Origin of the sequence: Streptomyces sp. CB02009 (assembly GCF_001905825.1) — a bacterium.
In the GTDB taxonomy this organism is placed as follows: domain Bacteria; phylum Actinomycetota; class Actinomycetes; order Streptomycetales; family Streptomycetaceae; genus Streptomyces.
On record NZ_LIVV01000003.1, the window covers coordinates 403,969 to 517,354 of the forward strand.

104 protein-coding genes (2 of these 104 running past the window's edge) are annotated in these 113,386 nt (G+C 72.7%); 51 read left to right on the forward strand and 53 right to left on the reverse strand.

Translation table 11 applies throughout. The features are described from left to right. Nucleotides 1–2,714 carry the 3' portion of an aconitate hydratase AcnA gene (gene acnA / locus AMK27_RS14540; protein WP_073906595.1) on the forward strand. It extends 1 nt beyond the left edge of the window, so 2,714 of the gene's 2,715 nt are visible here — the last part of the coding sequence; the start codon is cut by the window's left edge — 2 of its three bases fall inside, at nt 1–2; its stop codon occupies nt 2,712–2,714. A gap of 82 nt (nt 2,715–2,796) precedes the next feature. Here acnA and AMK27_RS14545 read toward each other — a convergent pair whose 3' ends face one another. Further along, nucleotides 2,797–3,765: an FG-GAP repeat domain-containing protein gene (locus AMK27_RS14545; protein WP_073906597.1), complete on the reverse strand. Its 969-nt coding sequence runs from the start codon at nt 3,763–3,765 to the stop codon at nt 2,797–2,799. 527 nt (nt 3,766–4,292) lie between these two features. On the opposite strand from AMK27_RS14545, the gene ngcE reads away from it, so the two are divergent. The 10 genes from ngcE (at nt 4,293) to AMK27_RS14595 (ending at nt 17,693) form a co-directional block, all read left to right on the forward strand. Beyond that, the gene (gene ngcE / locus AMK27_RS14550) at nt 4,293–5,738 is read left to right on the forward strand and encodes an N-acetylglucosamine/diacetylchitobiose ABC transporter substrate-binding protein (protein ID WP_073906599.1); all 1,446 of its coding nucleotides are present in this window, start codon (nt 4,293–4,295) and stop codon (nt 5,736–5,738) included. Between the two features lie 100 nt (nt 5,739–5,838). Beyond that, nucleotides 5,839–6,768: a carbohydrate ABC transporter permease gene (locus tag AMK27_RS14555; RefSeq protein WP_073906601.1), complete on the forward strand. Its 930-nt coding sequence runs from the start codon at nt 5,839–5,841 to the stop codon at nt 6,766–6,768. Then, nucleotides 6,768–7,706, forward strand: coding sequence for a carbohydrate ABC transporter permease (locus AMK27_RS14560; RefSeq protein ID WP_073906603.1), 939 nt, complete (start codon nt 6,768–6,770; stop codon nt 7,704–7,706). Before AMK27_RS14555 ends, AMK27_RS14560 begins: the two co-directional genes overlap by 1 nt. A gap of 162 nt (nt 7,707–7,868) precedes the next feature. Continuing rightward, nucleotides 7,869–9,080 (forward strand): ROK family transcriptional regulator, encoded by a 1,212-nt coding sequence (locus tag AMK27_RS14565; RefSeq protein ID WP_073906605.1) that lies wholly within the window; start codon nt 7,869–7,871, stop codon nt 9,078–9,080. Nucleotides 9,081–9,202: 122 nt separating this feature from the next. Then, on the forward strand, nt 9,203–10,267 hold the full coding sequence (locus AMK27_RS14570; protein WP_073906607.1) for a sugar ABC transporter substrate-binding protein: 1,065 nt from the start codon (nt 9,203–9,205) through the stop codon (nt 10,265–10,267). 307 nt (nt 10,268–10,574) lie between these two features. Beyond that, nucleotides 10,575–11,369 carry an ATP-binding cassette domain-containing protein gene (locus tag AMK27_RS14575; RefSeq protein WP_073906609.1) on the forward strand — a complete coding sequence of 265 codons (795 nt, stop codon included), beginning with the start codon at nt 10,575–10,577 and terminating at the stop codon, nt 11,367–11,369. Beyond that, nucleotides 11,366–12,685, forward strand: a complete 1,320-nt coding sequence (locus AMK27_RS14580; RefSeq protein ID WP_073906611.1) for a sugar ABC transporter permease — start codon at nt 11,366–11,368, stop codon at nt 12,683–12,685. Before AMK27_RS14575 ends, AMK27_RS14580 begins: the two co-directional genes overlap by 4 nt. Before the next feature lie 254 nt (nt 12,686–12,939). After that, nucleotides 12,940–14,859 carry a 1-deoxy-D-xylulose-5-phosphate synthase gene (gene dxs / locus AMK27_RS14585; RefSeq protein WP_073906613.1) on the forward strand — a complete coding sequence of 640 codons (1,920 nt, stop codon included), beginning with the start codon at nt 12,940–12,942 and terminating at the stop codon, nt 14,857–14,859. 121 nt (nt 14,860–14,980) lie between these two features. Further along, complete coding sequence (locus tag AMK27_RS14590; protein WP_073906615.1) at nt 14,981–16,495, forward strand: amino acid permease; 1,515 nt, start codon at nt 14,981–14,983, stop codon at nt 16,493–16,495. Between the two features lie 112 nt (nt 16,496–16,607). Further along, nucleotides 16,608–17,693, forward strand: coding sequence for a hypothetical protein (locus AMK27_RS14595; RefSeq protein ID WP_073906617.1), 1,086 nt, complete (start codon nt 16,608–16,610; stop codon nt 17,691–17,693). Nucleotides 17,694–17,838: 145 nt separating this feature from the next. On the opposite strand, the gene AMK27_RS14600 is transcribed toward AMK27_RS14595, so the two are convergent. The 5 genes from AMK27_RS14600 to AMK27_RS14620 all read right to left on the reverse strand — a co-directional run bounded on the left by AMK27_RS14600 (nt 17,839) and on the right by AMK27_RS14620 (nt 24,390). Beyond that, complete coding sequence (locus tag AMK27_RS14600; protein ID WP_073906619.1) at nt 17,839–19,977, reverse strand: 3-hydroxyacyl-CoA dehydrogenase NAD-binding domain-containing protein; 2,139 nt, start codon at nt 19,975–19,977, stop codon at nt 17,839–17,841. Beyond that, nucleotides 19,974–21,188, reverse strand: a complete 1,215-nt coding sequence (locus tag AMK27_RS14605) for a thiolase family protein (protein ID WP_073906621.1) — start codon at nt 21,186–21,188, stop codon at nt 19,974–19,976. Before AMK27_RS14605 ends, AMK27_RS14600 begins: the two co-directional genes overlap by 4 nt. Before the next feature lie 206 nt (nt 21,189–21,394). Next, nucleotides 21,395–22,678, reverse strand: coding sequence for a ribonuclease D (locus AMK27_RS14610; RefSeq protein WP_073906623.1), 1,284 nt, complete (start codon nt 22,676–22,678; stop codon nt 21,395–21,397). An 82-nt stretch (nt 22,679–22,760) separates the two neighbouring features. Next, nucleotides 22,761–23,426 carry a response regulator transcription factor gene (locus AMK27_RS14615; protein ID WP_015037008.1) on the reverse strand — a complete coding sequence of 222 codons (666 nt, stop codon included), beginning with the start codon at nt 23,424–23,426 and terminating at the stop codon, nt 22,761–22,763. 262 nt (nt 23,427–23,688) lie between these two features. Next, on the reverse strand, nt 23,689–24,390 hold the full coding sequence (locus tag AMK27_RS14620; RefSeq protein ID WP_073906625.1) for a DUF3000 domain-containing protein: 702 nt from the start codon (nt 24,388–24,390) through the stop codon (nt 23,689–23,691). Between the two features lie 90 nt (nt 24,391–24,480). Between AMK27_RS14620 and hemE the strand changes: the two genes are divergently transcribed. Next, nucleotides 24,481–25,557 (forward strand): uroporphyrinogen decarboxylase, encoded by a 1,077-nt coding sequence (gene hemE, locus AMK27_RS14625; protein ID WP_073906627.1) that lies wholly within the window; start codon nt 24,481–24,483, stop codon nt 25,555–25,557. A 159-nt stretch (nt 25,558–25,716) separates the two neighbouring features. Here the strand turns inward: hemE and AMK27_RS14630 are convergent, their stop codons facing one another. Together AMK27_RS14630 and AMK27_RS14635 are read right to left on the reverse strand one after the other, a co-directional pair. After that, on the reverse strand, nt 25,717–27,090 hold the full coding sequence (locus AMK27_RS14630; RefSeq protein WP_073906629.1) for an FAD-dependent oxidoreductase: 1,374 nt from the start codon (nt 27,088–27,090) through the stop codon (nt 25,717–25,719). 23 nt (nt 27,091–27,113) lie between these two features. Continuing rightward, nucleotides 27,114–28,136: a DUF4349 domain-containing protein gene (locus AMK27_RS14635; protein ID WP_073906632.1), complete on the reverse strand. Its 1,023-nt coding sequence runs from the start codon at nt 28,134–28,136 to the stop codon at nt 27,114–27,116. 181 nt (nt 28,137–28,317) lie between these two features. Here AMK27_RS14635 and hemG point away from each other — a divergent pair, with 181 nt between their 5' ends. Together hemG and hemQ are read left to right on the forward strand one after the other, a co-directional pair. Further along, nucleotides 28,318–29,781 carry a protoporphyrinogen oxidase gene (hemG, locus tag AMK27_RS14640; RefSeq protein ID WP_073906634.1) on the forward strand — a complete coding sequence of 488 codons (1,464 nt, stop codon included), beginning with the start codon at nt 28,318–28,320 and terminating at the stop codon, nt 29,779–29,781. Between the two features lie 17 nt (nt 29,782–29,798). Further along, entirely contained in the window at nt 29,799–30,512 is a 714-nt protein-coding gene (gene hemQ / locus AMK27_RS14645) for a hydrogen peroxide-dependent heme synthase (RefSeq protein ID WP_073906636.1), read from the forward strand. A gap of 179 nt (nt 30,513–30,691) precedes the next feature. Here the strand turns inward: hemQ and AMK27_RS14650 are convergent, their stop codons facing one another. The 4 genes from AMK27_RS14650 to AMK27_RS14665 all read right to left on the reverse strand — a co-directional run bounded on the left by AMK27_RS14650 (nt 30,692) and on the right by AMK27_RS14665 (nt 34,825). Continuing rightward, entirely contained in the window at nt 30,692–31,435 is a 744-nt protein-coding gene (locus AMK27_RS14650; RefSeq protein ID WP_073907543.1) for a TIGR04222 domain-containing membrane protein, read from the reverse strand. A gap of 48 nt (nt 31,436–31,483) precedes the next feature. Further along, complete coding sequence (locus tag AMK27_RS14655; protein ID WP_073907546.1) at nt 31,484–32,560, reverse strand: TIGR04222 domain-containing membrane protein; 1,077 nt, start codon at nt 32,558–32,560, stop codon at nt 31,484–31,486. Between the two features lie 7 nt (nt 32,561–32,567). Continuing rightward, on the reverse strand, nt 32,568–33,980 hold the full coding sequence (locus AMK27_RS14660) for a DUF692 domain-containing protein (protein ID WP_073906638.1): 1,413 nt from the start codon (nt 33,978–33,980) through the stop codon (nt 32,568–32,570). 137 nt (nt 33,981–34,117) lie between these two features. Beyond that, nucleotides 34,118–34,825: a peptidyl-tRNA hydrolase gene (locus AMK27_RS14665; protein ID WP_107425569.1), complete on the reverse strand. Its 708-nt coding sequence runs from the start codon at nt 34,823–34,825 to the stop codon at nt 34,118–34,120. A gap of 71 nt (nt 34,826–34,896) precedes the next feature. On the opposite strand from AMK27_RS14665, the gene AMK27_RS14670 reads away from it, so the two are divergent. The 4 genes from AMK27_RS14670 to AMK27_RS14685 are packed head-to-tail and all read left to right on the forward strand — an operon-like array spanning nt 34,897 to nt 37,467. Continuing rightward, a complete protein-coding gene (locus AMK27_RS14670) occupies nt 34,897–35,571 on the forward strand; it encodes an AIM24 family protein (protein WP_073906642.1) in 675 nt (224 codons plus the stop codon). Then, the gene (locus AMK27_RS14675; protein ID WP_073906644.1) at nt 35,568–36,587 is read left to right on the forward strand and encodes an ABC transporter ATP-binding protein; all 1,020 of its coding nucleotides are present in this window, start codon (nt 35,568–35,570) and stop codon (nt 36,585–36,587) included. The genes AMK27_RS14670 and AMK27_RS14675 overlap by 4 nt, the downstream gene beginning before the upstream one ends. Beyond that, nucleotides 36,584–37,234, forward strand: a complete 651-nt coding sequence (locus AMK27_RS14680) for an ABC transporter (protein ID WP_073906646.1) — start codon at nt 36,584–36,586, stop codon at nt 37,232–37,234. The genes AMK27_RS14675 and AMK27_RS14680 overlap by 4 nt, the downstream gene beginning before the upstream one ends. A gap of 14 nt (nt 37,235–37,248) precedes the next feature. Then, nucleotides 37,249–37,467 carry a hypothetical protein gene (locus tag AMK27_RS14685; RefSeq protein ID WP_073906648.1) on the forward strand — a complete coding sequence of 73 codons (219 nt, stop codon included), beginning with the start codon at nt 37,249–37,251 and terminating at the stop codon, nt 37,465–37,467. Nucleotides 37,468–37,474: 7 nt separating this feature from the next. Here AMK27_RS14685 and AMK27_RS14690 read toward each other — a convergent pair whose 3' ends face one another. The 5 genes from AMK27_RS14690 to zapE form a co-directional block, all read right to left on the reverse strand. Then, complete coding sequence (locus tag AMK27_RS14690; RefSeq protein WP_374119639.1) at nt 37,475–38,362, reverse strand: polysaccharide deacetylase family protein; 888 nt, start codon at nt 38,360–38,362, stop codon at nt 37,475–37,477. Between the two features lie 66 nt (nt 38,363–38,428). After that, the gene (locus tag AMK27_RS14695) at nt 38,429–39,349 is read right to left on the reverse strand and encodes a PPK2 family polyphosphate kinase (RefSeq protein WP_073906650.1); all 921 of its coding nucleotides are present in this window, start codon (nt 39,347–39,349) and stop codon (nt 38,429–38,431) included. A 98-nt stretch (nt 39,350–39,447) separates the two neighbouring features. Beyond that, entirely contained in the window at nt 39,448–40,821 is a 1,374-nt protein-coding gene (locus tag AMK27_RS14700; RefSeq protein WP_073906652.1) for an alkaline phosphatase PhoX, read from the reverse strand. A gap of 172 nt (nt 40,822–40,993) precedes the next feature. Further along, on the reverse strand, nt 40,994–41,419 hold the full coding sequence (locus AMK27_RS14705; protein WP_073906653.1) for an OsmC family protein: 426 nt from the start codon (nt 41,417–41,419) through the stop codon (nt 40,994–40,996). A gap of 34 nt (nt 41,420–41,453) precedes the next feature. Next, nucleotides 41,454–42,539 carry a cell division protein ZapE gene (gene zapE / locus AMK27_RS14710; protein ID WP_073906655.1) on the reverse strand — a complete coding sequence of 362 codons (1,086 nt, stop codon included), beginning with the start codon at nt 42,537–42,539 and terminating at the stop codon, nt 41,454–41,456. Between the two features lie 36 nt (nt 42,540–42,575). Here zapE and AMK27_RS14715 point away from each other — a divergent pair, with 36 nt between their 5' ends. From AMK27_RS14715 to AMK27_RS14740, 6 genes are all read left to right on the forward strand, one after another. Then, nucleotides 42,576–43,358 carry a pyrimidine reductase family protein gene (locus AMK27_RS14715; protein ID WP_073906657.1) on the forward strand — a complete coding sequence of 261 codons (783 nt, stop codon included), beginning with the start codon at nt 42,576–42,578 and terminating at the stop codon, nt 43,356–43,358. A gap of 106 nt (nt 43,359–43,464) precedes the next feature. Then, nucleotides 43,465–43,947 (forward strand): indole-3-glycerol phosphate synthase, encoded by a 483-nt coding sequence (locus tag AMK27_RS14720; RefSeq protein WP_073906659.1) that lies wholly within the window; start codon nt 43,465–43,467, stop codon nt 43,945–43,947. Between the two features lie 196 nt (nt 43,948–44,143). Further along, complete coding sequence (murC, locus tag AMK27_RS14725) at nt 44,144–45,535, forward strand: UDP-N-acetylmuramate--L-alanine ligase (RefSeq protein ID WP_073906661.1); 1,392 nt, start codon at nt 44,144–44,146, stop codon at nt 45,533–45,535. A gap of 16 nt (nt 45,536–45,551) precedes the next feature. Beyond that, nucleotides 45,552–45,959: a peptide-methionine (R)-S-oxide reductase MsrB gene (gene msrB, locus AMK27_RS14730; protein ID WP_073906663.1), complete on the forward strand. Its 408-nt coding sequence runs from the start codon at nt 45,552–45,554 to the stop codon at nt 45,957–45,959. Nucleotides 45,960–46,055: 96 nt separating this feature from the next. Then, nucleotides 46,056–47,549 carry a hypothetical protein gene (locus AMK27_RS14735; RefSeq protein WP_073906665.1) on the forward strand — a complete coding sequence of 498 codons (1,494 nt, stop codon included), beginning with the start codon at nt 46,056–46,058 and terminating at the stop codon, nt 47,547–47,549. Between the two features lie 14 nt (nt 47,550–47,563). Next, the gene (locus AMK27_RS14740; RefSeq protein ID WP_073906667.1) at nt 47,564–47,893 is read left to right on the forward strand and encodes a hypothetical protein; all 330 of its coding nucleotides are present in this window, start codon (nt 47,564–47,566) and stop codon (nt 47,891–47,893) included. 30 nt (nt 47,894–47,923) lie between these two features. Here the strand turns inward: AMK27_RS14740 and AMK27_RS14745 are convergent, their stop codons facing one another. From AMK27_RS14745 to AMK27_RS14775, 8 genes are all read right to left on the reverse strand, one after another. Continuing rightward, a complete protein-coding gene (locus tag AMK27_RS14745) occupies nt 47,924–49,267 on the reverse strand; it encodes a protein kinase domain-containing protein (RefSeq protein WP_073906669.1) in 1,344 nt (447 codons plus the stop codon). Next, nucleotides 49,264–50,370 (reverse strand): PP2C family serine/threonine-protein phosphatase, encoded by a 1,107-nt coding sequence (locus AMK27_RS14750; protein WP_079188471.1) that lies wholly within the window; start codon nt 50,368–50,370, stop codon nt 49,264–49,266. Before AMK27_RS14750 ends, AMK27_RS14745 begins: the two co-directional genes overlap by 4 nt. Then, complete coding sequence (locus AMK27_RS14755) at nt 50,367–51,032, reverse strand: vWA domain-containing protein (protein ID WP_073907552.1); 666 nt, start codon at nt 51,030–51,032, stop codon at nt 50,367–50,369. Before AMK27_RS14755 ends, AMK27_RS14750 begins: the two co-directional genes overlap by 4 nt. Nucleotides 51,033–51,195: 163 nt before the next feature. Continuing rightward, nucleotides 51,196–51,354: a hypothetical protein gene (locus AMK27_RS42700; RefSeq protein ID WP_158076921.1), complete on the reverse strand. Its 159-nt coding sequence runs from the start codon at nt 51,352–51,354 to the stop codon at nt 51,196–51,198. Further along, entirely contained in the window at nt 51,351–52,985 is a 1,635-nt protein-coding gene (locus tag AMK27_RS14760) for a TRAFAC clade GTPase domain-containing protein (RefSeq protein WP_073906673.1), read from the reverse strand. Before AMK27_RS14760 ends, AMK27_RS42700 begins: the two co-directional genes overlap by 4 nt. 130 nt (nt 52,986–53,115) lie before the next feature. After that, the gene (locus AMK27_RS14765) at nt 53,116–55,671 is read right to left on the reverse strand and encodes a GTPase-associated protein 1-related protein (RefSeq protein ID WP_073906675.1); all 2,556 of its coding nucleotides are present in this window, start codon (nt 55,669–55,671) and stop codon (nt 53,116–53,118) included. Beyond that, nucleotides 55,668–56,921, reverse strand: coding sequence for a TRAFAC clade GTPase domain-containing protein (locus tag AMK27_RS14770; RefSeq protein ID WP_073906677.1), 1,254 nt, complete (start codon nt 56,919–56,921; stop codon nt 55,668–55,670). The genes AMK27_RS14765 and AMK27_RS14770 overlap by 4 nt, the downstream gene beginning before the upstream one ends. A gap of 1 nt (nt 56,922) precedes the next feature. Next, complete coding sequence (locus tag AMK27_RS14775; protein ID WP_073906679.1) at nt 56,923–59,322, reverse strand: hypothetical protein; 2,400 nt, start codon at nt 59,320–59,322, stop codon at nt 56,923–56,925. Nucleotides 59,323–59,621: 299 nt separating this feature from the next. Between AMK27_RS14775 and AMK27_RS14780 the strand changes: the two genes are divergently transcribed. Further along, nucleotides 59,622–60,098 (forward strand): SUKH-3 domain-containing protein, encoded by a 477-nt coding sequence (locus tag AMK27_RS14780; RefSeq protein WP_073906681.1) that lies wholly within the window; start codon nt 59,622–59,624, stop codon nt 60,096–60,098. Nucleotides 60,099–60,103: 5 nt separating this feature from the next. On the opposite strand, the gene AMK27_RS14785 is transcribed toward AMK27_RS14780, so the two are convergent. From AMK27_RS14785 to AMK27_RS14795, 3 genes are all read right to left on the reverse strand, one after another. Further along, the gene (locus AMK27_RS14785; protein WP_073906683.1) at nt 60,104–60,889 is read right to left on the reverse strand and encodes an SDR family NAD(P)-dependent oxidoreductase; all 786 of its coding nucleotides are present in this window, start codon (nt 60,887–60,889) and stop codon (nt 60,104–60,106) included. Between the two features lie 85 nt (nt 60,890–60,974). Next, a complete protein-coding gene (locus tag AMK27_RS14790) occupies nt 60,975–61,214 on the reverse strand; it encodes a DUF397 domain-containing protein (protein WP_073906685.1) in 240 nt (79 codons plus the stop codon). Continuing rightward, nucleotides 61,211–62,044 carry a helix-turn-helix domain-containing protein gene (locus tag AMK27_RS14795; protein ID WP_079188439.1) on the reverse strand — a complete coding sequence of 278 codons (834 nt, stop codon included), beginning with the start codon at nt 62,042–62,044 and terminating at the stop codon, nt 61,211–61,213. Before AMK27_RS14795 ends, AMK27_RS14790 begins: the two co-directional genes overlap by 4 nt. 148 nt (nt 62,045–62,192) lie before the next feature. Between AMK27_RS14795 and AMK27_RS14800 the strand changes: the two genes are divergently transcribed. Both AMK27_RS14800 and AMK27_RS14805 read left to right on the forward strand, forming a co-directional pair. Next, nucleotides 62,193–62,630, forward strand: a complete 438-nt coding sequence (locus tag AMK27_RS14800) for an ATP-binding protein (RefSeq protein WP_073906689.1) — start codon at nt 62,193–62,195, stop codon at nt 62,628–62,630. Between the two features lie 6 nt (nt 62,631–62,636). Beyond that, nucleotides 62,637–63,158, forward strand: coding sequence for a DUF3592 domain-containing protein (locus tag AMK27_RS14805; RefSeq protein WP_241847497.1), 522 nt, complete (start codon nt 62,637–62,639; stop codon nt 63,156–63,158). Between the two features lie 46 nt (nt 63,159–63,204). On the opposite strand, the gene fusA is transcribed toward AMK27_RS14805, so the two are convergent. Further along, nucleotides 63,205–65,229 carry an elongation factor G gene (fusA, locus tag AMK27_RS14810; protein ID WP_073906690.1) on the reverse strand — a complete coding sequence of 675 codons (2,025 nt, stop codon included), beginning with the start codon at nt 65,227–65,229 and terminating at the stop codon, nt 63,205–63,207. Nucleotides 65,230–65,869: 640 nt separating this feature from the next. Here fusA and AMK27_RS14815 point away from each other — a divergent pair. Both AMK27_RS14815 and AMK27_RS14820 read left to right on the forward strand, forming a co-directional pair. Then, complete coding sequence (locus AMK27_RS14815; RefSeq protein ID WP_073906692.1) at nt 65,870–66,334, forward strand: DUF6232 family protein; 465 nt, start codon at nt 65,870–65,872, stop codon at nt 66,332–66,334. Then, complete coding sequence (locus AMK27_RS14820; protein ID WP_073906694.1) at nt 66,331–66,672, forward strand: hypothetical protein; 342 nt, start codon at nt 66,331–66,333, stop codon at nt 66,670–66,672. Before AMK27_RS14815 ends, AMK27_RS14820 begins: the two co-directional genes overlap by 4 nt. 25 nt (nt 66,673–66,697) lie before the next feature. Here the strand turns inward: AMK27_RS14820 and AMK27_RS14825 are convergent, their stop codons facing one another. Then, nucleotides 66,698–67,120, reverse strand: a complete 423-nt coding sequence (locus AMK27_RS14825) for a VOC family protein (protein WP_073906696.1) — start codon at nt 67,118–67,120, stop codon at nt 66,698–66,700. A 333-nt stretch (nt 67,121–67,453) separates the two neighbouring features. On the opposite strand from AMK27_RS14825, the gene AMK27_RS14830 reads away from it, so the two are divergent. Beyond that, nucleotides 67,454–68,104, forward strand: a complete 651-nt coding sequence (locus tag AMK27_RS14830; protein WP_382502037.1) for a nucleoside/nucleotide kinase family protein — start codon at nt 67,454–67,456, stop codon at nt 68,102–68,104. A 60-nt stretch (nt 68,105–68,164) separates the two neighbouring features. On the opposite strand, the gene AMK27_RS14835 is transcribed toward AMK27_RS14830, so the two are convergent. Beyond that, entirely contained in the window at nt 68,165–68,896 is a 732-nt protein-coding gene (locus AMK27_RS14835) for a CTP synthase C-terminal region-related (seleno)protein (RefSeq protein ID WP_073906700.1), read from the reverse strand. Nucleotides 68,897–68,992: 96 nt separating this feature from the next. Here AMK27_RS14835 and AMK27_RS14840 point away from each other — a divergent pair, with 96 nt between their 5' ends. The 4 genes from AMK27_RS14840 (at nt 68,993) to AMK27_RS14855 (ending at nt 72,675) form a co-directional block, all read left to right on the forward strand. Further along, on the forward strand, nt 68,993–69,526 hold the full coding sequence (locus AMK27_RS14840) for a tetratricopeptide repeat protein (protein WP_073906702.1): 534 nt from the start codon (nt 68,993–68,995) through the stop codon (nt 69,524–69,526). Nucleotides 69,527–69,546: 20 nt separating this feature from the next. Beyond that, nucleotides 69,547–70,428: a LysR family transcriptional regulator gene (locus tag AMK27_RS14845; protein WP_073906704.1), complete on the forward strand. Its 882-nt coding sequence runs from the start codon at nt 69,547–69,549 to the stop codon at nt 70,426–70,428. Nucleotides 70,429–70,477: 49 nt separating this feature from the next. Next, on the forward strand, nt 70,478–71,437 hold the full coding sequence (locus AMK27_RS14850) for a hypothetical protein (RefSeq protein ID WP_073906705.1): 960 nt from the start codon (nt 70,478–70,480) through the stop codon (nt 71,435–71,437). Between the two features lie 74 nt (nt 71,438–71,511). Further along, nucleotides 71,512–72,675 carry an aminopeptidase P family protein gene (locus tag AMK27_RS14855; protein WP_073906708.1) on the forward strand — a complete coding sequence of 388 codons (1,164 nt, stop codon included), beginning with the start codon at nt 71,512–71,514 and terminating at the stop codon, nt 72,673–72,675. 38 nt (nt 72,676–72,713) lie between these two features. On the opposite strand, the gene treZ is transcribed toward AMK27_RS14855, so the two are convergent. Further along, on the reverse strand, nt 72,714–74,465 hold the full coding sequence (gene treZ / locus AMK27_RS14860) for a malto-oligosyltrehalose trehalohydrolase (RefSeq protein ID WP_073906711.1): 1,752 nt from the start codon (nt 74,463–74,465) through the stop codon (nt 72,714–72,716). A 61-nt stretch (nt 74,466–74,526) separates the two neighbouring features. Then, nucleotides 74,527–75,444: a GNAT family N-acetyltransferase gene (locus AMK27_RS14865; RefSeq protein WP_445194853.1), complete on the reverse strand. Its 918-nt coding sequence runs from the start codon at nt 75,442–75,444 to the stop codon at nt 74,527–74,529. A gap of 267 nt (nt 75,445–75,711) precedes the next feature. On the opposite strand from AMK27_RS14865, the gene AMK27_RS14870 reads away from it, so the two are divergent. From AMK27_RS14870 to AMK27_RS14880, 3 genes are all read left to right on the forward strand, one after another. After that, a complete protein-coding gene (locus tag AMK27_RS14870; RefSeq protein ID WP_073906713.1) occupies nt 75,712–76,260 on the forward strand; it encodes a DUF1707 and FHA domain-containing protein in 549 nt (182 codons plus the stop codon). A 154-nt stretch (nt 76,261–76,414) separates the two neighbouring features. Then, a complete protein-coding gene (locus tag AMK27_RS14875; protein WP_073906715.1) occupies nt 76,415–77,548 on the forward strand; it encodes a cytochrome P450 in 1,134 nt (377 codons plus the stop codon). A gap of 103 nt (nt 77,549–77,651) precedes the next feature. After that, nucleotides 77,652–78,137 carry a hypothetical protein gene (locus AMK27_RS14880; protein WP_241847498.1) on the forward strand — a complete coding sequence of 162 codons (486 nt, stop codon included), beginning with the start codon at nt 77,652–77,654 and terminating at the stop codon, nt 78,135–78,137. A gap of 61 nt (nt 78,138–78,198) precedes the next feature. Here AMK27_RS14880 and treY read toward each other — a convergent pair whose 3' ends face one another. Next, complete coding sequence (gene treY / locus AMK27_RS14885; RefSeq protein WP_079188441.1) at nt 78,199–80,580, reverse strand: malto-oligosyltrehalose synthase; 2,382 nt, start codon at nt 80,578–80,580, stop codon at nt 78,199–78,201. A 90-nt stretch (nt 80,581–80,670) separates the two neighbouring features. Here treY and AMK27_RS14890 point away from each other — a divergent pair, with 90 nt between their 5' ends. After that, nucleotides 80,671–81,903 (forward strand): MFS transporter, encoded by a 1,233-nt coding sequence (locus AMK27_RS14890; protein ID WP_073907562.1) that lies wholly within the window; start codon nt 80,671–80,673, stop codon nt 81,901–81,903. On the opposite strand, the gene glgX is transcribed toward AMK27_RS14890, so the two are convergent. Further along, nucleotides 81,872–83,992, reverse strand: a complete 2,121-nt coding sequence (gene glgX / locus AMK27_RS14895; RefSeq protein ID WP_073906719.1) for a glycogen debranching protein GlgX — start codon at nt 83,990–83,992, stop codon at nt 81,872–81,874. The two genes, AMK27_RS14890 and glgX, sit on opposite strands and share 32 nt — an antisense overlap. 138 nt (nt 83,993–84,130) lie before the next feature. Here glgX and AMK27_RS14900 point away from each other — a divergent pair, with 138 nt between their 5' ends. The 4 genes from AMK27_RS14900 (at nt 84,131) to AMK27_RS14915 (ending at nt 88,663) form a co-directional block, all read left to right on the forward strand. Further along, complete coding sequence (locus tag AMK27_RS14900) at nt 84,131–84,997, forward strand: Tat pathway signal sequence domain protein (protein ID WP_241847499.1); 867 nt, start codon at nt 84,131–84,133, stop codon at nt 84,995–84,997. 73 nt (nt 84,998–85,070) lie between these two features. Then, complete coding sequence (locus tag AMK27_RS14905; RefSeq protein WP_073906724.1) at nt 85,071–86,456, forward strand: copper amine oxidase; 1,386 nt, start codon at nt 85,071–85,073, stop codon at nt 86,454–86,456. 110 nt (nt 86,457–86,566) lie between these two features. After that, nucleotides 86,567–87,850, forward strand: coding sequence for an SAV2148 family HEPN domain-containing protein (locus AMK27_RS14910; protein WP_073906727.1), 1,284 nt, complete (start codon nt 86,567–86,569; stop codon nt 87,848–87,850). An 87-nt stretch (nt 87,851–87,937) separates the two neighbouring features. Beyond that, the gene (locus tag AMK27_RS14915) at nt 87,938–88,663 is read left to right on the forward strand and encodes a 3'-5' exonuclease (protein ID WP_073906729.1); all 726 of its coding nucleotides are present in this window, start codon (nt 87,938–87,940) and stop codon (nt 88,661–88,663) included. Nucleotides 88,664–88,673: 10 nt separating this feature from the next. On the opposite strand, the gene AMK27_RS14920 is transcribed toward AMK27_RS14915, so the two are convergent. Beyond that, nucleotides 88,674–89,498 carry an alpha/beta fold hydrolase gene (locus AMK27_RS14920; RefSeq protein ID WP_073906732.1) on the reverse strand — a complete coding sequence of 275 codons (825 nt, stop codon included), beginning with the start codon at nt 89,496–89,498 and terminating at the stop codon, nt 88,674–88,676. 47 nt (nt 89,499–89,545) lie between these two features. Beyond that, on the reverse strand, nt 89,546–90,403 hold the full coding sequence (locus AMK27_RS14925) for a phosphotransferase (protein ID WP_073906735.1): 858 nt from the start codon (nt 90,401–90,403) through the stop codon (nt 89,546–89,548). A gap of 165 nt (nt 90,404–90,568) precedes the next feature. Here AMK27_RS14925 and AMK27_RS14930 point away from each other — a divergent pair, with 165 nt between their 5' ends. The 5 genes from AMK27_RS14930 to AMK27_RS14950 all read left to right on the forward strand — a co-directional run bounded on the left by AMK27_RS14930 (nt 90,569) and on the right by AMK27_RS14950 (nt 95,055). Next, nucleotides 90,569–91,513: a carbohydrate ABC transporter permease gene (locus AMK27_RS14930; protein WP_073906737.1), complete on the forward strand. Its 945-nt coding sequence runs from the start codon at nt 90,569–90,571 to the stop codon at nt 91,511–91,513. After that, nucleotides 91,510–92,352, forward strand: a complete 843-nt coding sequence (locus tag AMK27_RS14935; protein WP_073906740.1) for a carbohydrate ABC transporter permease — start codon at nt 91,510–91,512, stop codon at nt 92,350–92,352. The genes AMK27_RS14930 and AMK27_RS14935 overlap by 4 nt, the downstream gene beginning before the upstream one ends. Then, nucleotides 92,349–93,644 (forward strand): ABC transporter substrate-binding protein, encoded by a 1,296-nt coding sequence (locus tag AMK27_RS14940; protein ID WP_073906743.1) that lies wholly within the window; start codon nt 92,349–92,351, stop codon nt 93,642–93,644. Before AMK27_RS14935 ends, AMK27_RS14940 begins: the two co-directional genes overlap by 4 nt. 152 nt (nt 93,645–93,796) lie before the next feature. Then, the gene (locus tag AMK27_RS14945; RefSeq protein ID WP_073906746.1) at nt 93,797–94,354 is read left to right on the forward strand and encodes a DUF1697 domain-containing protein; all 558 of its coding nucleotides are present in this window, start codon (nt 93,797–93,799) and stop codon (nt 94,352–94,354) included. A gap of 74 nt (nt 94,355–94,428) precedes the next feature. Next, a complete protein-coding gene (locus AMK27_RS14950; RefSeq protein WP_073906748.1) occupies nt 94,429–95,055 on the forward strand; it encodes a mycothiol-dependent nitroreductase Rv2466c family protein in 627 nt (208 codons plus the stop codon). Nucleotides 95,056–95,159: 104 nt separating this feature from the next. Here AMK27_RS14950 and AMK27_RS14955 read toward each other — a convergent pair whose 3' ends face one another. The 15 genes from AMK27_RS14955 to AMK27_RS15020 form a co-directional block, all read right to left on the reverse strand. Next, nucleotides 95,160–96,014 carry a D-alanyl-D-alanine carboxypeptidase family protein gene (locus AMK27_RS14955; RefSeq protein WP_107425572.1) on the reverse strand — a complete coding sequence of 285 codons (855 nt, stop codon included), beginning with the start codon at nt 96,012–96,014 and terminating at the stop codon, nt 95,160–95,162. A gap of 189 nt (nt 96,015–96,203) precedes the next feature. Next, complete coding sequence (locus AMK27_RS14960) at nt 96,204–96,950, reverse strand: sirohydrochlorin chelatase (RefSeq protein WP_073906753.1); 747 nt, start codon at nt 96,948–96,950, stop codon at nt 96,204–96,206. 11 nt (nt 96,951–96,961) lie between these two features. Beyond that, complete coding sequence (locus tag AMK27_RS14965) at nt 96,962–97,849, reverse strand: ABC transporter permease (protein ID WP_073906756.1); 888 nt, start codon at nt 97,847–97,849, stop codon at nt 96,962–96,964. Continuing rightward, on the reverse strand, nt 97,836–98,630 hold the full coding sequence (locus AMK27_RS14970) for an ABC transporter ATP-binding protein (RefSeq protein ID WP_073906759.1): 795 nt from the start codon (nt 98,628–98,630) through the stop codon (nt 97,836–97,838). Before AMK27_RS14970 ends, AMK27_RS14965 begins: the two co-directional genes overlap by 14 nt. Nucleotides 98,631–98,685: 55 nt before the next feature. Beyond that, on the reverse strand, nt 98,686–99,795 hold the full coding sequence (locus AMK27_RS14975; protein ID WP_073906762.1) for an aliphatic sulfonate ABC transporter substrate-binding protein: 1,110 nt from the start codon (nt 99,793–99,795) through the stop codon (nt 98,686–98,688). Nucleotides 99,796–100,000: 205 nt separating this feature from the next. Next, on the reverse strand, nt 100,001–101,353 hold the full coding sequence (locus AMK27_RS14980) for a sulfate adenylyltransferase subunit 1 (protein WP_073906764.1): 1,353 nt from the start codon (nt 101,351–101,353) through the stop codon (nt 100,001–100,003). Continuing rightward, entirely contained in the window at nt 101,353–102,288 is a 936-nt protein-coding gene (gene cysD, locus AMK27_RS14985) for a sulfate adenylyltransferase subunit CysD (RefSeq protein ID WP_073906767.1), read from the reverse strand. Before cysD ends, AMK27_RS14980 begins: the two co-directional genes overlap by 1 nt. Beyond that, complete coding sequence (gene cysC / locus AMK27_RS14990; RefSeq protein ID WP_231071126.1) at nt 102,285–102,818, reverse strand: adenylyl-sulfate kinase; 534 nt, start codon at nt 102,816–102,818, stop codon at nt 102,285–102,287. The genes cysD and cysC overlap by 4 nt, the downstream gene beginning before the upstream one ends. A gap of 29 nt (nt 102,819–102,847) precedes the next feature. Then, nucleotides 102,848–103,555, reverse strand: coding sequence for a phosphoadenylyl-sulfate reductase (locus AMK27_RS14995; RefSeq protein WP_073906771.1), 708 nt, complete (start codon nt 103,553–103,555; stop codon nt 102,848–102,850). Continuing rightward, nucleotides 103,552–103,731 (reverse strand): hypothetical protein, encoded by a 180-nt coding sequence (locus AMK27_RS15000; protein WP_073906773.1) that lies wholly within the window; start codon nt 103,729–103,731, stop codon nt 103,552–103,554. The genes AMK27_RS14995 and AMK27_RS15000 overlap by 4 nt, the downstream gene beginning before the upstream one ends. Then, complete coding sequence (locus AMK27_RS15005; RefSeq protein WP_073906776.1) at nt 103,728–105,425, reverse strand: nitrite/sulfite reductase; 1,698 nt, start codon at nt 105,423–105,425, stop codon at nt 103,728–103,730. The genes AMK27_RS15000 and AMK27_RS15005 overlap by 4 nt, the downstream gene beginning before the upstream one ends. A gap of 136 nt (nt 105,426–105,561) precedes the next feature. Continuing rightward, entirely contained in the window at nt 105,562–105,645 is an 84-nt protein-coding gene (locus AMK27_RS44340) for a putative leader peptide (RefSeq protein WP_310591794.1), read from the reverse strand. Between the two features lie 142 nt (nt 105,646–105,787). Next, complete coding sequence (locus tag AMK27_RS15010) at nt 105,788–106,357, reverse strand: GNAT family N-acetyltransferase (RefSeq protein WP_073906778.1); 570 nt, start codon at nt 106,355–106,357, stop codon at nt 105,788–105,790. Between the two features lie 205 nt (nt 106,358–106,562). Further along, entirely contained in the window at nt 106,563–107,864 is a 1,302-nt protein-coding gene (locus tag AMK27_RS15015; RefSeq protein ID WP_073907565.1) for a helix-turn-helix domain-containing protein, read from the reverse strand. A gap of 277 nt (nt 107,865–108,141) precedes the next feature. After that, nucleotides 108,142–109,839, reverse strand: coding sequence for an acyl-CoA dehydrogenase family protein (locus AMK27_RS15020; RefSeq protein WP_073906781.1), 1,698 nt, complete (start codon nt 109,837–109,839; stop codon nt 108,142–108,144). A 17-nt stretch (nt 109,840–109,856) separates the two neighbouring features. Here AMK27_RS15020 and AMK27_RS15025 point away from each other — a divergent pair, with 17 nt between their 5' ends. Both AMK27_RS15025 and AMK27_RS15030 read left to right on the forward strand, forming a co-directional pair. Continuing rightward, on the forward strand, nt 109,857–110,981 hold the full coding sequence (locus AMK27_RS15025; protein WP_073906783.1) for a YihY/virulence factor BrkB family protein: 1,125 nt from the start codon (nt 109,857–109,859) through the stop codon (nt 110,979–110,981). Nucleotides 110,982–111,009: 28 nt separating this feature from the next. Further along, a complete protein-coding gene (locus AMK27_RS15030; RefSeq protein ID WP_073906785.1) occupies nt 111,010–111,765 on the forward strand; it encodes a helix-turn-helix domain-containing protein in 756 nt (251 codons plus the stop codon). Here AMK27_RS15030 and AMK27_RS15035 read toward each other — a convergent pair. Continuing rightward, nucleotides 111,684–112,115 carry a VOC family protein gene (locus AMK27_RS15035; RefSeq protein WP_073906788.1) on the reverse strand — a complete coding sequence of 144 codons (432 nt, stop codon included), beginning with the start codon at nt 112,113–112,115 and terminating at the stop codon, nt 111,684–111,686. The genes AMK27_RS15030 and AMK27_RS15035 overlap by 82 nt on opposite strands. Before the next feature lie 254 nt (nt 112,116–112,369). Here AMK27_RS15035 and AMK27_RS15040 point away from each other — a divergent pair, with 254 nt between their 5' ends. Next, complete coding sequence (locus tag AMK27_RS15040) at nt 112,370–113,047, forward strand: response regulator transcription factor (protein ID WP_073906791.1); 678 nt, start codon at nt 112,370–112,372, stop codon at nt 113,045–113,047. After that, nucleotides 113,044–113,386, forward strand: partial view of a sensor histidine kinase gene (locus AMK27_RS43660; protein WP_073906794.1) — the start only. It continues 1,112 nt past the right edge of the window; only the first 343 of its 1,455 coding nucleotides appear in the window; its start codon is at nt 113,044–113,046; its stop codon lies off the right edge, out of view. The genes AMK27_RS15040 and AMK27_RS43660 overlap by 4 nt, the downstream gene beginning before the upstream one ends.

Consider the following 113,386-nt stretch of genomic DNA (forward strand, 5'->3'; position numbering starts at 1 on the left):
TGTCGGCGAACAGCTTCGACGCCCGCAGCACGCTGCGCGTGGGCGACGAGTCGTACGAGATCTTCAAGCTGGACAAGGTCGAGGGCTCCGCGCGCCTCCCTTACAGCCTGAAGGTCCTCCTGGAGAACCTGCTCCGCACCGAGGACGGCGCGAACATCACCGCCGACCACATCCGGGCCCTCGGGAACTGGGACTCGCAGGCCCAGCCGAGCCAGGAGATCCAGTTCACGCCGGCCCGCGTGATCATGCAGGACTTCACCGGCGTCCCCTGTGTCGTCGACCTCGCCACCATGCGTGAGGCCGTCGCGGCGCTCGGCGGCGACCCGGCGAAGATCAACCCGCTCTCCCCGGCCGAGATGGTCATCGACCACTCCGTCATCGCCGACAAGTTCGGCACGAACTCCGCCTTCGCGGAGAACGTCGAGCTGGAGTACGGCCGCAACAAGGAGCGCTACCAGTTCCTGCGCTGGGGCCAGACCGCCTTCGACGACTTCAAGGTCGTCCCCCCGGGCACCGGCATCGTCCACCAGGTGAACATCGAGCACCTGGCCCGCACGGTCATGGTCCGCAACGGCCAGGCGTACCCCGACACCCTCGTCGGCACCGACTCCCACACCACCATGGTCAACGGCCTCGGTGTGCTCGGCTGGGGCGTCGGCGGCATCGAGGCCGAGGCCGCGATGCTCGGTCAGCCGGTCTCCATGCTCATCCCGCGCGTCGTCGGCTTCAAGCTGACCGGTGAGCTCCCGGCCGGCACCACCGCCACCGACCTGGTCCTCACGATCACCGAGATGCTGCGCAAGCACGGCGTCGTCGGCAAGTTCGTCGAGTTCTACGGTGAGGGCGTCGCCGCCACCTCCCTCGCGAACCGCGCCACCATCGGCAACATGTCGCCGGAGTTCGGCTCCACCGCCGCCGTCTTCCCGATCGACGGCGAGACGCTGAACTACCTCAAGCTGACCGGCCGCTCCGCGCAGCAGGTCGCGCTCGTCGAGGCGTACGCCAAGGAGCAGGGCCTCTGGCTCGACCCGGCCGCCGAGCCCGACTTCTCCGAGAAGCTGGAGCTCGACCTCTCCACGGTCGTCCCCTCCATCGCCGGCCCGAAGCGCCCGCAGGACCGCATCGTCCTCGCGAACGCCGCCGCGCAGTTCGCCCAGGACGTGCGCAACTACGTCTCCACCGACGACGAGGCGGGCAAGGAGTCCTTCCCGGCCTCCGACGCCCCGGCCGTCTCCAACGGCGTCCCGTCGAACCCGGTCGAGGTGACCGCCCCCGACGGCACCACCTACACGATCGACCACGGCGCCGTCACCGTCGCCGCGATCACCTCCTGCACCAACACGTCGAACCCGTACGTGATGGTCGCCGCCGCGCTCGTCGCGAAGAAGGCCACCGAGAAGGGCCTGACCCGCAAGCCGTGGGTCAAGACCACCCTCGCCCCGGGCTCGAAGGTCGTCACCGACTACTTCGACAAGGCGGGCCTCACCCCGTACCTCGACAAGGTCGGCTTCAACCTCGTCGGCTACGGCTGCACCACCTGCATCGGCAACTCCGGCCCGCTGCCGGAGGAGGTCTCCAAGGCCGTCAACGAGCACGACCTCGCCGTGACCTCGGTGCTCTCGGGCAACCGCAACTTCGAGGGTCGCATCAACCCCGACGTCAAGATGAACTACCTGGCCTCCCCGCCGCTGGTCGTCGCGTACGCCCTCGCGGGCTCCATGAAGGTGGACATCACCAAGGACGCCCTCGGCGTCGACCAGGACGGCAAGCCCGTCTACCTGGCCGACATCTGGCCGACGGAGGCCGAGGTCAACGACGTCGTCGCCAACGCCATCGGCGAGGACATGTTCAACAAGTCCTACCAGGACGTCTTCGCGGGCGACGCCCAGTGGCAGGCGCTGTCGATCCCGACCGGCAACACCTTCGAGTGGGACGCCGAGTCCACCTACGTCCGGAAGCCCCCGTACTTCGAGGGCATGACGATGGAGACCACCCCGGTCACCGACATCACCGGCGCCCGCGTCCTGGCCAAGCTGGGCGACTCGGTCACCACCGACCACATCTCCCCGGCCGGCGCCATCAAGGCCGACACCCCGGCCGGCAAGTACCTCACCGAGCACGGTGTGGAGCGTCGTGACTTCAACTCCTACGGCTCGCGCCGTGGCAACCACGAGGTCATGATCCGCGGCACCTTCGCCAACATCCGCCTGCGCAACCAGATCGCGCCGGGCACCGAGGGCGGCTTCACCCGCGACTTCACCGTCGAGGGCGCGCCGGTGTCGTTCATCTACGACGCCTCGCAGAACTACCAGGCCGCCGGCACCCCGCTGGTCATCCTGGGCGGCAAGGAGTACGGCTCCGGCTCGTCCCGCGACTGGGCCGCCAAGGGCACCGCGCTCCTCGGCGTCAAGGCCGTCATCACCGAGTCGTACGAGCGCATCCACCGCTCGAACCTCATCGGCATGGGCGTCCTGCCGCTCCAGTTCCCGGCCGGCCAGTCGGCCGACTCGCTCGGCCTGACCGGCGAGGAGACCTTCTCCATCGCGGGCGTCACGGAGCTGAACGAGGGCACCACGCCGAGCACGGTCAAGGTCACCACCGACACCGGTGTCGAGTTCGACGCGGTCGTCCGCATCGACACCCCCGGTGAGGCGGACTACTACCGCAACGGCGGCATCATGCAGTACGTGCTCCGCAACCTGATCCGCGGCTGACACCGGCGCCGGATCCGGTCGTACGGGAAAGGGCCCCGCTCCTCGGAAGAGGAGCGGGGCCCTTTCGCTGTGCCCGGGTCGATCAGAACAGGGCGCCGAAGCCGTTCCAGCCCGACGTGCCGATCTTCATGCGGGACGGGAAGGGGTTGGTCGAGTTGCCCGCGCCCTTGTACAGCCACAGCGCGCCGGCGCTGTCGCGGGCCACGAGGTCCGCACGGCGGTCACCGGTGAGGTCACCGGGGGAGAAGATGTGGTTGTACATGTTCCAGCCGCTGCCGACGCGGGTGCGGCTGGTGAAGGGGGACCGGTAGTTGCCGGTGCCCTTGTAGAGCCACAGGACACCGCTGCGGTCGCGCGCGACCAGGTCGGCGCGGCCGTCGCCGGTCACGTCGCCCTTGCCCGCGATCTGGGTGTACGCGTCCCAGCCGGAGCCGACGCGGTAGCGCTGCGTCAGGGACGCGTTGCCGTTGCCCAGGTAGTGCCAGAGCACACCGGCGCCGTCGCGGGCCAGGATGTCGTCCGGGGCGCCACCGCCGGTGTTGCCGGCCGAGATGACCCGGTTGTAGGCGTTCCAGCCGCCACCGAGGTCGCGGACCGGGCCGTCGCTGGCGAAGTGCAGGCGACCGGTGCGGTTGACGGCGTACCAGCCGTCGGCGTGGTACCAGCCGTCGGCGTCGGGCCGCGCGTCGGTGTCCGCCTGGGTGAAGTTCTTGTAACCCACCCAGTTCCAGCCCTGACGCCCGGCGATGCGCTGGATGGCGCCGCCGCCGACGGGGGTGTAACCGATGATGTCGCCGTTGGTGTGCCAGCCGTAGAGGTTGTTGAGCGCGGCGCCGGAGGCGGCCGTCGCGGAGGCCGCGGAGGCCGACGCGCGGTCCGACTGCGCGGCGCCGGCCACCCGGTCCACCTTCGGAGCGGAGGGGGCCTTGGTCGCCGGGCCCGGCTCCGCCGCGACCGCGGCGGTCGAGGTACCGACGAGGGCGGCGGCGATCGCCGCGACCGCGACACGGGACAGGAGGCCCGAGCGGTTCAGGCCGGAAGAGTTGGCCACGTAGTACTCCACAGGAGAGAGGGACAAGTAAACGCCGCCGGGCGCTCGAACGTACGCACGAGGTCGGCGGTCCCCCTATGATCCCCGGTCGCCCTCACAGGATCCTTACTTTTCCGGGGGTCTGTGACACAACTGTTTCGATGCCGACCGTATGTCCGCTTTGCTGGTCGGTGTCCGTGTAACGCCCTCGATCGCCCTCTCAAGGGCCTCCACTACGGCGCGGCCTGAGTCACTGTCAAGGGCATGAGTGGACGAGTGGTTGGACGAAACGCCGCAGATCCAGCGTGCTTATCCCGGAGGTCTCAACTCGGGAAAGATGGCCGTAGAAACCTGCTTTCGATCTTGCTCAGGCGAAGGGAAGTGGACTATACCTGTCGGCGTCCAGCCAGTCGGTTCCACACACGACGGCCCGACGCCTGCACGACCCGGCTGCAAATGACCGCGGTGGCGGGGCCCTTCGCCTGTGGCGAGTGAGTACGGGCGACCGGTACACCGCCTGAGTCCTGAATGAAGGCGAGGACTTGAGCATGGGATCCACCTCCGCTCAGACCAATGAGGGCCTTGGCCGTCGCGATCTGATCAAGCGTTCCGCCGCGATCGGTCTGATCTCGGTGCCGACCATGGGCTTCCTCTCCGCTTGCGCGAGCAGCAGCGGCGACGGAAACGCAAAGGTCGAGAAGGGGACGAAGTCCGACAAGAACCCGCTCGGGGTGAACGAGTCGGCACCGCTCGATTTCGTCCTCTTCGACGGCGGATTCGGACAGCAGTACGCCAAGGACGCGATCAAGGTCTACGAGGGGAATTACCCCAAGGCCAAGGTCAAGTTCACGCCCACCCAGAAGATCACCACCGAGCTCCAGCCGCGCTTCAACGGCGGCAACCCGCCGGACCTGATCGACAACTCGGGTGCCGAGCAGATGGACATGGGCGTCCTCGTCGGCCAGAAGCAGCTCGCCGACCTCACCGCCCTCCTGGACGCGGCCTCCGTCGACGACCCGAACAAGAAGGTCCGCGACACCCTGCGGCCCGGCATCATCGAGATGGGCCAGTTCGACGGCGCCCCCGTCTGGGTCCTCTACTACGCCTACACCGTCTACGGCGTCTGGTACTCGCAGAAGCTGCTCGACTCGCTCGACGCGAAGTACCCCGAGACCTGGGACGAGATGCTGGCCGTCTGCGAGAAGGCCAAGAAGAAGGGCATCGCGGGCTGGACGTACGCGGGCAAGCACCCGTACTACCTCCCCTTCTCGCTCTACCCGATGATCGGCAAGGTCGGCGGCCGCGAGGTCCTGGACGCCATCGACAACCTGGAGCCGAAGGCCTGGGAGCACCCCGCGGTCAAGGCCTGTTTCGAGGCCTACTACGAGCTCTACCGCAAGGGCTACATCCTCAAGGGCACCCCCGGCCTCGACCACATCCAGTCGCAGACCGCCTGGACCGAGGGCAAGGCGCTGTTCATCCCGAACGGCTCCTGGGTCGAGAACGAGGCCGCGAAGACCATGCCGGCCGACTTCAACCTGGCCGTCTCCGCCCCGAGCGGCATCGACGCCTCCGACAAGATGCCCTTCGGCACCATGTGGGCGTCCGGCGGCGAGCCGTTCATCGTCCCGGCCAAGGCGGCCAACCCCGAGGGCGGCATGGAGCAGCTGCGCATCATGCTCAGCGAGGCCTCGTCCAAGAACTTCACGCAGTCCGTGAAGTCCCTCTCCGCCTTCAACGGCGGCACCGACGGCATCGAGCTGACGCCGGGCCTCAAGTCCGGCGTCGCGGCCCTGGAGAAGGCCGGCCAGAACGTGGTCAACCCGCGCCTCCAGGACTGGTACGTCGCCCTCCAGAAGGAGAAGATCGGCGTGGCGGGCATCGGCGAGATGATGGCCGGCCGCGCGACCCCGGCCGAGACGATCAAGAAGATCCAGAAGTTCGCCGACGAGGCGGCCAAGGACTCCTCGATCAAGCACTACAAGCACCAGTGAGCAGTGCCGGGGCCCCTTCCCGCCGACCGGGAGCGGGCCCCGGCCCCTTGGCGCGCGGCACCCGCGGCGCGCCCCCGCGGGAAGATCGGGGTCGGTAGGAATGCAGCACGGCAAGTACCGTTTCATCGTGGGGTTCCTGGCGGCACCCCTCGCGCTCTACGCGCTCTTCGTCATCTGGCCGTTCATCCAGTCCATCTACTACTCGCTCACGGACTGGAGCGGACTGAGCCCCGAATTCGGGTTCGTCGGATTCGACAACTACAGCAGAATGCTGGACGACGAGATCTTCTGGAAATCGCTCCAGCACAGTCTGACCCTCGCGGTGGTGCTTCCGCTCGTGACCGTCGGGCTCGCGCTGTTCTTCGCGTTCATGCTCAATGTCGGCGGTCGGCGCCGTCGCGGAGCGGCCATCGCCGGTGTGCGCGGTTCAGCCTTCTACAAGATCGTGTACTTCTTCCCGCAGGTGCTGTCGATCGCCATCGTCGCGCTGCTCTTCCAGTTCGCCTACAACCCGAACAGCGGAGCCATCAATTCCGCTCTGAAGCTGGTGGGCCTCGGCAGTATTCAGCCGGACTGGCTGGGGGATCCGAAGCTCGCCCTCATCTGCGTCATGGCCGTTCTCGTCTGGTCCACGGTCGGCTTCTTCGTCGTCCTCTTCTCGGCCGGCATGGCGTCCATTCCGAGGGACTTCTACGAGGCGGCGCTGCTCGACGGCGCCAACCGCTTCACGACCTTCTTCAAGATCACCCTGCCGCTGCTCTGGGACACCGTGCAGTCCGGCTGGATCTACATGGGCATCCTGGCGCTCGGCGCGGAGTCCTTCGCCGTCGTCCAGATCATGACCGTCGGCCCCAACGGCGGCGGGCCCGACTACTCCACCATCGTCCTTCCGCTGTACGTGTACCAGAAGGCGTTCCGGGACGGTCAGGCCGCCTACGCAACGACCATCGGTGTCGCGCTCCTTCTCGTCACCCTGGCCTTCGCGGCCGTCGTGATGAAGCTGGGCCGGCGCGAGCGGCTGGAGTTCTGATGAAGACGACCGACACTGCAACCCCCGGCGTCGAGACCCCGGGCCCCTCGGGGGGCTCGGGCCCCATGGTCACCAAGACGGTGGCGCCCGCGCCCCGCAAGGACTCCAAGAGCGAGGGCGGGGTCCTCAACGTCTTCTCGCACGGCGTCCTGATCATCTGGGCGATCATGGTGGTCATGCCGCTGCTCTGGGCGGTCATGACCTCGTTCAAGACCGACCGGGCGATCTTCACCTCCCCGTGGTCGCTGCCCGACACGCTGCACTTCGAGAACTGGTCGCGCGCCTGGTCCCAGGCGCACATGAGCGACTACTTCATGAACACGATCGTGGTGGTCGGCGGCTCGCTCATCGGCACGCTGCTCCTCGGCTCGATGGCGGCGTACGTGCTGGCCCGCTTCGACTTCCCCGGGAACCGCTTCATCTACTTCCTCTTCATCGGAGGGATGAGCTTCCCGATCATCCTGGCGCTGGTGCCGCTCTTCTACGTCATGCAGAACATGGCCCTGCTCAACACCCCGCACGGCCTGATCCTCGTCTACATCGCGTACTCGCTGCCCTTCACCGTCTTCTTCCTCACGGCCTTCTTCCGCACGCTGCCGACCTCGGTGGCGGAAGCGGCCTTCGTGGACGGCGCGTCGCACACCAGGACCTTCTTCCAGGTCATGCTGCCGATGGCGAAGCCGGGCCTCATCAGCGTCGGCATCTTCAACTTCCTCGGCCAGTGGAACCAGTACCTGCTGCCCACCGTGCTCAACACCGAGCAGGACCAGAAGGTGCTCTCCCAGGGCCTGGTCCAGCTCGCCACGAGCCAGGGCTACAAGGGCGACTGGTCGGGCCTCTTCGCCGGACTGGTGATGGCGATGCTCCCGGTGCTCGCCGCGTACATCATCTTCCAGCGGCAGGTGGTGGCCGGCCTGACCGCCGGCGCCGTGAAGTAACCCCGGTACCGCAGTCCCCAGGGCCCCCGGCGCACCCGCGCCGGGGGCCCCGCGCGTGGTGTGACACAGACGCTCCGCCACTCAAGGTCTTGACGGGGGGCAAGCCGAAAGCGTCCCCTTAGAGTTCACATGTTGGAGAAAACGGTGGGAGTGAGTGAGTCGATGGAGACTCCGGGGTCGCAGACGTCTCTGCACAGGGCCAATCTCGAACGGGTCGTCCGGGCGGTGCGCATGGCCGGCTCGCTCACCCAGGCGGAGATCGCCCGGGCGACGGGACTGTCCGCCGCGACGGTCTCCAACATCGTCCGGGAGCTGAAGGACGGCGGCACCGTCGACGTCACGCCCACCTCGGCGGGCGGCCGCCGGGCCCGCAGCGTCTCGCTCTCCGGTGACGCCGGCATCGTGATCGGCGTGGACTTCGGCCACACCCACCTCCGGGTCGCCGTCGGCAACCTGGCCCACCAGGTGCTCGCCGAGGAGTCGGAGCCGCTCGACGTGGACGCCTCCGCCGCCGAGGGCTTCGACCGGGCGGAGCACCTGGTCAACCGGCTGATCGAGGCCACCGGGATCGGCCGGGACAAGGTCATCGGCGTCGGACTCGGCGTCCCGGGCCCCATCGACGTCTCCTCCGGGACCCTCGGCTCGACCTCGATCCTGCCGGGCTGGAGCGGGATCAACCCCGCGGAGGAGCTCTCCGGCCGCCTCGGCGTCCCCGTGCACGTCGACAACGACGCCAACCTCGGCGCCCTCGGCGAACTCGTCTGGGGCAGCGGGCGGGGCGTCAAGGACCTGGCGTACATCAAGGTGGCGAGCGGCGTCGGCGCCGGCCTCGTCATCGACGGGCGGGTCTACCGGGGCCCCGGCGGCACCGCGGGCGAGATCGGGCACATCACGCTCGACGAGTCGGGCCCGGTCTGCCGCTGCGGCAACCGCGGCTGCCTGGAGACCTTCACGGCCGCCCGGTACGTGCTGCCGCTGCTCCAGCCCGGTCACGGCCCCGATCTGACCATGGAACGGGTCGTCCAGCTGGCCCGCGAGGGCGACCCCGGCTGCCGCCGGGTGATCGCGGACGTCGGGCGGCACATCGGCAGCGGCATCGCCAACCTCTGCAATCTCCTGAACCCGAGCCGGGTGGTGCTCGGCGGCGACCTGGCGGAGGCCGGGGAGCTGGTCCTGACGCCCATCAGGGACTCCGTCTCGCGGTACGCGATCCCCAGTGCCGCCAGGCAGCTCTCGCTGGCTCAGGGGGCCTTGGGAGGCCGCGCGGAGGTGCTCGGCGCGCTGGCCCTCGTACTGAGCGAAATGGGCGATTCGACCCTGTTGGAGAGCGCGCTGCCGACGGCTGCTCCGGCCTCACGCCTTGCGTTCACTTAGATAACGAACACCACCGTTGTCATCTCGTTAAGAATTTACTTCTTGACGGCAACCGTGCGGCCGAGTTGACTTCGGGACACCTCGGCCGCAACGTCGCGGCCTCGTCAGGGAGGCAACCCCAAATGAACGCAGTGACGCGTCGCGCCGTCATAGCCACGGCCGCGGTGTCGATGGCCCTCTCGCTCGCCGCCTGTGGCCAGGCCGGCGGCGACGACAGCGGTGACAAGGGCAGCTCGACCAAGATCGGCCTGCTCCTTCCGGAGAACAAGACCTCGCGCTACGAGGCCCTGGACAAGCCCCAGTTCGAGAAGGCCGTCAAGGCCGCGTGCGGCGACTGCGAGGTCGTGTACAACAACGCGGTCTCCGACGTCGTCAAGCAGAAGCAGCAGTTCGACCAGCTGATCGCCGACGGCATCAAGGTCATCGCGCTCGACCCGGTCGACGCCACCAAGGCCGAGGGCTGGGTCACCGAGGCCAAGGCCAAGGGCGTCAAGGTCGTCGCGTACGACCGCGCGGTCAAGGGCGCCGACGCCTACGTCAGCCACGACAACAACAAGGTCGGCGAGCTCCAGGGCCAGGCGCTCCTCGCCGCCCTCGGCGGCAAGGCCGCCTCCGCCAACGTCGTGATGATCAACGGCGACGAGAAGGACCCGAACGCCGCCCTGTTCAAGAAGGGCGCCCACACCGCGCTCGACGGCAAGGTCGGCAAGATCGCCTACGAGGCCTCCGGCGAGTGGGACCCGAAGGTCGCCGGCGAGAAGATGTCCGCCGCGATCTCCTCGGTCGGCAAGGACAAGATCGGCGCGGTCTACTCGGCCAACGACGGCATGGCCGGTGGCATCGTCACCTCCCTCGAGAACGCCGGCATCAAGGGCATTCCGGTGGGCGGCCAGGACGCCGAGGTCGCGGGCATCCAGCGCATCATCGCCGGCACCCAGACCTTCACCATCTACAAGTCGCCGCTCCAGCTGGCCCCCGAGGCCGCCAAGTTCGCGGTGAACCTGCTCCAGGGCAAGGAGCTCGGCGCCCAGGGCGCGACCGACGGCGTGCCGTCGACGCTGTTCCCGCCGGTCGTCGTCGACAAGACCAACATCCAGACCACGGTGATCAAGGACGGCATCTACAAGGCCGCCGACCTCTGCACCTCGGACCTGGCCGCCAAGTGCACGGAACTGGGCATCAAGTAACCCCTGAGCCGAGCCCGCCGGGCCCCCCGAGGGCCCGGCGTCACGGATCCCGACACCGGCCCGCGTACAGAGGCTGAAGCCCCGGACACGGGGTGGAGAGCCCCGCCGAGGGTGAAGCCCCCGCCAGAGGGCGCAGCCCCCGCCGACCGCCCGGCCCCTGTCGGCACGATCCGTCCCCCCGCCCGTCCGGCCCCCGGCCGACCCAGACCCCGCTGTCGGTCCGGGGGCCGGACGAGCTTCACCCCCCCTTGAACTTTGGCGCTGCACCGGCGGCGCGACATGCCGCCGCCCGCGGGCGGCGAAGGAGTTGGTTCACGTGTCCCAGACGCAGGCGCCCGTGCTGGCGTTGCGCGGGATCTTCAAGCGCTTCGGAGCGGTTCAGGTCCTCTCCGGTGTCGATCTCGAAGTCCACGCAGGAGAGGTCGTCGCGCTCGTCGGCGACAACGGAGCGGGCAAGTCCACGCTGGTCAAGACGATCGCCGGTGTCCACCCGATCGACGAGGGCGTCATCGAGTGGGAGGGCGAGCAGGTCGAGATCCAGCGCCCGCACGACTCCCAGAACCTCGGTGTCGCGACCGTCTACCAGGACCTCGCGCTCTGCGACAACCTCGACGTCGTCGCCAACCTGTTCCTCGGCCGCGAGATCAAGAAGGGCGGCGTCCTCGACGAGGTCGCCATGGAGAAGCGGGCCAAGGACCTGCTCTCCACGCTCTCGATCCGCATCCCCAGCGTCCGCATCCCGGTCGCCGCGCTCTCCGGCGGTCAGCGCCAGGTCGTCGCCATCGCGCGCGCCCTGGTCGGCGACCCCAAGATCGTGATCCTCGACGAGCCGACCGCCGCCCTCGGCGTCGAGCAGACCGCCCAGGTCCTCGACCTGGTCGAGCGGCTGCGCGAGCAGGGCCTCGGCGTCATCCTCATCAGCCACAACATGGCCGACGTGAAGGCCGTGGCCGACACCGTGGCCGTCCTGCGCCTGGGCCGCAACAACGGCACCTTCTCGGTCGCCACCACCACGCACGAAGAGATCATCGCCGCGATCACCGGTGCCACGGACAACGCCGTGACCCGCCGTCAGGCCCGCAACGCGGAGGTAGCGAAGTGAGCAACACCCCTCCCACCGCGAGCGAAGAGGCCGCGGTGCCCGAGCCCCGTACCCCCGACGAGACGGTCCCGGTGACCGAGGCCCCGGCCGCCGCCGCGATCCCCGCCGTCGACCCCCGCCTGCTCGTGCGCGAGCAGGGCTTCAAGGGCTACGTCGAGGAGTTCAAGCGCAAGATCCGCTCCGGTGAGATCGGCTCGCTGCCCGTCGTCGTCGGCCTGATCGTCATCGGCATCGTCTTCCAGGCGCTCACCGGCAACTTCATCACCTCGTACAACCTCGACCAGATCACGCTGTACGCGGTCGGCCCCGGCATCATGGCCGTCGGCATCGTCTTCGTGCTGCTGCTCGGCGAGATCGACCTCGCCGTCGGCTCCGTGGCGGGTCTGGCCGGCTCGGTCTGGGGCGTCCTCGGCACCGACATGCCGGACGGCCTCGCGATCCTCCTCGGCATCCTCTCCGGCACCCTTCTCGGCGCCTTCCACGGTCTGGTCTTCGCCAAGATCGGCGTGCCCGCCTTCGTCGTCACCCTCGCGGGCTTCCTCGGCTGGGCCGGCCTCCAGACCTGGGTGATGGGCGACAAGTCCACCATCCCCACCCCGATCGGCAGCTTCGTCGCCGACCTCACCAAGTACTACTTCTCCGACGTCGCCGCCGCCTACGGCCTCGCCGTGGCCGTCGTCGCCGCCTTCTACCTCGCCCAGCTGCGCGACGCCCGCCGCCGCAAGGCCGCCGAGCTGCCGCACCGCCCGCAGAGCGAGATCATCCTGCGCACCGCCGTCCTCGCGGTCCTGGTCCTCGTCGCCGCGTACGGCTTCAACCAGGAGCAGGGCCTGCCGCTCTCCCTGGTGATCTTCCTGGTCATCCTGCTCGTCACCGACTTCGTGCTGCGCCGCACCACGTACGGCCGCCAGGTCTTCGCCGTCGGCGGCGGCATCGAGGCCGCCCGCCGCGCCGGCATCAACGTCTCCTGGATCCGGATCTCGGTCTTCATGATCTCCGGCACCATGGGCGCCGTCGGCGGTCTGTTCCTCGCCTCCGCGACCGGCGGCGCCGACCGCTCCCTCGGCGGCGGCAACCAGCTCATGATGTGCATCGCCGCCGCGGTCATCGGCGGAACGTCCCTGTTCGGCGGACGCGGCAAGGTCTGGTCGGCGCTCCTCGGCATCCTGGTCATCCAGTCGATCGTCCAGGGCCTCAACCAGATGAACCTGTCCTCGAACGCGATCCAGTACATGATCACCGGAGCGGTCCTGCTCATCGCCGTGATCATCGACTCGGTCTCCCGCAAGACGCAGAAGACGGCGGGACGCGCCTAGGGACCCCGTCCCGCGCGCGTAACGCTCGCCACACCGCCCGGCGCCGTGAAACCGGCGCCGGGCACTGCTGCGTCCGGAGCAGTGCCCGGATCCCCGGGGACCCGTACGGATCAACGCGCAAAGCCGTACAGATCAGCGACATGTAGGCCTTGAGGGTGACGCCTCACCCCCCGGCCCGATGCCCACGATCCAAGACGGAACATTAGACTCGACAAATCGGCAAGCTCGACCAGCTCAAACGCAAGGAGGCACGGGTGGCTCTGCTGACCCGTATCAGGGGACCGCGAGATCTGGACCGGCTCTCCCCGGAACAGCTGGATCAGCTGGCCGACGAGATCAGGACGTTCCTCGTGGACGCCGTCTCCAAGACCGGCGGGCACCTCGGGCCCAACCTCGGCGTGGTCGAGCTGACCATCGCCCTGCACCGCGTGTTCGACTCCCCGAAGGACAAGGTCCTCTGGGACACCGGCCACCAGAGCTACGTCCACAAGCTGCTCACGGGCCGCCAGGACTTCTCGAAGCTCAAGATGAAGGGCGGCCTCTCCGGCTACCCCTCGCAGGCCGAGTCCGAGCACGACGTCATCGAGAACTCGCACGCCTCGACGGTCCTCGGCTGGGCCGACGGCCTCGCCAAGGCGAACGAGGTTCTGAAGAAGGACGACCACGTCGTCGCCGTCATCGGCGACGGGGCCCTCACGGGCGGCATGGCCTGGGAGGCGCTGAACAACATCGCCGCCGCCAAGGACCGCCCGCTCGTCATCGTCGTCAACGACAACGAGCGCTCCTACGCGCCCACCATCGGCGGCCTCGCCAACCACCTGGCCACCCTGCGCACCACCGACGGCTACGAGCGCTTCCTCGCCCGCGGCAAGGACATCCTGGAGCGCACCCCCGTCGTCGGGAAGCCGCTCTACGAGACCCTGCACGGCGCCAAGAAGGGCCTCAAGGACTTCATCGCCCCGCAGGGCATGTTCGAAGACCTCGGCCTCAAGTACGTCGGCCCCATCGACGGCCACGACATCGAGGCCCTGGAGTCCGCCCTGACGCGCGCCAAGCGCTTCGGCGGCCCCGTGATCGTCCACTGCCTCACCGAGAAGGGCCGCGGCTACCAGCCGGCCCTCCAGGACGAGGCCGACCGCTTCCACGCCGTCGGCAAGATCCACCCCGACACCGGCCTGCCGATCTCCTCGTCCGGCGCGGACTGGACCGGCGTCTTCGCCGAGGAGATGGTCGCGCTCGGCAAGGAGCGCGCGGACATCGTCGCCATCACCGCGGCCATGCTCCAGCCCGTCGGTCTCGACAAGTTCGCGAAGGCCTTCCCCGAGCGGGTCTTCGACGTCGGCATCGCCGAGCAGCACGCCGCGGTCTCCGCCGCGGGCCTCGCCACCGGCGGCCTGCACCCGGTCTTCGCGGTCTACGCGACCTTCCTCAACCGCGCCTTCGACCAGGTCCTGATGGACGTGGCCCTGCACAAGTGCGGCGTCACCTTCGTCCTGGACCGGGCCGGCGTCACCGGCACCGACGGCGCCTCCCACAACGGCATGTGGGACATGTCGATCCTCCAGGTCGTCCCCGGCCTGCGGCTCGCCGCCCCCCGAGACGCCGACCAGGTCCGCGCCCAGCTGCGCGAGGCCGTCGAGGTCACCGACGCCCCCACCGTGGTCCGCTTCTCCAAGGGCGCCGTCGGCCCCGCCGTACCCGCCCTGCGCCGCGTCGGCGGCATGGACGTGCTCCGCGAGCCCGGCTCGGACCGGCCGGACGTCCTCCTGGTCTCCGTGGGCGCCCTGGCGCCCATGTGCCTGGAGATCGCCGACCTGCTCGACAACCACGGCATCTCCACCACGGTCGTCGACCCCCGCTGGGTCAAGCCCGTCGACGAGGCCCTCGCCCCGCTCGCCGAGCGCCACCGGGTCGTCGTCACCGTCGAGGACAACAGCCGCGTCGGCGGTGTCGGCTCGGCCGTCGCCCAGGCGCTCCGCGACGCCGGGGTGGACGTTCCGCTGCGTGACTTCGGCATCCCGCCGCGCTTCCTGGACCACGCCTCCCGCGGCGAGGTCCTGGCCGAGATCGGTCTGACCGCCCCGGACATCGCGCGGCAGGTCACCGGTCTGGTCTCGCGTCTCGACGGCAGGTTCGAGAGCAGCGCGCAGGCCGTGGAGCCCGCCCGCGACTGACGGTCGCCGTCACCCGCTGTCACCCAGGGGCCGATCGGTTCACTCTTCGGAGTGCCGATCGGCCCTTTCGCGTGCATTCTGACCACAGGGCGGGCAGCCCCATGGCAGGGAGGTACGACGAGTGAGTACGGACCAGCAGCCACGCGCCAACAACGGCGTCTTCCGGACCAAGACGGTCGAGCAGTCGATCCGCGACACGGAGGAACCGGAGCACGCGCTCAAGAAATCCCTGTCCGCATGGGATCTGATGGTGTTCGGCGTCGGCGTCATCATCGGCACCGGCATCTTCGTCCTGACCGGCAAGGTCGCCAAGGAGAACGCGGGCCCGGCCACCGCCCTCGCCTTCGTCGCCGCGGGCATCGTCTGCGCCCTCGCCGCCCTGTGCTACGCCGAGTTCGCCTCCACGGTGCCGGTGGCCGGATCGGCGTACACCTTCGCGTACGCCTCGATCGGCGAGCTGCCCGCCTGGATCATCGGCTGGGACCTCGTCCTGGAGTTCGCCCTGGGCACGGCGGTGGTCGCCGTCGGCTGGTCGGGCTACGTCCGCTCGCTCATGGACAACATCGACTGGCACCTGCCCGCGGCGCTCGAAGGGCCGGACGTGCCGGGCGGCACCTTCGACATCCTGGCCTTCCTCCTGGTCCTGGTGCTGACCGTCGTCCTCGTCCTCGGCATGAAGCTCTCCGCCCGGATCACCGCGCTCGTCGTGGCGATCAAGGTGACCGTGGTGATGATCGTGATCGTCGCCGGCCTGTTCTTCATCGTCGGCGACAACTACAAGCCGTTCATCCCGCCGGCCGTCACCCCCGAGGGCGGCGGCTCCAGCTGGGACTCCCCGATGGTCCAGCTGATCTTCGGCTACGAGCCCACGAACTTCGGCGTCATGGGCATCTTCACCGCCGCCTCGGTCGTCTTCTTCGCCTTCATCGGCTTCGACGTGGTGGCCACCGCGGCCGAGGAGACCAAGCTGCCCCAGCGGGACATGCCCCGCGGCATCCTCGGCTCGCTCTTCATCTGCACCGTGCTCTACGTGGCCGTGGCGCTGGTCGTGACCGGTATGCAGCACTACACGGAGCTGTCGGTGAGCGCCCCGCTCGCCGACGCCTTCAAGGCCGCCGGTCATCCCTTCTACGCGGGCGTGATCAGCTTCGGCGCCGCCGTCGGCCTCACCACGGTCTGCCTGATCCTGCTGCTCGGCCAGACCCGGGTGTTCTTCGCGATGAGCCGCGACGGCCTCCTGCCGCGCTTCTTCTCCAAGACGCACCCGCGCTTCAAGACCCCGTACCGGCCGACCATCCTGCTCGGTGTGATCATCGCCATCGTCGCCGGCTTCACCAGCATCAACGAACTCGCGACCCTGGTGAACATCGGCACCCTCTTCGCCTTCGTCGTCGTCGCGTTCGGCGTCATCGTGCTCCGCCGCACCCGCCCCGACCTGCCGCGCGCCTTCCGCACCCCCTGGGTGCCCGCGCTGCCGATCCTCTCCATCGCCGCCTCGTTCTGGCTGATGCTGAACCTGCCCGGCGAGACCTGGTTCCGGTTCGCGGTCTGGATGGTCATCGGCATCGTCGTGTACTTCCTGTACGGGCGCAGTCACAGCCGGCTCGGGCAGGCAGGCCAGGCCGCGAAGTACTGAGGCGGGCCCCGGGGCCGTGATTCCGCAGGCGCGGAAGGGACCGTTCGGAAGGACGACTACAGTCGGTTCGTACCCGAACTCCTTCCGACCGACCGGAGTGCTGGATCCCCCCATGGCTAATCGTTCCCAGGCCCCCACCGCCGCCTCCTCCACCGCCCCCCTGCTCCAGGGGGCCTGGCTGACCCGAGGGGCGGAGGGCCGGTTCAGCGCCTATCTGCCCCGGGACGGAGAGGTGGTGCGCTGGACCGAGGAGCCCGACGGGAAGTGGAGCGGACCCGTGTCGCTGGGCGGCCCCGGCCCCTCCGGCGGACTCACCCCCTTCCTCGCCGTCGGCCAGGGTGCCGACCGCTACGTCCACCTCGTCGGCCTGCGGCCCACGGACAGCGCCGACGACCACGTGGAGCTGGTGCACTGCGTCCAGTTCCAGACCGGCCGCCCCGCGGCCGCCTGGCGCTCCCTCGGGCACTCCAACGGCAAGGGGCCGTGGACCGGCAACCCCGCCGTCGCGGTGGACGGCCAGGGCCGCGTGTACGCCTTCATGCGCAACGGCGGCGGCGGACTCAGCGTCCGGGCCCAGAAGGACGCCGGCGGCTGGCACCCCTGGTGGGACCTGATGGGCTCGAAGACCGACCCCTCGCCGGTCGCGGTCACCAACGGCTCCGGCTTCGTCGAGCTGTACAGCTCGCACGCCAAGGGCCTCGTCCGCTACGTGCAGCGCGAGTCCGGCGCCAAGCCGATCCGCGAGGAGCTGCTCCCGGCGTCGGTGACCATGGGCACCCTGGCGGCCACGACCGGCCCCTCCGGGCACGTCACGCTCTTCTACCTCGACCTGGACGGGCAGGTCCGCGCCTGGTCGCCGGAGCGCTCCCTGGAGCCGACCGTGCTCGGCAAGGCCGTCGGCACCGGACGGCTCGCCGTCACCCGCTGCCTCATCGACGGCTTCGACTGCACGGTCCTCGCCCAGCAGTCCGCCGACGGCCGGCTCGCCCTCGGGGCCTACCCGAGCGAGCAGGAGACCGAGGGCATCGAGTGGTCGGAGACCGGGGAGCGGCACGCCGACCTCGCCGCCGTCCTCACCCGCGGCCTCGACGGCCGCCTGGTCGCGATGGCCCGGGTCGGCGCGGGCGCCCCGATCACCACCCGCCAGAAGGCGTCGGCGGAGGGTCTGCTCCTGGAGGGCTGGCGCTCCATAGGGTGACGCCCCGAGAGGGGTTCCCCGGGCCCGCCCGGGGACTCCCGAGGAGCACCCGCGTACGACGCGGTACGCGCGCACGGGAACGGCCCCGGCACCTTCTCCAGGTGCCGGGGCCGTTCGCGTACGCCCTGGGGCGCGAGGCCGGGTGTTACGCCGGGACGCTCGCCACGCCCTGCGCGAGGAAACGCTTGCCGTTGACGCGCTCGGAGACGCCCTCACGGTCCAGGTACGGCGTGATGCCGCCCAGGTGGAAGGGCCAGCCCGCACCGGTGATCAGGCAGAGGTCGATGTCCTGCGCCTCGGCGACGACACCCTCCTCCAGCATCAGGCCGATCTCCTGCGCCACCGCGTCCAGGACGCGGTCGCGGACCTGCTCCTCGGTCAGGACGGACTCGCCCTGGACGAGGAGGGCGGCGACCTCCGGGTCGAGCTCCGGCTTGAAGCCGTTCTCGGCGTTGTAGACGTAGAAGCCGCGCTTGCCGGCCTCGACGACACGCTTGAGGTTCGGCGAGACGGTGAAGCGCTCCGGGAAGGAACGGTTCAGGGTCTCGGAGACGTGCAGACCGATCGCCGGGCCGACGAGCTCCAGGAGGACCAGCGGCGACATCGGCAGGCCGAGGGGCTCGATGGCCTTCTCGGCGGTCTCGACCGAGGTGCCCTCGTCGATGACGTTCTGGATCTCGCCCATGAAGCGGGTCAGGATGCGGTTCACGACGAACGCCGGGGCGTCCTTGGTGAGGACCGCGGTCTTCTTCAGCTTCTTGGCGACACCGAACGCGGTGGCCAGCGAGGCATCGTCGGTCTTCTCGCCGCGGACGATCTCCAGGAGCGGGAGGATCGCGACCGGGTTGAAGAAGTGGAAGCCGACCACGCGCTCCGGGTGCTGGAGCTTGGAGGCCATCTCCGACACCGAGAGCGAGGAGGTGTTGGTGGCGAGGATCGCGTGCGCCGGGGCGACCGCCTCGACCTCGGCGAACACCTTCTGCTTGACGGACATCTCCTCGAACACGGCCTCGATGATGAAGTCCGCGTCCGCGAAGCCCTCGGCCTTGTCCAGGACACCGGAGACCAGGCCCTTGAGGCGGTTGGCCTTGTCCTGGTTGATGCGGCCCTTGCCGAGCAGCTTCTCGATCTCGGCGTGGACGTAGCCCACACCCTTGTCGACGCGCTCCTGGTCGATGTCGGTCAGGACGACCGGCACCTCGAGGCGGCGCAGGAAGAGCAGGGCGAGCTGGGAGGCCATCAGGCCGGCGCCGACGACACCGACCTTGGTGACCGGGCGGGCCAGCGACTTGTCCGGCGCGCCGGCGGGGCGCTTGCCGCGCTTCTGCACCAGGTTGAAGGCGTAGATGCCGGAGCGGAGCTCGCCGCCCATGATCAGGTCCGCGAGGGCCTGGTCCTCGGCGTCGAAGCCCTTCTGCAGGTCGCCGTCCTTGGCGGCCTCGATGATGTCGAGGGCGCGGTAGGCGGCCGGCGCGGCGCCGTGGACCTTGGAGTCGGCCACGAGACGGCCCTTGGCGACGGCCTGGTCCCAGGCCTCGCCGCGGTCGATCGCGGGGCGCTCGACGGTCACGGAGCCGTTCAGGACGGAGGCCGTCCAGATGAGCGACTGCTCCAGGAAGTCGGCGCCCTCGAACAGCGCGTCGGCGATGCCGAGCTCGAAGACCTGCTTGCCCTTGAGCTGGCGGTTCTGGTTCAGCGAGTTCTCGATGATGACCGAGACGGCCTTCTCGGCACCGATCAGGTTCGGCAGGATGGCGCAGCCGCCCCAGCCGGGCACCAGGCCGAGGAAGACCTCGGGCAGCGAGAAGGCCGGCAGGGCCTTCGACACGGTGCGGTAGGTGCAGTGCAGACCGACCTCGACGCCGCCGCCCATGGCCGCGCCGTTGTAGTACGCGAAGGTCGGGACGGCCAGCGCGGACAGGCGCTTGAAGACGTCGTGGCCGCCCTTGCCGATGGCCAGCGCCTCGTCGTGCTTCTTCAGCAGCTCGACGCCCTTGAGGTCGGCGCCGACGGCGAAGATGAACGGCTTGCCGGTGATGCCGACGCCGGTGATGTCACCGCTCGCGGCCTCGGCCTCGACCTGGTCGATCGCCGCGTTCAGGTTGGCGAGCGACTGCGGGCCGAAGGTGGTCGGCTTGGTGTGGTCGAAGCCGTTGTCCAGCGTGATCAGGGCGAACCGGCCCGCACCCGCGGGCAGTTCGAAGTGCCGTACGTGGGCGCTCGTGACGACCTCGTCGGGGAAGAGCTCCGCGGCGCCCTTCAGAAGCTCGGCGGTGGTGCTCACTTGCCCTCCCAGTGGGGGTTTTCCCAGATGACCGTGGCGCCCATGCCGAAGCCGACGCACATCGTGTTGAGGCCGTAGCGGACCTGCGGGTTCTCCTCGAACTGGCGGGCCAGCTGCGTCATCAGACGGACGCCGGAGGAGGCGAGCGGGTGACCGTAGGCGATGGCGCCGCCGTACTGGTTGACGCGGGCGTCGTCGTCGGCGATGCCGTAGTGCTCCAGGAAGGCGAGGACCTGGACCGCGAAGGCCTCGTTGATCTCGAAGAGGTCGATGTCCTCGATGGACAGACCGGCCTTCGCGAGGGCCTTCTCGGTCGCCGGGATCGGGCCGTAGCCCATGACCTCGGGCTCGACGCCGGCGAAGGCGTACGAGACGAGGCGCATCTTCACCGGGAGGTCGTTCTCGCGGGCGAAGTCCTCGGAGGCGATGATCGAGGCGGTGGCGCCGTCGTTGAGACCGGCCGCGTTGCCCGCGGTGACGTTGCCGTGGACGCGGAACGGCGTCTTCAGGCCGGCCAGCGACTCCAGGGTGGTGCCCGGGCGCATCGGCTCGTCGGCGGTGACCAGGCCCCAGCCGGTCTCACCGGTGGAGGCGTCGGTGCGGCGGACCGAGATCGGCACCAGGTCCTGCTGGATCTTGCCGTCGGCGTACGCCTTGGCGGCCTTCTCCTGCGAGCGCACGGCGTACTCGTCGGCGCGCTGCTTGGTGATGCTCGGGTAGCGGTCGTGCAGGTTCTCGGCGGTCATGCCCATGAAGAGGGCGGACTCGTCGACGAGCTTCTCGCTCACGAACCGGGGGTTCGGGTCGACGCCCTCACCCATGGGGTGGCGGCCCATGTGCTCGACGCCACCGGCGATGACGGCGTCGTACGCGCCGAAGGCGATCGAACCGGCGACGCTCGTGACGGCCGTGAGCGCGCCGGCGCACATGCGGTCGATGGAGTAGCCCGGCACCGACTGCGGCAGCCCGGCGAGAATGCCCGCCGTGCGGCCGAGGGTCAGACCCTGGTCGCCGATCTGCGTGGTCGCGGCGATGGCGACCTCGTCGATCTGCGCGGGGTCGAGGCCCGGGTTGCGGCGCAGCAGCTCCCGGATGGCCTTGACGACGAGATCGTCGGCGCGGGTCTCGTGGTAGATGCCCTTCGGGCCCGCCTTGCCGAACGGGGTGCGGACGCCGTCGACGAAGACGACGTCCCTGACGGTACGAGGCACGATGGCTCTCCTCCAGGGTGCGGGATGGCACTGCTGCGGCACACGCCTAAGCGTGCGCTTGCTTCCCCCATGCTACTTGTGGGTAACCAAGCTGCCCAGCCCCTGGGGCCCAAGCGGCGAAGGTCACACCCCGAAGCCTGCCGGACATGACGGAGCCCCCGGCGCATTTCGGCATGCCGGGGGCTCACGCCGGACGGCGTACGGGCTCACGCGGTCGCCGTCAGCGCCTTCACCAGGAGCGGGGTCACCAGTTCGACCTGCCAGGGGCGGGCGCCGTGGCCCGTCAGGGCGGCGGCGACGCCGGTCGCGTCGCCGGGGGTCGGCGGCTCCCAGCAGACGCGGCGGACCGTGTCCGGGGTGATCAGGTTCTCCTGCGGCAGGTTCAGCTCCTCCGCGAGGGCCGAGACCGCCGCGCGCGCCGCCGACAGGCGGGCCGCCGCGACCGGGTCCTTGTCGGCCCAGGCACGCGGCGGGGGCGGGCCGGCCACCTGCTGGCCCGGCTGGGGCAGCTCGCTCTCGGGCAGGGCGCGGGCGCGGTCGACGGCAGCCTGCCACTGCTCCAGCTGGCGGCGGCCCATCCGGTGGCCGTAGCCGGGCAGCGCCATGAGCGCGGTCACGTTCACCGGCACCGCGAGCGACGCCTCCACGATCGCCGCGTCGCTCAGCACCTTGCCGGGGGACACGTCCCGCCGCTGGGCGACCTTGTCACGGGCCGTCCACAGCTCCCGTACGACCGCCATCTGGCGACGGCGCCGCACCTTGTGCATGCCGGAGGTGCGCCGCCAAGGGTCCTTGCGGGGCGGGGCGGGCGGGGCCGAGGCGATCGCGTCGAACTCCTGGTGCGCCCATTCGAGCTTGCCCTGCCGGTCGAGCTCCTTCTCCAGGGCGTCCCGCAGGTCGACGAGGAGTTCCACGTCCAGGGCCGCGTACCGCAGCCAGGGCTCGGGCAGCGGTCGGGTGGACCAGTCCACGGCGGAGTGGCCCTTCTCCAGGGCGTAGCCGAGGACGGACTCCACCATCGCGCCGAGGCCGACGCGCGGGAAGCCCGCGAGCCGCCCGGCGAGCTCGGTGTCGAAGAGCGAGGTGGGCAGCATGCCTATGTCGCGCAGGCACGGCAGGTCCTGGGTCGCGGCGTGCAGGATCCACTCGGTGCCGGCGAGCGCTTCGCCGAGTCCGGAGAGGTCCGGGCAGCCGACCGGGTCGACGAGCGCGGTCCCCGCGCCCTCGCGGCGCAGCTGGACGAGATAGGCGCGCTGGCCGTACCGGTAGCCGGAGGCGCGCTCGGCGTCCACGGCCACGGGGCCGCGGCCGGCCGCGAAGGCGGCGATCACCTCGGCGAGGGCGTCCTCGGTCTCGACGACGGGCGGAATCCCCTCGCGGGGCTCCAGCAACGGGATCGGAAGCCCATTCGCAGGGACATCGTCGTCCGGGGGGCCGCCCCCGGTGGTGCGCAGTGCTGTGTCTGCTGCGGTCTCTTGGGCGTCGGTCACCTGTCAAGGGTATCGGTGAACGGCAGGCGCCTGTCGACGGAACGTTCCGTCGACAGGCGCCTGCTTCGTGTCGAGCGCTCCGTCAGTGGATGATCCCCGTCCGCAGGGCCACCGCGACCATGCCGGCGCGGTCGCCGGTGCCCAGCTTGCGGGCGATCCGGGCGAGGTGGCTCTTCACGGTGAGGGCCGAGAGGCCCATGGAGACGCCGATCGCCTTGTTCGACTGGCCCTCCGCGACGAGCCGGAGCACCTCGACCTCGCGGCCGGAGAGCTCGCGGTAGCCGCCCGGGTGGCTCGGGGCACCCGGGGGGCGGCGGTGGCCGAGCCGCGCGGCCGCGGCGCCGATGGGGGCGGCGCCGGGTCGGGTGGGGTGGCCGATGTTCGTACGGGTGCCGGTGACGACGTAGCCCTTCACGCCGCCCGCCAGGGCGTTGCGCACGGCGCCGATGTCGTCCGCAGCCGAGAGGGCGAGGCCGTTGGGCCAGCCCGCGGCGCGGGTCTCGGACAGCAGGGTCAGGCCGCTGCCGTCGGGCAGGTGGACGTCGGCAACGCAGATGTCGCGCGGGTTGCCGACGCGGGGACGTGCCTCCGCGATGGAAGAAGCCTCGATCACGTCGCGTACTCCGAGGGCCCACAGGTGGCGGGTCACGGTGGAGCGGACGCGCGGGTCGGCCACGACGACCATGGCCGTCGGCTTGTTCGGGCGGTAGGCGACCAGGCTTGCGGGCTGCTCGAGGAGAACGGACACCAGGCCTCCTGGGGGGAAGGGTGCGGGACGGAGCCGGCTCGGGGAAGAAGCCGGGGGCGAACCCGTGCTGTGAAGGGGTCACTGGTTCCTTCGGCAGCTGGGCCGCCCGCCTTTAGGGAAAGATCACGATTTGGTGAGTAACAATTAGGGCAATTCGGACGCGTGATCGATCATCCTACGAGCAGGCCCCCCTGCGTCACCCCTGAGGGGGAGTACCGGAGCCGACGTTCGGACACTCCGCAGGTTGGCTTGATCCCGTCCCTCAGACCTGCTGCGGCCCCCGCCGCTGGGGCAGCGAGACGATCCCCGCGCCCGAGACCGTCCCCGTCGCACCCGTCGCCGGATCGGCCGGGGCGGGCGGCAGCCCCGCGATCTGGCAGAGCAGATCGCACCAGGCCGCCAGGTGCGCCCCGGTGTCCGGCACTCCGCCCAGGCCCTCGCGCGGCGTCCAGGACGCGCGGATCTCGATCTGCGTCGCCGGTCTGCGGTCCGCGAGACCGCCGAAGTAGTGCGAGCCCGCCATCGTCACGGTGCCGCTCGCCTCCCCGTACGCGAGCCCCCGGGCCTCCAGGGCCCCGGTCAGCCAGGACCAGCACACCTCGGGCAGCAGCGGATCCGCCGCCATCTCCGGCTCCAGCTCCGCCCGGACGAGCGTCACGAGGCGGAACGTGCCCTTCCAGGCCTCGTGGCCGTCGGGATCGTGCAGCAGCACCAGCCGGCCGTCCGCGAGGTCCTCCTCGCCGTCCACGACGGCCGCCTCCACCGCGTACGCGTACGGGGCGAGGCGCTGCGGGGGCCTCGTCGGGTCGATCTCGATCTCGGGCCGCAGCCGCGCCGAGCGCAGTGCCTCCACCGCCCGGCGGAACACGGGGGGTACCGGGTTCGCCTCCGTACTGTCCGCCGTTTCGTCCGTCCCTCGATCGCCGTCGGAATGATCGGAAAAATGTCCCTGAGCCGCAGCCATGCGGGGAAGAGTAGGCGGAACGGGGCCTCTGTGCAGGGAGGACACCCGGCCCGGACGAGCGGCTTCCCGCCACATGCGAAGATTCTGGGCGTGAGTGCCAACGACAGCCCGCAGGGCCAGCAGACGAAGCAGCAGTCGCGGACGCACGACTCCGCGTTCCTCAAGGCATGCCGGCGCGAGCCCGTGCCGCACACCCCTGTCTGGTTCATGCGGCAGGCCGGGCGCTCGCTCCCCGAGTACCTGAAGGTGCGCGAGGGCATCCCCATGCTCGAGTCCTGCATGCGGCCCGAGCTGGTCACCGAGATCACCCTCCAGCCGGTCCGCCGCCACAAGGTCGACGCCGCGATCTACTTCAGCGACATCGTCGTCCCCCTCAAGGCCATCGGCCTCGACCTCGACATCAAGCCCGGCGTCGGCCCGGTCGTCGCCGACCCGATCCGCACCCGCGCCGACCTGGACCGACTGCGCGACCTGACCCCCGAGGACGTCCACTACGTCACCGAGGCCATCGGGATGCTCACCGAGGAGCTGGGCGACACCCCGCTCATCGGCTTCGCCGGCGCGCCTTTCACCCTCGCGAGCTACCTCGTCGAGGGCGGTCCCTCGCGCAGCCACGAGCGCACCAAGGCGATGATGTACGGCGACCCGCAGCTCTGGGCCGACCTGCTCGACCGCCTCGCCGAGATCACCTCGGCCTTCCTCAAGGTCCAGATCGAGGCCGGCGCCTCCGCCGTCCAGCTCTTCGACTCCTGGGTCGGCGCCCTCGCCCCGGCCGACTACCGGCGCTCGGTGATGCCGGCCTCCGTCAAGGTGTTCGACGCGGTCGCCGGGTACGGCGTCCCGCGCATCCACTTCGGCGTCGGTACGGGCGAGCTGCTCGGCCTCATGGGCGAGGCCGGCGCGGACGTCGTCGGCGTCGACTGGCGCGTCCCGCTCGACGAGGCCGCCCGCCGCGTCGGCCCCGGCAAGGCCCTCCAGGGCAACCTGGACCCGGCCGTGCTGTTTGCCGGGCGCGAGGTGGTCGAGGCCAAGACGGACGAGGTCCTGGCCGCCGCGAAGAACCTCGAGGGGCACGTCTTCAACCTGGGCCACGGCGTCATGCCGTCGATGGACCCGGACGCCCTGTCGCAGCTCGTCGAGTACGTCCACACCAGGACGGCCGTCTGACACGCCGGCGACACCGTCCGACGGCCGCCGGGGGAGACCCCGGCGGCCGTCGTGCTGTCGGCCGTGTCCTTCGGTCGCGCCGTCAGCCGCGCCAACTGCCGCGCCGTCGGCCGCACCGACCGCCGCGCCGTCAGCCGCTCCGACCGCCGCGCCGTGTCGTCAGCCCGCCGCGCGGACCGCCGCCGTCGCCTTGCGGGCCGCGATCAGCACCGGGTCCCACACCGGCGAGAACGGCGGCGCGTACCCCAGGTCCAGGGCCGTCATCCGTTCCACCGTCATCCCCGCCGTCAGCGCCACGGCCGCGACGTCCACCCGCTTCGCCGCCCCCTCCCGGCCCACGATCTGCACCCCGAGCAGCCGGCCGGTGCGCCGCTCCGCCAGCATCTTCACCGTCATCGGCGCGGCCCCCGGGTAGTACCCGGCCCGGCTCGTCGACTCCACGGTCACCGTCACGTACCGCAGCCCCACCTCCCGCGCGTCCTTCTCCCGGAGGCCGGTCCTGGCGATCTCCAGATCGCAGACCTTGGACACCGCCGTGCCCACCACCCCGGGGAACGTCGCGTAGTCGCCGCCGACGTTGGACCCGATGACCTGGCCGTGCTTGTTCGCGTGCGTCCCCAGCGGCATGTACCGCTCGCGGCCCGAGACCAGGTCGAGGACCTCCACGCAGTCACCGCCCGCCCAGATGCCCTCGTGGCCGCGGACCCGCATCGCGAGGTCGGTGAGCAGCCCGCCGTGCGCCCCCAGGGGCAGGCCCGCGGCGCGGGCGAGCGAGGTCTCCGGCACCACGCCCATGCCCAGGACGACCACGTCCGCCGGGTACTCGGCCCGGTCCGTCGCCACCGCCCTGACCCGGCCGTCCTCTCCGGTGAGGATCTTCGTGACCTCCGCCGACGCGACCGTCGTGATGCCCAGGCCGTCCATCGCCCGGTGCACCAGGCGGCCCATGTCCGGGTCCAGGGTCGCCATCGGCTGCTCGCCCCGGTGCAGGACCGTCACCTGGTGGCCGCGGTTGAGGAGCGCCTCGGCCATCTCGACGCCGATGTAGCCCGCGCCGACCACGACCGCCCGCCGCCCCGGCGTCGCGTCGAGCGAGTCGAGCAGCGCCTGTCCGTCGTCCAGGGTCTGCACCCCGTGCACGCCGGGGGCGTCGATCCCCGGCAGCGCCGGCCGCTTGGGCCGGGCGCCCGTCGCGACCACCAGCTTGTCGAAGTCCGTCCAGGTCTCCGTACCGGCCTCCAGGTCCCGGGCGAGGACCCGGCGGCCGGGCACGTCGATCGCCGTCACCTCCGTCCGCATCCGCAGGTCGATGGCGCGCGCCCGGTGTTCCTCGGGGGAGCGCGCGATCAGCTCGTCGCGCGTGCCGACGTCGCCGCCGACCCAGTACGGGATGCCGCAGGCCGAGTACGAGGAGAAGTGGCCGCGTTCGAACGCGACGATCTCCAGCTCCTCCGGCGCCTTCAGCCTGCGTGCCTGCGACGCGGCGGACATCCCCGCCGCGTCGCCCCCGATCACCACCAGTCGTTCAGTCATGGGGACAGCGTATTTTTCCGAGCTCACTCGTCGGGCGTCTCCGGGGGTACGGGGGCTCCCGCGGCGTTCCGGCGGGCGGCGGGGACGGCGGCCGGGGGCTCCGGCGGGGCCGTCGGGCGGGCGTTCGCGCGCCCGGCGCGGCGGGGGCGGACGACATGGCGCCACACGAGGTAGCCGATCAGGGCCACGGCCAGCCACGGCGCCAGGGCCGCGAGCACGACGACGGCCCAGGAGACCGCGCCGACCAGGGCGTTCCAGCCGCCGCTCAGGGCGTCACCGAAACCGGGGCGGCCGTCGTCCTCGTCCTCCTCGGCCCGCGGCTTCTCCTTCTGCGACAGCTCCAGGGTGATCGTCGCCAGCGACGTCCTGTCCCGCAGGGAGGACTGCTGGGCGAGGAGAGACTCCAGGTCCGCCTGGCGGCGGCTGAGTTCGCCCTCCAGGGTCACCACGTCGGTCAGCTTCTCGGCCCGCTCCATCAGGGCCCGCACCCGCGCCACGCTCGCGCGCTGGGTGGCGATCCGGCTCTCCACGTCCACCACCTGCTCGGTGACGTCCTTGGCGTCGGCCTTGCGGGCCAGCAGCTTCCCCGTGCCGGCGAGTTCGGTGAGGACGGAGTCGTACCGCTCCTGCGGCACCCGCAGGACGACGCGGGAGGTGACGTACCCGTCGTCGAGCCGCTCCGTCGACTCGTTCTCGACGCGTCCGCCCGCGCCGGCCGTCACGTCGCGGGCCGTGACCAGGGCCTTGGTCACATCGCCGACCTCCACCGAGAGCGAGGCCGTGCGGATGACGTGCTGTTGCGCGGCGGCCTTCGACGGCGCGGCCGAGGGCGCGGCCGAGGCCTGCTCGCCGCCCGATCCCGCGTAGCCGTCGGCGGCTCCCCGCTCCGCCGCGCCCTTGGCGTCCGCGGGCGCCTCCGCGCTCAGGTCCCGCTTGGAGTCCCCGGCCGTGCCGCCGGCTCCGCAGCCGGTCAGCACCAGTGCCGCGGTGAGCAGGGCCGCGCCCGCCACCGCCCGTGTTCTCGCCGTCGTACGTGAGCTCCGCATCGAAGTCCCCCCAGGGGTGGTAGGTGTCGCCGGTTCGACGTACCGGCCCACCGATCGGGTTGCCCTCCGGCGGTAGCGATGCGGTCACGGTCCGGCCTCGGAACGGGAGCGTGCCGGAACGGGAGCGGGCCGGAGGGAGCCTCGGATCCGGAGCCGATGGGCGATTTGAGAGAGTGGTCCCATGAACGCGGACACCACGGGACACCACGCCGGGCCTCATGTCGTCGTCGCGGGAGGCGGTATCGCCGGACTCGCCGCCGCCCACCGGCTGGCCGTCGCCGGCCACCGGGTGACCCTGCTCGAAGCGGGCCCGCGGCTCGGCGGCAAGCTCCTCGCCGGGGAGATCGCGGGCGCCCCCGTGGACCTCGGCGCCGAGTCGCTCCTCGCCCGCCGTCCCGAGGCGGTCGCCCTGGCCCGGGCCGTCGGCCTCGGGGAGCGCCTCCAGGCCCCCGGGACGACCACCGCGTCCGTCTGGTCCCGGGGCGAGCTCGTCCCCATGCCCAAGGGCCACGTCATGGGCGTCCCCGGCGACGCCCGCGCCGTCGAGGGCCTGCTCTCCGCCGAGGGCGTGCGCCGGATCGGCCTCGACGCCGAACTGCCCCCGACCGAGATCGGCGACGACATCGCGATCGGCGCGTACGTCGCCGCCCGGATGGGCCACGAGGTCGTCGACCGGCTCGTGGAACCCCTGCTCGGCGGGGTGTACGCCGGTGACGCCTACCGCATCTCGATGAAGGCCGCCGTCCCCGCCCTCTTCGAGGCCGCCCGCACCCGGCCCACGCTCGGCGACGCCGTCCGCGCCGTCCAGCAGGCCGGGGCCGCCGTCCCCGCCGACGCGGCGGGCGCCGCCACCGGGCTCGGCGGCTCCGTCTTCCTCGGCATCGACGGCGGCGTCGGCACCCTGCCCGGTGCCGTCGCCGACGCGGTCCGCGCCGCCGGCGGCGAGATCCTCACCGAGGCCCCCGTGACCGGGCTCCGGCGCACCGGGGCCACCGGCTGGCAGGTCGTGAGCGGCGACCGGGTCCTCACCGCCGACGCCGTCGTCCTCGCCACCCCCGCCGGACCGGCCGCCGCGCTGCTCGCCCCGCACGCGCCCACCGCCTCCGCCGAGCTCGACGCGATCGAGTACGCCTCCATGGCCCTGGTCACGCTGGCCTTCCGCCGCACCGACATGCCCGCCCTGGCGGGCTCGGGGTTCCTCGTGCCGCCCGTCGACGGCCACACGATCAAGGCCTCCACCTTCTCCTCGCAGAAGTGGCGGTGGGTCACCGACCGGGCCCCGGACCTGTTCGTGCTGCGGACCTCCGTCGGCCGCCACGGCGAGGAGGAGCAGGTCCACCGCGAGGACGCCGACCTCGTCGCCGCCTCGCTCAAGGACCTCGCCGCCGCGACCGGGCTCGCCGCCCGGCCCGTCGCCACCGCCGTCACCCGCTGGACGGGCGGCCTGCCGCAGTACCCGGTCGGCCACCTCGCCCGGGTCGCCCGGGTCCGCGAGGCCGTCGCGGCCCTCCCCGGACTGCGTGTCGCGGGCGCCGCGTACGACGGTGTCGGCATCCCCGCCTGCATCGCGTCGGCCCATCGCGCGGCCGACGAGATCATCGCCACGTCGAAAAGGGCCGACCCCGGTGCGGGGCACTCCCTGTGACGGGCGAGAATAGGCGTATGAGTGCGCCCGAAAAGATCCCGAACGCCGGTAAGAAGGCGAAGGACCTCAACGAGGTCATCCGCTACACCCTGTGGTCTGTCTTCAAGCTGCGCGACGTTCTCCCCGAGGACCGCGGCGGCTTCGCCGACGAGGTCCAGGAGCTGTTCGACCAGCTCGCGGCCAAGGACATCACCGTCCGCGGCACGTACGACCTCTCCGGTCTGCGCGCCGACGCCGACGTGATGATCTGGTGGCACGCCGAGACGAGCGACGAGCTCCAGGAGGCGTACAACCTCTTCCGCCGCACCCGCCTGGGCCGCGCCCTGGAGCCGGTCTGGTCGAACATGGCGCTGCACCGCCCCGCCGAGTTCAACAAGTCGCACATCCCGGCCTTCCTGGCCGACGAGAACCCGCGCGACTACGTCTCGGTCTACCCCTTCGTGCGCTCCTACGACTGGTACCTGCTGCCGGACGAGGACCGCCGCCGGATGCTCGCGGACCACGGCAAGATGGCCCGCGGCTACCCGGACGTCCGTGCCAACACGGTCGCCTCCTTCTCCCTCGGCGACTACGAGTGGCTCCTCGCCTTCGAGGCCGACGAGCTGCACCGCATCGTGGACCTCATGCGTCACCTGCGCGCCTCCGAGGCGCGGATGCACGTCCGCGAAGAGGTCCCGTTCTACACCGGCCGTCGCAAGAGCGTCGCCGAGCTGGTGGCGGGCCTGGCCTGACGGCCGTACGAAAACCTGGTGGTGGCCCGGCTTCCGGCCGGGCGTGCCACCCCTCGACCCGGAAGATCAGACGGCAGGCGTGACCATGGCCTGCCCGTCCAGCGACACCGGGTCCGGCTCCGGGTGCGGCGCGCATGACGCGCGCCGCACCGGCGTCATTTCCGGGACCTTTCCGGCTCTCAGCCCCGCCCGCGCAGCGCCGCCCGGAGCTCCGGCTCCAGGACCGCGGGTCCGCGCGTCGCGAGGGCCGTCAGGGGATCGGTGGCCGAGAGCGAGGCGAGCAGCCGCTGCCCGGCCGGCGAGGCCCAGCGGGTGTGCGGGTACACCTCGATCCGCCCGATCAGCAGGCAGAGCCCCGACGCGAGCAGCGGCAGCGCGAAACCGGCGAGGACCGGGGCCCGCTCGTCGGCCGGCACGAGCAGCGCGGACACCGTCCCGAGGGCCAGGCTGAGCAGGAGGCCGGCCCGTACCGCCCGAAGCCCGGCGGCGACCTCCCGCCGGCCCACGGCGGGCACGGCGAGCCCCCGGGCCACCAGCCGCTCCGCGAGCAGGTGGACGGACTCGGCGGCGGCGACCAGCGGACGTACGGCGGGGACCGGCGCCTGACCCTGAGGGCCCAGGGCGCCGATCACGGCCCGCTCCAGCGGGTCCGCCGCGCAGGCGTCGGCGTCCACGACCGTCGCCCAGCCGGTGCGGGCGAGCAGCAGCCGCCGCTCCCGGTGCATGGACACGAGGGTGAGATCGGTGACCCGCAGCGGTCCGCCGGCGAGGTAGGCCGCCTCGCCGACGGTGAGCTCGGGCGCGTCCGCCGCGGGCACGCCGCCGTGCGCGGGCGCGGCCGCCGCGAGCGTCGCCCGGCACAGCCGCGCGCAGCCGACGCCGGCCACCACGCACGCCACGAGCAGCAACGGAAGCCAGACCATGACCGAGTTGTACGGGAGGCGGGGCGGGCCCGCCACCCGAACGGGTGATCAGCTGCTGGAGCTGGAACACGAGCTCCCGCTGGAACTGGAGCTGGAGCAGGAACTCCCACTGGAACTGGAGCAGGAACTCCCACTGGAACTGGAGCACGAGCTGCCGCCCCCGCCGCAGCTGGAGCCGCCCCCGGAACAGGCGCCGGAGGAGCACGACGACCCGGAGCCGCCGCCCGAGCAGGAGCTTCCGCCCCCGCCACCTCCGCCGCCGCACGCGCTGGTCCCCGCACACCACACGGTGGCCGCGGCGAAGTCGTCGTCCGCGCCCGAGGTGTCGTAGCGGTGCTGCGCCGCGGAACGCCGTCCGCCGCGTCCACGCCGGGGCTGCGGATGGATCCGTGCGGCGGCCGCCAGCTGCTCCCGCAGCACCGGATCGGGCAGCGCACGGAGCCCGTGCAGGGCCACCAGCAGGCCGGCGTCCGCGAGATGGGCGTGGGCCCGCCCGTACGCCCCCACCGCGCGCCGCCCGGCCGGGGTGATCTGCCGGGCCGTCAGCGACCCGCAGACGAGGGCGGTGACCATGGTGGCGAGCAGGATCGGCAGCACCTTGAAGATGAACGGGACCGGCATCCCCGCGTCGGTGTCCAGGGTCGCGAAGCCCACGACCGTGAGGACGATCGACACCGGGAAGAGCACGAAGGTCGTGACGGCGGCCACGCCGCACCACCGGGCCGTGGAGCGCCGGGTCGCCGGGTCGACGACGAGCCCGCGCACCGCGAGCCCGTCACCGGTCTCCTGGACCGCCGGGTGCCGCATCACGGTCATCCGCAGGTGGTGCAGGGCCCCGTGCGGGGCGGCGGCGTGCGCCTCGAACACGGCCCGCTCCACCGGGTCGTGCGCGACGGGGCGGACGACGGCCACGATGCCGGGGCCGCCGACCGCCAGCCTGCCGTCGGCCTGGAGGGCAGTCAGGGCGGTGTCGACGACCCTGGCGGGCCCGCCGTTGAGGAAGGCGGCCTCGTACCGGTCGTGGACCGGTCCGCCGGGTCCCCCGCGGGTCCGGACGACCCGGGTGACGAGCACCGCGATGACGGTGACGCCGGCGAGGTAGTAGAGGGTGACCAGGGTGTTCACGAGCACCTCACTTCCGTACCAGTGCGTGGCGGGCGGCCCGCACGAACCGGGTGGCGCGGCCCGGCGGCCGGCTGCCCGAACGGTCCTGCCACCACTCCGTGAGCCGCCGCCGCGCCGCCGGATCCTCCGGCCGCCCGGCGACGAGGAGGTGCTCGGCGAAGTCCAGCGCGTCACGGCGGTAGCCGCCGGTCATGGGCCGGGACCTGGCGTACGCGAGGAACGCCTTCCGGTAGCCCGCGCCCAGGATCTCGGGGAGCTCCGGCGCCACCTTCGCGACGACCCCGGCCCGCTTGGCCGCGAGCGCCCGGCTCTGCACGCCGAGCCGCCGGCTGTCGAAGCCCTCGGGCACGGGCGTCCCGGCGACGAGCGCGGACAGCAGAGCGGCCTGGGCGACGGCGACGCGCTGCCGGGCGCCGGGCGCGGGCGCGGTCTCCGGTTCGGGGGCCTCGGGTGCCTCCGGGGCGACCCCGGGCATCGGCCCGCCGGAGACCCTGGCCCCGGCCCCGATGAGCAGCGTCGCCCGGGACGCGGTCCTCGACGACGGGGCGCCGTGCTGGTGGGCCGCGCCCCGCCCCGCCGCCGCGGCGGAACGCGCGCCCGCGGCGGTGACCGTCCGGCGGATCGCCCGCAGCTCGTCGGCCAGCTCCTCCGCGGGCGGGAAGTCGTCGTCCCGCTCCAGCAGCACGCCCGGCGGCGCGACCCGCGAGGCGAGGTCCGCCAGGACGTCGAGGACCGCGCCGGGCACCGGATGCGCGTGGGTGTCGTGCCAGACCCCGTCCCGCTCGACACCCCCCGCGACGTGCACGTACGCGATCGCCTCCACCGGCAGCTCCGACAGGGCCCGCGCGGGGTCCTCGCCCCGGTTGACGTGGTTGGTGTGCAGGTTGGCGACGTCGATCAGGAGCCGTACCCCCGTACGCTCCACCAGCTCCGCCAGGAAGCGTCCCTCCGACATCTCCTCGCCGGGCCACGAGACGAGCGCGGCGATGTTCTCCAGGGCGAGCGGCACGGGCAGCGCGTCCTGCGCGATCCGCACGTTCTCGCAGAGCACGTCGAGCGCGTCCCAGGTCCTGGGTACGGGAAGCAGGTGACCCGCTTCGAGCTGCGGGGTCGCGGTGAGCGGCCCCCCGGCCCGGACGAACGCGATGTGTTCCGTGACCAGCGGCGCCCCCAGCGCCACCGCCTTCTCGCCGAGCGCGGCGAGCCGCGCCGGGTCGGGGCGGTCCGCGCCCCCGAGCCCCAGCGAGACGCCGTGCGGCACGACGGTGACGCCGCGCTCGCGCAGCCGCGTCAGGGAGTCGGGCAGATGGTCGGCGCAGATGTTCTCCGCGACGACCTCCACCCAGTCGATTCCGGACAGCCCCTCCACCGCGTCAGCGATCTCGGGACGCCAGCCGATGCCGATGCCGAGTTCCGTCATGTCCCCCTCCTTCGGTCCTCAGTCACCCACGTGATGGCCCCGGCGGGAGCGTTCGAACCCCGGGAGGGTCACGTTCAGAGGTTGATTTGAGGTTCCGTTCGGTCACGGCGGACGGAGGGGGTGCCGGGCGGTGACGGCTACGGCCGCGGCAGCCGCAGCCCCGGGGCGAACCGGTCGCTGCCCTCGGCCACCACGGTGGGGCCGGGGGCGATCTCCGTGAAGCCCGCGTCCCGGACCAGCGGGAGACCGCTCGCCGTCAGGGCGGGCCACTCCCCGGCCGTCGCGGTGCGGACCGCCAGCGGGAAGCCCGCCTCGTGCCAGGCCTTCCGGTCGGCGTCCCCCATCGCCCACCACAGCAGCTGCGCCCCGTGCCCGGCCTGGGCCATCGTCTTGCCCGCCGACATCTCGAGCTCCGGGTTGATCCACAGCACCACCGCGCCCTCGGGCACGGGGCCGGGCGCGGCCGGGTCGTCGAGGTCGGTGCCCGAGACCTGGAGCTTGGCCAGTTCCTTGGGCCAGCCGTCGAGCGGGACCGGAGGGAAGACCCGCACCTCCGACTCCAGGCCGTCGACCGTGATCCCCGGGAGCGCGCCCGCCCGCCGCCATTCCGCGCCGCGCGCCCGGCGCACCACCTTGCGGATCCTGGCGTCCTGCCAGTCGGTCATGGCCTGTGCCCACTCGCCCTCGCCGAGCGAGCGGTCGTCCGTGAGGATCTCCAGGACGGCGCGCGCGGCGGTCTCCAGGGCGTCGGTACGGGACGGCGGCGCGTCCCGTTCGATCCGTACGACCAACGGCAGGACGAACTGGGGCTTCTCATCACGAAGATCGGTCTCATTGCTGCTCACCGGGCAATTCTGCCACTGCCGCCACAAGCGCCTCTTGGAGGAATGAGCAGTTCCGGGCCAGGATGCCCCTCATGAAGAGTGATCTTTTCACCGGCGAACACCTCGCCGAGACCGCAGATTTTCCGGGGATGACCCTCCAGAACGCCAAATCCGTCAAATACACCGTCAACGGGGAGATGCACGCCCGCCAGGGCTCCATGATCGCCTTCCGCGGCGATCTCCGGTTCGAGCGCAAGGGCCAGGGCATCGGCGGCCTGCTCAAGCGGGCCGTCACCGGCGAGGGCCTGGCCCTGATGGCCGTGCGCGGCCAGGGCGAGGCGTGGTTCGCGCACGAGGCGCAGAACTGCTTCATCGTCGAGATCGAGCAGGGCGACGCGTTCTCGGTCAACGGCCGCAACGTGCTCTGCTTCGACGCCACCCTCCACTACGAGATCAAGACCGTGAAGGGCGCCGGCATGACCGGCGGCGGCCTCTTCAACTCCGTCTTCTCCGGCTACGGCAAGGTCGCCCTCATGTGCGAGGGCAGCCCCATCGTCATCCCCGTCACGCCGCAGGCCCCGGTGTTCGTCGACACCGACGCCGTGGTCGGCTGGAGCGAGCAGCTGCACACCTCGCTGCACCGCTCGCAGTCCGTCGGCTCGATGATCCGCGGCGGCTCGGGCGAGGCGGTGCAGCTGAAGCTGGAGGGCCAGGGCTTCGTGGTCGTCCGGCCCAGCGAGCTGACCCCGCAGAAGACCTCGAATTGAGGCTGGAGCGGGTCGGGCGGCGGCACGGCCTCCGGGGCGCGTGGATCCTCCGCGAGGTGGACCTCGACCTGCCCGCCGGGAGCCTCGTCCGGATCGTCGGCGCGAACGGCACCGGGAAGTCGACCCTGCTCCGGCTCGTCGCCGGTGTCGACGCGCCCACCACGGGACGCGTCACGGGCCGCCCGCCCCGCACGGCGTACGTCCCCGAACGCTTCCCGGCCGCGCTGCCCTTCACGGCCGCGGACTACCTGGTCCACCTGGGGCGGATCCAGGGGCTCGGCACGGCGGCCGCGCGGGCCGGGGCGGGGGAGTGGCTGGAGCGCTTCGGGGCCGGCGAGCACGCCCGTACCCCGATGGCGGAGCTCTCCAAGGGCACCAGCCAGAAGGTCGCCGTGGCCCAGGCCTTCCTCGCCGACCCGTCGCTCCTGGTCCTCGACGAGGCCTGGACCGGCCTCGACACGGGCGCGCGTGCGGAGCTGGACGCGGTGGTCCGCTCACGCCGGGCGGCGGGCGGAACGGTCGTCTTCGTCGACCACGACCCGCGCCGGCTGGAGGGGGAGCCGTCCGCGGTGTACGAGGTGCGGGAGGGACGGGTCGGCGAGACCGGACATCCCGTCGCCCCGGCTCCGGGCCTGACGGCTGCGCCCCCGGGCCTGACCTCCGGGGCCTCGGGTCCGGTCGCCCCGGCTCCGGGTCCCGTCGCCCCGGCTCCGGGCCCGACGGCTGCGCCCCCGGGCCTGACCTCCGGGGCCTCGGGCTCCGCCGACCCCGCCCCGGGTCCGGTCCGCGCGGGTGGCGGGTCGGGGCCGCGGGTGCGGATCACCGTCTCGGGCGGTCCGCACGCCCTCCCGCCCCCGGAACGACTGCCCGGCGGCCCCGTCGTCGCACCCGGGCCCGACGGCGACGGCACCCTCGTCCTCACCGTCGACGCCGACCGGTCCGACGCCCTGCTGAGCGCGCTCCTCGCCGCCTCCTGGCACATCCACCACCTCGCCCCCGAAGGCGTACGCGTATGACGGCGCTCCTGCGCTACCAGACCGGCCTGCTGCTCCGCTCGCAGCGCTGGCTCGCCCCGCTCCTCCTGTACGCGGCCCTCCTCGCCGTCGGCGTCGACGCGGGCGAGCCCGTCCTCGGCGCGCTCGGACTCACGGCCGCCGGGCTGCTCCCCGTCACCGCCTGGTCGGTCCGGATCTGCGTCACGCAGGAGCCGTCCGCCGCACGGAACGTCGTCGCGGCCGCGGCCGGGCGGAGCCGCGCGCACCTCGCCGCGCTGGTCACCGGGGCGGGTCTGCCCGCCCTCGTCGGGGCGGTCGCGGTCCTCGCGGTGACGGCGACCGGCGACCGGCGCGGTGTGACCGCGCCCGCCGCCGTGACCACGGGCCTCCTGGCGGTGCTGGCCTGCGCCCTGACGGGCGCCGCCGTCGGCGCGCTGGCGTCGCGCCCCTTCGTCCGGGCGCCCGGCTGGTCCGTCGCGGCCCTCGTCCTGGGCTCGTTGCTCGCCCTGGTGACCACCGGCTCACCGGCGAAGCACGCGATGACGGCCCTGATCACCGGCGCCCGCACGGCGACCGCCGACCCGCCGTGGCTCGCCTGCGGGGGCGCGGTGCTCCTCGCGGCGGCGTGCACGGCCCTCGCGTGCCGGGCCACGGCACGCCTGGAGTGAGTACGCTCGAAGACATGAACGACACGACCGAGTCCACTGCGTCCACGTCGTACACGTCGTACTGCGCCCCCCGGGAGTCCGGCGGTCCGAAGCCCGCACCGGCCGCCGAGGGCCCCTTCGCCGCCTGTGTGCTGTGCCAGGAGGCGACCGAGTACCCGGAGACCACGAAGGGCATCACCCTGTGCCCGGTCTGCGAGTGGCGCGAGGCGGAGCGGACGGCCTGCTCGGGCTAGGCCCGACCTAGAGGGGGCCGCGCATCAGTTCCGAGACCTTCACGAAGCGGTAGCCGCGGGCGCGGAGTTCCGGGACGATGCGCCGGATCGCCTGCTCCGTGACCGGGGCCGCGCTGCGTGTGCAGTGCATGACCACCAGGGAGCCCGGCTTCACCCCGTCGAGCACCTGCTCCGCCACCGCGTCCGCGTCCTGCGCGAAGGCGTCGCCGCTGACCACGTCCCACTGGACCGCCGTCACCCCGGCCGGGGCGAGCGCGCGGAGGGACGCGTCGTCGTAGCAGCCGCCGGGGAAGCGGAAGTACGGGACGACGTTCACCGCCCCGGCGTCGCGGAACGCGTCGAAGGCCCGCTGGACGTCGTCCGCCATGTCGGGAGCGGAGACGGTCGGCAGGCCGTAGCAGGGGGACGCGAAGGCGTAGTGGCTGTAGGAGTGGTTGGCGATCTCGAAGCGCGGGTCGCGGCCGATGGACTTCGCCTGGTCCGGGTACTCCTCCGCCCAGCGGCCCGTCATGAACACGGTCGCGTCCACCCCGAGCCGGCGCAGGGTCTCGATGAGCCGCGGATTGTCGAAACGCTCGCCCTGCGCGGCCCGGGGCCCCTGATCGGCCGTCATGTCGGCGTCGAAGGTGAGCGCGACGACCTTCTCCGTGCCCTTCGCCCGGTGCGTGTACACGGGGGTGAGGCCGCCGGGCCCCGGCGCCATGGTGGGCGGCGCGGCGGGCGGGCGCGCCGGCTTGGGACCGGCCGCCGGGGCGCTCGTCCGGGGCGACGGGGCGGTGGCGGCCGGTTCCTTCGCCGGCGGGGCCGGGGGAGTGTCGACCGCTTCCCGGCCGCAGCCGACGAGGACGGCGCCCAGAAGACCGAGCGCCGCCAGGTTTCGTACAGAAGTGTTCACGACCGGAAGTTAACCGATCAAAGTGGCTCAGGCGTGCAACCCGGCGACGGCAGCGCCCCGTGCCGCTCACGTGGCCAGCAGCCGCCTGCGGCTCTCCTCCACGTCGAAGTCACCCGGCGGGTACGCCGGGTCCAGCGCCTCCAGGTGTTCGAGCAGCAGCTTGCTGATCGCCCAGTTCCGATACCACTTGCGGTCCGCCGGGACCAGGTACCAGGGCGCCGCCTCCGTCGTGCAGCGCTTCAGGGCGACCGCGTACGCCTGCTGGTACGCCGGCCACACCGCGCGCTCCTCGATGTCGCCCACGTTGAACTTCCAGTGCTTCTCCGGGTTGTCCAGGCGCTCCAGCAGACGGGCGCGCTGTTCCTCGTACGAGAGGTGCAGGAAGACCTTCACGACCGTCACGCCGTCGTCGGCGAGGGTCTTCTCGAACCGGTTGATCTGGCCGTAACGGCGGTTCAGCTGCGTGGGCGCGACCAGCTCCCGCACCCGGGCGATCAGCACGTCCTCGTAGTGCGAGCGGTCGAAGATGCCGATCTCGCCCGGACGGGGGAGCGCCTTCATGATCCGCCACAGGAACGGGTGGCTCTGCTCCTCCGGCGTCGGGGCCTTGAAGGCGCGGATGCGGCAGCCGGAGGGGTTGAACAGGCCGATGACGTGCTTGACCGTCCCGCCCTTGCCGCTGGTGTCCATCCCCTGGAGGACCAGGAGCACCCGCCGGCGGTCACCGGCCGTGCTTGCCGCGTAGAGGCGTTCCTGCAGGTCGGCGAGGCGGGGTGCGAGGGCGGCGGTGGCGGCGAGACCGGCCGCCTTGTCGGCGGGGCCGCCCGGGGTCGCCGAGGCGTCGTACGCGGCGAGGTCGACGCGCTCGCCCCCGGGGACGCGGAGCAGCTCCCGGAGGGAGGCCTCCCGGTGCTTCCGCTTCCTCCCGCCGTCCCTCTTCTCCCCGTCCTTCTTCCCGCCGTCCTTCTTCCCGTCCTTCTTCGCCATCGCGTGCCCTTCCGCCGCGCCGCACGTCCGTCGTCCCCCCGATCCTGCGACGGAACCCGGCCGCCCGCGAGTGCGCGCGACCGGGTGCGGTCCTCAGCTCAGCACCACGGGCCGGTCACCGCGAACGTCGTCCCCGGCGTGTAGCAGTTGACGTACATGGTTCCCCGGTCGGGCGAGAAGGTGACGCCCGCGAACTCGCCCCACTCCGGGGCCTCGGGCGTGCCGATGTTCTGCGCGCCCCGCGCGAGCGCGTACACCTCGCCCCGCTCGCTCACCCCGAAGACGTGCTGCGCCCCGTCGCCGTCCTCGCAGACCATCAGGCCGCCGCTCGGCGCCAGGCAGATGTTGTCCGGCGACTCGCCGGGCAGCTGGATGTCGGTGTCCGGGCCGAAGACGACGACGAGGGTGAGCCGGCGCCGGTGCGGCTCGTACTTCCAGACCTGGCCGAAGTGCGTCGCGCCGGAACCGTCGTTCACGCGCGCGAAGGAGGACACGAAGTACACGGCCCGGCCGCCCCAGTAGCAGCCCTCCAGCTTCTGGGCGTGCGTGATGCCCTTGGGGCCGAAGTCCTGCAGCCTGATGGGGGTCTGCGCCGCCTGCGGGTCCGGTACGGGGACCCACTCGATCCCCTCGAAGCGGGTGCCGGCCTCCTGGATCACCGAGAGGTCGGGGACGCCCGGCACCCGCATGGCCTCCAGGGCGCCGCCCGCGCGCAGCGAGCCCGTGCCGCCGAGCGGCCGGTGGGGGAGGAAGCGGTAGAAGAGGCCGAAGGGGCGCTCGAAGGCGTCCTCCGTCTCGTAGACGATGCCGCTCGCCGGGTCGATCGCGATCGCCTCGTGCTGGAAGCGGCCCATCGCGGTGAGCGGTACGGCGCCGGTGCGGCGCGGGTCGGCCCCGTCGACCTCGAAGATGAAGCCGTGGTCCTTGGTGTAGCCGTTCGTCCCGGCCCTGTCCTCGGTCTCCTCGCAGGTCAGCCAGGTGCGCCAGGGGGTGGGCCCGCCCGCGCAGTTGACGGCCGTGCCGGCGATGGCGACCCGCTCGCCGAGGACGTTGTTCCGACCGTCGAGTTCCAGCGCCGTACAGCCGCCCTTGCCGGCCGGGTCGTACGTCAGGCCGGGGACGGTCGGGACGCCGATCCTGCCGGTGACCCGGTTCTCGTGGTTGCGGACGAGGTGCACCCGGCCGCGGCGGCCGGCGAAGGCCCCCATGCCGTCGGGATTGCTGGGGACGAGGCCCTCGCCGGAGCGGAGCGGATCGCCCTGCCGGGAGAGGACCTTGTAGCGGAAGCCGGCCGGCAGGTCGAGCAGGCCCTCGGGGTCGGGGACCAGGGGGCCGTAGCCGGCCCGTCCCGTGTGGCCGCCGGGTGCGGCGCTCGCGCTGCCGGCGAAGAGTTCGGAGAGGGAGCCGGTGAAGGCGATCCCGGCGGCGGTGGCGCCGGTGCGGGAGAGGATCTGACGTCGTGTTGCGGACATGAGGCAACCCACTTTTCCTGTTGGCGGACAGGCGTGTGATGTGACGTGTGACCCGCATGTGTGTATCACGCGGTGTGGTGACACGTGAACATGCGGGCCACAAGTTCCTCATGTGGCGCCAGGGGGCGCCTTGTCGATCAGGCCGGGCTCGCGGCGCCGAGCTGAGGCGGCGTCAGGCCAGCTCGGCCGTGAGGGTGATCGTCGTGCCGGTGAGCGCCTGGCTGACCGGGCAGTTCTTCTTCGCGTCCTCGGCCAGCGCCTGGAACTGGTCCGCGTCCAGGCCGGGGACCTCGCCGCGCACGGTCAGGTGGATGCCGGTGATGCCCTCGCCCGGCTGGAAGGTGACGTCGGCCTTGGTCTCCAGGCGGGTGGGCGGGTTGCCCGCCTTCGCCAGGCCGTTGGAGAAGGCCATGGAGAAGCAGGAGGAGTGCGCGGCCGCGATGAGCTCCTCGGGGCTCGTCTTCCCGTTGGGCTCCTCGGAGCGGGCCGGCCAGGAGACGTCGTACGAGCCGAGACCGGAGGAGTCGAGCGTGACGACACCCGAGCCCTTGAGGAGGTCGCCCTGCCAGACGGTGTGGGCGTGACGCACGGTGGCCATGGTGGATCCCTTTCGATCGGGTACGGCCACCAACCTACTGCGCGACCAGCCCCTTGGCGTCGCGGGCGAGCGCGGTGAGCCGGGAGATCGCCCGGAAGTACTTCTTGCGGTACCCGCCGTTCAGCATCTCGTCGCTGAACAGCCGGTCGAACGGCAGTCCGGAGGCGAGCACGGGTATCTCGCGGTCGTACAGCCGGTCGGCCAGGACGACGAGCCGCAGGGCCGTCGACTGGTCCGGGACGGGCTGGACGTCGGTGAGGCAGACCGCGGTGAGGTCGTCGGTGAGCGCGCCGTACCGGCTCGGGTGGACCCTGGCCAGGTGCTCGAGCAGGTGCGGGAAGTCGTCGAGGGAGGCGCCCGCCGTCGCGTACGCGGTCTCCGTGACGACCTGGTCGGAGTACGGGGACGGCGCCTCGGGCAGCCCGCGGTGGCGGTAGTCCTCGCCGTCGATCCGCAGCGGCCGGAAGTGGGCCGAGAGGCCCTGGATCTCGCGCAGGAAGTCGGCGGCGGCGAACCGGCCCTCGCCGAGCTTGCCGGGGAGCGTGTTGGAGGTGGCGGCGAGCGCCACGCCCGATGCGACCAGCTTGCCGAGCAGGCTGGAGACGAGGACGGTGTCGCCCGGGTCGTCGAGCTCGAACTCGTCGATGCAGAGGAGGCGGTGCCCGCTGAGGGTCTTCACGGTCTGCTGGAAGCCCAGCGCGCCGACCAGGTTGGTCAGCTCGACGAACGTGCCGAACGCCTTCAGCGCGGGCTCGGCGGGGGTCGCGTGCCAGAGCGAGGCGAGCAGGTGGGTCTTGCCGACGCCGTACCCGCCGTCCAGGTACACCCCGCGCGGCCCGGTGGGGGCGGCCGGCTTCCGGGCGAACCAGCGGCGCTTCCCGGCGCCCGAGGCGTGCGCTCCGCCCAGGCCCTCGGCGAAGGTGCTCAGCGCCTTGACGGCGTCCGTCTGGCTCGGCTGGTTCGGGTCGGGGAGGTACGTGTCGAACCGCACGGAGTCGAAGCGCGGCGGCGGCACCATCTCCGCGACGAGCCGGTCGGCGGGGACGTGGGGCTCTCGGGAGCAGAGCGAGAGCGGGGCCGCTGAGGTGGATGCGGCTTCGGAGGGGGCACGGGTCGACACAGTTCCCCACTGTAAGCGCCATGTCAGACTCGGAGGATGCGACGCCTGTTCCCTGTGACGGACATGACAGCCCACGCGACCGAGGCGGGAGACCGGGAATGGTCGCTCGACGAGCTCGCCGACGCCTACGCGTACCCGGAGCTCCCCGAGGGGGAGGGCGCCTGGCTGCGGGCCAACATGGTCTCCTCGCTCGACGGGGCGGGGCAGCACGACGGGCGCTCCCAGCCGCTCTCCTCGGAGACCGACATGCGGATCTTCGGCACCCTGCGGGCCCTCGCGGACGTGGTCGTCGTCGGTGCGGAAACGGTACGCCTGGAGGGCTACCGCCCGGCACGCGCGCGTGAGGCCTTCGCGGCCCGCCGTGCCGCCGCCGAGCAGGGCCCGGCCCCGGTGATCGCCGTGGTCAGCGCCTCGCTGAAGCTGGACTTCTCGCTCCCGCTCTTCACCGAGCCGCTGGTGCCGACCCTGGTCCTCACCGGCGCCGCCGCGCCCGCCGAGCGGGTGCGGGCCGCGCGGGAGGCGGGCGTCGAGGTGCTGGTGGCGGGCGACGGCGCCGGGGTGGACCCGGTCCGTGCCAAGGCGGTGCTCGCGGAGCGCGGGCTCCGGCGGCAGCTGACCGAGGGCGGGCCCCGGCTGCTCGGCCAGTTCGTGGCCGCGGAGGTCCTCGACGAGCTGTGCCTGGCGGTCTCGCCGACGATGACCGCGGGGGACGCCCAGAGGATCGCCGGGGGGCCCGCGGTGGCCGTGCCGACACGCTTCGCCGTGGCGTCGCTGCTGGAGCAGGACGGCTTCCTCTTCACCCGCTACCGTCGGATCTGACAATCGGCGGAATTTGTCGTTCCGCTTAGCGTCCGCTGGGCACACTTACTGTCGCAGACCCCGTGCGGGCACGGGGAAGGATGGTTTCCGCAGAAGGGCTCCTGAGGTGTTCACAAGCGTTCTGATGATCGAGAAGCCCCTGACGTCCGTCGACGTGGAATTCGTCACCACCCTGCACGGCGACGAGGGCGTGTCCTTCATCGTTCTGATGCAGCCCCGTGGTGACCAGGCCGATGTACTGCTGCGTGCCATCGACGACGTGGCCATGGGCGAACTGAAGGAAGCGACCCGCGAGGGCGACGAACCGGAGGGCAAGGAGGCCAGGCGCCCCGCCGAGCTGGCCCTGGAGCACTCGCTCCGGGCGCTGAGAGACGCCGGCTGCGAAGCGGTCGGACAGGTCGTCGAGGACCACCCGCTCACCAAGATGAAGGCGGTGGTGGAGGAGTCGGAGGCGGACGAGGTCATCGTGCTGACCGCCCCGCACTACGTGGAGGAGTTCTTCCACCGCGACTGGGCCTCCCGGGCCCGCCACAAGGTCGGAGTCCCCGTCCTCAAGCTCTTCGCCCACAGCGAGGAGGCGGCCGAGTAGCCGCACGGCGTCCCCGTCCGCGCCCCGTGCAGGGGGCGCGGACACGGGCCCGCCACGGCCGGCCCGCCACGCACCGGGCCCCGTCGCTCCCGCCGGCCCGCCACGCACCGGGCCCCGTCGCTCCCGCCGGGCCCACCCGGCCGGAGCCACTAGGCTGGGGTCTTCCACGCTCGACGCACCCCGGGGAGAGATCCGCATGGCACCCGCCATCCCTGCCGCCATGGAACGGCCGCACTTCATCGGCATCGGCGGTGCCGGAATGTCGGGCATCGCGAAGATCCTCGCCCAGCGCGGCGCCAAGGTCGCCGGCAGCGACGCCAAGGACTCCGCGACCGCCCAGTCGCTGCGGGCCCTCGGCGCCACCGTGCACATCGGGCACGCCGCCGAGCACCTCGCCGACGACGCCTCCGCCGTCGTCGTCTCCAGCGCCATCCGCGCCGACAACCCCGAGCTGGCCCGCGCCGCCGAGCTCGGCATCCCCGTCGTCCACCGCTCCGACGCGCTCGCCTCCCTCATGGACGGCCTGCGCGCGATCGCCGTCGCCGGCACGCACGGCAAGACGACGACCACCTCGATGCTGGCCGTCGCGCTCACCGAGCTCGGCCTCGACCCCTCGTACGCCATCGGCGGCGACCTCGCGGGTCCCGGCACCAACGCGCTGCACGGCGACGGCGAGGTCTTCGTCGCCGAGGCCGACGAGAGCGACCGCAGCTTCCAGAAGTACGACCCCGAGGTCGCGATCGTCCTCAACGTCGAGCTGGACCACCACGCGAACTACGCCTCCATGGACGAGATCTACGAGTCCTTCGAGGCCTTCACGGCCAAGATCCGCCCCGGCGGCACCCTGGTCGTCGGCGAGCACGCGGGCGCCCGCGAACTGGCCCGCCGGGTCGCGGACCGCGACGGCCTGCGCATCGTCACGGTCGGTGAGACCGAGGACTCCGACGCCCGCATCCTGAAGATCGTCCCGAACGGGATGAAGAGCGAGGTCACCGTCGCCCTCGACGGCGTCGAGCACACCTTCACCGTCTCCGTCCCCGGCCGCCACTACGCCCACAACGCCGCCGCGGCCCTCGCCGCCGGCGCCCGCGTCGGCATCGACCCGGCCGAGCTCGCCCAGGCCCTCACCGCGTACACCGGCGTCGGCCGCCGCCTCCAGCTCAAGGGCGAGGCGAACGGCGTCCAGGTCATCGACTCCTACGCGCACCACCCCACCGAGATGACCGCCGACCTGGAGGCCATGCGCGGCGCCGCCGGGGCCTCCCGCCTCCTGGTCGTCTTCCAGCCGCACCTCTTCTCCCGCACGCAGGAGCTCGGCAAGGAGATGGGCGACGCGCTGGCCCTCGCCGACGCGTCCGTCGTCCTCGACATCTACCCGGCCCGCGAGGACCCGATCCCGGGCATCACCAGCGAGCTGATCATCGCCGCGGCGCGGCAGGCGGGCGCCGACGTGACGCCCGTCCACGACAAGACGACGGTTCCGCAGGTCGTGGCGGGAATGGCCGGACCCGGTGATCTCGTTCTCACCATGGGCGCGGGCGACGTCACGGACCTCGGCCCGCTGATCCTGGACCACCTGTCGAAGTAGCAGAGGGAGCGAGCTCATGGCGTACGACGTCGAGAAGCCGGACGAGCAGTGGCGTGCGGAGCTGACCCCGGCGGAGTACCAGGTGCTGCGCCAGGCGGGCACCGAGCCCGCGTTCCGCGGCGAGTACACGGACACCACCACCACGGGCGTGTACTCCTGCCGGGCCTGCGGCGCGGAGCTGTTCACGTCGAACGAGAAGTTCGAGTCGCACTGCGGGTGGCCGTCCTTCTTCGACCCGAAGGACAGCTCCGCCGTCGAGCTGATCGAGGACCGCTCCCACGGCATGGTCCGCACCGAGGTCCGCTGCTCCCGCTGCGGCTCCCACCTGGGCCATGTCTTCGAGGGCGAGGGCTACCCCACCCCGACGGACCAGCGGTACTGCATCAACTCGATCTCGCTGCGCCTGGAGCCCGCCGAGAGCTGAGCCGTCCTCCCGATCACGAGCCGAACCGTCCCCCCGATCGGGGGGACACGGTGGGCGGACTTCCCTAGGGTGTGCGGAGACACAGGGGGAGACCGCATGGCACGCAGACAGTTACCGACGCTTCCGACCTACCGCAAGGACGCGGTGACCCGGCAGCTGTGCGCACACGTCCACCTCGACGAGCACTTCGCCCGCGAGGTGGACACCGAGCTCACCGCGGACCGGATGACGGCACTGGGACTCCCCCTCGGGATCCACCTGATCGCCCTCGCCCGCCACGCGCGGGCGGCGGTGCGCCGCCACGAGCGGCGCGACCGCCTCCTCTCCCGCCTCTTCCTCGCCCTCTGGGCCGGCCTCGCCGCCCTGGTGTGGGGCCTGGTGAGCGGCACCGCCGTCGGCCTGTGGGCGGGCGGCGCACTGGTGCTCGGCTCCCTCGCCGGCGCCTGGTGGGCGGTCCACGCCGCCCTGTCGGCGGCCTGGAGCGCGGCCCAGGACGTGTACTGGGGCACCGAACGCCCCGAGACCCTCGCCGAGCCCGTCGAGCGGACGGCCGAGGACCGGCTCCGGGCCCTCGCCAAGGCCAACGTGGTGCCGTACACCGCCTCCGCCGCCCGCACCCACCCCTTCGTCGGCAGCGGCACGAAGATCAAGGACGTCGTCTGGCAGCCCATCGACGTCTCGCGGCCCGCCGAGGACCCGGCGAACCCCGGACGCAAGCTGACCATCGTCCCCTTCGACGCCGTGGACCTGCACACCTACGTCGCCAAGGAGATGGCGAAGATCGCGGGCCTCGAAGGGCTCCGCGCCCGCAACCGGCTCTACGTGTCCGGCGACCACGTCCCGCTCCTCGCCCACGAGCTCCTCGAGGAACCGCAGGGCCGGCCGCGCGCCCAGATCGACACCGACCTCGTACGGACCGGACTGCTCAGCCCCGGCGCCGGGATGCGGACGTTCCTCAGCCTGGAGCGGGTCAGCGACGGCGGACGGGTGATCGTGACCATGCAGCTGCGGGCCCGGCTGCACCATCCCAGCCTCTCCTGGGAGGTGCTGGTCTTCGTCATCCCGCCCGTCGACGACGTCTACCACCGCGTCGGGGCCCTGCCGTTCCGCGGCTTCGAGCGGACCTGGAAACTGCTCACCACCACCCGCCGCGCCTGCTGGCCCGCACTGCGGGGAGCCTGGGGGCGCAACTCCGGACGGCGTACCGTCGACCGGGCCAGGGCCCGTGAACTCCGCCACTGGCGCAGGGAGATCTCCGAGCGGCAGCTCGTCTTCGACCACGGGGCGACGGGGAGCATCCGGGAGCGGATCTCCTCCTGGGACCAGATGCTGCACAACGACCGCGCCGACTCCCGGGACTACCTGCACCGGCTCCAGAGCGGCGTCCTCACCGCCACCGAGCGGTTCCTCAAGGACCACCAGGTGGACACCAGTTCGTACGAGCAGGCGGTGCAGGTGATCAGCACCCAGACGTACAACATCTCGGGCGACATCCACGGCAGCAACGTCGGCAACCACGGCGTCGTCAACCAGCACGGACCGGGCGGACAGCAGGGCGCGCCGTCCCCGCACGGCCAGGCCACCCCCTGAACGAGAGGAAACGCATGAACACGTACAACTTCCACGGCCAGGTGTCCGGGAGCAACATCGGGGACAACGGCCGGGTGGAGATCCACCAGTACGGCACGGACCCGGCCAGCGCCGTGGCGATGGCGGCCCGGCTCGTCCAGTGGCTCCGCGAGCAGGAGACGGCCGCGAGCGCCGTCGCCCAGGCCGAGGCGGTGCACGGCGAACTCGTGACCGCCGAGCGCGAGGGCCGCCCCGCCGACCAGGGCCGCATCCGGTCGGCGCTCACCGCCATCGAGCCGTACGTGACCGTCGGCAGCGGCGGTCTCGCCCTGGTCCAGGGGATCGCCGGCATCGTCGGCATGTGATCCCCTGGCGGGCCGCCCGGACGGCGCGCGCTAGCGGGCGCGTACCTCCGCCTTCGCTCCGCCGTCCAGTTCGAGGGCGAGCCCGGACCGCAGCGGCACCGTCTGGCCGGGGACGACCTGCTGGGTGGTGCCGTCGGAGCGGGTGCCCGTCCAGGCCGTGGCGGACCGGTTGGCGAGGCCGTAGCGGCCCGGCTTCTGCGGATGCTCCACGAGCTCGGCCACCAGGCTCTCCTCCGAGTAGTCGTGCCGCGAGGGCTCGGGGCTCAGGTGGTGCCGGTGGATCCGCGCGGACCTGCCGAGCATGATGTGCCGCTCCGCCCTCGGCGGCGGGGTGGTCACGACGAGCCGGGGCGGCAGGACGAGGGTGCTGCGGCAGCCGTCCTTCCAGCAGGTGCCGGGCCTGGCCGAGCCCGGCTCCGTCATGTTCTCCCGGCCGCAGCTCGCGCACTCCACCACGGCGTCACGGACGGCCCGCAGCGCGTCCCGCCACTGCGACTCGCGCACCCGGGCCGACGGCTCGCGCAGACCGACCGTGAAGTTCTGCACGAACAGCGCCTGCACGGACGGCGGGACCAGCGGCCACAGGGCGAGCACGGTGGAGTGCTCGACGGGGTCCGGCCGGTTGTCCGTGTACTGCGGGTCGAACACGAACAGCGGCTCGCGGCCGTACAGCTTGCGCTCCGCGTTCTCGTCCAGGCAGTGGATGGCCAGCTCGCGGGCGCCCTTGAGCGGGTGGTGGTTCATCAGGAACATGAACAGCAGGACCGACAGCGAGTGCAGGTCGCTCTGGGTCCCCGGCTGGGCGCCCGGGTCCCCGCGGACCAGCTCGGGCGCCATGAATCCCATGGTCCCGGAGATCCCGCTCTGGTCGCCCTCCACCACCGCGTTGTCGTTGTCGCAGACCAGGACCTCGCCGGTGGCCGGGTCGAAGAAGATGTTGCCCCAGGAGATGTCCCGGTACGCGATGCCCTTGGAGTGCAGCGCCTGGTACGCCTCGACCGTGTACAGGCAGGCGGTGAGCAGGGCCCGGAAGGACGTGCTCACGGTCCGCCGGAACAGCTCGGGCAGACCGCGGAAGCGGTCGGGCCGCACGTCCATCAGATAGCCGAACCGGTCGGCTCCCGCGCTCACGAAGGCCGTGGGCCACAGGAACCTGTCGTCGTCGAAGTCACGGGTCACCAGGTCCTCCACGACCCGGCGCTGCTGCGGGGTCGCGCTGTCCGGGTAGTACCACTTGAGGGCCTTGACGCTGCCGTCGGGCAGGGAGACCCGGTACACCTCGCCCTGGCCGCCTGAGCCGAGCAGGCGGTCGACGACGATCGTCTGCCCGCCGTCCGTGGTCAGCGAGTCTCCGCTGTCGAGCATGCCGCTCATGGTCGTTCTCTCTCCTCGCAGTAGGGGATCCGCGGGTCCACAGGGCCGCTTTCCTGGCCCTGGCCCTCCGCGGCGTCGTCCCGGCTCTCGTCGGCGGCCTCGCCCCGCGCTTCCACGGAGGCTCCGGCACTCTCGCCCCCGGGGTCCGCGGAGGCTTCGGCGCCCTCCTCCGTCGCTGCCGCGGGCTCGCCTGCGGCCTCGTCCTGCGCCTCCGCCGGCGCTTCGGCGGCCCCGACGGCGGTCCCGACGGCGGTCCCGACGGTGGTCCCGTCGGCGGTGCCGCCGTCGGCACGGCGGGCCAGCACCAGGGTGGTGTCGTCGCCCGAGTGCCGGGACGCCTCGGCCAGCCACCCGGGGATGTCCTCGGAGACACCGGGCACGCCCCGCTCGGTCAGCCGCCGGTGCAGTCCGGCCGCGAACTCGGTGAAGCCCTCGTCCGAGACGAAGCTCTTCGACAGGCCGTCCGTGGACAGGGCCACCAGCCGGGGAGCCCGTGCCGGATCGGGCAGCGGCTCCCAGTGCACACGGACCGACCGCCATGCGTTGCGCATGCACAACGAGGCGGTCTCGTCCCCGAGTTCGGCCCGGGCGGGGGCGAGCGGCAGCCGGACCTCGCCGTCGCCGTCCACCACGGTCAGCTCGCCGTCGCCCAACTGCCAGGCGACGAAGAGGTCCGGGGTGAGGACCGCGCCGATCAGCGTCGACCCGTACAGCCGCAGGATCGGCCCCGGGGACTTCGGGTCCTCGTCCGGGGTGGGATCACGCTCCCAGTGGCGGAGGACCTCGCTCTGCCAGTCCCTGACCAGCCGCTCCGGCAGGCCGATCCGGGCGTAGTCGCGCAGCCTCCCGCGCCAGCCGGCCCGGTCGCGGTCGGCCACCGACGTCACGAACTCGCGTGCGCGGTTGGCGAAGAGGTCCGTCGCGTAGTGCGCTCCGACGTGGCTCCGCGGGTAGGAGGCCGAGCCGTGCCCGTCCGCGACGGTGAGGATCAGCGGATCCCGGGCGGTGCCGGCGCCCTGGACCAGGCACCGGTCCTGGTTCCGCGCCTTGTTGACGCCCTGGATGCTCTCGTGGAAGGTCTCCCAGGCCGGTGGGGCGCTCACCACACGTCGTCTTCGTCGTCGTCGGCGAGGACGGGCGGCGCGTACGGCGCGGCCTTGACGGTGGGGTCGGTCGATCCGGCCACCGGCTGCGAGGCCGCCTTGACGGCCGCCGTCGAGGCCCAGCGGATGGCGGCCGCCAGCTGCTTGGGGCTGTTCGCGTCGAGCGGGCGCAGCTCCGGATTGGCTAGGAACTCCTGGAGCACGCTGCGGTCGGCGTCGGAACCGATCGCGATGGCGACCCGGACCGCCTTGCGGCCCCACGGGGTGGCCTCGATCGCCTTGAGCCCGGCGCGCCAGTCGTCCGTCGGCACGCCGTCCGAGACCAGGGCGATCACCGGCTTGAGGGCCCGCTCGGGCATCGGCGGGGTACGCAGCTCCCCGGCCACCAGCTGGAGGGCCTCGCCCAGGTTGGTCGTGCCGTCGGGCTGCACGTCCTGCCAGGTGAAGTCGTCCACCGGGACGGGGTCCTTGTGGTGCCAGCGGGCGGTGGTGGAGAAGGTGATCGTGCGCAGCAGCAGCTGGGCGGCCGGGTTGTCGTGCGCCACCGAGCGCATCTCCGGGATCGCCTCCCGGATCGCGTAGTTCAGCTGCCCGATCTTCTCGCCGAGCATCGAGTACGAGCAGTCGAGCAGCCAGATGAAGTGCACCGGGCGGTTCGCCATGGGGCCGCCGGGGATCTCGGTCACGAGAATCCTCCTGAGGGTGGGTGGGGTGGGAATCGGACGAAGGAAGCCAATGAAGGCAAGGAAGCGAAGGAGGGACGGGGAGGGGAGGTCCGGCAGAGCGGTGGCGCGGCCGGGGGCCGGGTCTCCTGCCTGCGGGCGGTCACCGCTCCTCCCACAGCAGCCGCACCTCCTCGACGACGCCGGGCAGCGCGTACACGACGCCGTACGCGGCCGCCCCGAACACGAGGACGCAGGCCGTCACGAACAGCGCCATGACCGCCTTGCGGGACCGCGCCACGCGCGGGGTCACCACCGTCATCCCTGTCGAACCCCCTGCTTCCTCGTGTCGGTGCGGCGTCCCTGGCGGGGGACCGGTCCCCGCGACTCGACCAGTGCGGCGACCCGCAGTCCCGAGCGGGCGAGCAGCCAGAGGACCGGCTCCGCCGCCCGCCGCCGCTCGCTGTCCAGGGCTCCGGTGCCGGTGGCCGCAGAGGCGCTGACCGCCCAGAAGCCGGTCGCCTTGAAATCGTGGGTGAAGCCGCGGACGAGCCCGCCGAGGCCGATGGCGCCGAGCCATTCGTCGACCCGGGCCCCCGGAGCGGGCAGCGCCTCGATGCGGTCGAGCACGTCCCGCTTGGTGACCACCACGGCCACGGGGAGGTCGCCGCGGCCGCCGGTCAGCGCGGCGAGTTCGCCGGTGAGCCCCTGGTAGGTGTCGACGGGCCCCTGGGCCGCCGGGCGGGCCCCGTCGGCGAGGGTGTCGTCGGCGCCGTGCAGGGCGCGCCGTACCGTACGGTCGGCCAGCACGTCGACGACGAAGAGGACGCCGTCGGCGTGCGCGAGGTACTGCTGTTCACGGACCCGGTCGGCCTGCTCCAGGGACTCGCCCATGGGGTCGTAGAGGTACAGCAGGCGCCGTCGCCGTCCCCGGCCGACCAGGATCATCCAGGCCCGCTGGTCGCCCTGCGTCTTGTTGGCCCAGTCGTTCCGGTCGAGCTGCCGGTCCAGCGCCTCGCCGTCCTGCTGGTCGGCGTCCGAGGCGAACTCCATGGTGAGGTTCCCGCGCTCCGACCAGGAGCGCAGCCCCGCCACGACGGCCGCGACGAGCATCGTCTTGCCCGAGGAGGAACCGCCGATCAGCGGGACGTGGACCACCCGCGTGGTCCCCACCGACGGCGGCAGAGGCCGTGCGCAGGAGGGACATTCGGCCGGTGTCCGGCCGCGGCCCGAGAGGAGCGAGGAGGGGAGCCGGGCGCCGCACCGGCAGGCGTGCCGGAACACTCCGTGCCGCCCGGGCCGCAGCGCCGTGTGGACCGCGCGGCACTGCGGGCACGGGTGGGCGGCCAGCGGGAAGGGACGGTGGCAGCGCGGGTGCGGGCAGACCGTGCGTACGCCGCGCAGCAGCAGCCAGACCCGCTCGGCGCCCCGTACGACGGCGACGGTCAGCCACCAGGACGCCCACACGAGGGCGACGAGGGCGCAGAACACGACGAGCACGAGGGTGTGCAGGGCGGTGGCCAGCAGTGCGGCGGCGGTCGCGCCGACCGCGGTGCCCGGCGCCACGAGCCGCATGACCAGGCGGGTGAAGGCGTTCGCGCCCCGCCGGTTCGTGCCCGGCCGCCGGCCCAGGAAGAGCCGCCCGGCGACGGTGGCCATCCAGTGCGACCGCCACAGCGTCCACAGCGCCCGGTAGGAGCGGCCGACGGCGCCGCCCGTGTCGATCCAGGACTGCGCGGGCCAGTACGACGGGTGGGCGGGTTCCGTACCGATCGTGAGGACCCGGCTGTCCGCCCGTCCAGCCCGGAAGGGGCCGAGTGCCCGTCCCGCGCTCCGGCCGGCGGTGGCCAGGAAGACCCAGAACGCGTAGGCGACGCAGACCAGCAGGGCCGTCGCGGCCCAGAACGCCACGAGCGCGTCGATGACCGTCCCGGTGAGATCGTCCCCCGTCATGCCGGCCACCTCCTCGTCGCGGAATCGTCTGCCGGTACTCCTGCCGGTGCTCCGGCCGTGTCGCCCGCAGCCCGTTCATCCGTCGCCGGTGTGTCGGTCGTCGGCTCCCCCGACATCCGTCCTCGCGCCGTCATCGGCCCTGCTTCCCCTCGGGCGGTGCGACATCGCCCCGCCAGGGGGACGAGGGCGTCGCCGGTTTGCGCCCGCGCCGCCGGAAGAGCCGGCCGATACCGCCCGCGGGCCGGTTCCACTCCTGGAACTCGGCCGCGCGGTTCGCCGACGCCCGACCGACGGCCTGCTCGACCGAGAAGACCTCCCCGTCGGTGAAGCCCTGCACGACCGGGCGCAGCACCTCGTCGAGGAGCGCCCGGCGCGTCAGGTCCCACCGGGGGCTCGCCCCGGCGTGGGAGGTCCAGTCGACGAAGCAGTCCGCCACACGGCCGGGATTCCCGCGCAGCACGTTGCGGAAGACCGGCGTACGGGCCGCCGAGGCGTAGGCGTCGATGAGCTCGCCGTCGTCGCTGCGGGCCAGCTCCCCGAGTTCACCGCCCGGTCGCTCCGGGCCCACGAGACGTCGGGCCAGCGCGGCCGTGGCGCGGTTCCGGACGTTCGGGCGCGTGGAGTCGGCGAGCGCCCGGACCCGGGCCGTCCAGCCGTGCGCGGCGGGGTCGGCCCCGCTCGTCCGTTCCTCCATGTCGTGGACGAGCGACAGCATCCTCAGGTCGTCCAGGACCGAACGCCCGACGGCGTCGGGCGCGGCGGCCAGCAGCTGCCGGGCGAGCAGCGGGGCCTCCTTGTCGTCGGCGGGCGCGTCGACGGCGGCGGTCACCAGGTGGTCCCAGGTGCCGGCGTCGATGTGCGGCCGGGCTCCGGTCTCGTGGAGGAGCTGGGACGCCTCGGCCGCCGTCGGCGCGCGGTCGTCCCAGACCAGCGCGAAGGCCGTGCGCAGCACGAGGGGGTTCGCGAGGTGCGGCACCTCGGCGATCCGGAGCAGTTTGTGCAGTTCGCCGTTGCGTTCGCGGACCCATGCCTGCTCCCGCTCGCGGTCCCGTACCGTGGTCCCGCCGGCGGCCCGTCCGCCGGCCTGTTCGGCGCTCGCCGGGGTTCCGGGCCGGAGCGCCGGGGCCGCCGCGCACATCCGCAGGTGGGGCAGCGTCCCGGGCGGCCCGTCGACCGGGAGCCGGGCGTCCCGCAGGGCGCGGGCGACGCCCGGCGGGTCGTCGGCCGCCCGGTCCTCCAGGAGGACGGAGACCCGGTCGCGCAGGGCGTCGGACTCGGTGAGCGCGTCCCGCACCGCCTCCGTGGTGGCGGTGCCGGGCCGGCTGAGGAGGCCGTCGCGGAACCGCTCGGCGAGGTCGACCGTCAGGTCGCCGTACGCCACGTCGAGCAGCCGGGCCACCCGCAGCAGTTCGACGACCCGGACCAGCGGGGTGAGCGGGTCCCGGAGCACCCGGCGCAGCTCCTCGCCGGACTCGGCGGCCAGGTCGCTCCGGTACGGCTCGGGCAGCGCCTCGGGCGGCAGCGGCGGAAGCTGCGCCCCGCCGCCTACGGCCCGGCTGACGAGCCGCGCGGTGAGCGGCGCCGTCAGCGCGGCGGGGACGCTGCCGTGCAGTGCGGCCAGGAGGTCGGCCAGGGCGTCCGAGGGGAGTTCGGGCGCGCCGGGGGCGCTGTCGCAGACGGCCTTGAGGAAGCCGGTGAGCGTCGGCTCGTCCAGGGCGCCGCGGTGGGCGCGTACCCAGGCGACCGCGTCGGCCCGGGTGTCCTCGGGGACCGGGATGCCGCGCGCCAGGGCGAGCGCGGCCAGCGGACCCGACGCGAACGGCTCCGCGCCGGCCGTCTGGGCGGCCTGCCGGATCAGCCCGTACGCGTCGGCGGCCCAGACGGCCGCCGCGAGGCGTGCCCAGGCGTCGGCCACCGGCGGCGGGGCAGCCGAGGGATCGGAGCAGTCGTGCACGCTGTACCGGTGCGGCTGCCCGGACACGGACCTGACGTCCTCCGGGCGGACGCCGATGATCTGCTGGCGGGCCTGCTGCGGGCGCCGGGTGTACGTGGTGAACGTCAGGCCGCGGGCGAACGCGTGGGGCAGCGCGGCGTTCGCCAGCATCACCCAGTGGGCGACCCGCCGGGTGTCCTCCTCGGCCAGGACGATCTGCGGGGCGTGCGGGGACTCGGCGAGGCGCCGCAGATCGGCCAGCACGGCCGCGAGCCGGGGCTGCCGTTCGGCGGCGAACGCCGCGAGCTCCGCCTGGAGTCCGGCCGAGTGCACCGGCGTGAAGGCGTCGAGCGGCGGCGGTGTGCCCTCCTCGGGGGAGTGGTCCGCCCACTGCGGGGCGCCCCACGCGGCGATCGGCGGCAGGTCGCCGGGCAGCCGGTCGCCGGCCGTCAGGTGGACGGCGTGGGCGTGGAAGTTCCCCCACCGTCCGCTGTAGTCGGCGCCCGTGTACACGGTGCGGCTGAGGAGTCCGCTGCCGTCGGAGAGCCTGGTGTAGCTGAACATCTCGGGGAACAGGGCGAGGTCCGAGGGCGTGGGACGCGACGGGGCGTCCCGGGGCGGCTCGTACCCGACGAGCTGTTCGGCCTCGCGGAGCACGGACGACGGGACGCCAGGCGTGACCGCGGTGAACCGGAAGCCGGAGCCGTCCGGTCCGGGCGGCGCCGACGTGTAGTGCATCTGGGGCAGGCTCATGCCGGGGACTCCCCCTTGGGGCCGCCGTCGCGCGGCGGTTTGGCGACCGGGATCAGGCCGCGCCGTCCGAGGAGCCACAGGATCGGGTCCTCGACGCGCAGGGGCTGGGGTCCGGACTTGGGCGCGTCGGCGGGGGCCTCGGCGGGCGGCGGGGAGCCGAGCGCGGACAGGCCGAAGAGGGACACCGTGGAGAAGTCCCTCTCCAGCTGCCGCCAGAGCGCCCCCGAGTCCCAGCCCTCCATCAGCGACCTGATCTCCTCGTGGACGGCGAGCCGGTCGGCCTCGTCGAACCGGCCGCCGGAGTGCGGGGTGTTGCGCAGCAGCGGGGAGTGCGGGTCGACCAGCGAGCGCAGGGTGTCCGTCTTGGTGACGGCGACGGCGAGCGGTGTGTCCACCCGGCCGCGCGAGCCGCCCCTGCGGTGCGAGCGCAGCTGGGTGGCGACGTCGGCGGCGATCTGCAGGGCCGGGGTCTCGCGGGAGGGCAGCGGCGGCCCGCCTCCCTCGGGCAGCGCGTCCCGCACCGCCCCCATCTGCAGCGGGTCGACGAGCAGGACGATGCCGTCGGCCGCGCTCAGGTACTGGGTGTAGCGGGTCATGGACTCGGCCGACTTGAGGTCCTCGCCGGCCGCGTCGAAGAAGACGAGCGCCGTGTGCCGGCTGCCCTGGCGGCCCTGCCTCGGCAGGCTCAGCCGGTAGAGCAGCGGGTCGTTGAACCCGGTCGCGGCGGGCCGGGTCGCGCCGGGCAGCCGCAGCCGCTCGTACAGGTCCTCCGCCATCTCGCGGTCACGGTTCTGGCTCTCGTCGCCCATCGCGGCGAGCGCCGCCCCGTACGCCTGCCCGACCCGGTGCCTCAACTCGTTCACGAGGACCGACACGTAGGTGCTCTTGCCGGACGCCTTCGCGCCGATGAGGGCGATGATCCGGCTGTCCTGGGCGCAGTAGTCGCTGGGCAGGTCGCTGTGGCAGGCCGCGCACACCCGCACCGGCGTGGCCACTCCGCAGCGCGGGCACTCGGCGCGCCCGCCGCCTCCGCCGCGCAGCCGGACGAGCCCGCCGGGCGCGGCGAACACCGGACCCCTCATGTACGCGGCGGGCGGCGCCGCGGCGCCCGTGAAGCTCGCCCATAGGTCGTCCCGTTCGGGGTCGCAGGGGGTGCCCCCGCGCAGTCCGGTACGGGACATGAGACAGCGGTACGGGAGGCGCGAGGCCTGGGAACGGTCGAAGCAGTACGGGCAGATCACCGTCGTCATGTCAGCGCACCACCAGGGTCGAGAGGGCGGGTTCTTCGAGGCGTACGGAGCCGGCGTGCCGGCCGGCCAGGAACGCACGCAGGGCATAGGGCGGCCGGAGCGGTCCGGCGGGCAGTTCACGGACCGTGCGCGGCGAGGCGGCCAGCTCCGCCCCGGTCAGCCGGACGAGGACGTCACCGTCCTCGGGGTGCCGGGGGCGCGCGGTGGCGGCGTCGCCGGCGCGGCCGACGAGCACGAGGTCGGGGAGGCCGGGGTGGTCGGAAGGGTCGGGGAGGTCGGAGGGGTCGGGGAGGCCGGAGCGGGACGCGGTGTCCGGCGTGCCCGCTCCGTCGGGGTCGGGGGAGGAGCCGGGGAGGCCCGCCCCCGCAGCCGCCCCCACCCCTGTCACCGTCACCTCGACCGCCTCGGCCGTCGCCCTGCGCGCGAGCCCCCGGCGCCGGGTCACCAGCCGGAACGAGACGACGACATCGCCGGGGAGGTCGAGCACGGCGGGGGCCCGCCGGACGACGACGGTCGGCTCGGTGGCTCCTGCGGTCGGGTCCGCGGCTCCGGCGGCGTCCACGGCGGGCGCCGCGGCCGCGGAGTCCTGCGGGGGCGGCCCGCCGGGCCGCTCGTGGCGGGAGGCGGCGCGCACCCCGATCCGGACGGCGGCCGGACCGATCGGCAGCCGCAGCCCCTCCCGGAGGTACCGGGAGCGGCTGACCCGGGAGCGGTCCCGGGCGCCCGCCTGCTCCCACTCGACCTCCACCGACCCTGCGTCGGACGGCCAGTCGAAGACGAGCCGCACCTGTCCGTCGTGCTCGCGCAGTCCCCGGAGGCCGGTCACCGGCGCCGGGATGTCGACGCGGACGGCGGGGCCGACGACGGCCCGTTCCCCGCGCACGGCGACCGCGACGACCCGCCCGCTGAAGGCGGAGGGCGGGGCCACCGGGTGGGCGGTGCCGTACACGGCCCAGGGGAGCGCGGCCGGCAGGGCGTCGGTGGGCAGACCGGTGCCTTCGGGCGGCGCCCCCGCCGGGTCGCTCCAGGTCACGAGGCGCACTTCGGCGCCGTCCGCACCGGCGCCGGCGAAGCGGACACCTCCCTCGGGGTCCGGTTCGGCGGTGAGCGCGGTGACCGCCTCCGGCCACGCGTGGACGACACCGGCGGCCCGCGCCCCGGCGGACTCCACCTCGCGGCCCTCGGGAGAGGAGTGGTGGCAGACGACGCGGACGAGGTAGGAGCCGGGGCGGAGTCCGGTGAAGGTGTACGTGTCCTCGTGTGCGCCCGCGTCGTGACGCGCGAGCACCTTCCCGCCGGGCTCCGGGCCGTCGGCGGCGTGCAGGAGGACCGTCGCACGGGCGGTGCCGGGCGGGAGGTTCCAGCGGGCCGTGAGCCGCGCGGGCGCGTCGGTGACGGTGAGGTCCTCGGCGTCGGGGGCGACCAGAAGCGGCGCCGAGACCAGCGGCGGGCCGTCGGGGACGCCGTCGAGCAGCGGGAACACCGCGTACCGCACCAGGGTTCCGCGCCGGGCGCCGTGGTCGACGGCCGTCCCCCGGGCGCCGGGCGCCGGGGAGGTCACGGGGACGACGGCCGGCCGGTCCGTGCCGCGGGTGAGGCGGACCGCGCGCCAGCTCCGTCCGTCCGGCACCGGCCACGCGAGGAGGACCCGGTCACCGGAGAGCCGGGCCGTCAGCGGGGCGGCCTCGGGGCGCCGGGGGCGCTCCAGCATGATCAGGCCGCGTGTCGCCGTGTCGTCGTCGGCGGCTGTCCGGAGGGCGTCGAGGTAGTGCGTACGGGCCGGTTCCGTGTCCTGGGCGGCACGTGCGGCGGCGAGGGAGCGGTCGCAGCGGCCGAGGCGGCGGCCCAGCCGGGAGGCGAGGTGCGCGAGCGCCGGGTCGGCGCGGACGACGGCGGGGCCCACCGCGTCGAGGGCTCGTGCCGCGGCCCGTAACCGGCGCTGCTGCCAGAGCCCGCCGAGGGACTCGGCGGCCTTGCGCTGCCGTGCGTCGAGGACGGGCAGGGCGGCGACGGCCAGTTCGAGGAGGGCCGCCTCGGCCGGATCGAGCCCGGAGGCCTTCCGCCGGAATCCCGACTCCTGAAGGAGTCCGATCAGTTGGTGGAGCAGAACGCGCCGCAGGGCGGACGCGTCGCGGGTCTGGATGTCGGCGAGGAGCCTCAGGAGGGGTCCCCGCGACGGGTTCGCGTCGGCGAGGGCACGCAGTCGGGCCGCACCGAGGTGGTGGCGCCTGTTCCCGACGCACAGGAAGAGGCCGTCCAGGACGGACAGCGTCTCACGGTCCCCGACCAGAATCTCTCCGAAGTGCGCCAGCCCGGCGGCGTACTGAAGGCGCATCAGCTCGCCGTACTCGGGCGCGATCGGGGCGAGGGGTAAGGAGCCCAGTGCGCCGGGCAGCCCCAAGCCTTCTCCGAACCCCCGTCGCATCCCCGTCCCTCGTGCAAGATCGTCCGGCTACCCGCCGGGGGTACATCTCAGCAGAAGTCGTGGCGCTGTGCAGGGAGTTTCGGTCTATTACCGCATGCGCCGGGATGGCTACGCAGCGTGCCGGCACGGTTCGTCGTGGCTGGTCGAGGGCGTGGCGGCCCTACCGCGGAGGTCGCCGCGGACGGCTCCCTGACGCCCCGCAAGGACAAGCCCGTTCTGCGCCCGGCCGCGCGGGACAACTACGATCATCCGTGGATCAAGGTGAGGAGCCTCCTTTGCCCCATCTCAGAGTTCCGGCGGACGTCGACGCCTGGTTCGCCGAATACGGCTGGTCTCCCGGCCGGAACGTGGCCGAGCAGGCTTCGGCGTTCGCAGAGGAGGCCGTCGAGGAGAGCCGGAAGCGCGGGTTCCCGGTCGTGCCGTTCCCCGCCGCGACGGACTTCCTCGCCGAGCACGTCGGGCTCCGGGTGATGCACGACGTCCAGCGTGACGACTACGTCGACTTCAGGACCGCTCCCGTCTGGGGCCATCTCTTCGAGGACATGGCGGAGCTGAGCCGCAGGCTGGACGTGCGGCTTTTCCCGATCGGCTGGGACTCCACGGACGGTGAGGTGTACGTCATCGACGAGCGGGGCCGGTTCTTCTGCATGCACCACACCGGCGACTACTTCATGGGAACCGGCAAGCACGAGGCGATGATCGGCCTCTACCGGTTTCCCATGCGGGACGCGGAGGACTTCTACGTCGTCTGAACCGATCAGTGGACGGAGAAGCCGCCGTCCACGAAGAGGGACTGGCCCGTGACGTACGCGGACGAGGTGCTCGCCAGGAAGACGGCCGCGCCCGCGAAGTCCTCGGCGAGGCCGTTGCGGCCGACCATCGTGCGGGCCGCCAGCGCGGCCACCTTCTCCGGGTCGGAGGAGAGCCGCTCGTTGAGCGGGGTCATCACGAAGCCCGGGACCAGGGTGTTGACCGTGACGCCGTACGGGGACCAGGCCTCCGCCTGTGAACGGGCCAGGGACTCCAGGGCGCCCTTGGACACCCCGTACGCGCCGCTCTGCACGAACGCGCGGTGCGCCTGCTGGGACGTGATGTGGATGATCCGCCCGAAGCCGCGCTCGGCCATGCCGGGACCGAAGCGCCGACCGAGCAGGAAGGGCGCCTCCAGGTTCACCGTCATGGTGGTGTCCCAGACCTCGTCGGAGAGGTCGTTCAGCGGGGGACGGAGGTTGATGCCGGCCGAGTTGACCAGGATGTCCGGCTCGCCGAACACCGCGGCCGCTTCCTCGGCTCCCGCCTTGATGCCCGCACGGGTGCTCAGGTCGGCGCTCACCCAGGAGGCCCGGCAGCCGTCGGCCGTCAGCTCGTCGACGGCCGCGACGAGCTCCGCCTCCTTGCGCGCGATCACCACGACGCTGGCCCCGGCCCGGGCGAGGGCCCCGGCGATGGCCCGACCGATGCCGGAACTGCCGCCGGTGACGAGGGCGGTGCGGCCGTCGAGGGAGAAGAGGTCGGAGAGGTAACCGCCGGGCGTCGTGCTCATCTGGTCTGTGCTCCTCGCGTCGTGCGTGTACCAGCCCGTCCGCGTGCGGTGGAGGGCGGGTACACGCATCCTGACACAGGGGTTCTCAGGCCAGACGGGCGAGGAACTCCGTCCAGGTGGCGGGGGCCAGCGTGAGCTGAGGACCCTCGGGTCGCTTGGAGTCGCGGACGTGGACGGTGGAGGGACAGGTGGCGATCTCGACGCAGTCGCCGTCGCCACCGCTGCTGTAGCTGGACTTGTGCCAGGCGAGGGCGACTTCTACGCAGTTGTCGCCGTCACCGCTGCTGTAGCTGCTCTTGAACCAGGCCAGTTCAGTGGTGCTCATAGCGCTCCTCGGATCTCCCGCAACAGACTCACGGACTCCTCAGGGGACAGAGCCTGTGCTCGCATCCTGGCATATCGCTGCTGGAGGATGCTGACCACTTTGGGGTCGGAGATGAGTTGGCCGGTGCCCTGCCCCTCGCTGTACGCGTACCAGGCGTTTTCCTCGGTCTCCAGGAGACACAAGGGGCCACCGAGACCCGCGTGGTACCCGCGGGACTGCGCCATGATCTGGATGTCGATGTTGCGCCGCTTATTGAGTTCGATGATGCGGTCGATCTGCTCACGCATGACCTCCGGGGCGGCCACCTGGCGACGCAGCGCGTGCTCCTCGATGATGAAGCTGTAGATCGTCTCCCGGCGCTCCGTGAGAATGCTCGCTCGCTCCACGCGCGTGACCAGGTTCGACTCGATCTTGTCCTCGCTCATCGCCGGGATTTGCTCCTCGAAGAGCGTCCGGGCGTACGCGGGCGTCTGGAACAGGCCCGGGACGAGCCGGTTCTCGTAGGTGTACAGAGTCACCGCTAGGGGCTCCAGTTCCGCCCACCCCTCGAACCACTTCGCCAGCCCCGCCCTCCGGGTCAGGTGCTTGGCCGCCGCCCGGATCACCCCGAACGCATCCAACCGCTCCTCCGCGCGGTCCACGAACTCCTTCGACGGCAGGCGTCGACCCTGTTCGATCGAGGCGATCATCGGGACCGAGTAGCCCACCTGCGGGGCGAACTGTTCCTGGGTCAGGCTCGCGCGTTTGCGGAGAACCTTGACCACCTCCCCGAAAGCCTTCAGGCTCTCCGACGTCTCCGGTTCGCTGCCCTTCGGAACCTCGTCCGTCACCCCGCCACCTCCGTACCCGTGTGCTCGCGCTGAACGGAACAAGGCTCACTGATAGTTACGAGTACAGTCCAGAGTGTGAACCCGTACGCTGCGCAGCGTACGGGTTTCTGAGCTGGTAACTACTGTCGGGCGGCGTCACATTGGCCCCATGACCTCCCCCGCAACCCGCGAAGCGCCCGTCACCGTACGTGTGTTCACCCAGCGCTTCAGCTCGACCCCGCGCGGCGCGCGTCTCGCCCGTCGGCTTGCCCTCCACCAGCTCGACCGCTGGAAGATTCCCTACGGCTCCGAGACCTCCGACACCGTCGCGCTTCTCGTCGCCGAACTCGCCGCCAACGCCGTCACCCACGGCCGGCTGCCCGGGCGCGACTTCGAGCTGACGCTCACGTACGCGCCCGGGCTGCAGCTGCGGATCGACGTCTCCGACACCCGGGGCGAACGCCGGCCGTCCGCCGCCGTCCCCGGTCTCCTCGACGAGGGCGGCCGCGGTCTGCTCCTCGTCGATGCGCTGGCGTCCCGGTGGTCGGTGCTCGACCGCGTGCCGGTCGGGAAGACCGTGCGGGCCGAGCTCGAGCTCGGCTCCTGACGTACCTTGATCGGCAAGGAACAACCGGAGGAGGCGCGCGACTTGGACGTTCAGGCGAAGGCAGGCGAGGGGGGCCTGGGGCCGCGGGTGGCCGTCGGGTTCGCGCTGGTGCTCACGCTGGTGCTGGGGGCTCTGTCGGGGCTCGTGATGTATCCGGCGGCCCAGCACCTGCGCTCTCTCCAGGACGGGCCGCAGGCCGACGCGACGCTCGTGGCCGCCGGCTCGGGATGCTTCCTGGGGGGATGCAAGGTCAGGTTCGAGGCCGAAGGGCGGACCGTGGTGGCGAACCTCCCTGTGGGGAGCGGCCACGGGGACGACCTGGCCGGTGAACGTCTGACCGTCCGGTACCGGGAGGGCGATCCGCAGGTGGTCGCTTCCCAGGACGACGTCGGTGGCGGTGGACCGGCCCTGCTCACCGTCCTGTTTGGTGCCAGTGCCGTGCTGTTCCTGCTGGCGCTGGTGTGGTCGACGGTCACCCTGCGGCGGCAGCGGCGCGCGGAGGCCGTCCAGCCTGCCGTTCCCGTCTGAGCGGGTGTCCGGTCCGTGGGGTCGCCACGGACCGGACACCCCTCACTCAGCCGGCCTGGCCCCGCGGCGCCGGAGCGTAACCCGCCGGGCGGGTCGTGAAGGTGCCCCGGCCCTGGGTGCGGCCGCGCAGGCGGGACGCGTAGCCGAAGAGCTCGGCCAGCGGCACCGTCGCCTCCACCACCGCCGTACCGGAGCGGGTCGTCTGGTCGGTCACCCGGCCGCGGCGGGCCGCGAGGTCGCCGAGGACCGCGCCGACGGACTCCGCGGGGACGGTGACCGTCACGTCGGCCACCGGCTCCAGGAGCGTCATCTCGCTCGCGCGGAGGGCCTCGCGCAGCGCGAACCGGCCCGCCGTGCGGAACGCCATCTCCGAGGAGTCCTTCGGATGCGTGGCGCCGTCCGTGAGCGTGACCCTGACACCCGTCACCGGGTGGCCGCCGAGGGGGCCCTCGACGAGCGCGTCCCGGCAGCCGGCCTCGACCGCGCGGACGTACTCCTGCGGGACCCGGCCGCCCGTGACGGTCGACGCGAACGCGAACTCCGCCTCCTCGGTGTCCGCGAGCGGTTCGACGTCGATGACGACATGGGCGAACTGGCCCGCGCCACCGTCCTGTTTGACATGGCGGTGGAGCAGCCCGGTGACGCCCTTCGCCACCGTCTCCCGGTACGCGACCTGCGGACGGCCGACCGTGACCTCGAGGCCCCGGTCGCGCCGCAGCTTCTCCACCGCGACCTCCAGGTGCAGTTCGCCCAGACCCGACAGGACGGTCTGGCCCGTCTCCGGGTCGGTCCGCACGACCAGCGACGGGTCCTCCTCGGAGAGCCGGGCGAGGGCCGTCGCCAGACGGCCGGTGTCCGTGCTGCGGCGGGCCTCGACCGCCACCGAGACCACCGGGTCGGCGGTCGTCGGCGGTTCGAGGACGACCGGCGCGTCCTGGGCGCACAGGGTCGCCCCGGCGCGGACGCCCTTGGGGCCCACGACGGCGACGATGTCCCCGGCGCGCGCCGTGTCGACCTCGGTCGCCCGGTCGGCCTGGACCCGCAGGATGCGGGCGATCCGCTCGGTGCGGCCGCCGACGGCGTCGAGCACGGTGTCCCCCTTCCCGATCGTGCCCGCGTAGACGCGGACGTAGGTCATGCGGCCGGTGGCCGTCGCGCTCACCTTGAACGCGAGCGCGGTGAACGGCGCCTCCGGGTCGGCCGGCACCTCGCCGCGGACCGGAGGCATGTCGGACGGCGCCGGGAGGTACGCGACGACGGCGTCGAGCAGGGGCTCGACCCCGCGGTTGCGGTACGCGGAGCCGCAGAGCACGACCACGGCCTCGCCGCTGAGGGTGAGGTCGCGGAGCGCGCCCGTGAGGGTCTCCGCCGAGAGCGCGCCCTCGCCGCAGAACTCCTCCAGGGCACCCGGATGCAGCTCCGCGACGGTCTCCTCCAGGAGTCGCCTGCGGTGCCGGGCCTCGTCGCGGAGCTCGTCGGGGACCGGCCGGTCGGTGTACGCGTCGGCGCCGTCGGCCCACACGTACGCCCGCATCCCGACCAGGTCCACGACGCCGGTGAAGCCGTCCTCGCGCCCGATGGGCAGCTGGACGGGCAGCGGCACGGTGCCGAGGCGGGTGCGGATCGACTCGACGGCGCTGTCGAGCTCCGCGCCCGCGCGGTCCAGCTTGTTGACGAACGCGATGCGCGGGACGCCGTGCCGGTCCGCCTGCCGCCACACCGTCTCGCTCTGCGGTTCGACACCCGCGACGGCGTCGAAGACGGCCACGGCGCCGTCGAGGACGCGCAGGGAGCGCTCGACCTCGTCGGAGAAGTCGACGTGCCCCGGGGTGTCGATGAGGTTGATCCGGTGCCCGGCCCAGTCGCAGCTGACGGCCGCCGCGAAGATCGTGATGCCGCGGTCGCGCTCCTGCGGGTCGAAGTCGGTGACGGTGGTGCCGTCGTGGACCTCGCCGCGCTTGTGGGTGGCGCCGGTGAGGTACAGGAACCGCTCGGTGACGGTGGTCTTGCCGGCGTCGACGTGGGCCAGGATGCCGAGGTTGCGGACGCGGTCGACGGGGTGGGTACGCACGGTGTCGTGCCTTTCGCTGCTGCGGGATGGAGCCGGGGCAGCGCGATTCCCGTACGCGGGGCCGTCAGAGGGACGGCGGAGGCGTCACGGGTCGGCGATGGCGGGCGCGCAGCCGCCACCGGCCGGAGGGAGAGGCGAGGATCACGTCGTACCGGGCACGGGCGGACGACACGGCGGCGGCGTTACGGCAACGCACGGTCGTCTCCCCTCGGTCGGACGTCTGACGGTGCATCGGTCGATGCGCCGCGAGACGTGAGTGTAGGGAGGGGGAGGGGGACACGACAGTTGTTTTTCCGGGGGGTCGGGGCTGCGGGCGATGCGCCTAGCCCTTCGCTCGTGTCGCCAACTACCGGCCAGCAAAGGCTAATTGGCTGTATCTCGTCTGCCTCGTGACGCGCCCCGGGCGCTTAATGGTGCTCCCGCACGGTGCGGGTGGGAGTGACGAGGACATGGGGGACGACCTATGGCTGTCGCAGGAAGCGCAGGGGGGCCGCCGCCGGGTCCGCCGCCCACACCGCCCTCCGGTCCGCCGCCCGCACCGCCGCCGGGTCCTGCATCCGGTCCGCCGCCGGAGCCACCGGACTCGCCGGAGCTGGATCTCCGCAACCGGCGCGTCCTGCGCCTCTTCGTCAGTCGCCGGATGCTGTGGGTGGGTACGGCGGCCTTCCCGCTGCACAACATCACCCGCGTCGAGGCGTACAAGCAACAGCCCGACCGGGGAGCGGCCGTCCTGCGCTTCCTCAAATGGTTCGCCGTGGCCGTGGTGGTCTACGCCGTGATCAGTGCGGGCGGCAGGGTCAGTGCCGGGGAGGGCAACCCGGTCGTGATCCTTGTCCTGATCGTGCTGGCCGTCTATCTGCTCAGGGAGCTGTTCGAGAAGCCGAAGCCGGTGCTGGACATCGAGATGTCCAGCGGTTCCACCGTGTCCGTGACCCTGCCGAGCGTGGACGAACTCCGGCACATCGCCGGGCTGATCGCCCGCGCGATCGACAACCCGGCAGCCGAGTTCAGCACGGTCGTCCAGCAGATCACCAGCAACACGAACAACTACGGCCCGGTCATCACCATGAACGGCGGCCGGAACAACAGGGGGATCAGCCTGTGAGCGGCGACACGACGAACAACTACGGCCCCGTGGTCCACATGAACGACGGCCAGGGCAACGTCGGCATCAACTACGGCACCGTCGGCGGCGCACCGGACGACCGGCTCCGCGCCGCCGTCGAGGAGCTCACCCGCCTCCTCCAGGGCCTGCGCCCCCACCTCACCCCGGAACAGGCGCGGACCGTCGACGAGGCACTCCCCGAGCTCACCCCCGACCGCGCCGCCCTGCGGCAGCGCGGCCTCGTCCTGGCGTCGGTCGCGCAGATCGCCGCCGCCGTCGGCACCGTGGGCCAGCCCGTCGTGGACGCGGTCGGACAGCTGATCGCGCTGCTCGGCTGACGCCCCAGGCCCGTACTGCCTGCTTCTAGGCCTGCTCGGCCGGGTCCGCCGGCTGGAGCAGGTCCCAGCGGTTCCCGTACAGGTCCTCGAAGACGGCGACGGAGCCGTAGGGCTCGTGCCGCGGCTCCTCCAGGAACTTGACGCCCGCCTCCACCATCCGTGCGTGGTCGCGGGCAAAGTCCTCGGTGTGGAGGAAGAAGCCGACCCGGCCGCCCGTCTGGTTGCCGACGGAGGCCTCCTCGTCGTCGTTCTTGGCACGGGCCAGGAGCAGGCCCGCGTTCCCGAGCCCGCCGACCCCGGCCGCACCGCGCGGGCGGACGACGACCCAGCGGCTGCCGCCGCCCCGGTCGGTGTCCTCGACCAGGTCGAAGCCGAGGGCGTCGGTGTAGAAGGCGATGGCCTCGTCGTAGTCACGGACGACAAGGGTCACAAGTGCGATGGACGGCATTACCCCAACGTAATACGTGGAAGCGGCAGGAATCTACCCGCGTCAACCCGTGTCGACGCCGGCGCGACCCTTGTCGGGGGAGGGTCCGAACGAGGGTCCGGAGAGGGCCGGGCGAGGGTCGGGGCGGGGTCGAGACGGGGCCGGGGCAGGTCCGAGGGGCCGGGGCCCCGAGGCCGCGGGCGCACCTTGGGGCGGGGTGGTGCGGGCCGGGACAGAGGTAGGTCCGGCGGCCGGCCCAGGAGGCAGCGGGCGGCGCCCTGGGCCGGGGTGGGGTCGGAGGCGGACCCCGAAGCCGCGGGCGCACCCTGGGCCGGGTCCGCGCCCGGTGCGAGAATGCCCCGCATGGACGCGCAGCAGTTCGACCGCCTCGCCGCCCGGGCGCGGGCCCTCGCCGAGCGCCCCGCGGGCGGCCACCCGCCCCGCCGCATCCTCGGGCTGGCCGGCGCGCCCGGTGCCGGGAAGTCCACGCTCGCCGCCCGGCTCGTCGCCCGCCTCGACGGGCTCGCCGTCCTCGTGCCCATGGACGGCTTCCACCTCGCCCAGGCCGAACTGGAACGCCTCGGCCGGGCGGGCAGGAAGGGTGCGCCCGACACCTTCGACGCCGCCGGATACCTCGCGCTCCTCGCCCGGCTGCGCGCCCCCGCCCCCGGCACCACGGTCTACGCCCCCGCCTTCGACCGCGCCCTGGAAGAGCCGGTCGCCGGGGCGATACCCGTCGGCCCCGCAATCCCGCTGGTCGTCACCGAGGGCAATTACCTGCTGCACGACGAGGGTGCCTGGGCCGGAGTGCTGCCGCTGCTCGACGAGGCCTGGTACCTCGACCTGGACGCCCGGCTCCGCGTCCCCCGGCTCGTCGAGCGCCATGTCCGCTTCGGCAAGGACCGGGCCCGCGCCGAACGCTGGGTCCAGGACTCGGACGAGGCGAACGCCCGCCTGGTCGCCCGCGGCCGCGACCGCGCCCACCTCGTGGTCCCGATGACCTGAGGTCGTACCCGTACCCGTACCCGTGACCGCCCTGCCGCGTGTGAGGCGGCCTCGCGCCCGTCAGCCCGCCGCGTGCCGCCCCGCCGCCGCCGCGAGCGCCCGGATCAGCGGGTGCGGGCGGGTGCCGTCGCCGGCCAGTTCCGGCTGGAAGAGGGTCGCCAGGAAGAAGGGGTGCGAGGGGACTTCGGCGATGCGGATGCCGCCCTCCTCGTCCGCGCCCGTGAACCGCATGCCGTGCGCCCGCAGGGTGTCCAGGTGGCGGCTGTCGGGGCCGTAGTCGCAGTGGTAGCGCTCGGTGGTCCGCTCCGCGCCGAGGGCCCGCTCGGCCAGCGAGCCCGGCGTGACCCGTACGACCCCCTCGTGGCCCACCAGCGAGCAGGCCAGCGGGGCGATGAGCAGGTCGCCCTCGTCCGCCGACGGGTCGTTCTCGGCGTGCGCCGCGCCCGTCAGGCCGCAGACGTCTCGCGCGAACTCCAGGAGCGCGTGCTGGAATCCGCCGCAGGTGCCGAGGAACGGGATGCCGTCCTCGCGGGCCGTGCGGATCGCGGCGAGCGCCCCCGCCTCGCTCGCGTACGGACTCCCCGGCAGCACCCACACCGCGTCGAAGCCCTTCACCGCGCCGGGCGTCTCCGCGTCCCCGGTCGGGATCCAGTAGGCGTCGAGGGCGAGGCCGTCGCGCTCGGCGAGGGCGTCGAGGAGGACGGGGATCCGGACGTGCGAGCGGACGTGCGGCGAGCGGTCGCCGACCAGGGCGATCCGAGGGGTGTGAGGGAGGGGGTGCGTGCTGTTCATGGGGACCATCCTTGGCGCCGCCGCCCGTTCACGTCCAACGATGATCACTGCACTGGCCATCACGAACGCTTATACCGGCCTGGATAGGGTGGCCGTATGACCACCGATCAGGAACAGCCCGACTGGGAGCACCGCGTCGCCGCCCTCTGGGAGCGGCTCGACACCTACGAGCCGGCCGACTTCCGCGCCCGTGTCACCGCCCTCGCCGCCGAGCTCCCCGAGGACGACCCGGCCGCCCTCTTCGAACGCGGCGCCGCCCACGACTCCACCGGAGAACCGGAGGAGGCCGTGCGCCTCTACCGGCGGGCCCTCGACCAGGGACTCACCGGACTGCGCCGCCGACGGGCCGTCATCCAGCTCGCGAGCAGCCTGCGCAACCTCGGCCGCCCCGACCGCAGCGTCGAACTCCTCACCGCCGAGCGCGCGATCCCCGCCGCCGAGCTCGACGCCGACGAGACCGCGCTCTCCGGCGCCGTCGACGCCTTCCTCGCCCTCGCCCTCGCCGACACCGGCCGCGACCGCGAGGCCGCCGCCCTCGCCCTCGGCGCCCTCGCCCCCCTGCTGCCCCGCTACAACCGCTCCCTCGCCCACTACGCGCGGGCCCTCCTCACCGCCCCCGACGGATCCTGACGCGCCCGGCGCCCACCCCCATGGACCCGCACCTCCTCCGTACGTACGTCACCGTCGCCCGGCTCGCCTCCTTCTCCGAGGCGGCCCGCGAGCTGGGCTACACCCAGTCCGCCGTCTCCCAGCACATCGCCGCCCTGGAGGCCGACCTCGCGCTGCCGCTGCTCACCCGCAGGCCGGTCGCCCCGACCCCGGCCGGGGAACGGCTCCTCGAACACGCCGGGGCGCTGCTGCTCCGGCTCGACGCGGCCCGCGCCGACCTCGACCGGTTCGCGGCCGCGCCCCGCGCCACCCTGAGCGTCGCCGCCTCCCCGCTCGCCCTGCACGCCCGCACCCTCCCCGCGCTGCCGGCCACCGGAGTCACCCTGCGGGCCCTGCCCCGCGAGGCGGTGCCCGCCGCCGTCGCCACCGGCGAGGCCGACGCCGGGCTCGTCGACGGCATCGCCGCCCCCAGCGACCCGCTCCGGCTGCCCGACGTCGCCCCGCTCGCCGCGACCGGCGTCGCCGAGGCGCCGCTCGCCGTCGTCCTGCCCGCGAGCCATCCGCTCGCCGGCCGCTCCGGCCTCCGCCTCGACGACCTCGTCGACGCCCGCTGGCTCGACGCGCCCGCCGCCGGGCTGCCCCTCGACGGGCTGCGGGGCGCCCACGGCGCGCCGGCCGGGCGTGGCTTCCGTACCGCCCTGCGCTACGAGGGCACCGACACCCGCACCCTCGCCGCGCTGGCCGCCGCCGGCCACGGCCTCGCCCTGCTGCCCGCACCGGCCGCGGCGGACGTCCCCGGCGCCGTCGCCGTCCCCCTGACCGCGCCCCGGCTCGTGCACCGCACCGAACTCCTCCTCCCGGCCGGCGCCCCGACCGAACCCGGTGGTCCGGCGGCCGAGTTCACCCGACGGCTCAAGAGCTGACACCGGCAGTCGCTACCCTGTGCGCAACGGCGACGGAAGGCGGGCGGGCGTGGGGTGGCTGCGACGAGGACCCAGGCGGGACGGCGACGACGCACCGAGGGACCCCGGGTTCGCGTACTTCTCGCAGCGTGAGGCCGCGCTCTTCCGCGGCCGCGTCCGGGAGACCTTCGCCGAGCTCGGCCTGGAGGTCAGCGTCTACGCCGACCACGTCGTCGACGACAAGGGCCGCCGCTTCGGCCTCGGCAACCTCGCCGCCGTCTGCCACCAGGACCGGCGCGGCCCCCGCGTCTGGCCCGGCATGATCGACCGCCACATCGGCCTGGTCGTCCGCGCCATGGACGGCCCGTCCGCGCTCGACACCCTGCCGCCCGAGCAGATCCGCTCGCAGCTCTACCCCCGGGTCGTCAGCGGTGACGGCATCGACGCGGCGGCCTTCGGGTACGCGCGGACCGTCGCCCCCGGCCTGTACGAGATCCTCGCCCTCGACCTGCCCGAGAGCGTCATGATGCTCACCGACGACGCCCTCGAACGCCTCGGGGACCACGCCCAGCTGCGCGACCGCGCCCTGCGCAACCTGCGCGGGCTGCCCGTCGAGGAGCACGAGACCGTCCGCGACGCCGACGGCATGTGCTTCGAGATCATCCTCGGCGACTCCTTCTACACCGCGAGCCGCGTCCTCGACCTGGACGGCGTCGTGCGGCGGGTCACCGGCCTGCCCATAGGAGAGCACGGCGCGCTGGTCGCGATGCCGTTCCGGCACCAGCTCGCCTTCCACCCCATCCGCGACACCTCGATCATCCCGGCCCTCGGCGCGATGGCCTCCTTCGCCGCCTCCGGGTACGAGGACACGCCGGGCGCCATCAGCCCGTACGTCTTCTGGTGGCGCGGCGGCACCCTCACCCAGCTCAGCGAGCACGACGAGGAGCGGGGGGACCTGAGGATCGTCGTCGGCGACGACTTCCAGGAACTCCTGGAACGGCTCATCGCCCAGGGCCCCGACCTCCGCTGAGCGGTCGCGGCCCCGGTCGCCGCCCGGCAGGATGCTGTACGTCCAGGTTGCAGCGGAGCCGCGAAGGAGACCCCATGTCGAGCACCCCCGCCCCCGGAGCGGCCGAGGAGCGCGGCGAGACCCCCGTCCCGTTCACCGCGGACGACTACCGGGCCCGGCTGGCCCGCGCCGCCGAGTCCGCCGCCGACGCCGGACTCGCGGGCGTGATCGTCGCCCCGGGCCCCGACCTCGTCTACCTCACCGGCTACCAGCCCACCGCGATCACCGAACGGCTCACCGCCCTCGTCGTCGCCCCCGGACGGGAACCGGTCCTCGTCGTCCCCACCCTGGAGGCCCCCGACGCCGAGAAGGCCGCCGGGGCCGCCGCGCTCACCCTGCGGGACTGGACCGACGGCAAGGACCCCTACGCCGTCACCGCGCCGCTCCTCGACGCCGGCGGCAGGTTCGGCGTCAGCGACAACGCCTGGGCCATGCACCTCCTCGGCCTCCAGAAGGCCCTCCCGGGGACCTCGTACGTCTCCCTCACCGAGGCACTGCCGATGCTCCGCGGCGTCAAGGACGCCCACGAGCTGGCCCGGATCGCGGCCGCCGGGGCCGCCGCCGACCGGGCGTACGGCGAGATCCTGAAGGTCCGGTTCGCCGGCCGCAGGGAGACCGACGTCGCCGCCGACCTCGCCGCGCTGCTGCTGCGCTTCGGGCACTCGCAGGTCGACTTCACCGTCGTCGGCTCCGGCCCCAACGGCGCCAACCCCCACCACGAGGCCGGCGACCGGGTCATCGAGCGCGGCGACATGGTGGTCCTCGACTTCGGCGGCCTCAAGCACGGGTACGGCTCCGACACCACCCGCACCGTCCACGTCGGCGAACCCACCGAAGAGGAGCGCCGCGTCCACGACCTCGTACGGGAGGCCCAGCAGGCCGGCTTCGAGGCGGTACGGCCCGGGGTCGCCTGCCAGGAGGTCGACCGGGCGGCCCGCAAGGTCATCACGGACGCCGGATACGGCGAGTACTTCATCCACCGCACCGGGCACGGCATCGGCGTCACCACCCACGAGCCGCCGTACATGATCGAGGGCGAGGAGCTCCCGATCGTGCCGGGCATGTGCTTCTCCATCGAGCCCGGCGTCTACCTGCCCGGTCGCTTCGGCGTCCGGATCGAGGACATCGTCACGGCGACCGAGGACGGTGCGGGGCACCGCTTCAACAACACCCCGCACGAGATGGCCCTCGTGGACTGACCGTCGGCAGCCGGCAGCCGGCAGCCGGCCGTCAGCCGTCAGCCGTCCGTCAGGACGACGGCCGACTCGCCGGGGAGCCGCAGGACCCCGTCCCCCGACGGGGAGTCGACCGGCTCCCACGCCGCGAGGACCTGGTCGCGGCCGTTGGAGCCGAGCGGGATCACCGCCGGCTCCTTGCCCAGGTTGACCGCCACCCGCAGGACCCCGCGCCGGAAGACCAGCCAGCGGGCCTCCTCGTCGAAGGCCGCCTTCACCCCCGCCAGGTCCGGGTCCGTCAGGTCGGGCAGGGTGCGGCGCAGCGCGATGAGCTGCCGGTACCAGGCGAGCAGCCGCTTGTGCGGGTCCCGCTCGCGCTCGGCCCGGTCGAGGACCGAACGGTCACGGGTGGCGGCCTCCTGCGGGTCGGGGACCTCGTTCTCGTCCCAGCCGTGCTCCGCGAACTCCCGCCGCCTGCCCCGCCGTACGGCCTCCGCGAGCTCCGGGTCCGTGTGGTCGGTGAAGTACTGCCAGGGCGTGGTCGCCCCCCACTCCTCGCCCATGAAGAGCATCGGCACCGAGGGGCCGGTGAGGACGAGCGTCGCCGCGCAGGCCAGCAGACCGGGGGAGAGGGAGGCCGAAAGGCGGTCGCCCAGGGCCCGGTTGCCGATCTGGTCGTGGGTCTGCGCGTACCCGAGGAAGCGGTGGGCGGGGGTGCGCTCCCGGTCCACCGGCCGCCCGTGGCGGCGGCCCCGGAACGCCGAGTACGTGCCGTCGTGGAAGAAGACGTGGGTGAGGGTCTTCGCGAGCGCGGCCATCGGGGCGCGCGCGAAGTCCGCGTAGTAGCCCTGGGACTCGCCGGTCAGGGCGGTGTGCAGGGAGTGGTGGAAGTCGTCGTTCCACTGGGCGTGGATCCCGATGCCGCCGAGCGCGCGCGGGGCGGTCGTGCGCGGGTCGGCGAGGTCGGACTCGGCGATCAGGAAGTGCGGGCGGCCCTGCTCCCCCGCCAGTTCGTCGACGGCCGCCGACAGCTCCTCCAGGAACGTCAGGGCCCGGGTGTCGGCGAGCGCGTGCACGGCGTCGAGCCGCAGCCCGTCGATCCGGTAGTCCCGCAGCCAGGCGAGCGCGCTGCCCCGGAAGTACGCCCGGACCTCGTCGGAGCCGGGGGCGTCCAGGTTCACCGCGGCGCCCCAGGGCGTGTGGTGGGTCTCGGTGAAGTACGGTCCGAAGAAGGGGAGATGGTTGCCGTCGGGTCCCAGGTGGTTGTGCACCACGTCCAGGACCACGCCCATGCCGAGCCCGTGCGCCGCGTCCACGAACCGCTTCAGCGCCTCGGGGCCGCCGTACGGCTCGTGCACCGCCCACGGCGCCACCCCGTCGTACCCCCAGCCCCGCACCCCGGGGAACGGACACAGCGGCATCAGCTCCACATGGGTGACTCCGAGGCCCGCGAGCTCCCCGAGGCGCGCGGCCGCCGCGTCCAGGGTCCCCTCCGGGGTGAAGGTGCCGAGGTGCAGCTCGTACAGGACGGAGCTGCGGAGCCGCAGCTTCGGGGACTCGTTCCGCCAGGCGTACGCGGAGTGGTCGACGACCGCGCTCAGCCCGTCGGGCCCGTCGGGCTGGCGCCGGGAGCACGGGTCGGGCAGCACGTGCCCCCCGTCGAGCGAGAAGCCGTACCGGTCGCCGTCCTCGGCGGGTACGACCCCCGTCCACCAGCCGTCGCGCTCCGCGTCCCGCTCCAGGGGATGCGCGGAGCCGTTCAGCTCCAGCGTCACCCGGTCACGGGCGTTCGGCGCCCACACCTCGAAGAGCACGGAAATCCCCTCGTCGACGGACCAGCCGCTGCACGACTGACTACCGCGACCATCCTGGCAGTCAGGACCCCGCCACGCCCGGTGTGTCCCACACGTAGTTGATCGCACGCTCGAAGGTGACGTAGCCCGCGCGGGCGAAAGACGCCGCCATCGGCACGTTGCCCAGGTCCGTCGCCGCCCGGATCCGGGGGACGTCGGTGGCGGCCAGGACGCGTGTGCCCTCCGCCAGGATGTCGTCGATGGAGCCGTGGCCGCGGTGGGCGGGCAGCACGCCGATGTACGCGATCGTGTGGTGGTAGTTGTTCCGCGCGGGGACGACGAAGCCGACCGGCTCGCCGGTCTCCGGCAGCTGGGCCACCTGCCACCACTCCCGCGGCGAGGAGTAGTGCGCGAGCTCCTCGTCGTAGTGCAGCTCCGCGGCCTCGCGGGCCGACAGGCCGGAGGCGAGATCGGCCTGCCCGTGCGCGTCGAGCGTGCCCTCCATGACCGGGGTCATCAGCGTGACGAGGTCCTCGCGGTCCCGCACCGGGCGGAACTCCAGCCGGCCCTTCGGCTCCGGTACGGGGGTGCCGGGCCGCCACTCCAGGCGCAGCCGCTCGACGATCGGGCGGGCCCCGGTGGCGACCAGGACGCCGAAGACGGACTCCAGGAGCGACCGGGTCTCCGGCACCTCGCGCCAGTCCGCCGGCATGAAGCGGCCGAACTCCGGGGGCCGCGTGCCCTCCGGGACCACGGCGGCCGTGGCGGTCTCCAGGAGCCGCAGGCCGATCTCGGCGCGCTCCTCCTCCGGCAGCTCCGGGGCGAGGTCGAAGAAGTCGAGCGCCTGCGGGGCGGCGCCGGCCGTGCCGGTCCACCAGGAGAGCCGGCCGAGGAGCCGGTCGCCGTCGAGGGCGACCCACATCCATCCGGGGACGCGGCGGCCGGTGGCGAGGTCGTCGGCGAGCTCGTGGTCGAGCGAGTAGCTGAGGCGGAGGAACAGGTCGAGTTCCCCGGGTCCGGCGAGCGGCCGGATGACGAGGCCGCGCGCGGCGGCGGTGCCGGGCGCGGCGGTGGCGCTGGTCGTGCTGGTGGTGCCGGTCGTGCTGGTGGTGCTCGAAGAAGACGAGGTCACGTCGTGTTTCCCCCTGGGGATACGGGCTGTGGAGACGGCAGACCGTAACAGCGATCACCGCTGGAGGGGTATGGGGTTTCCCCGCCGGGAGGCCCTTCTGGACACTGCGGGCCCGACGGACCGACAATCACAGATGTGACGACCCCTTTCGAGCTTCCGGCGAACACCCCTCGGCTGACCGACGCCGAGCGGGACCGCGCGCTGGTGCTGCTCCGTGAGGGTGCCGCCCAGGGCCGCCTCTCGCACGACACGTTCGTCTACCGGATGGAGCGCGTGCTCCAGGCCCGGCGCCCCGACGAACTCGCCCTGCTCACCGCCGACCTGAGGACCGAGGGCACGTGGACCCGCCGAGTGGTGGGCGCGGTCGAGCGGATGTCCGCGTTCACGGCCAGGCTGGGACGCGCGTGGTCCGCGGAGCGCCTGCCGAAACTCCTGCTGCCCGTGCCGGGCCCGCACCCCCTGCGCATCGGCCGCGACCCGGTCAACGGCCTCCGCCTCAGCCACGAGACGGCCTCCCGGCTGCACGCCGAACTGTCGATGCAGAGCGGCATGTGGATCCTCCGCGACCTCGGCTCGACGAACGGCACGACGGTCAACGGCCGCCGGGTCATGGGAGCGGTCGTCGTCAGATCGGGCGACGTGGTCGGCTTCGGCCAGATGTCGTTCCGCCTGTCGCACGGGTAGGCCCGGCGCGCCGCGCGCTCCTTCCGACCGTCTCGGCAGTGTTCACCCGTTCGGCGGTATGCGGCGGGCGGTGCGGTGCGGGCGGTGGTGGGCTGGGGGGACGCGCGCCACGATCGCCGGCCGCGGGACCCACCGCCGATCGACAGGGGGCGCGATGAGCCACGAGCAGAACCGCGAGCCGGGCCGGGGCATAGGAGGCGAGCGGCCGGAGGCGTCGGGCGGGGACCCCTGGACCCGGCTGCCGTCCATGGCGCCGGCGACGCCCCCGGTCGGCGGCCGGGCGGCGGAGGGCGTGAGCGCGGTGGTGCCCGGTGGCCTCGCGCCGCTCGCCGCGCCCGTGCGGACCGCGCCCGGCGGCGGGCTCGCGCCCGGGGGCCGGGTCGTCGCGCCGAGTCCCCTCGACCCCGGTGCCTCGCGCGACCCCCACGGAATCCACCGCACCCTGCGCGAGGACTTCCCGCTCACCTACGACCCGCTGCTGCGGGCCTGGGTGCTCAGCCGGTACGCGGACGTGGCCACCGCCCTCACCGACAGCCGTTTCACGCACGGGCACCGGCCCGGCGACCCGCCGTGCGCGCGGGCCCACGTCGATGTCGACGTGGCGGCCCTCCGGTCGGTCACCGAGCGGACGGCGTACGTCCTGGCCCGCCGGATCGCCGAGCGGCCCCAGGCCGACCTGGTCGCCGACTTGTGCCACTGGCTGCCCGCCGGAACCGTCGCGGCCGCCGTGGGCGTGCCCTACCGGGACATGATGCGGCTCGTGCGCGGCCGGGCCGCGGGAGCCCTCGCCGGTGAGTGCGGCGGGCAGATCGCCGTACGGGAGAAGGCCCTCGCCTCCTTTCTCGGCAACGTCCTGGCGGACCCGGACCAGGTCGCCGCCCTGCGCGACGCCCCCGCGGGCCTGGTGGGCCGGGCCTGGGCGGAGTCGCTGCGCCGTGACCCGCCCGTGCAGATCGCCGTGCGCCGTACCGCCGCCGAAGTCCCGGTCAGCGGCGGCGTCCTGCCCGCCGGCGCGTCCGTCGCGCTGCTCGTCGGCTCGGCCGGCCGCGACCCCGAGCGGTTCCGCGAGCCCGACCGCTTCGACCCGTTCCGCGACGACCCGGGGCAGCTCACCTACGGCAGCGGCTTCTGCCCGGCGGTGGTCCTGGCCGGCCTGGAGGCCGAGTACGCGCTGCGGGCGCTGTTCACGGCCATGCCCCGGCTCCGCTTCGCCGACGGGTTCCGGCCGGTGTGGACGGGCCTCATCACGCGGGCGCCGCGGAGCCTGATCGTCCGCCCCGGGGGCTGATCGCGGGGTGGGGGAGGCGCTCGCCCGCCGCTGCTAGGGTGACGTGTGCTCGTCAAAGAGCGCCTTTTTCTGTACCACTTTCAACGGGGATTCAAACGTGAAGATGCGTCATATTCGCGCGATCGCTGTCTTCGGCATCGCGGTCGTCGCCCTGACCGGTGCCCGCGGCTCGCACGGCGGCAGCTGCGGCGGCAGCAGCTCCGGCGGTTCGAGCAGCAGCAACCACAACAGCGACAACGACAGCACCTCCGGTGGCACCTCCGGCGGCTCCCTCCCCGGCGGCTCCAGCAGCGCCGACAAGGCGATCCGCGACGTGACCATCAACGAGTGCAAGTTCGACCCGGCGACCAAGAACCTGGTCGCCCGCGTCACCGTGAAGAACGACGGCGTGCTCGACTACGACTACACCGTCACCATGAAGTTCAAGGGCGACGCGGGCGGCACCGCGGTCCCCGCGAGCGCCACCAAGACCGCGATCAAGGTCGCGGCGGGCGCCTCCGTGAGCGCCGAACTCGCCACCTCCTACCCCGGGACCGGCGACGGCTCCGAGTACACCAAGTGCGAGGTCTCGCGAGCCTCCCGCTCCTGACCGGCCGAAGCCTCCGAGGGGCCCCGGGGCTCATCCCCGGGGCCCCTCGGCGCTCAGCCCCTCAGTCGTGCAGACGCGCGAGCAGCGCCACCGGCCGCTCCGCGAACAGCTCCGCCAGTTTCAGCTCCGTCGCCGGACCTCCGGTGAACTCCCTGACACCGTCCAGGACATCGGCCCAGCGTCCCTCCGGCAGGACCAGTTCCGTGTCCTGCCAGCCGCCCGCCTCCCAGAGCCGCAGTGGGAGCCGGGTGACGGCGGTGATCACCTCGTCGGAGCGGCTGAAGGCCAGGCAGTGGGCGGCCGTCGGACCCTCGGCCGTCAGCGGCGCGTACGTGTCCCGGTCCCCGAAGGCCGCGGGGCGCTCGCGCCGCAGCCGCAGCGCCGCCCGTACCAGGGCCGTGTGGTCGTCGTCCGCGCCGACCGTGAACGGGGCCCGGTTGTCCGGGTCCACCAGGGCCCGGTACTCCCGCTCCGTGTTCTGGTACAGCTCCGGCACCCCCGGCATCGTCAGCTGGATGAGCAGCGCGCCCAGCGCGTGCGCCCGGATGTGCGGCTCCAGCGCGAAGGCCGCCTCCGAGGCCGCCCGGAGCGGGATCCGGCCGGGCCCGGCCGCCGCGAACTCCTCCACCGCCCGCTCGTACTCCGTGTCGGGCTCCGTCCAGCTGGTCCGGAGCCCCGCCTCCCGTACGGACTTGAGGATCGCCGGGCCGAGCCGGTCGGCGGCGGGGGTGCCGAAGCCGAAGGCGGTCTGCCAGGCCGTCCAGGCCACGTGCGGGTCCGGCGCCGGCACTCCCGCGACCTCGCCGAGGAGGTCCGCCCACACCTGCGGGCACTGGGAGAGGACCGCGATCGCGGCCCGGACGTCGGCGCTGCGCTTGGTGTCGTGGGTGGACAGGACGGTGCCGGTGCCCGGCCAGTCCCGTGAGATCCGCCGGCAGTACGCGTGGAACTCGTCCACCGGCACCGCCGGGCGTCCCGCGTCTCCGCCCACCTCGTTCGCCGAGAGCAGCGGGGTGTACCGGTAGAACGCGGTGTCCTCCACGGACTTGGCCCGCAGCGCCGACGAGGTCTGCGCGAACCGGGTCCGGAACGCCAGGTGTTCGGGCCCGGCGCCGAGCAGGCCGAGTGCCAGGTCGCGTACGACGTCGACCGCCGCGGCCTCCTCGGGCACCGCGAAGGCCGCCTTCGCGCCGCGCGCCGCCTCCGGCGTCAGCACCTGCTCGCCGCCGGTCCGGTAGGGGCGGTAGACCGGGACCCGGACGAGGAGTTCGCGGACGGCGGTGCGCAGCGCCCAGGGCGCGTGGTCGCGCAGGGCGGGGTCGGCGGCGCAGATCCGCTCCGCGATCCGGGTCAGGACCGCCGTCTCGGCGGCCAGGTCGTGCCTGACCACCTCGTACGCCGCGCGCCGCTCCGTCGCCTCCCAGTGGCCGCCCCTGTCGCCGGCCCGGCAGACGAACTCCCGGTACAGGTCCGTCAGCTCATGGGCGCCGACCGGATCGGTGAACACCCCGTCGACGTGCCGCAGGGCGTCGTACCCGGTGGTGCCGGCGACCGGCCAGGCGGCGGGCAGCGTCTCAGGACCGGTGAGGATCTTCTCGACCACCGTCCAGCAGTGCCCACCGGTCGCCCCGGCGAGCCGCTCCAGGTACCCCTGGGGGTCGGCGAGTCCGTCCGGGTGGTCGATCCGCAGCCCCTCGACCACCCCGTCCCGGACCAGCTCCACGATCTTCGCGTGGGTCGCCGCGAACACCTCGGGGTCCTCGACCCGGACCCCGATCAGGTCCGAGATCGTGAAGAAGCGCCGGTAGTTGAGCTCGGTGCGGGCGAGCCGCCACCAGCCGAGCCGGTACCACTGGGCATCCAGCAGCTCGTCCAGCGGCAGCCCCTCCGTGCCGGGCCGCAGCGGGAAGTCCTGGCCGTCCAGATGCAGCGACCCGTCCGCGACCCGCAGCCGGTCCCGTACCTCCGGGAGCCGCGCGGGCAGCACCGGGAGCAGCAGCCGGCCGTCCCCGGCGGTCCGGTCGATGTCGAACCAGCGGGCGTACGGCGAGTCGGGACCGTCGCGGAGCACGGCGCGCAGCGCGTGGTTGTGCCGGGCGGAGGCCGCCATGTGGTTGGGCACCAGGTCGACGACGAGGCCGAGGCCGTGCGCCCGCGCGGTCGCGGCGAGGGCCCGCAGCCCCTCCTCGCCGCCGAGCTCGGCGCGCACGGACCGGTGGTCGGTGACGTCGTACCCGTGGGTCGAGCCGGGAACCGCCTCCAGGACGGGGGAGAGGTGGAGGTGCGAGACCCCGAGGCCCGCGAGGTGCGGCACGGCCCGCTCGGCCGCCGCGAACGGGAAGTCCGGCTGGAGCTGGAGCCGGTAGGTGGCGGCCGGCAGCGCGGCCGGGGAGGAGGCGGAACGGGACGGGACGGAGGGCGGACCGGACGGGAGGGAGGTCATGCGAACGTACGTACCCCGCGGGAGGGCTTCTGTGTCATCGCCTCATGCACCCGTTCGTGTGCATCGCGTTACGTTCGCCCGATGCTCCGGATGTATCGCGACACGCTCTCCCTGCTCGGCCCGGCCCTGCCCGTCGTCTCCTTCCTCGGCCGGCTGCCCACCGCCATGTGCCAGCTGGGCAGCCTGCTCCTGGTCGCCGAGACGAGCGGTTCCCTCGCCACGGCCGGTCTCGCGGGCGGCGCGCTCGCGGCGGGGCAGACGGTCGGCGGGCCGGTCGTCGGACGGCTCACCGACCGGCACGGCCAGCGCGGGGTCGTGCTCACGGCCTCCCTCGCCAACGCCGTCGCCGTCACCGGCCTGGTCCTCGCCGCGCTCGCCCACGCCCCCACGGCCTGGCTGATGGTGCTCGGCGGGCTCGCCGGGGCGACCGTCCCCCAGGTCGGGCCGCTCGCCCGGGCCCGCTCGGTGGCCCTCGCCCGCCGCTCCGGCGCCGACGACCGGACCGTCGGCACGGTGCTCTCCTTCGAGGGCACCCTCGACGAGGTGTCCTTCGTCCTCGGCCCGGCGTTCGTCGGCCTCGCCGCCGCCCTCGCCCACCCGGCGGCCGCGCTCCTCCTGGCGTCCCTCCTGCTCGCGGTCTTCGGCACGGCGTTCGCCCTCCACCCGACGGCGCGGGCCACCCTTCCGGAGCCGTCGGCGTCCACCCGAACGGGCGCCTCCGAACGGACGCGGCTGCCGGGATCGGCGTACGCCCTGCGCGGCACGATGGCCCTCCAGGGCGCCATGTTCGGCGCCTCCCAGGCCGGGATCACCGCGCTCACCGAGGAGCTCGGCGCGCCCGCCCAGGCCGGTCTCGTCTACGCGGCGATGGGCGTGATGAGCGCCGCCGTCGGCCTCTCCATGGCGGCGGTGCCCGCGCGGATCGGTCTCACGGCCCGCTGGCGCGCGGCGACCGCGGCGCTGGTCGTCCTCTCCGTGCCGCTGCTGTTCGTCGGCTCCCTCGGCGCCCTGTACGCGGTCGTCGTCGTCCTCGGCGCCGCCTACGCCCCGCACCTGATCACCGTCTTCGGGCTCACCGAGCGGACCGTGCCGGCCGCCCGGCTCGCCGAGTCCATGGCCTTCCTCACCAGCGGTGTCGTGGCCGGCCAGGCCCTCGCCCTGGCCGTCTCCGGCCGGCTCGCCGAAGGCCACGGCGCCCCCGCCGCCTTCGCGGTGGCGGTGGGGGCGGCCGTGGCCTGCGCGCTGCTGTCCTGGACGGTCCGGGCGGCGGCGCCCGGTCCCGTACGGGAACTCAGGCCGGCCGGCGCAGAACGGTCAGGCTGAGCGGCGCGAGGGTCACCCGCTCGCCGCCCACCAGCTCCGGGCCCTCCTGCGGCGGCATGCCCTCCGGGTCGGAGGTGTCCACCACCGTGCGCCAGCGGGTCCCGTGGCTGTCGGGGACCGCGAACTCCAGCTCCTTCGACGAGGCGTTGAACATCAGCAGGAAGGAGTCGTCGGCGATCCGCTCGCCCTGGGTGCCCGGCTCCGAGATGGCGTTGCCGTTGAGGAAGACGGTGAGCGCCTGGGCGTGCGCCGCCTGCCAGTCCCGGGACGTCATCTCCTCGCCCTCGGGCGTGAACCAGGCGATGTCGGTGAGCTCGTCGTGGGTGCCCTCCACCGGCCGCCCGTGGAAGAAGCGGCGGCGCCGGAAGACCGGATGGTCCCGGCGCAGCCGCACCATCGCCCGGGTGAAGCGGAGCAGCGTGGCCTCCGCCTCGCTGTTCTCCTTCGGCCAGCGCACCCAGGACACCTCGTTGTCCTGGCAGTACGCGTTGTTGTTGCCGCCCTGGGTGCGTCCGAACTCGTCGCCGTGGCTGAGCATCGGCACGCCCTGCGAAAGCATGAGGGTGGCAAGGAAGTTGCGGCTCTGGCGGGCGCGCAGCTCGGCGATCCCGACGTCCTCGCTCTCGCCCTCGACGCCGCAGTTCCAGGACCGGTTGTGGCTCTCGCCGTCCCGGTTGCCCTCGCCGTTCGCCTCGTTGTGCTTGTCGTTGTACGAGACGAGGTCCCGCAGCGTGAAGCCGTCGTGGCAGGTCACGAAGTTGACCGAGGCGAGCGGCCGCCGCCCGTCGTCCTGGTAGAGGTCGGAGGAGCCGGTCAGGCGGGAGGCGAACTCGGCGAGGGTGCGCGGCTCTCCCCGCCACAGGTCCCTTACGCAGTCCCGGTACTTGCCGTTCCACTCGGTCCACAGCGGCGGGAAGTTGCCCACCTGGTAGCCGCCCTCGCCGACGTCCCAGGGCTCGGCGATCAGCTTCACCTGGCTGACCACCGGGTCCTGCTGCACCAGGTCGAAGAACGAGGACAGCCGGTCCACCTCGTGGAACTGGCGGGCCAGGGTGGCCGCCAGGTCGAAGCGGAAGCCGTCCACGTGCATCTCGGTCACCCAGTACCGCAGGCTGTCCATGATGAGCTGGAGCACGTGCGGGGAGCGCATGAGCAGCGAGTTCCCCGTGCCGGTGGTGTCCATGTAGTAGCGGGGGTCGTCGGCGAGCCGGTAGTACGAGGGGTTGTCCAGGCCCCGCATGGAGAGCGTGGGGCCCAGGTGGTTGCCCTCGGCGGTGTGGTTGTAGACCACGTCGAGGATGACCTCGATGCCCGCCTGGTGCAGGGCCCGCACCGCCGACTTGAACTCCAGGACCTGCTGGCCCCGGTCGCCCCAGGACGCGTACGCGTTGTGCGGGGCGAAGAAGCCGATCGTGTTGTAGCCCCAGTAGTTGGAGAGTCCCGCGTCGACCAGGCGGTGGTCGTTCACGAACTGGTGGACGGGCATCAGTTCGAGCGCGGTCACGCCCAGTTCCTTCAGGTGCCCGATGACCGACGGGTGGGCGAGGCCCGCGTACGTCCCGCGCAGCTCCTCCGGGAGGTCCGGATGGAGCATCGTCAGGCCCTTCACATGGGCCTCGTAGATCACCGTGTGGTGGTACTCGGTGCGCGGCCGCCGGTCGTCGCCCCAGTCGAAGTACGGGTTGACCACGACCGAGGTCATCGTGTGCGGACCCGAGTCCAGGTCGTTGCGCGCGTCCGGCTTCCCGAAGGGATAGCCGTACACCGCCTCGCCCCACTTCACCTGCCCCGACACCGCGCGCGCGTAGGGGTCGAGGAGCAGCTTCGCCGCGTTGCAGCGGAGCCCTTGCTCCGGGGCGTACGGGCCGTGCACCCGGAACCCGTACCGCTGACCGGGCATCACGCCCGGCAGATAGGCGTGCCGCACGAACGCGTCGGTCTCGCGCAGCTCCACCGCCGTCTCCGAGCCGTCGTCGTGGAGCAGACACAGCTCGATCCTGTGGGCGGCCTCCGAGAAGACCGCGAAGTTGGTTCCCGCTCCGTCATAGGTGGCGCCCAAGGGGTACGCCTGTCCCGGCCAGACCTGCATGGATACGACTCTTCCTCTTCTGTCCGGGTTTTATAGCTGTTCTTCGGCCGAATCCTGCCCGAAAGAGGCGCAACCTCCTAGGACTTCGCCCCGTCCTACCGGGTGACCGCGGTCCTGGAGGGGGAATGAGGGGGAAGTGTGTACGAAATAGCGCGTCGCCACCTGGGGAAGGTGGTGGCCGGAGCGGCCATGGCGGTGACGGGAACCGCCGTCGCGGTCGCGATCGGAATGCCGGGGGTCTCCGGGGCGGAGGCTCCGCCGGGGACGGTGAGCGGTAGCACGCTCGGAGGCACCGCCGGTCCGGCCGGCGGGGGCGGAACGGGTGGGCCGGCGGACGGCGCCGGCGCGGCGGAGTCCGGAGCCGGCGCGCAGGCGCGGGGCACCGCGCCCCCGCCGGCGACCGTGGCCCCCGCGGCGGCCGAGGGGGAGAAGGGCGTGGGCAGCGACCCGCTCACCGACGACGAGCTCGCCCGGGCCGAGACGCTCGCGCTGACCCCGTCCGGCGCCGCCGCCCAGCAGAACGTCGAGGGCGGCCGGGGACCCCAGCACCTGGGCACCGGCCTCGCCGACCCGCTGCCGGGGGACGGCACGCGCCGCGCCGAGGTCCGCTTCTACGACTACGGGCGGGACGAGCTCATCACCCGGACCGTCAACCTCGCCACGGGGAAGGTCGAGAAGTCCGTCGCGCAGCGCGGTGTCCAGCCCTCCGCCCACCCCGAGGAGCTGCGCGAGGCCCTGGAGCTGATCCTCGCGAGCCCCCTCGGCAAGGGCGTCAAGGAGGACTACAAGGACGCCACCGGCAAGGAGCTCACCTCCACCGGTCAGTTGTGGTTCAACGGCGACCTCTACCGCCCCTACCGCGAGGCGAACGTGCCCGCACCCCTGACCCGTTGCGGCGAGCACCGCTGCGTACGGCTCGTCACCAAGGTCCTCAACGGGGCCTGGATCGACACCCGCGACCTGATCGTCGACCTCTCCGCGAGGACCGTCACCCGCGTCGGCTGACCACCGCCGCCGGTCCTCTCCCGCCGCCCCTCGCGGGCGGCGGGCCGACCTCCGTACGAGGGAGTACGTTCCCATGCCCACCCCGCACAGCCCGTCCACGCCGCACAGCTCCACCCGGCGCACGCGGCGCACCCGCGGCGCCGTCCTGACCGCGGCCGTCCTGCTCGGCACCGCGACCGCCGCCACCGCCCCGGCGACCGGGGCCACCGCGGCCCCCGCGCCCGCGCCGACGCGCAACCCCGCGGTGCCGCCGCCGTCCCCGACGCGCCCGTCCGTCACGCCCGAGGCCGACTGCTCCGACGCCTACCGCATCACGCAGAAGCTCGACGGCGGTGCCACCTGGCGCATGTGCTGGCGCTACGACACCGACGCCGGGCTCACGCTCGACAAGGTGACCTACCAGCCGCCCGGCGCGGCCGCCCCCGTCAAGGTCCTCAGCAGCGCCCGGCTCGCCCAGATCCACGTGCCCTACGACGACGGGGTCGCCGAGTACGACGACCTCACCGGTGCCGGCTTCGGCTGGGGCCTGCAGAACCTCAAGCCGGCCGAGTGCCCCGGCGGCACCCTCACCACGGTCAAGGTGCCCGAGGTGGGCCAGATCAAGGGCCTGTGCACCACCACGCGGGCGCGCGGCCACGCCTACCGGATGGCCAGCGACAGCGGGAGCAAGGTGTACCAGGCGCAGGCCAAGGACCTGCTCGTCTACACGGTGAACAAGGTCGGCTGGTACGAGTACATTTCCGAATGGCGGTTCTCCGCCGACGGCACCATCGGCGCCAACGTCGGTGCCACCGGCAGCCTCTCGCCCGTCGACTACAACGCCACCGACGGCCGCGGCTGGCCCATCGGCAAGGGCTCCCGCGCCTACGCCACCAGCCACGCCCACAACGTCTTCTGGAAGCTCGACTTCGGCCTCGACGGCTCCACCAAGGACCGGATCGAGCAGTTCGACTCCACCGTCACCGCGCCCGCCCCGGGCGGCGGCGGACCGACCGTGAAGACCGTGCGCACCCCGGTCACCAAGGAGCTCGCCGGCGACGCGAAGAACATGCGCTGGTGGCGGGTGGTCAGCGGGACCGGCAAGAACGCCGACGGCCACGCCCGCTCGTACGAGATCGTCCCCGGCCACACCGACACCCACGCCGGACGCGGCTTCACCAAGCACGACGTGTACTTCACGCAGTCGCGCGCCTGCGAGAAGTTCGCGAGCAACAACATCGGCGGCTGTGCCCCCAACGCCGGTGACAGCGTGGACAAGTGGGTCAACGGCGAGACGCTGACCAAGCCGTCGGTCTGGGTCAACATCGGGTTCCACCACATCGCCCGGGACGAGGACCAGCAGCCCATGCCGGTCCACTGGCAGGGCTTCCAGCTCGCCCCCCGGGACGTAACCGCTATGAATCCGCTCACTCCGTCCGATCTCGCCTCCGGGAACGGGCAGCCCGATCTGGGGAGTTGAGGAAGGAGCCTGACGATCCTGCTGCACCGCCTCCCGCTCGCGGAGTACCCTTCCTTGATCGTTGTCGGACCGGTCGACACGGGCGTCCAGGAGCAGAAGGCGGTGCGCGGGTGAGCTCGGGAGGTCTGGAGCTGCCCCCAGGGGATCCGGGTCAGGAGAAGGGTCCCGCCGGCCCCGCCGAGGCCCCGCCGGGCGCCGTCGCGCCGCCCGGCGCCGTGCCGCCCGGCACGGTCACCGTCGCCCGGCCCGTGGAGATAGGGGCCGAGCTCGACTGGGACGCCGAGGCCTGGAGCGAGGTCCGCACCCGCGCCCAGCGCGCCGGGCGGGCCTATATCTGGCTGAACCTCGTCGAGCAGCGGCTGCGCGCCGTGGTCGCCGCCGTCCTGCGGCCCGTGTACGAGCCCGTGCACGGCGAGGAGTGGGTGGTGGCCGCGGCGGGCCCGGCGGGCCAGGAGTGGGTGCAGCGGGCGGTCGCCGTGCGCGAGGTGTCGCGCCGCAAGGGCTATCTGCTCGACCCGGCCGACGACAACGTCCTCAGCTTCCTGACGCTGCCGCAGCTGCGCGAGCTGATGGTGCAGCACTGGCCCTGCTTCGAGCCCTACTTCGACGACCGGCGCGAGGTCGAGCTCGCCCTGGACGAGCTGGAGGTCACGCGCAACGTGGTCTCCCGCAACCGGGCGCTCTCCCTGACCGTCCTCGCCCAGTCGGAACGGGCCTCGGCCCGCATCCTGGAGATCCTCGGCAGCGGTGCCGGGGTGCCCTCCGCCGACCGGCTGCCGGTGGACGCGGTCGAGGACCTCGTCGGGGACCGGTACGCGGACGTGGTCTCCGTCCACCCCGACCGGGTCCGGCTCCAGCGGCAGCTGCCGGCCGAGGACCTCTTCGGCGGGGCCCGCCGCCTCGACGCCACCGGCATAGGTCTCAATCTGCTCGTGCAGAACTTCTCGGGGCGCCGGATGGTCCGCCTCGCCGAGTCCGGCTGCCGGACCCGGCTCCTCTTCCTCAACCCCGCGAGCAGCGCGGTGAAGCGCCGCGAGCGCGAACTGGGCCTCAAGAAGGGCGAGCTGAGCCGCTCGGTGGAGATGAACATCCTCCACATGCGCCGGGTCCGCTCCAAGCTCCGCGACCCGGGCGCCTTCCAGATCCACGTCTTCGACGAGACGCCCCGGTTCACCGCCTATCTGGTGGACGGCGACGGGCCGGACGGGGTCGGCGTCGTGCAGTCCTATCTGCGCCGGGCCCGGGGCATGGAGGCGCCGGTGCTCGTCCTGCGCGGCGGCGGGCGGAACGTGGTGCGGCACGGACAGGGCATCCGTGACGGCGATCACGGACTTTTCGAGACATACCGGGAGGAATTCGAGTCCGTCTGGCTCGACTCACGGCCCGTCTCCTGACGCTGCGACGGGGGAGGCCGGAGGTGTTGTCAGTGGCGCGTGCGAGGGTGGTCAGCACCACGGGGGAGATCACGTAAGGAGGACCCGATGGCTTGGCACGGCGAGACGCTGGTCGGCTTCGACCTGGAGACGACCGGCACCGAACCACTGGAGGCCCGGATCGTGACGGCCTCGATCATCGAGGTCGACGGCGGGGGACACGTCACACACCGGCGGGACTGGCTCGCCGACCCGGGCATCCGCATCCCGGAACAGGCCTCCGCGATCCACGGCATCAGCAACGAGCGGGCGGCCGCCGAGGGCCGGCCGGTGCGCGAGGTCGCCGACGAGATCGCGAAGACCCTCGCCGCGTACTGGGAGGACGGCGTCCCTGTCGTCGCGTACAACGCCTCCTTCGACCTGACGCTGCTCTCCGCCGAGCTGCGCCGGCACGGACTGCCCTCGCTCAGCGAGCGGCTCGGCGGCGTCCCCATCGGACCCGTCGTCGATCCGTACACCATCGACCGGGCCGTCGACCGCTACCGGCGCGGCAAGCGGAACCTGGAAGCCGTCTGCGGGGAGTACGGGGTGGTGCTCGAAGCAGCCCACCAGGCCGCGGCCGACGCGCTCGCCGCCGTCCGGGTCGCCGTCGCGATAGCCGAGCGGCACCGGCAGGTCGCCGAGCTCGACCCGGCCGAGCTCCATGAGCGCCAGATCGGCTGGTACCGCGCCTGGGCCGAGAACTTCCAGGACTTCCTGCGCCGCAAGGGCGACGCGGAGGCGGTCGTCGACTCCACGTGGCCCCTGCGCGAGGCGGTCGCGGCGGCGGTCTAGCAGCGACGCGTCAGGAGTTCTCCTTGAGGAAGGAGAGCAGCAGGTCGTTCACCCGCTCCGGCCGGTCCAGCGGGAACCAGTGGCCGGCGTCCTCCACGCGCTCGTAGCGCCAGGGACCGGAGACGTGCGCGCCGGTCTCCACCATCTGCCGCTCGTCGAGGAAGCGGTCGCCGGTGGACCAGACGCCCATGACCGGGACGGACAGCGGGGGAAGCACCGGGGGCTCGCCCAGCTGGGTCTCGACGGACAGCCCCGACCGGTAGATCTGGAGGGCGGCGGTCAGCCCGCCCGGAGCGCGCAACGGCTCCAGGACGGCCTCCGCCTCCGCGTGGTCGTCCAGCATCTCGCGCAGCCGCGCGAAGTCCTCGCGGGACAGCCACTCCTCGGCGAGCCCCTCGTGCTGGAACATCGTCAGGTGCCACAGGCGCTGCCGCTGCTCCCAGCCCGCGGCGAGGACCGCCGCGACGTTGCCCACCGACATGAGCGTCGCGCTCGCCACCCGGTCGGGCACGACCTGCGCGATGCCCTGCGCGAGCCCCGAGCCCCAGTCGTGGCCGACCACATGGAACCGGTCGATCTCCAGCCGGGCCAGCAGCTCCAGCAGGTCGCCGACGTGCTTGGCCGGGTGGTACGCCTCCGGACCGCCCTCCGGACGGTCCGAGGCGCCGAAGCCCCGCAGCGTCGGGGCGACCGTCCTGAACCCGGCCGCCCGCAGCGCCGGGATCTGATGACGCCACAGACGGTGGCTGTCAGGGAAGCCGTGCACGAGCAGGACGGCGGGTCCCTCGCCGCCCACCTCGACGTCGAGCGTCACCTCGGTCAGTTCCACGCGCATCCCAACACCCCGTTCTCGGCAGCCGGTTCGGTCAGGACCACATGATGTCAGAACGGGTACCAGCGGACCTCGGGGTCGCCGTCCCGCAGCGAGGCCACCCGACGCTCGAATTCGGCCAGAGCCTTCGGGTTCGTCGGCGCGTGCTGCGCCACCCACGCACAGCTCGCGGTCTCCCGCGCCCCGCGCAGCACCGCGCATCCCTCCCACTCCCGCACGTCCCAGCCGTACGCCCCGGTGAAGGCCTCGTAGGCGGCCGGGTCCAGGCCGTACCGGTCCCGGGAGAGCGCGAGCACCACGAGGTCGTGCTCCCGCAGATCAGAGGAGAAGGTCTCCAGGTCCACCAGGACCGGGCCGTCGGGGCCGACATGGACGTTCCGGGGGAGCGCGTCGCCGTGGATCGGGCCCGGCGTCAGGTGCGGCGTCAGCGCGGCCGCCGCCGGGGCGAAGGCATCGCGCCGCTCCCGCAGGAACGCCGCGTCCGCCGGATCGATCGCGTCGCCCGCGAGCCGCAGCCACCGCTCGACACCGCCGAGCAGCTCACGGCGCGGCAGCGTGAAGGCCGCCGGCTCCGGCAGCGCGTGGATCCGCCGGAGCAGCGGCGCCAGGTCACGCGGCTCCGCGGGCCGCACCGCCTCGGGCAGCCGGTGCCAGAAGGTGAGCGGGTGCCCCTCGACCAGCCGCGGCTTCTCCTCGGCGGCCCGTACCGCCGGGACCTCCGCGTCGGCCAGCCAGGCGGCCAGTGCCAGCTCCCGCTCCGCCCGCTCGAACAGCTCGGCGTCCCGGCCCACCTTCACGGCGAGATCGCCCACCGCGAAGACCGCGTTCTCCCCGAGGGCCAGCAGCGTCGCCTCGGCGACCGGCACCCCCGCCGCCGCCAGGATCTCCCGCGCCCGCGCCTCGTCCATCGACCTCTCCCTACCTGTGTGATTGAGCCAAAGTCTCCCATCCACGCAGCTCACCGCGCAGATCGCCTTGACCGGCCCCCGGGGCGTCAGCACCATGGCGGGGTTCCCGCGGCGGTACGGGCCCCCCGGCCCGGGCCCGGGGAAAGGCGGACGGGGGTCGAATCGGTGAGCTCGCTGACCGCGACGAAGCGGCCGGGCCGGACGCGCACACCGCGCGCCGCCCACCGGACACGCCCGCGCGGCCCCGATGTCGGCGCCTGGTTCCTGGTCCTCCCCGCGCTGCTGCCGATCCTGGTCCTCAGCGTCGGCCCGCTGCTCTACGGCATCGCGCTCGCCTTCACGGACGCCCAGTCGGGCCGCACCCGGACGACCGGCTGGGTGGGCACGCTCAACTTCCAGGACCTGCTGCACGACACCCTGTTCTGGGACTCGTTCCGCATCGGCGCGGTCTGGGCCGTCGGGGTCACCGTCCCCCAGTTCCTGCTCGCCCTCGGCCTCGCCCTCCTGCTCGACCAGAAGCTCCGCTTCCGCTGGCTGGCACGGGCCCTCGCGATCGTTCCCTGGGCGATGCCCGAGGTCGTCGTCGGCATCATGTGGCGGCTCGTCTACAACCCCGACGCCGGCATCCTCAACGAGACGCTCAGGAACCTGGGCCTCGGCGACGGCCGCGACTGGCTCTCCGACCTCGCCACCGCGCTCCCCGCCGTCGTCCTCGTCGGCGTCTGGGCCGGGATGCCGCAGACCACCGTCGCCCTGCTCGCCGGGCTCCAGAACACCCCGCACGAACTCCACGAGGCCGCCGCGCTCGACGGCGCCGGGGCCTGGCGCCGCTTCCGCGTCGTCACCTGGCCCGCGCTCCGGCCGGTCGCCCTCGCCATCACCGCCCTCAACCTGATCTGGAACTTCAACTCCTTCGCCCTGGTCTATGTGCTGACCAGCGGCGGACCGGGCGGCCGGACCCGGCTCCCGATGCTCTTCGCCTACGAAGAGGCCTTCCGCTACGGGCAGTTCGGTTACGCCGCCGCGATGGGCTGCGTGATGGTCGCCGCGGTCTCGGTGCTCATCGCCCTCTCCCTCGTACGACGGCTGAAAGGGGACCAGGACCGGTGAGCGCCCTCCGGACGAGCAGAGCCGCGCGATGCGGCCAGTACGCGGCCCTCCTCGCGTACCTGGTCTTCCTCGCCTTCCCCTTCCTGTGGCTGGTCTCCACCGCCTTCAAGCCCGCCCCCGAGCTCGCCTCGCTGCATCCCACCTGGATCCCCGAGGACCCCACGCTCGCCAACTTCCGGCAGGCCTTCGACGAGCAGCCGCTGCTCAGGGCCGCCGGGAACAGCCTGGTCGCCGCGGTCTCCGCCGCCGTGATCGCGGTGGCCGTCGCGACCCCGCTGGCCTATGTGACGGCCCGCCACCGGGGCAGGCTCGCCTCGGCCGCGACCGGCTGGGTGGTGATCAGCCAGGCGTTCCCCTTCGTCCTCGTGATCATCCCGCTCTTCCTGGTCCTCAAGAACCTGCACCTCGTCAACAGCGTCCTCGGCCTCGTCCTGGTCTACGTCGTCTGGTCGCTGCCCTTCGCCCTCTGGATGCTGACGGGATACGTCCGGGCGGTCCCCGCCGAACTGGAGGAGGCCGCCGCCGTCGACGGCGCGGGCCGGCTCCGCACCCTCGTCTCGGTCACCGCCCCGCTGCTCGTCCCCGGCATCGTCGCCACCACCCTCTTCGCCTTCGTCACCGCCTGGAACGAGTTCTTCTTCGCGCTCGTCCTGCTCAAGACCCCGGAGAAGCAGACCCTGCCGGTCGTCCTCACCCACTTCCTCGGCGCCGAGGGCGTCGCCGACCTCGGCCCGCTGGCCGCCGCGGCCTTCCTCGCGACCCTGCCCTCGCTCGTCGTCTTCGGCCTTCTCCAGCGACGGATCACCGGCGGGACGCTGGCCGGGGCGGTGAAGTCATGAGACGACGGCTCCTCACCCTCACCGCCGCGTTCGCCCTGCTCGTCACCGGCTGCACGGCGGGGGACGACGCTCCCGAGGACGGGGTCGTACGGCTCCGCTTTCAGTCCCTCGCCTGGCAGAAGGAGTCCGTCGACGCCAACCGGCAGCTGGTGGCGGAGTGGAACGCCGGCCACCCCGACGTCCAGATCGACTACGTCCAGGGCAGCTGGGACTCCGTCCACGACCAGCTCCTCACCTCCTTCGAGGGCGGCGAGGCGCCCGACATCATCCACGACGCCTCCGACGACCTCGCCGACTTCGCCTACGGCGGCGACCTCGCCGACCTCCGCCCGCTGCTGCCCGAACGGCTCCGCGCCGACATCCCCGCCCGCAGCTGGGAGACCACCACCTTCGGCGAGGGGATCTACGGCGTGCCGTTCCTCCAGGAACCGCGCGTGATCATCGCCAACCGGAAGATCCTCGAATCCTCCGGCGTCCGCCTCCCCACCCCCGAGGCGCCCTGGACCTGGACCGAGTTCCGCCGGATCACCCAGGACCTCACCCGCACCATGGGCCCCGGCCGGTACGCCGTCGCATGGCCGCTCAAGGAACCCGTCTCCGTCAGCCTCAACCTGGGCCTCTCGGCGGGCGGACAGCTCTTCCACCGGGAGGCCGACGGCCGGGTGGCCATCCGCTTCACCGAGGCCGACGCCGTCGTCCCCGGCACCCTCCACGACCAGGTCGTCACCGACCGCACCGCCCCGCGCACCACGCTCGGCAGCGGCGGCTCCGACACCCTCCCCGGCTTCTTCGCCGGCCGGTACGCCATGGTCCCGCTGGGCTTCGCCTACCGCCAGCAGATCGCCCAGCAGGCCCCCGAGGGCTTCGAGTGGACGGTCCTGCCCGCCCCCGCCGGCGAGGCCGGGCTCGCCCAGGGCGTCTCGCCGCAGACCCTGTCGATCGCCGAGGACAGTCCGTACAAGAAGGAGGCCGCCGCGTTCCTCGACTTCTTCCTGCGCCCGGAGAACATGGTGCGGCTCGCGCGCGGCGACTGGATGCTGCCCACCGGAACGACCGCGCTCGCCGACCCCTCGCTCCACACCGCCAGGGACGGCTGGGCGACCGGGGCCGCGGTGGCCGAGCAGCTGCGCCCCGCGCCCGCGCAGTCGGTGCGCGGCTACCCGGAGTGGAAGGACAAGGTGGCGACGCCCGCCTTCCAGGAGTACTACAGCGGCGCCATCGACGGCGCCGAGCTGCGCAGGCGCCTGGTGACGGACGGCAACCGGGTACTCGCCCGCTATCAGCGCAAATGACAGGTTCACCAGGGGTTCGCCATTACGAAAGTTTGTTGAATAAGTCACAGATGGGTGAAGGGTCTTCTCGCGGATCCCCTTGATCGGACAGTGTTCGAACCGGCCACCGCGCCGCCCCCCACGAGGCGCGGTGGCCCGCCTAGATTTGAGCCATGACGAAGAAGACGTACGCGGCCCTGCTCCGCGGCATCAACGTGAGCGGACACCGCAAGGTCCCCATGGCGGAGCTCCGGCCCCTCGTCGAGGGACTCGGGCACACCGGCGTCCGCACCTACCTGCAGAGCGGGAACGCCGTCTTCACCACCGAGTCCGGCGCCGGGGAGGACGAGCTCGCCACCGCGCTCGAGGACGCGATCGAGGAGCGGTTCGGATTCCGCGTCGACTGCCTCGTCCGCGGCGCCGACTACCTGGCGGCGGTGGCCGAAGCCTGCCCCTTCCCGGCCGCCGAGCTCGAAGGCAAGCAGCTCCACGCCGTCTACTACTCCGGGCCCGTGGACCCCGAGCGCTTCGCCTCGATCGACCGCGAGGCCTATCTCCCCGAGGACTTCGCCCTCGGCGACCGGGTGCTCTACCTCTACGTGCCCGACGGCCTGGGGAGGTCCAGGCTGGGCGACGTGGTCTCCCGGCCGGCCGTCGTGAAGGGGCTCGTCGCCACCGCCCGGAACTGGAACACCGTGCTGAAGCTCATCGAGATGACCCGGCAGGACTGACCACCAAGTGGCCCACTCCCGACAGGTGTGATTGGACCACGAGGGCAGGCCACCGGGTGGCTAGATTCCTTCGTATGACGCACACCGAGACCGCGCCCCGCCCCGTCGTCGACTTCTACTTCGACCCCGCCTGCCCCTTCGCCTGGATCACCTCCCGCTGGATCCTGGAGGTCGAGCGCGAGCGGGACATCGACCTCCGCTTCAAGGTCATGAGCCTGTACCTGCACAACGAGGGCAACACCCTCCCGGACTGGTACCGCGCACTCGTCGACGCCTCGATCGGACCGGTCAGAGTCGCCGCGGCCGCCGCCGAGCGGCACGGCGAGGAGATCCTGCGCCCGCTCTACACCGCCTACGGAACCCGCATCCACGAGCAGAAGCGGCAGGACTTCGACGCGGTCGTCGCCGAGGCGCTCGCCGAACTCGGCCTGCCCGCGGAACTCGCCGGAGCCGCCGACGACCAGGCGTACGACGAGGCCGTCCGCCGCAGCCACGACGCCGGCAAGGACCGCGACGCCGACGCCTACGTCGGCACCCCCACGATCCACGTCGACGGCACCGTGTGGTTCGGCCCGGTGCTGCGCGCCGTCCCCCGCGGCGAGCGCGCGGCCGAACTCTTCGACAGCTTCCGGGTCCTCGCCGGCCACCCGGACCTCTTCGAACTGAAGCGCACCCGTACGGGCGGCCTCGACTTCAGCTAGCGGGCGCCCGGCGGAACACGGCGGAGGCCTGCCTCCCGGCGAGCGGAAGACAGGCCCCGGGCGGGACCGGCGCCGTCGGGCGCCGTTCACCGCGGATCACGCTCTTACCTGGCGAAGCCGTAGTCCAGCAGCTTCTTCACGTCGGTCGCCCGGTTCGCCTCGCTCGGAGAGGCGAGCACCGCGCCGATGACCGTCTTGCTGCCGCGGGTGGCCGCGAAGACGAGGCAGTACTTGGCCTGCGGACCCGAACCGGTCTTCAGGCCGATCGCGCCGCTGTAGGTGCTCAGAAGCTTGTTCGTGTTGCTCCACGACATGTACCGGTAGCCACCGGTCTTCGTGGTCACCTTCTGCTTCGTGGACTTCGTCTTGACCACGGTACGGAACGTGGAGTTCTTCATCGCACTGCTCGCGAGCTTCGTCAGATCGCGGGGAGTCGAGTAGTTGCTCCCATTGCTTATTCCGTCGAACGAGTCGAAGTGGGTGTTGCGCATGCCGAGGTTGCGGGCCTCGGTGTTCATCTTGCCGATGAACGACTTGATCCGGGCGGCCCGCGTGGTGCCGGTGCCGAACTTGTCGGCCAGCGCGTAGGCCGCGTCGCAGCCCGACGGCAGCATGAGGCCGTAGAGCAGCTGGCGGACCGTCACCTTGTCGCCGACGATCAGCCGGGCGGACGAGGCGTTCTTGGAGACGATGTAGTCGCTGTAGGCCTTCTGGACGGTGACCTTGGCGTCGAGGTTCAGACCGCGCTGAGCCAGGACCACCTTCGCGGTCATGATCTTCGTGGTCGAACCGGTCGACCGACGGGTGTCGGCGGCCTTCCCGAACAGCGTGGTGCCCGTCCCGTTGTTCATGACGAAGCCGCCCGCGGCGGTGATCGACGGGGTGGGCGGCGCGGCGTACGCCTGGCCGGTGAAGAGACCGCCGGCCAGTACGGCCGAGGCCGTGATCGTGACGGTCACGGCTCTGCGTACGCCGAGTGTCGAAGTGATCAAAGTCTTCTGCCCTTGGTAGGAACCGATGTCGTCCGGGCCCGCAAAGACCCGGCGCACAGAAGACGCACGAGAGGGGCCGATGGATGCACGGCACGGGCATGAAGTTGCTCGCATCCGTCGACCGGCCGAATTGTCGGACAGGTTCCCCGCGGTGACTCAGGCCGAGTGGGCCACGGCGCCGCGGGCCGCGTGGGCGGCGGCGTCGTGGCGTTCGAGGAGCAGCCGGGCCAATTCCGGGGAGGGGCCCAGCACATCCGCCAGGACGTCCGCCTCCGCCGCGCCCGCCGCGATCCGGTCCGGGAGACGTCCGGGGGCGATGACGTAGGGGGCGACGGCCACCCGGCGGACGCCCGGCTCGGCCCGCAGGGCGCGCACGGCGTCCTCCGTGCGCGGCAGGGATGCGGAGGCGAACGCGGGCCGCACGGAGCACCAACCGGTGCGCCTCAGCTCCCGCGCCGTTTCTGCGATCACCGCGATCGCCTCCGGGTCGGTGGAGCCCGCCGAGGCCAGGACGACCCCGGTCGCGCTCTTGTCGCCGGGCGTGAGCCCGGCCTCGTACAGCCGCCGCTCCACCGCTTCGATGAGCAGCGGAGAGGGTCCGAGGACCTCCGCCTGGCGGATCCGCAGGGACGGCGGGGCCTGGCGGAGTACGGCGGGGATGTCGGCCTTCGCGTGGAAGGCCCGGGTCAGCAGCAGCGGCAGCGCCACCACGTCCCGTACGCCGTCGGCGGCGAGCCGGTCGAGCACTCCCCGCACCGACGGCAGGTTGAAGTCGAGGAACGCCGTCTCCACCCGCAGCCCCGGCCGCAGCGCACCGGCCCGGCGCACCAGCGCCTGGACGGTCGCCGCGTGCCGCGGGTCGCGGCTGCCGTGGGCGATCACGAGGAGGACGGTTCGGTTCATGGGGGATCGGCTCACTTCACCAGCAGGCCGCGGCTGCGGAGCACCCAGCGCTCCAGCGGGCTGAAGATCAGCAGGTCGATGGCGATGCCGACGATCAGGATCAGCAGGATCGCCAGGAACACGCCGGGCAGGTCGATGTTGTTCCGGCCGTTCTCCAGCAACTGGCCCAGGCCCAGGCCCAGGTCGGGGGAGGAGGCGATGATCTCGGCGGCCATCAGCGAACGCCAGGAGAAGGCCCAGCCCTGCTTGAGACCGGCCAGGTAGCCGGGCAGCGCCGCCGGAAGGGTCACGTGCCAGGTGCCCCGCAAGCCGGTGGCGCCCATGGTGCGGCCGGCCCGAAGGAACAGCGGCGGGACCTGGTCCACACCGGACACCAGGCCGTTGGCGATGGACGGGACGGCGCCCAGCAGGATCACCGTGAACATCATCGCGTCGTTCAGGCCGAACCAGAGCACGGCCGGCGGCACCCACGCCACCGAGGGCAGTGACTGCAGACCCGACAGGATCGGGCCGATCGCGGCGCGCACGAACTTCACCCGGGCGACGAGCAGGCCCAGCGGGGTGCCGATGGCCAGGGCCAGCAGGAAGCCCGCGAGGCCCCGGGACACGCTGGTCCAGATGACCTCGAGCAGGGTGCCCTGCAGCCACATGTCGGTCAGACCGTCCCACACCGCGGACGGCGCGGGCAGTTTGGTCTCCTCGGTGATCTTCGCGGAGACGAGGATCTGCCAGACGGCGAGGACCAGGACGACGGCGAGGGTGGGCGGGAAGACCTTCTTGAGCAGGACCTCCCGGACCGGGGTGCGGCGGATCTCGACCGCGTCCAGGGCGTCGAGTCCGGCCTCCAGACCGGCGAGGTCGTCCTTCTTGACCGTCGCGGCGGTGTCAGTGCTGGCCATGGCGGCGGATCTCCCCACGCAGGTGTTCAGTGATCTCAAGGGACAGCTCGGCCACGTCCGCGTCCTCGATGCGGCGCGGCTGCTCGATGCCCACGGTCCATTCCTTCGCGACCCGGCCGGGCCGGGAGGAGAGGAGGACCACCCGCTGCGCGAGGCGGACGGCCTCGCGCACGTTGTGGGTGACGAACAGGACCGAGAGGTTCGTCTCCTCCCAGATGCGGGTGAGCTCGCCGTGCAGCACGTCACGGGTGATGGCGTCCAGCGCCGCGAACGGCTCGTCCATCAGCAGCAGCTGGCTGTCCTGGGCCAGCGCCCGGGCGAGGGCCACGCGCTGCCGCATGCCGCCGGACAGCTCGTGCACCCGCTTGCCGTACGCGCCGCCGAGCCGGACCAGTTCGAGCAGCCGCTCGGCCTCGGTCCTGCGCTCGGCCTTGGCCACCCCGCGCAGCCGCAGGGCCAGTTCGATGTTCTTGCCCGCGGTCAGCCACGGGAAGAGGGCGTGCTCCTGGAACATCAGGGCCGGCCGGCCGCTCGGGGTCTCGATGGACCCCTGGGTCGGCCGGTCGAGTCCCGCGACCAGGTTCAGCAGGGTGGACTTGCCGCACCCCGAGGCCCCCAGGATGGTGACGAACTCGCCGGGCGCGACGTCGAGACTGACGTCGTCCAGGACGAGCTGGGTACCGGCCGGGCCGGAGAAGGACTTCGAGACGTGCTCGATCCGGGCGGCGTGCGTCTGCTCCGCTACGGTGCCCTCGGCAGCCTTGGCGAACGTCGTGGCCATGGTCGTCACCTCCTGGGGGTTACGGATTCGCGGTCTGTGCGTCGGCTCGGCGCGGTTACTTGACGCCGAGACCGGCGTCGGAGACCTCGGGCTCGCCGGCGGCCTTCAGCACCTTGTTGAGGAGCTTCAGGTCGTAGATGCCGGACAGCTCGGGCTGCTTGATCAGCTGGGCCTTCACCGCCCACTCGGACTGGGTCTTGAGCGTCGCGGCCAGCGGGTCGTTGGTGATCGCGATGCTCGGCCACGCCGGGTCGATGACCTTGGCGTCCAGTGCCTTGCCACCGAGGGACTTCAGCGCCGCGTTGGCGGACGCCTTCGCCTTGTCCGGGTTGGCGTTGATCCACGCGTTGGTCTTCACCGTGCCCGTCAGCACGGCCTCGACCACGTCCGGGTGCTCCGTGAGGAACTTCTGCGACACGATGATGTTCGTGATCACGAACTTCTTGTCGGGCCACAGGGACGTCTCGTCGAGGAGGACCTTGCCACCCTGGGAGACGAGCTTGGAGGCGGTCGGCTCGGGCACCCAGGCGCCGTCGATGGAGCCGGACTTGAAGGCGTCCGGGGTCACCTTGTTGTCCGTGCGGACGACGGAGACGTCACCCTTGCCGGACTCCGGGTCGACCTTCCAGCCCTTCTCCGCGATCCAGTTGAGGAGCGCGACGTCCTGCGTGTTCCCCTTCTGGGGGGTGGCGATCCGCTTGCCCTTGAGGTCGTCCAGGGTCTTGATCTTGTCCGGGTTCACGACCAGCTTGACGCCGCCGGAGGCGGAGCCGGAGATGATCCGCAGGTTCGAGCCCTTGGACTTGACGTACGCGTTGATGGACGGCGAGGGGCCGATGAAGCCGATGTCCAGGGAGCCGCCGTTGAGCGCCTCGATCTCGGACGGGCCGGCGTTGAAGGTCTGCGGCTTCAGCGTGGTGCCGCCCAGCTCCTTCTGGATCAGGCCGTCCTGGACGCCGATCAGCGCGGTCGCGTGGGTGAGGTTGGGGAAGTACCCGAGCCGTACGGTGTCGGCGGAGAGCTTCTTGCCCTCGGCGGCCACCTTCTTCTCGTCGTTCTTGGTGTCGGAGCCGTAGCCGCAGGAGGCGAGCGCGCCGATCAGCAGCGGCAGAGCGGCGGCGGCGGCGAGGCCGCGGCGCAGGGTGGTACGGGTGGTGGCAGGCACGGGAGGTTGTCCCCTCGATTCAGCGTCTTCGAAGTCTTCGTCTATGTCGTTCGGGGTGGTGCGGGTGGAGCGGGGTCGCGCCGCGGGTGCGGAGCATCGAGGTCAGCACGCACATCGTGCGACGCCTCCCATGCCTGCGCCGAGGGCGCCGGAGCCCACCCGGCCGCCTTCCTTCGCGAAGGTCGCGTAGACGTTCTCGCTCATGTCAGAAGTCCCATCCCTCTGCTTCTTCGGCGGTCTCGACGCTCGCGACGGCCTTGGCGGTGGCGAAGGACTCGCCCGCCATGCCCGCCGCGAGCGTGGTGCCGTCAGCCGGGTCGATCAGCAGGAACGAACCGGTGCGGCGCGAGTCGGCGTACGCGTCGAGCGCGAGCGGCTCGGCGGTGCGCACCACGACCCGGCCGATGTCGTTGGCGACCAGCTGGCCCGGGGTCGGGTGCTGCGAGAGGTCGTCCAGGGTCAGCCGCGAAGGGATCTCCTTGACGATCGCCTTGACCGTGCGGGTGGTGTGCTTCAGCAGCACCCGCTGGCCGACGGCGAGCGGGTGGTCCGCCACGTGGCACACGGTCGCCTCGATGTCCTGCGTGGTCGGCGGGGCGTCACCGCTCGGGGCGAGCAGGTCGCCGCGCGAGATGTCGATGTCGTCGGCGAGCCGGATGGTGACCGACTGCGGCGCCCAGGCGATGTCCACGGCCTCGCCCAGCGCGTCGATCCCGGTGATCGTGGAGGTCTTCCCCGACGGCAGGACGGTGATCTGCTCGCCGACCCGGAAGGCACCGGCCGCGATCTGGCCGGCGTAGCCCCGGTAGTCGGGGTGCTCGGCGGTCTGCGGGCGGATCACGTACTGCACGGGGAACCGCGCGTGGCAGGCCGTCAGGTCGTGGCTGACCGGGACGGTCTCCAGGTGCTCCAGGACCGTCGGGCCGCCGTACCAGTCCATGTTCGCGGACGGCTCCACGACGTTGTCGCCGGCCAGCGCCGAGATCGGGATCGCGGTGATCTCCGGGACGCCGAGCTCGGAGGCGTACGTCGTGAACTCCTCGGCGATGGCGGCGAAGACGGGCTCCCGGTACTCGACCAGGTCCATCTTGTTCACGGCCAGGACCACGTGCGGCACGCGGAGCAGCGCGGCGACGGCCGCGTGCCGGCGGGTCTGCTCGACCACGCCGTTGCGGGCGTCGACGAGGACCACGGCGAGCTCGGCGGTGGAGGCGCCGGTCACCATGTTCCGGGTGTACTGCACGTGCCCGGGGGTGTCGGCGAGGATGAAGCGGCGGCGGGGCGTCGCGAAGTAGCGGTAGGCCACGTCGATGGTGATGCCCTGCTCGCGCTCGGCCCGCAGGCCGTCGGTGAGGAGCGCCAGGTCGGGAGCCTCCTGGCCGCGGGAGCGCGAGGCGTGCTCCACGGCCTCCAGCTGGTCGACCAGGACCGACTTGGAGTCGTGGAGGAGCCGGCCCACCAGGGTGGACTTGCCGTCGTCGACGGATCCGGCGGTGGCGAAGCGCAGCAGGGTGGTGGCCGCCAGCTGCTCGGTCAGCTGCTCGGTGGACGTGCTCATTAGAAGTACCCTTCGCGCTTGCGGTCTTCCATCGCGGCCTCGGACATCTTGTCGTCGGCGCGGGTCGCGCCCCGCTCGGTGAGCCGGGAGGCGGCGATCTCGGCGATGACGGCGTCCAGCGTGGTGGCGTCGGAGTCGACGGCGCCGGTGCAGGACATGTCGCCGACGGTGCGGTAGCGGATCAGCCGCGTCTGCGTGGTCTCGGACTCCTTCGGGCCGCCCCAGTCGCCGGCCGTCAGCCACATGCCGCTGCGGGCGAACACCTCGCGCTCGTGGGCGAAGTAGATCTCGGGCAGCTCGATCTTCTCGCGCTGGATGTACTGCCAGACGTCCAGCTCGGTCCAGTTGGACAGCGGGAAGACGCGGACGTGCTCGCCGGGGGCGTGCCGGCCGTTGTAGAGCTGCCACAGCTCCGGGCGCTGGCGGCGCGGGTCCCACTGCGAGAACTCGTCGCGCAGCGAGAACACCCGCTCTTTGGCGCGGGCCTTCTCCTCGTCGCGGCGGCCGCCGCCGAAGACGGCGTCGAAGCGGTGCTGCTGGATCGCCTCGGTGAGGGGGACGGTCTGCAGCGGGTTGCGGGTGCCGTCGGGCCGCTCGCGCAGCTTTCCGGCGTCGATGTACTCCTGCACGGAGGCGACGTGCAGCCGCAGGCCGTGCTTGGCGACGGTGCGGTCGCGGTACTCCAGGACCTCGGGGAAGTTGTGCCCGGTGTCGACGTGCAGGAGCGTGAAGGGGATCGCCGCGGGGGCGAACGCCTTCAGCGCCAGGTGCAGCATGACGATGGAGTCCTTGCCGCCGGAGAAGAGGATCACCGGCCGCTCGAACTCGCCCGCCACCTCACGGAAGATGTGGACGGCCTCGGACTCCAGGGAGTCCAGGTGCGACAGCGCGAACGGGCTGGCGGTGCTGTCGTGAACATGAGCGACGGTGGTCACAGCAGACCCCTCTCGGTGAGCAGCGCGTGGAGCTGCGCCGCGGACTCCTGCACGGTCTGGGTGTGGGACTCGATCCGCAGATCCGGGTCGCGCGGCTCGTCGTACGGGTCGTCGACACCGGTGAGGCCGCTGATCTCGCCCGCCTTCTGCTTGGCGTAGAGGCCCTTCACGTCGCGTACGGAGCAGACGTCCACCGGAGTGGCGACGTGCACCTCGACGTAGGGGGTGCCCTCGGACGCGTGGCGCTTGCGGACCGCCTCGCGGCTGTCCTCGTACGGGGCGATGACGGGGACGAGGGCCTTCACGCCGTTGGAGGCGAGCAGCTCGGCGACGAACCCGATCCGCTGCACGTTGGTGTGCCGGTCCTCGCGGCTGAAGCCGAGGCCCGCGGAGAGGAACTCGCGGATCTCGTCGCCGTCGAGCACCTCGACCCGGTGGCCCTCCTCGCGGAGCCGGCCGGCCAGTTCGTACGCGATGGTGGTCTTGCCGGCGCTCGGCAGGCCGGTGAGCCAGATGGTGGCACCCGTCACGTGCTTCTCCTGAACTTCCTGAGTGTCCGTCATCCGTGCAGCCCGCATTCGGTCTTGCCGCGACCCGCCCAGCGGCCGGCGCGGGCGTCCTCGCCCTCCAGCACGCGGCGGGTGCAGGGGGCGCAGCCGACGGAGGCGTAGCCGTCCATCAGGAGCGGGTTGGTGAGGACGCCGTGCTCGGTGACGTACGCGTCGACGTCGTCCTGCGTCCAGCGGGCGATGGGGGAGACCTTGACCTTGCGGCGCTTCTCGTCCCAGCCGACGACCGGGGTGTTCGCCCGGGTCGGGGACTCGTCGCGGCGCAGCCCCGTCGCCCAGGCGCCGTACCGGGTCAGGCCCTCTTCGAGGGGCTTGACCTTGCGCAGCGCGCAGCACAGGTCGGGGTCGCGGTCGTGGAGCTCAGGACCGTACTCCGCGTCCTGCTCGGCCACCGTCTGACGCGGGGTCAGGGTGAGGACGCGGACGTCCATGACGGCGTCCACGGCGTCACGGGTGCCGATGGTCTCCTCGAAGTGGTAGCCGGTGTCGAGGAAGACGACGTCCACGCCGGGCCGGACCCGCGAGGCGAGGTGGGCGACGACCGCGTCCTCCATGGAGGAGGTGACGCAGAAGCCCTCGCCGAAGGTGTCCACGGCCCAGCGGAGGATCTCCAGGGCGGAGGCGTCCTCCAGATCGCGGCCGGCCTGCTCGGCGAGTGCCTTGAGGTCGGCCGCTGTGGCGTCCTGAGTGAGCGTCATATCTCTTTCCCTCCAGGGGTGTTGCCTGAAGTACCGGGGGCGAGCAGCCCCAGGAACTTCAACTGGAAGGCTCGGCTGCACGCGGCGCATTCCCAGGCGCCGTGGCCCTGCTCGTGGGGACGCAGGTCCTCGTCGCCGCAGTAGGGGCAGTGGAACGGTGCGGCACGCTCGCTCATGAGAGGGACTCCTCCGAGGCGCGGGCGGTCCAGGTCGCGAAGCGCTCGCCGGTCTCGCGCTCCGCCTGGAAGCGCTTGAGGACCCGCTCCACGTAGTCGGGGAGCTCGGCCGCGGTGACCTTGAGGCCGCGGACCTTGCGGCCGAAGCCGGCCTCCAGGCCGAGCGCGCCGCCCAGGTGCACCTGGTAGCCCTCGACGCGGTTGCCCTCGTCGTCCAGGACCAGCTGGCCCTTGAGGCCGATGTCCGCGACCTGGATGCGGGCGCAGGCGTTCGGGCAGCCGTTGATGTTGATCGTCAGCGGCTCGTCGAACTCCGGGATGCGGCGCTCCAGTTCGTCGATGAGCGAGGCGCCGCGCGCCTTGGTCTCGACGATCGCGAGCTTGCAGAACTCGATGCCGGTGCAGGCCATCGTGCCGCGTCGGAATGGGGTGGGGTTCACCCGCAGGTCGAGGGCCTCCAGCGCGGCGACCGCCGAGTCGAGCTGTGCCTCCTCGACGTCGAGGAGGATCATCTTCTGGTCCGCGGTGGTGCGCAGCCGGCCGGAGCCGTGCTGCTCGGCCAGGCCGGCGATCTTGGTGAGCGTGGCGCCGTCGACCCGGCCCACCCGCGGGGCGAAGCCGATGTAGAACCGGCCGTCCTTCTGCTGGTGCACACCCATGTGGTCGCGCCACTGGCCGGCGGGCTGCTCGGGAGCGGGGCCGTCGGTCAGCTTGCGCTCGAGGTACTCGTCCTCCAGGACCTGGCGAAACTTCTCCGGGCCCCAGTCGGCGACGAGGAACTTCAGGCGGGCGCGGTTGCGCAGCCGCCGGTAGCCGTAGTCGCGGAAGATCGAGATGACGCCCTCGTAGATGTCCGGGACCTCGTCGAGGGAGACCCAGGCGCCGAGGCGGACGCCCAGCTTGGGGTTGGTGGAGAGGCCGCCGCCGACCCAGACGTCGAAGCCGGGGCCGTGCTCCGGGTGGTCCACGCCGACGAAGGCGATGTCGTTGATCTCGTGCGCCACGTCGAGCTGCGGCGAGCCGGAGATCGCGGACTTGAACTTGCGGGGCAGGTTGGAGAAGTCCTTGTTGCCGACGATCCGGCGGTAGATCTCGTCGATCGCGGGCGTGCCGTCGATGATCTCGTCGGCCGCGATGCCGGCCACCGGGGAGCCGAGGATGACACGCGGGGTGTCGCCGCAGGCCTCGGTGGTGGACAGGCCGACCGCCTCCAGGCGGTTCCAGATCTCGGGGACGTCCTCGATCCGGATCCAGTGGTACTGGACGTTCTGCCGGTCCGTGATGTCCGCGGTGCCCCGGGCGAACTCCTCAGAGATCTCGCCGATCACCCGGAGCTGCTCGGTGGTCAGCCGGCCGCCGTCGATACGGACGCGGAGCATGAAGTACTCGTCGTCCAGCTCCTCCGGCTCCAGGACACCCGTCTTGGTGCCGTCCAGACCCTGCTTGCGCTGGGTGTAGAGGCCCCACCAGCGCATGCGTCCGCGCAGGTCGTTGGGGTCGATGGAGTCGAATCCGCGCTTCGAGTAGACCGTCTCAATACGTGTCCGTACGTTGAGACCGTCGTCGTCCTTCTTGAACTGCTCATTGCCGTTCAGGGGGGTGAAGTGCCCCACGGCCCACTGACCCTCGCCACGGTGGCGCCCGGTCTTGCGGCGTGCGGCGGCGGGAGTGGGGTTTTCCGGGGTGGCGGCCATGGCGTCTTGTCCTTCGGGACTGCGAGAGGGCGGCTCTGACCTGCACACTGGCGCTCAGGTCGGAGGGTGGCGCGTCAGTGCGCAGCAGGGTCGGGCAGAGTCGTGCTGAAAAGTGATCGCGGCGGTGCTGGTTCTCTCAGCGCGCCGGACAGATGGCGCTGGACATGCGGCCCAGGTCGACGTGCCGCCGACTCACCAAGGCAATTCCAGTTCCAGACATGACGGAAGCGTGTCATGGGACTTTGGACCCAGTCCAGCATCGTCCAGAATATGGACGTAGTCGTCTCGCTTCATGAGATGGTGTGGTCTGGGTCACGCGAAAGGGGCCCTGATCAGGGCCCCTTCACGGGTCTCCGCCGGCGTCAGGCGTGGGCGCCCGGCCAGGGACCGGGGGTCTCGGACTCGTCGACCTCCTCCACCTTGGTGTCGAAGAGCCGGAAGCCGCGGCGCTCGTAGTTGGCCATCGCGTGCGGGCCGTCGAGCGAGCAGGTGTGCAGCCAGACGCGCCGCGTCGCCTCCCGCCCGGGCCAGCGCTCGGCCAGGTCCCAGGCCCGGGCCACCCCGTACGACAGCAGGTGACCGCCGATCCGGCGCCCCCGGAAGGCCGGGATCAGACCGAAGTAGACGATCTCCACGACGCCGTCGTCCTGCGGGTCCAGCTCGACGTAGCCGGCCGGGGTCCCCTTGTCGTACGCCACCCAGATCTCGGCGCCCGGCTTCTCGACGATCTCCTGCCACTGCTTGTACGTCAGCGACAGCCGGTCGTTCCAGCGGATGTCGCCGCCGACCGCCGTGTAGAGGAAGCGGCTGTACTCCGGCGACGGGACCGCGGCCCGCGCGATCGCGATGTCGTCGCCCTCCGGGGCGGGGGAGGGACGCAGATCGGACGGCGAGGTCTGTTCGAGGGACCAGGTGGTGAGAGTGATGCGCATGGGTTCATGGCATCACGAGCCGGTTCGGCGGGGCGACCGGGGGGGCCGGGCGACGGGACCCCCGCTCCGGGGTGTCCGCATGCTGGACAGCGAGGGCCGGAAAGGGACCGCGCGCCCCGGATGCCCATCCCGCCCAGCCCGACCCCGCCGCGCCCGGCTCCGCCCGGCCGCGCCCCGGCCGGCCCCGTTCCGCCCTGCCCGCGCGCTACGCGTTCGTGCCGGTGCGGGGTCCCCGTACCGCCGGCGCCAGGGAGTGGGGCAGCAGGTCCGCCGGGCGTTCCGGGCGGAGGACCTCCACCGCGACCTCCTCGCTGAAGCGGTACGGGCGGTGCGCCAGGACCCCGGCCAGGTTCCGTCGCACCCGGGACATCTCCGCCCGTACGGTCACCGTCCGCGTACGGTCCCCGAACACGTCGTCCGCCAGCTCCGCCGCCGTCCGGCCGTCCCGGTGCATCGCCAGGACGTAGAGGAGCTCCGCGTGCCGGGGGCTCAGTTCCTGCTGCCAGCTGCCCGCCGCGCCCGAGACGGACACCGTCCAGCGGCGCGGCCTGCTCAGGTCGAGGACCACCCGGCTCGCCGCCGCCGTGCCCGGCTCCTCCGCCGGCGTCTCCTCCTCGACCCGCAGCAGCCAGCCGCCCGGCAGCGGCTCCACCGCGCACACGCCGAGCGAGGGCAGCCACATCCGGCCGGACCGGAAGGACTTCGGCAGCGTGATCCGGTCCACCGGCGCGAGCCCGGTCACCGCCGCCGTCCAGCCGTGGGTGTCCACCGCGACGGCCCGGCCGCCCACCCGGCACAGGATCGGCGCGGCCACCGCCCGCAGCCGCTCGACCGAGCCGCGGTGCCGCTCCCGCATCTCCGCCTCGGCGAGCTGGGCCACCGAACCGACCAGGGCCAGCATCGCCGGATGGAAGCTGGACGCGGGTCCGCTCACGTCGACGATGCCGAGCAGCCGCCGGTCGCGCGGGTCGTGCACGGGCGCGGCGGCACAGGTCCAGTTGTGGAGCGCCTGGACGTAGTGCTCGGCGGAGTGCACCTGGACCGCCCGGCCCATGGCGAGGGCGGTGCCGACCGCGTTCGTCCCGGTGGTGCGCTCGGTCCAGGCCGCGCCCTCCTCCAGGCAGATGCCGTTCGCCTGCCGCATCACCGACAGGTTCCCCTGCCGCCACAGCACCCGGCCGTGCTCGTCGGTGACCACCATGATCTGGAGGGAGGTGTCGGCGATGCCGGCGAGGCCGCCGCTGAGCGTCTGCATGACCTCGGAGAGGAGCGTGGTCCTGCGCCGCTCCTCCAGCTCGTCGGGCTGCAGCAGCACGGTGCTCGTACCCTGGTCGGGGTCGAGCCCCAGCCGGGCCATCCGCTGCCAGGACGCGTCGATCACCGGGCGGGGCGCGATCGGGGGCGTTCGGCCGGCGAGCGTCTCCTCGCGGACCCGGTGGAGCAGCCGGGTGGCCTGGGCGGCGTCCATGGCGGCGAGGCGCTTCATGTCGAGCTGCGTGTTCTTCATCGGTCTCTCCCAGCCGCCCGGGGTGCTGTATCGGTTCTGCACGGGGCAGATGTCCGGAGTGTCGGTCCCCATCGTGCCGTTCGGAACCGTCCGGCGAGGCCCGGTTCGGGTAATCCTGCAACCCTTTGCAACTCTGGTCGCCGGCCCGCCCCGTGGGTGAAGCTGGTGCGAGCGGCGGGTGGTGCCGTGTCGGCGCAGCACCACCCCCGCTTTTCCGCGCGTGCCGACCCCTGTGGTCCACCCCTGGCACGCGCGGCGAACTTCCCCCGGACGTGCGTCAGTCGCCCCGGACCTCCACCCGTGCCCGCTCCACGAGCGTCCGCAGGTCCAGCGTGTGCGGCAGCGTCCCGAAGGCCGCGCCCCCGTCCCCGCCCAGCCGCGCCGCGCAGAACGCGTCCGCGACCTCCGGCGGTGCCCACCGCACCAGGAGCGCCCCCTGGAGGACCAGCGCGAGCCGCTCCGCGATCCGCCGCGCCCGCGCCTCGATCCCGTCCAGGTCCGCCAGTTCGACGAGCAGCCCGCGGATCGCCCGGTCGAGCCGGTGGTCCGCTCCCCGCGCCGCCCCGACCTCCCGCAGGAAGGCGTCCAGCGCGGCGGGCTCCGTCCGCAGCGCCCGGACCACGTCGAGCGCCTGGACGTTCCCCGAGCCCTCCCAGACCGAGTTGAGCGGCGACTCCCGCAGCAGCCGGGGCATCCCGGACTCCTCCACGTACCCGTTGCCGCCCAGGCACTCCAGCGCCTCCGCCACCATCGGCGTGCACCGCTTCGTGACCCAGTACTTCGCCGCCGGAACGGCGATACGGAGCAGGGCCCGCTCACGCTCGGCGTGGTCGCCGCCCCCGGAGCCGCCGGCGCGATCGGTTGCGGTGGCGCCTTCGGCTGCGTCGTAGGCCGCTGCGAGGCGCATCGCGAGCACCGTCGCCGCCTCCGACTCCAGGGCCAGATCCGCGAGGACGTTCCGCATCAGCGGCTTCTCGATCAGCGGCCCGCCGAAGGCCTCCCGGTACGCGCAGTGGTGCACGGCCTGCGCCGCCGCCTGCCGCATCAGCGCCGCCGAACCCAGGACGCAGTCGAGCCGGGTCGCCGCCACCATGCCCATGATCGCGCGGAGCCCCCGGCCCTCCTCGCCGACCCGGCGCGCCCACGTGGTGCCGTCGAACTCCACCTCGGCGGAGGCGTTCGAGCGGTTGCCCAGCTTGTCCTTCAGGCGCTGGATCGCGAACGCGTTGCGCGAGCCGTCCGCGAGCACCCGCGGCACCAGGAAGCAGCTGAGCCCCGCCGGAGCCTGCGCGAGGACCAGGAAGGCGTCCGACATCGGCGCCGAACAGAACCACTTGTGCCCCGTCAGGACGTACTCCCCGTCGGCCGCCAGCGGGCGCGCCTCCGTCGTGTTCGCCCGGACGTCACTGCCGCCCTGCTTCTCCGTCATCGCCATCCCGAGCAGGACGCCCGGCTTCTCCGCGACCGGACGGAGCTCCCGCTCGTACACGTGCGAGGTCGCCGCCGGCTCCCACACCTCGGCGACCTCCGGCTCGGTGCGCAGCGCGGGCACGGCGGCGTGCGTCATCGACACCGGACAGCCGTGCCCCGCCTCCGCCTGCGACACCACCAGGAACCCGGCGGCCCGGCGCACATGGCCGCCCGGCCTGCCCCAGGCGTCCGTCAGCCCCGCGCCCACCGACTTGCCGAGGAGCCGGTGCCAGGCCGGATCGAAGTCCACCTCGTCGATCCGGTGCCCGTACCGGTCGTGGGTCCGCAGCCGCGGCGGGTTGGCGTTCGCCCGCTCGCCCCACTCCCGTACCTGGGCCGAACCGGCCGCACGGCCGAGCACCGAGAGGTCCTCGCGGGCCTCCGCCAGGAGCTCCGGCGCGAGGTGGCGTTCCACGGCCTCCGTGAGGACGGGATCGGTCATGAAGACGTCGTACCCGACCAGGGGCGGAGCCTGGTTGGTCACGGTGTGGGTGCTCGCTGCCATGCCGATACGGTAAGCAGGTGCAGGCAGCAAGCGAAACACCCGAACGGCCCGAGCGGCGGCCCTGGAGCAGGCTCCACCGCGCGCGCGTCCTCTACCGCAACGTCTCGAAGCGGAAGATGGTCTGGCTGCTCCTCAAGGACACCGTCAACTCGTGCATCGAGTACCGGATCCTCGGCCTCGCCGCCGAGGCGGCGTTCTTCACCCTGCTGTCGCTGCCGCCGCTGCTCCTCGGCCTGATCGCCCTCCTGGGCTACGCCGACGACTGGACCAACACGGACACCGTCGCGAGCATCCAGGAGAACATCCTGCGCGCCGCCGGAACGGTCCTCTCCGACCGGGGCGTGGAGGACATCGCCAAGCCCATCCTGGACGACGTGACCCAGGGCAAACGGCCCGACCTGATCTCCCTGGGCTTCGCCATCGCCCTCTGGTCCGGTTCCCGCGCGGTGAACGTCTTCATCGACACCATCACCGTCATGTACGGGCTCGACGGCCACCGCGGCATCGTGAAGACCCGCCTCCTGGCCTTCCTGCTCTACCTCGTGGCCCTGCTCATCGGAGCGGTCGTGCTGCCGCTCGCGGTCGTCGGCCCCGACCGGGTCGTCGAACTCGTCCCCTGGGGCACCGAGGTCGTCGCCGTCCTCTACTGGCCGGCCGTCATCCTGCTCTCCATCGCCTTCCTCACCACGCTCTACCACGTGTCCGTGCCCGTCAGATCGCCCTGGATCGAGGACATCCCGGGCGCCCTCGTGGCCCTCGGGATGTGGATCCTCGGCAGCTTCCTGCTGCGCATCTACCTCACCAGCCAGGTCGAGGGACCGACGATCTACGGCTCCCTCGCCGCCCCCATCGCCGTCCTCCTCTGGATCGGCATCTCGGCCTTCGCCGTCCTGGTCGGCGCCGCCGTGAACGCGGCCATCGACCGCGTCTGGCCCTCCGTCGCCACCGCCGCGGCCCGCGAGGCCAACGACCGGGCCCGGGCCATCCAGGCGGCCGAACTCGTCGCACGCGTGCGCGCGGAGGCGGAGGACGTCGACGAGGACGACCCGGACATGCCGTCCGAGTTCCCCGAGCGCTGGTCCCGGTTCCTGCCCCCGGACGACGTGAAGGCCCGCCTCCACTCCGGCTGGGAGAAGGACTGACCGCTCCGACCGGGCATAGCGTGGAGGGATGTACGAGGAACGCCCCGCCCTGCTCGACGGAGCCGTCCTGTGGACCCGGACCGCCGGCCCCGCCGCGGACGGCGTCCGGCCCGTCCTGCCCGACGGCTGCATGGACCTGATCTGGGCCGACGGACACCTCCTCGTCGCCGGACCCGACACCCGCGCGCACGTACCGGGGGAGTCCGCCGCACGGTACGCGGGAGTCCGCTTCGCCCCCGGCGACGCGCCCGGCTTCCTCGGCGTCCCGGCCCATGAGCTCCGCGACCGGCGCGTCGCCCTCGGCGCGCTGTGGGGCGAGGCCGAGGCGCGGCGGCTCGGCGAGCGGATCACCGAGGCCCCCGACCCCGCCGCGGCCCTGGACGAGGTCGTACGGCGCAGGGCCGCGGACGCCCCCGCGCCCGACCCGCTGCTCCGGGCCGTCGCGGACCGCCTCGCGGCCGGGCGGGCGGTCGCCGAGACGGCCGACGCGGTCGGCCTCGGCGCCCGGCAGCTCCACCGGCGCTCCCTCGACGCCTTCGGCTACGGCCCCAAGACCCTCGCCAGGATCCTCCGGCTCCAGCGGGCCCTCGCGCTCGTGCTGTCCGGGGTGCCGTACGCGGAGGCGGCCGTCCGGGCGGGCTGCGCCGACCAGGCCCATCTCGCACGTGAGACCAGGGCGCTGGCCGGCACGACCCTCGGGGCCTACGTGGCGTCCGTGGCGGAGCCGGCCGCGTCGGCGAACAGCGAGACGCCCGAGCCGTCCGGGTCGAGGACCACGGCGTAGCGCTGCCCCCAGACCGCGTCCCAGGGCTTCAGATGCCCCCGGTACCCGGCGGCGAGCAGCTCCTCGTACACCGAGTCCACGGCGTCCGGCGTCGCGCACCGGAAGGCGAGCTCGATCCGGTTGCCGCCCTCGGGCCGCTTCCAGCCGGGGTCGAAGGACCGCACGACGTCCTCCGTGTCCCAGGCGATCCGCAGTCCGCCGGGCAGCGCGGCCTCCACGTGCGGGGCGGACTCGGCCCCGTCCGGGATCTCCAGGCCGAGACGGCGGTAGAAGGCGAGCGAGGCGGCCATGTCGGAGACGACGACGCCGATGAGGTCGAGGCGGGGGGTGAGGTCGGGTGCTGTGTCCATGGGGGCACGGTAGGCAGGCCGCCCTCCGCCGGTCTTGTACGAATCGGACGCGCCGCGGCCGAGGGCCGGCGAGGCGACCTCCGGCGGATCGTCCGTCGGGATCCGGCCACTCCTCGTCGAGATCCGCCCGACTGGCCTGATTAATATGACTTTCCCGTCCCGCTGCTCACGGTCGCCGAGGCCGCCCCACCGCGGGGCCCCTCCTCCCGTCCGCGCCCCCGGGGCGCCGGCGCGACACCGCAAGGCGGCACCAGATGCGTGTACTCCTCGTCGAGGACGAGACCGACCTCCGTGAGCTCATCGAGGCCGGTCTGAAGGACGCCGGGTACGCCGTCGACGCGGTCGCCGACTGGCCCCCCGCGGACTACCTGCTCGACCTCACGGAGTACGACTGCGTGGTCCTGGACCGGATGGTCCCCTCCGGCGACACCCTGCGCGCGCTCGACGGCCGCCGCCGCGCGGGCTGGTCCACGCCGGTCCTCTGCCTGACCGCCCTCCACGCCCTGCCCGACCGGGTGGAGGGCTTCCGCGCGGGGGCCGACGACTACCTCGCCAAGCCCTTCGCCATGGTCGAACTGGTCATGCGCGTCGGCAGCCTCACCCGACGCGCCCCGGGCCGGCTGCCCGTCCACCTGGCGCACGCGGACATCGAGCTGGACGCGGCCCGCCGGGAGGTCCGCCGGGGCGGCGTCCTCCTCTCGCTGACGCCCAAGGAGTACGCCGTCCTGCACCACCTCCTGGTCCACCGCGAGCACGTCGTCACCCGTACCGCGCTCGTGGAGCACTGCTGGGACGAGATGGCCGACCCGGTGTCCAACGTGGTCGACGCCGTGATGGCCGGACTCCGCCGCAAGCTCGGCTCGCCGCAGCCGATCAGGACCGTCCGGGGCCACGGATTCCTGCTCGGCGGTCCGAGCGGGGACGGCGCGTGACCGACCGGGACCGCGCCGCCGGGCCGCGCCGCCGACTCCGTCGTCTGCAACGGCGGCTCACCCTCGCGTACACGCTCACCACCCTGGTCGGGGTGAGCGTGCTCTCCTGGCTGGTGATCCACACGGACGGCCGCTCCTGGCGGAACGCGGAGTTCGACGAGATGCTCCGGCACGCGGCGGTCAGCACCTCGCTGATCTACTACACGGATGCGGGCGTCCAGCTCGACGGCCTCCGCGATGACGAGTCCACGCGAGGCCGCCACCAGGTCTTCGTCCTGCTGAGCCGGACGAGGATCGGCACGCCGGCGAAGGGGGTGGCGGACGGGGCGGGGAAGGACA

What these genes read in the sequence shown, in the direction of transcription:
- AMK27_RS14920 (WP_073906732.1), bottom strand. Translation starts at nt 89,498, where the DNA reads ATGCGCGTGGAACTGACCGAGGTGACGCTCGACGTCGAGGTGGGCGGC.
- AMK27_RS14745 (WP_073906669.1), bottom strand. Translation starts at nt 49,267, where the DNA reads ATGAGCGGCATGCTCGACAGCGGAGACTCGCTGACCACGGACGGCGGG.
- AMK27_RS14785 (WP_073906683.1), bottom strand. Translation starts at nt 60,889, where the DNA reads ATGAGCACGACGCCCGGCGGTTACCTCTCCGACCTCTTCTCCCTCGAC.
- AMK27_RS14670 (WP_073906642.1), top strand. Translation starts at nt 34,897, where the DNA reads ATGAAGAGTGATCTTTTCACCGGCGAACACCTCGCCGAGACCGCAGAT.
- AMK27_RS15040 (WP_073906791.1), top strand. Translation starts at nt 112,370, where the DNA reads ATGCGTGTACTCCTCGTCGAGGACGAGACCGACCTCCGTGAGCTCATC.
- hemQ (WP_073906636.1), top strand. Translation starts at nt 29,799, where the DNA reads ATGAGTGCGCCCGAAAAGATCCCGAACGCCGGTAAGAAGGCGAAGGAC.
- AMK27_RS14945 (WP_073906746.1), top strand. Translation starts at nt 93,797, where the DNA reads ATGACGAAGAAGACGTACGCGGCCCTGCTCCGCGGCATCAACGTGAGC.
- AMK27_RS14685 (WP_073906648.1), top strand. Translation starts at nt 37,249, where the DNA reads ATGAACGACACGACCGAGTCCACTGCGTCCACGTCGTACACGTCGTAC.
- AMK27_RS14560 (WP_073906603.1), top strand. Translation starts at nt 6,768, where the DNA reads ATGAAGACGACCGACACTGCAACCCCCGGCGTCGAGACCCCGGGCCCC.
- AMK27_RS14835 (WP_073906700.1), bottom strand. Translation starts at nt 68,896, where the DNA reads ATGAACAGCACGCACCCCCTCCCTCACACCCCTCGGATCGCCCTGGTC.
- AMK27_RS14740 (WP_073906667.1), top strand. Translation starts at nt 47,564, where the DNA reads ATGAACACGTACAACTTCCACGGCCAGGTGTCCGGGAGCAACATCGGG.
- AMK27_RS14950 (WP_073906748.1), top strand. Translation starts at nt 94,429, where the DNA reads ATGACGCACACCGAGACCGCGCCCCGCCCCGTCGTCGACTTCTACTTC.
- AMK27_RS14635 (WP_073906632.1), bottom strand. Translation starts at nt 28,136, where the DNA reads ATGCGGAGCTCACGTACGACGGCGAGAACACGGGCGGTGGCGGGCGCG.
- AMK27_RS14875 (WP_073906715.1), top strand. Translation starts at nt 76,415, where the DNA reads ATGAGCCACGAGCAGAACCGCGAGCCGGGCCGGGGCATAGGAGGCGAG.
- AMK27_RS15035 (WP_073906788.1), bottom strand. Translation starts at nt 112,115, where the DNA reads ATGGACACAGCACCCGACCTCACCCCCCGCCTCGACCTCATCGGCGTC.
- AMK27_RS15010 (WP_073906778.1), bottom strand. Translation starts at nt 106,357, where the DNA reads ATGCGCATCACTCTCACCACCTGGTCCCTCGAACAGACCTCGCCGTCC.
- glgX (WP_073906719.1), bottom strand. Translation starts at nt 83,992, where the DNA reads ATGCAGGTCTGGCCGGGACAGGCGTACCCCTTGGGCGCCACCTATGAC.
- AMK27_RS14840 (WP_073906702.1), top strand. Translation starts at nt 68,993, where the DNA reads ATGACCACCGATCAGGAACAGCCCGACTGGGAGCACCGCGTCGCCGCC.
- AMK27_RS14825 (WP_073906696.1), bottom strand. Translation starts at nt 67,120, where the DNA reads ATGCCGTCCATCGCACTTGTGACCCTTGTCGTCCGTGACTACGACGAG.
- AMK27_RS14995 (WP_073906771.1), bottom strand. Translation starts at nt 103,555, where the DNA reads ATGACGCTCACTCAGGACGCCACAGCGGCCGACCTCAAGGCACTCGCC.
- AMK27_RS14680 (WP_073906646.1), top strand. Translation starts at nt 36,584, where the DNA reads ATGACGGCGCTCCTGCGCTACCAGACCGGCCTGCTGCTCCGCTCGCAG.
- AMK27_RS14925 (WP_073906735.1), bottom strand. Translation starts at nt 90,403, where the DNA reads ATGGACGAGGCGCGGGCGCGGGAGATCCTGGCGGCGGCGGGGGTGCCG.
- AMK27_RS14915 (WP_073906729.1), top strand. Translation starts at nt 87,938, where the DNA reads ATGGCTTGGCACGGCGAGACGCTGGTCGGCTTCGACCTGGAGACGACC.
- AMK27_RS14700 (WP_073906652.1), bottom strand. Translation starts at nt 40,821, where the DNA reads ATGTCCGCAACACGACGTCAGATCCTCTCCCGCACCGGCGCCACCGCC.
- AMK27_RS14595 (WP_073906617.1), top strand. Translation starts at nt 16,608, where the DNA reads ATGGCTAATCGTTCCCAGGCCCCCACCGCCGCCTCCTCCACCGCCCCC.
- AMK27_RS14960 (WP_073906753.1), bottom strand. Translation starts at nt 96,950, where the DNA reads ATGAACCGAACCGTCCTCCTCGTGATCGCCCACGGCAGCCGCGACCCG.
- AMK27_RS14890 (WP_073907562.1), top strand. Translation starts at nt 80,671, where the DNA reads ATGTATCGCGACACGCTCTCCCTGCTCGGCCCGGCCCTGCCCGTCGTC.
- msrB (WP_073906663.1), top strand. Translation starts at nt 45,552, where the DNA reads ATGGCGTACGACGTCGAGAAGCCGGACGAGCAGTGGCGTGCGGAGCTG.
- murC (WP_073906661.1), top strand. Translation starts at nt 44,144, where the DNA reads ATGGCACCCGCCATCCCTGCCGCCATGGAACGGCCGCACTTCATCGGC.
- AMK27_RS14855 (WP_073906708.1), top strand. Translation starts at nt 71,512, where the DNA reads ATGTCGAGCACCCCCGCCCCCGGAGCGGCCGAGGAGCGCGGCGAGACC.
- AMK27_RS14735 (WP_073906665.1), top strand. Translation starts at nt 46,056, where the DNA reads ATGGCACGCAGACAGTTACCGACGCTTCCGACCTACCGCAAGGACGCG.
- AMK27_RS14770 (WP_073906677.1), bottom strand. Translation starts at nt 56,921, where the DNA reads ATGACGACGGTGATCTGCCCGTACTGCTTCGACCGTTCCCAGGCCTCG.
- AMK27_RS14965 (WP_073906756.1), bottom strand. Translation starts at nt 97,849, where the DNA reads ATGGCCAGCACTGACACCGCCGCGACGGTCAAGAAGGACGACCTCGCC.
- AMK27_RS14830 (WP_382502037.1), top strand. Translation starts at nt 67,454, where the DNA reads ATGCCCCGCATGGACGCGCAGCAGTTCGACCGCCTCGCCGCCCGGGCG.
- AMK27_RS14790 (WP_073906685.1), bottom strand. Translation starts at nt 61,214, where the DNA reads ATGAGCACCACTGAACTGGCCTGGTTCAAGAGCAGCTACAGCAGCGGT.
- AMK27_RS15000 (WP_073906773.1), bottom strand. Translation starts at nt 103,731, where the DNA reads ATGAGCGAGCGTGCCGCACCGTTCCACTGCCCCTACTGCGGCGACGAG.
- AMK27_RS14715 (WP_073906657.1), top strand. Translation starts at nt 42,576, where the DNA reads ATGCGACGCCTGTTCCCTGTGACGGACATGACAGCCCACGCGACCGAG.
- AMK27_RS14980 (WP_073906764.1), bottom strand. Translation starts at nt 101,353, where the DNA reads ATGAGCACGTCCACCGAGCAGCTGACCGAGCAGCTGGCGGCCACCACC.
- AMK27_RS14620 (WP_073906625.1), bottom strand. Translation starts at nt 24,390, where the DNA reads ATGGCTGCGGCTCAGGGACATTTTTCCGATCATTCCGACGGCGATCGA.
- AMK27_RS15005 (WP_073906776.1), bottom strand. Translation starts at nt 105,425, where the DNA reads ATGGCCGCCACCCCGGAAAACCCCACTCCCGCCGCCGCACGCCGCAAG.
- AMK27_RS14630 (WP_073906629.1), bottom strand. Translation starts at nt 27,090, where the DNA reads ATGACTGAACGACTGGTGGTGATCGGGGGCGACGCGGCGGGGATGTCC.
- AMK27_RS15030 (WP_073906785.1), top strand. Translation starts at nt 111,010, where the DNA reads ATGTACGAGGAACGCCCCGCCCTGCTCGACGGAGCCGTCCTGTGGACC.
- AMK27_RS14565 (WP_073906605.1), top strand. Translation starts at nt 7,869, where the DNA reads ATGGAGACTCCGGGGTCGCAGACGTCTCTGCACAGGGCCAATCTCGAA.
- AMK27_RS14705 (WP_073906653.1), bottom strand. Translation starts at nt 41,419, where the DNA reads ATGGCCACCGTGCGTCACGCCCACACCGTCTGGCAGGGCGACCTCCTC.
- AMK27_RS14755 (WP_073907552.1), bottom strand. Translation starts at nt 51,032, where the DNA reads ATGGCGAACCGCCCGGTGCACTTCATCTGGCTGCTCGACTGCTCGTAC.
- AMK27_RS14660 (WP_073906638.1), bottom strand. Translation starts at nt 33,980, where the DNA reads ATGACGGAACTCGGCATCGGCATCGGCTGGCGTCCCGAGATCGCTGAC.
- AMK27_RS14970 (WP_073906759.1), bottom strand. Translation starts at nt 98,630, where the DNA reads ATGGCCACGACGTTCGCCAAGGCTGCCGAGGGCACCGTAGCGGAGCAG.
- AMK27_RS14695 (WP_073906650.1), bottom strand. Translation starts at nt 39,349, where the DNA reads ATGGCGAAGAAGGACGGGAAGAAGGACGGCGGGAAGAAGGACGGGGAG.
- AMK27_RS44340 (WP_310591794.1), bottom strand. Translation starts at nt 105,645, where the DNA reads ATGTCTGGAACTGGAATTGCCTTGGTGAGTCGGCGGCACGTCGACCTG.
- AMK27_RS42700 (WP_158076921.1), bottom strand. Translation starts at nt 51,354, where the DNA reads ATGACGGTGGTGACCCCGCGCGTGGCGCGGTCCCGCAAGGCGGTCATG.
- AMK27_RS14905 (WP_073906724.1), top strand. Translation starts at nt 85,071, where the DNA reads ATGCCCACCCCGCACAGCCCGTCCACGCCGCACAGCTCCACCCGGCGC.
- AMK27_RS14555 (WP_073906601.1), top strand. Translation starts at nt 5,839, where the DNA reads ATGCAGCACGGCAAGTACCGTTTCATCGTGGGGTTCCTGGCGGCACCC.
- AMK27_RS14570 (WP_073906607.1), top strand. Translation starts at nt 9,203, where the DNA reads ATGAACGCAGTGACGCGTCGCGCCGTCATAGCCACGGCCGCGGTGTCG.
- AMK27_RS15020 (WP_073906781.1), bottom strand. Translation starts at nt 109,839, where the DNA reads ATGGCAGCGAGCACCCACACCGTGACCAACCAGGCTCCGCCCCTGGTC.
- treY (WP_079188441.1), bottom strand. Translation starts at nt 80,580, where the DNA reads ATGACCTCCCTCCCGTCCGGTCCGCCCTCCGTCCCGTCCCGTTCCGCC.
- AMK27_RS14800 (WP_073906689.1), top strand. Translation starts at nt 62,193, where the DNA reads ATGACCTCCCCCGCAACCCGCGAAGCGCCCGTCACCGTACGTGTGTTC.
- AMK27_RS14765 (WP_073906675.1), bottom strand. Translation starts at nt 55,671, where the DNA reads ATGAGCCTGCCCCAGATGCACTACACGTCGGCGCCGCCCGGACCGGAC.
- AMK27_RS15015 (WP_073907565.1), bottom strand. Translation starts at nt 107,864, where the DNA reads ATGAAGAACACGCAGCTCGACATGAAGCGCCTCGCCGCCATGGACGCC.
- AMK27_RS14815 (WP_073906692.1), top strand. Translation starts at nt 65,870, where the DNA reads ATGCTGTGGGTGGGTACGGCGGCCTTCCCGCTGCACAACATCACCCGC.
- AMK27_RS14845 (WP_073906704.1), top strand. Translation starts at nt 69,547, where the DNA reads ATGGACCCGCACCTCCTCCGTACGTACGTCACCGTCGCCCGGCTCGCC.
- AMK27_RS14880 (WP_241847498.1), top strand. Translation starts at nt 77,652, where the DNA reads ATGCGTCATATTCGCGCGATCGCTGTCTTCGGCATCGCGGTCGTCGCC.
- ngcE (WP_073906599.1), top strand. Translation starts at nt 4,293, where the DNA reads ATGGGATCCACCTCCGCTCAGACCAATGAGGGCCTTGGCCGTCGCGAT.
- AMK27_RS14760 (WP_073906673.1), bottom strand. Translation starts at nt 52,985, where the DNA reads ATGACGGGGGACGATCTCACCGGGACGGTCATCGACGCGCTCGTGGCG.
- AMK27_RS14650 (WP_073907543.1), bottom strand. Translation starts at nt 31,435, where the DNA reads ATGGTCTGGCTTCCGTTGCTGCTCGTGGCGTGCGTGGTGGCCGGCGTC.
- hemG (WP_073906634.1), top strand. Translation starts at nt 28,318, where the DNA reads ATGAACGCGGACACCACGGGACACCACGCCGGGCCTCATGTCGTCGTC.
- AMK27_RS14940 (WP_073906743.1), top strand. Translation starts at nt 92,349, where the DNA reads ATGAGACGACGGCTCCTCACCCTCACCGCCGCGTTCGCCCTGCTCGTC.